At 72.0% G+C, this 111,381-nt stretch carries 109 protein-coding genes, 1 tRNA gene, 2 pseudogenes and 1 riboswitch (1 of these 113 cut by a window edge); of the genes and pseudogenes, 58 read left to right on the top strand and 54 right to left on the bottom strand.

The window, feature by feature from the left end; genetic code table 11:
• The first annotated feature begins 101 nt into the window (after positions 1-101).
• The 7 genes from ccmD to ccmI all read left to right on the top strand — a co-directional run bounded on the left by ccmD (position 102) and on the right by ccmI (position 6,222).
• The gene (gene ccmD / locus RC1_RS14420; protein ID WP_012568164.1) at positions 102-332 is read left to right on the top strand and encodes a heme exporter protein CcmD; all 231 of its coding nucleotides are present in this window, start codon (positions 102-104) and stop codon (positions 330-332) included.
• The gene (gene ccmE, locus RC1_RS14425; RefSeq protein ID WP_012568165.1) at positions 329-835 is read left to right on the top strand and encodes a cytochrome c maturation protein CcmE; all 507 of its coding nucleotides are present in this window, start codon (positions 329-331) and stop codon (positions 833-835) included. Before ccmD ends, ccmE begins: the two co-directional genes overlap by 4 nt.
• A gap of 118 nt (positions 836-953) precedes the next feature.
• Positions 954-1,628, top strand: coding sequence for a hypothetical protein (locus RC1_RS14430; RefSeq protein ID WP_148213466.1), 675 nt, complete (start codon positions 954-956; stop codon positions 1,626-1,628).
• A 16-nt stretch (positions 1,629-1,644) separates the two neighbouring features.
• Complete coding sequence (locus RC1_RS14435; RefSeq protein ID WP_041785404.1) at positions 1,645-3,645, top strand: heme lyase CcmF/NrfE family subunit; 2,001 nt, start codon at positions 1,645-1,647, stop codon at positions 3,643-3,645.
• An 8-nt stretch (positions 3,646-3,653) separates the two neighbouring features.
• Positions 3,654-4,211 (top strand): DsbE family thiol:disulfide interchange protein, encoded by a 558-nt coding sequence (locus RC1_RS14440; protein WP_012568168.1) that lies wholly within the window; start codon positions 3,654-3,656, stop codon positions 4,209-4,211.
• Between the two features lie 95 nt (positions 4,212-4,306).
• Positions 4,307-4,798, top strand: a complete 492-nt coding sequence (locus tag RC1_RS14445; protein WP_012568169.1) for a cytochrome c-type biogenesis protein — start codon at positions 4,307-4,309, stop codon at positions 4,796-4,798.
• Complete coding sequence (ccmI, locus tag RC1_RS14450; protein WP_012568170.1) at positions 4,798-6,222, top strand: c-type cytochrome biogenesis protein CcmI; 1,425 nt, start codon at positions 4,798-4,800, stop codon at positions 6,220-6,222. Before RC1_RS14445 ends, ccmI begins: the two co-directional genes overlap by 1 nt.
• A 179-nt stretch (positions 6,223-6,401) precedes the next feature.
• Here the strand turns inward: ccmI and RC1_RS14455 are convergent, their stop codons facing one another.
• Positions 6,402-8,582, bottom strand: coding sequence for a methyl-accepting chemotaxis protein (locus RC1_RS14455; protein WP_012568171.1), 2,181 nt, complete (start codon positions 8,580-8,582; stop codon positions 6,402-6,404).
• A 488-nt stretch (positions 8,583-9,070) separates the two neighbouring features.
• Here RC1_RS14455 and RC1_RS21840 point away from each other — a divergent pair, with 488 nt between their 5' ends.
• On the top strand, positions 9,071-9,262 hold the full coding sequence (locus RC1_RS21840) for a hypothetical protein (RefSeq protein ID WP_012568173.1): 192 nt from the start codon (positions 9,071-9,073) through the stop codon (positions 9,260-9,262).
• A 344-nt stretch (positions 9,263-9,606) separates the two neighbouring features.
• Complete coding sequence (locus RC1_RS14465; RefSeq protein ID WP_012568174.1) at positions 9,607-10,026, top strand: response regulator; 420 nt, start codon at positions 9,607-9,609, stop codon at positions 10,024-10,026.
• 192 nt (positions 10,027-10,218) lie between these two features.
• On the opposite strand, the gene RC1_RS14470 is transcribed toward RC1_RS14465, so the two are convergent.
• Together RC1_RS14470 and RC1_RS14475 are read right to left on the bottom strand one after the other, a co-directional pair.
• A complete protein-coding gene (locus RC1_RS14470; protein ID WP_012568175.1) occupies positions 10,219-11,064 on the bottom strand; it encodes a cation diffusion facilitator family transporter in 846 nt (281 codons plus the stop codon).
• Positions 11,065-11,490: 426 nt separating this feature from the next.
• Positions 11,491-12,591 carry a DUF808 domain-containing protein gene (locus RC1_RS14475; protein WP_012568176.1) on the bottom strand — a complete coding sequence of 367 codons (1,101 nt, stop codon included), beginning with the start codon at positions 12,589-12,591 and terminating at the stop codon, positions 11,491-11,493.
• A gap of 218 nt (positions 12,592-12,809) precedes the next feature.
• Between RC1_RS14475 and RC1_RS14480 the strand changes: the two genes are divergently transcribed.
• Positions 12,810-14,513: an AMP-binding protein gene (locus tag RC1_RS14480; RefSeq protein ID WP_012568177.1), complete on the top strand. Its 1,704-nt coding sequence runs from the start codon at positions 12,810-12,812 to the stop codon at positions 14,511-14,513.
• Positions 14,514-14,529: 16 nt separating this feature from the next.
• Here the strand turns inward: RC1_RS14480 and RC1_RS14485 are convergent.
• Positions 14,530-14,606: transfer RNA gene (locus tag RC1_RS14485), tRNA-Arg, on the bottom strand.
• 308 nt (positions 14,607-14,914) lie between these two features.
• Between RC1_RS14485 and RC1_RS14490 the strand changes: the two genes are divergently transcribed.
• Together RC1_RS14490 and RC1_RS21845 are read left to right on the top strand one after the other, a co-directional pair.
• Positions 14,915-15,745 (top strand): SDR family oxidoreductase, encoded by an 831-nt coding sequence (locus RC1_RS14490; RefSeq protein WP_012568178.1) that lies wholly within the window; start codon positions 14,915-14,917, stop codon positions 15,743-15,745.
• 292 nt (positions 15,746-16,037) lie between these two features.
• Positions 16,038-16,367: an Hpt domain-containing protein gene (locus RC1_RS21845; protein ID WP_049766731.1), complete on the top strand. Its 330-nt coding sequence runs from the start codon at positions 16,038-16,040 to the stop codon at positions 16,365-16,367.
• A gap of 40 nt (positions 16,368-16,407) precedes the next feature.
• Here RC1_RS21845 and RC1_RS20270 read toward each other — a convergent pair whose 3' ends face one another.
• Positions 16,408-16,818, bottom strand: coding sequence for a hypothetical protein (locus RC1_RS20270; protein WP_012568180.1), 411 nt, complete (start codon positions 16,816-16,818; stop codon positions 16,408-16,410).
• Between the two features lie 231 nt (positions 16,819-17,049).
• Positions 17,050-18,198 (bottom strand): penicillin-binding protein activator, encoded by a 1,149-nt coding sequence (locus RC1_RS14505; RefSeq protein ID WP_049766732.1) that lies wholly within the window; start codon positions 18,196-18,198, stop codon positions 17,050-17,052.
• Between the two features lie 274 nt (positions 18,199-18,472).
• On the opposite strand from RC1_RS14505, the gene rsmI reads away from it, so the two are divergent.
• From rsmI to RC1_RS14520, 3 genes are all read left to right on the top strand, one after another.
• The gene (gene rsmI, locus RC1_RS14510) at positions 18,473-19,345 is read left to right on the top strand and encodes a 16S rRNA (cytidine(1402)-2'-O)-methyltransferase (protein WP_012568182.1); all 873 of its coding nucleotides are present in this window, start codon (positions 18,473-18,475) and stop codon (positions 19,343-19,345) included.
• The gene (locus tag RC1_RS14515) at positions 19,320-19,700 is read left to right on the top strand and encodes a YraN family protein (protein ID WP_012568183.1); all 381 of its coding nucleotides are present in this window, start codon (positions 19,320-19,322) and stop codon (positions 19,698-19,700) included. Before rsmI ends, RC1_RS14515 begins: the two co-directional genes overlap by 26 nt.
• A gap of 89 nt (positions 19,701-19,789) precedes the next feature.
• A complete protein-coding gene (locus tag RC1_RS14520; RefSeq protein ID WP_012568184.1) occupies positions 19,790-20,632 on the top strand; it encodes a SirB1 family protein in 843 nt (280 codons plus the stop codon).
• A gap of 33 nt (positions 20,633-20,665) precedes the next feature.
• On the opposite strand, the gene mtnK is transcribed toward RC1_RS14520, so the two are convergent.
• The gene (gene mtnK / locus RC1_RS14525) at positions 20,666-21,958 is read right to left on the bottom strand and encodes an S-methyl-5-thioribose kinase (protein ID WP_012568185.1); all 1,293 of its coding nucleotides are present in this window, start codon (positions 21,956-21,958) and stop codon (positions 20,666-20,668) included.
• A gap of 127 nt (positions 21,959-22,085) precedes the next feature.
• The gene (locus tag RC1_RS14530) at positions 22,086-22,322 is read right to left on the bottom strand and encodes a hypothetical protein (protein ID WP_012568186.1); all 237 of its coding nucleotides are present in this window, start codon (positions 22,320-22,322) and stop codon (positions 22,086-22,088) included.
• Positions 22,323-22,465: 143 nt separating this feature from the next.
• Here RC1_RS14530 and RC1_RS14535 point away from each other — a divergent pair, with 143 nt between their 5' ends.
• The 7 genes from RC1_RS14535 (at position 22,466) to cysK (ending at position 27,289) form a co-directional block, all read left to right on the top strand.
• On the top strand, positions 22,466-22,906 hold the full coding sequence (locus tag RC1_RS14535) for a flagellar basal body rod protein FlgC (protein WP_012568187.1): 441 nt from the start codon (positions 22,466-22,468) through the stop codon (positions 22,904-22,906).
• A gap of 153 nt (positions 22,907-23,059) precedes the next feature.
• A complete protein-coding gene (gene coaBC, locus RC1_RS14540; RefSeq protein ID WP_012568188.1) occupies positions 23,060-24,364 on the top strand; it encodes a bifunctional phosphopantothenoylcysteine decarboxylase/phosphopantothenate--cysteine ligase CoaBC in 1,305 nt (434 codons plus the stop codon).
• The gene (gene dut, locus RC1_RS14545) at positions 24,361-24,816 is read left to right on the top strand and encodes a dUTP diphosphatase (RefSeq protein ID WP_012568189.1); all 456 of its coding nucleotides are present in this window, start codon (positions 24,361-24,363) and stop codon (positions 24,814-24,816) included. Before coaBC ends, dut begins: the two co-directional genes overlap by 4 nt.
• A 103-nt stretch (positions 24,817-24,919) precedes the next feature.
• A complete protein-coding gene (locus RC1_RS14550) occupies positions 24,920-25,177 on the top strand; it encodes a type II toxin-antitoxin system prevent-host-death family antitoxin (RefSeq protein ID WP_012568190.1) in 258 nt (85 codons plus the stop codon).
• Positions 25,177-25,581, top strand: a complete 405-nt coding sequence (locus RC1_RS14555; RefSeq protein ID WP_012568191.1) for a type II toxin-antitoxin system VapC family toxin — start codon at positions 25,177-25,179, stop codon at positions 25,579-25,581. The genes RC1_RS14550 and RC1_RS14555 overlap by 1 nt, the downstream gene beginning before the upstream one ends.
• A 178-nt stretch (positions 25,582-25,759) precedes the next feature.
• Complete coding sequence (locus tag RC1_RS14560; protein ID WP_012568192.1) at positions 25,760-26,215, top strand: RrF2 family transcriptional regulator; 456 nt, start codon at positions 25,760-25,762, stop codon at positions 26,213-26,215.
• A gap of 72 nt (positions 26,216-26,287) precedes the next feature.
• A complete protein-coding gene (gene cysK / locus RC1_RS14565) occupies positions 26,288-27,289 on the top strand; it encodes a cysteine synthase A (RefSeq protein WP_012568193.1) in 1,002 nt (333 codons plus the stop codon).
• A 62-nt stretch (positions 27,290-27,351) separates the two neighbouring features.
• Here cysK and vapC read toward each other — a convergent pair whose 3' ends face one another.
• The gene (gene vapC, locus RC1_RS20895; protein WP_083759333.1) at positions 27,352-27,759 is read right to left on the bottom strand and encodes a tRNA(fMet)-specific endonuclease VapC; all 408 of its coding nucleotides are present in this window, start codon (positions 27,757-27,759) and stop codon (positions 27,352-27,354) included.
• Entirely contained in the window at positions 27,760-27,984 is a 225-nt protein-coding gene (gene vapB, locus RC1_RS14570; protein WP_012568195.1) for a type II toxin-antitoxin system VapB family antitoxin, read from the bottom strand.
• A 99-nt stretch (positions 27,985-28,083) separates the two neighbouring features.
• Here vapB and RC1_RS14575 point away from each other — a divergent pair, with 99 nt between their 5' ends.
• The 7 genes from RC1_RS14575 (at position 28,084) to dnaA (ending at position 34,045) form a co-directional block, all read left to right on the top strand.
• Entirely contained in the window at positions 28,084-28,914 is an 831-nt protein-coding gene (locus RC1_RS14575) for a HesA/MoeB/ThiF family protein (RefSeq protein ID WP_012568196.1), read from the top strand.
• Positions 28,907-29,332: a hypothetical protein gene (locus RC1_RS14580; protein WP_012568197.1), complete on the top strand. Its 426-nt coding sequence runs from the start codon at positions 28,907-28,909 to the stop codon at positions 29,330-29,332. Before RC1_RS14575 ends, RC1_RS14580 begins: the two co-directional genes overlap by 8 nt.
• A gap of 76 nt (positions 29,333-29,408) precedes the next feature.
• Entirely contained in the window at positions 29,409-30,281 is an 873-nt protein-coding gene (gene mutM / locus RC1_RS14585) for a bifunctional DNA-formamidopyrimidine glycosylase/DNA-(apurinic or apyrimidinic site) lyase (RefSeq protein WP_012568198.1), read from the top strand.
• Between the two features lie 14 nt (positions 30,282-30,295).
• Positions 30,296-30,697 carry a hypothetical protein gene (locus tag RC1_RS14590; RefSeq protein ID WP_012568199.1) on the top strand — a complete coding sequence of 134 codons (402 nt, stop codon included), beginning with the start codon at positions 30,296-30,298 and terminating at the stop codon, positions 30,695-30,697.
• Between the two features lie 27 nt (positions 30,698-30,724).
• Entirely contained in the window at positions 30,725-31,501 is a 777-nt protein-coding gene (locus RC1_RS14595) for an enoyl-CoA hydratase (RefSeq protein WP_012568200.1), read from the top strand.
• Positions 31,502-31,639: 138 nt separating this feature from the next.
• Positions 31,640-31,906, top strand: coding sequence for a 30S ribosomal protein S20 (gene rpsT, locus RC1_RS14600; RefSeq protein WP_012568201.1), 267 nt, complete (start codon positions 31,640-31,642; stop codon positions 31,904-31,906).
• Positions 31,907-32,521: 615 nt separating this feature from the next.
• Complete coding sequence (gene dnaA, locus RC1_RS14605; protein ID WP_012568203.1) at positions 32,522-34,045, top strand: chromosomal replication initiator protein DnaA; 1,524 nt, start codon at positions 32,522-32,524, stop codon at positions 34,043-34,045.
• Between the two features lie 48 nt (positions 34,046-34,093).
• On the opposite strand, the gene RC1_RS14610 is transcribed toward dnaA, so the two are convergent.
• Positions 34,094-35,137, bottom strand: coding sequence for a sensor histidine kinase (locus RC1_RS14610; RefSeq protein WP_012568204.1), 1,044 nt, complete (start codon positions 35,135-35,137; stop codon positions 34,094-34,096).
• Between the two features lie 164 nt (positions 35,138-35,301).
• On the opposite strand from RC1_RS14610, the gene RC1_RS14615 reads away from it, so the two are divergent.
• Both RC1_RS14615 and RC1_RS20275 read left to right on the top strand, forming a co-directional pair.
• Positions 35,302-36,498, top strand: a complete 1,197-nt coding sequence (locus RC1_RS14615) for a winged helix DNA-binding domain-containing protein (protein ID WP_041785408.1) — start codon at positions 35,302-35,304, stop codon at positions 36,496-36,498.
• Positions 36,499-36,626: 128 nt separating this feature from the next.
• Entirely contained in the window at positions 36,627-38,252 is a 1,626-nt protein-coding gene (locus RC1_RS20275; protein WP_012568207.1) for a sensor histidine kinase, read from the top strand.
• A 95-nt stretch (positions 38,253-38,347) separates the two neighbouring features.
• Here RC1_RS20275 and RC1_RS21850 read toward each other — a convergent pair whose 3' ends face one another.
• Positions 38,348-39,073, bottom strand: a complete 726-nt coding sequence (locus RC1_RS21850) for a phasin family protein (RefSeq protein ID WP_041785409.1) — start codon at positions 39,071-39,073, stop codon at positions 38,348-38,350.
• Positions 39,074-39,544: 471 nt separating this feature from the next.
• Here RC1_RS21850 and dnaN point away from each other — a divergent pair, with 471 nt between their 5' ends.
• From dnaN to RC1_RS14665, 8 genes are all read left to right on the top strand, one after another.
• Complete coding sequence (gene dnaN / locus RC1_RS14630; RefSeq protein WP_012568209.1) at positions 39,545-40,669, top strand: DNA polymerase III subunit beta; 1,125 nt, start codon at positions 39,545-39,547, stop codon at positions 40,667-40,669.
• A gap of 250 nt (positions 40,670-40,919) precedes the next feature.
• Positions 40,920-42,053, top strand: a complete 1,134-nt coding sequence (gene recF, locus RC1_RS14635; RefSeq protein ID WP_012568210.1) for a DNA replication/repair protein RecF — start codon at positions 40,920-40,922, stop codon at positions 42,051-42,053.
• Between the two features lie 55 nt (positions 42,054-42,108).
• On the top strand, positions 42,109-44,739 hold the full coding sequence (gyrB, locus tag RC1_RS14640; protein ID WP_012568211.1) for a DNA topoisomerase (ATP-hydrolyzing) subunit B: 2,631 nt from the start codon (positions 42,109-42,111) through the stop codon (positions 44,737-44,739).
• Between the two features lie 378 nt (positions 44,740-45,117).
• On the top strand, positions 45,118-47,190 hold the full coding sequence (locus RC1_RS14645; protein WP_041785412.1) for a KAP family P-loop NTPase fold protein: 2,073 nt from the start codon (positions 45,118-45,120) through the stop codon (positions 47,188-47,190).
• A gap of 516 nt (positions 47,191-47,706) precedes the next feature.
• Entirely contained in the window at positions 47,707-49,395 is a 1,689-nt protein-coding gene (locus tag RC1_RS22555; RefSeq protein WP_272912047.1) for a methyl-accepting chemotaxis protein, read from the top strand.
• Between the two features lie 149 nt (positions 49,396-49,544).
• The gene (locus RC1_RS14655) at positions 49,545-50,060 is read left to right on the top strand and encodes a 2Fe-2S iron-sulfur cluster-binding protein (protein ID WP_049766735.1); all 516 of its coding nucleotides are present in this window, start codon (positions 49,545-49,547) and stop codon (positions 50,058-50,060) included.
• Positions 50,057-51,043: an FAD binding domain-containing protein gene (locus RC1_RS14660; RefSeq protein ID WP_012568215.1), complete on the top strand. Its 987-nt coding sequence runs from the start codon at positions 50,057-50,059 to the stop codon at positions 51,041-51,043. Before RC1_RS14655 ends, RC1_RS14660 begins: the two co-directional genes overlap by 4 nt.
• Positions 51,040-53,334 carry a xanthine dehydrogenase family protein molybdopterin-binding subunit gene (locus RC1_RS14665; RefSeq protein WP_012568216.1) on the top strand — a complete coding sequence of 765 codons (2,295 nt, stop codon included), beginning with the start codon at positions 51,040-51,042 and terminating at the stop codon, positions 53,332-53,334. Before RC1_RS14660 ends, RC1_RS14665 begins: the two co-directional genes overlap by 4 nt.
• A gap of 86 nt (positions 53,335-53,420) precedes the next feature.
• Here the strand turns inward: RC1_RS14665 and RC1_RS14670 are convergent, their stop codons facing one another.
• The 9 genes from RC1_RS14670 to RC1_RS14710 form a co-directional block, all read right to left on the bottom strand.
• Positions 53,421-54,338 (bottom strand): HNH endonuclease, encoded by a 918-nt coding sequence (locus RC1_RS14670; RefSeq protein WP_012568217.1) that lies wholly within the window; start codon positions 54,336-54,338, stop codon positions 53,421-53,423.
• 85 nt (positions 54,339-54,423) lie between these two features.
• Complete coding sequence (locus tag RC1_RS14675; RefSeq protein WP_012568218.1) at positions 54,424-54,816, bottom strand: MarR family winged helix-turn-helix transcriptional regulator; 393 nt, start codon at positions 54,814-54,816, stop codon at positions 54,424-54,426.
• 137 nt (positions 54,817-54,953) lie between these two features.
• Positions 54,954-55,133 (bottom strand): hypothetical protein, encoded by a 180-nt coding sequence (locus RC1_RS21535; protein WP_012568219.1) that lies wholly within the window; start codon positions 55,131-55,133, stop codon positions 54,954-54,956.
• A gap of 194 nt (positions 55,134-55,327) precedes the next feature.
• Positions 55,328-57,316 carry a cobaltochelatase subunit CobT gene (gene cobT / locus RC1_RS14685; RefSeq protein WP_012568220.1) on the bottom strand — a complete coding sequence of 663 codons (1,989 nt, stop codon included), beginning with the start codon at positions 57,314-57,316 and terminating at the stop codon, positions 55,328-55,330.
• A gap of 82 nt (positions 57,317-57,398) precedes the next feature.
• Positions 57,399-57,716 carry a HigA family addiction module antitoxin gene (locus RC1_RS14690; RefSeq protein WP_041785417.1) on the bottom strand — a complete coding sequence of 106 codons (318 nt, stop codon included), beginning with the start codon at positions 57,714-57,716 and terminating at the stop codon, positions 57,399-57,401.
• A complete protein-coding gene (locus tag RC1_RS14695) occupies positions 57,691-57,969 on the bottom strand; it encodes a type II toxin-antitoxin system RelE/ParE family toxin (protein WP_012568222.1) in 279 nt (92 codons plus the stop codon). The genes RC1_RS14690 and RC1_RS14695 overlap by 26 nt, the downstream gene beginning before the upstream one ends.
• A gap of 299 nt (positions 57,970-58,268) precedes the next feature.
• Positions 58,269-59,255: a cobaltochelatase subunit CobS gene (cobS, locus tag RC1_RS14700; protein ID WP_012568223.1), complete on the bottom strand. Its 987-nt coding sequence runs from the start codon at positions 59,253-59,255 to the stop codon at positions 58,269-58,271.
• Positions 59,256-59,337: 82 nt separating this feature from the next.
• Positions 59,338-59,916 (bottom strand): J domain-containing protein, encoded by a 579-nt coding sequence (locus RC1_RS14705; RefSeq protein WP_012568224.1) that lies wholly within the window; start codon positions 59,914-59,916, stop codon positions 59,338-59,340.
• Positions 59,917-59,979: 63 nt separating this feature from the next.
• Entirely contained in the window at positions 59,980-60,882 is a 903-nt protein-coding gene (locus RC1_RS14710) for a DMT family transporter (protein ID WP_234703781.1), read from the bottom strand.
• A gap of 356 nt (positions 60,883-61,238) precedes the next feature.
• On the opposite strand from RC1_RS14710, the gene RC1_RS14715 reads away from it, so the two are divergent.
• Together RC1_RS14715 and RC1_RS14720 are read left to right on the top strand one after the other, a co-directional pair.
• Complete coding sequence (locus tag RC1_RS14715) at positions 61,239-61,553, top strand: BolA family protein (RefSeq protein ID WP_012568226.1); 315 nt, start codon at positions 61,239-61,241, stop codon at positions 61,551-61,553.
• 170 nt (positions 61,554-61,723) lie between these two features.
• A complete protein-coding gene (locus RC1_RS14720) occupies positions 61,724-62,116 on the top strand; it encodes a ribbon-helix-helix domain-containing protein (protein WP_012568227.1) in 393 nt (130 codons plus the stop codon).
• Between the two features lie 22 nt (positions 62,117-62,138).
• Here RC1_RS14720 and RC1_RS14725 read toward each other — a convergent pair whose 3' ends face one another.
• From RC1_RS14725 to RC1_RS14750, 6 genes and pseudogenes are all read right to left on the bottom strand, one after another.
• Positions 62,139-62,753 carry a hypothetical protein gene (locus RC1_RS14725; protein ID WP_012568228.1) on the bottom strand — a complete coding sequence of 205 codons (615 nt, stop codon included), beginning with the start codon at positions 62,751-62,753 and terminating at the stop codon, positions 62,139-62,141.
• 177 nt (positions 62,754-62,930) lie between these two features.
• Positions 62,931-63,998, bottom strand: coding sequence for an Abi family protein (locus RC1_RS14730; RefSeq protein WP_012568229.1), 1,068 nt, complete (start codon positions 63,996-63,998; stop codon positions 62,931-62,933).
• 1 nt (position 63,999) lies between these two features.
• A complete protein-coding gene (locus RC1_RS14735) occupies positions 64,000-65,157 on the bottom strand; it encodes an ISAs1-like element ISRce1 family transposase (RefSeq protein WP_012567939.1) in 1,158 nt (385 codons plus the stop codon).
• 472 nt (positions 65,158-65,629) lie between these two features.
• Complete coding sequence (locus RC1_RS14740) at positions 65,630-67,336, bottom strand: methyl-accepting chemotaxis protein (protein WP_012568230.1); 1,707 nt, start codon at positions 67,334-67,336, stop codon at positions 65,630-65,632.
• Between the two features lie 404 nt (positions 67,337-67,740).
• On the bottom strand, positions 67,741-70,344 hold the full coding sequence (locus RC1_RS14745) for an ABC transporter permease (protein ID WP_012568231.1): 2,604 nt from the start codon (positions 70,342-70,344) through the stop codon (positions 67,741-67,743).
• 109 nt (positions 70,345-70,453) lie between these two features.
• A pseudogene (locus tag RC1_RS14750) lies at positions 70,454-71,159 on the bottom strand (ABC transporter ATP-binding protein); the annotation flags it as partial.
• Between the two features lie 118 nt (positions 71,160-71,277).
• Between RC1_RS14750 and RC1_RS14755 the strand changes: the two are divergent.
• The 4 genes from RC1_RS14755 (at position 71,278) to thpR (ending at position 74,945) form a co-directional block, all read left to right on the top strand.
• The gene (locus RC1_RS14755; RefSeq protein ID WP_336884699.1) at positions 71,278-71,961 is read left to right on the top strand and encodes an arylesterase; all 684 of its coding nucleotides are present in this window, start codon (positions 71,278-71,280) and stop codon (positions 71,959-71,961) included.
• Entirely contained in the window at positions 71,958-73,103 is a 1,146-nt protein-coding gene (locus RC1_RS14760; RefSeq protein ID WP_012568233.1) for an FIST signal transduction protein, read from the top strand. Before RC1_RS14755 ends, RC1_RS14760 begins: the two co-directional genes overlap by 4 nt.
• Positions 73,104-73,227: 124 nt before the next feature.
• Entirely contained in the window at positions 73,228-74,298 is a 1,071-nt protein-coding gene (locus RC1_RS14765) for an aldo/keto reductase (RefSeq protein WP_012568234.1), read from the top strand.
• Positions 74,299-74,330: 32 nt separating this feature from the next.
• Positions 74,331-74,945, top strand: coding sequence for an RNA 2',3'-cyclic phosphodiesterase (thpR, locus tag RC1_RS14770; protein ID WP_012568235.1), 615 nt, complete (start codon positions 74,331-74,333; stop codon positions 74,943-74,945).
• A gap of 24 nt (positions 74,946-74,969) precedes the next feature.
• Here the strand turns inward: thpR and RC1_RS14775 are convergent, their stop codons facing one another.
• Together RC1_RS14775 and RC1_RS14780 are read right to left on the bottom strand one after the other, a co-directional pair.
• Complete coding sequence (locus RC1_RS14775; RefSeq protein ID WP_012568236.1) at positions 74,970-75,443, bottom strand: helix-turn-helix domain-containing protein; 474 nt, start codon at positions 75,441-75,443, stop codon at positions 74,970-74,972.
• The gene (locus RC1_RS14780; RefSeq protein WP_148213472.1) at positions 75,427-75,810 is read right to left on the bottom strand and encodes a hypothetical protein; all 384 of its coding nucleotides are present in this window, start codon (positions 75,808-75,810) and stop codon (positions 75,427-75,429) included. Before RC1_RS14780 ends, RC1_RS14775 begins: the two co-directional genes overlap by 17 nt.
• A gap of 228 nt (positions 75,811-76,038) precedes the next feature.
• Between RC1_RS14780 and pyrF the strand changes: the two genes are divergently transcribed.
• Both pyrF and RC1_RS14790 read left to right on the top strand, forming a co-directional pair.
• A complete protein-coding gene (gene pyrF, locus RC1_RS14785) occupies positions 76,039-76,770 on the top strand; it encodes an orotidine-5'-phosphate decarboxylase (protein WP_012568238.1) in 732 nt (243 codons plus the stop codon).
• The gene (locus tag RC1_RS14790; protein ID WP_012568239.1) at positions 76,770-77,414 is read left to right on the top strand and encodes a phosphoribosylanthranilate isomerase; all 645 of its coding nucleotides are present in this window, start codon (positions 76,770-76,772) and stop codon (positions 77,412-77,414) included. Before pyrF ends, RC1_RS14790 begins: the two co-directional genes overlap by 1 nt.
• A 140-nt stretch (positions 77,415-77,554) precedes the next feature.
• Here RC1_RS14790 and RC1_RS20280 read toward each other — a convergent pair whose 3' ends face one another.
• From RC1_RS20280 to thiO, 8 genes and pseudogenes are all read right to left on the bottom strand, one after another.
• Complete coding sequence (locus tag RC1_RS20280; RefSeq protein WP_012568240.1) at positions 77,555-78,610, bottom strand: hypothetical protein; 1,056 nt, start codon at positions 78,608-78,610, stop codon at positions 77,555-77,557.
• Positions 78,611-78,729: 119 nt separating this feature from the next.
• Entirely contained in the window at positions 78,730-79,716 is a 987-nt protein-coding gene (meaB, locus tag RC1_RS14800; RefSeq protein ID WP_012568241.1) for a methylmalonyl Co-A mutase-associated GTPase MeaB, read from the bottom strand.
• A gap of 204 nt (positions 79,717-79,920) precedes the next feature.
• The gene (locus tag RC1_RS14805; protein ID WP_012568242.1) at positions 79,921-81,117 is read right to left on the bottom strand and encodes an acyl-CoA dehydrogenase family protein; all 1,197 of its coding nucleotides are present in this window, start codon (positions 81,115-81,117) and stop codon (positions 79,921-79,923) included.
• Positions 81,118-81,247: 130 nt separating this feature from the next.
• On the bottom strand, positions 81,248-81,403 hold the full coding sequence (locus RC1_RS22250; protein WP_012568243.1) for a hypothetical protein: 156 nt from the start codon (positions 81,401-81,403) through the stop codon (positions 81,248-81,250).
• Positions 81,404-81,479: 76 nt separating this feature from the next.
• A pseudogene (locus RC1_RS14810) lies at positions 81,480-81,938 on the bottom strand (thiamine phosphate synthase); the annotation flags it as partial.
• 11 nt (positions 81,939-81,949) lie between these two features.
• On the bottom strand, positions 81,950-82,726 hold the full coding sequence (gene thiG / locus RC1_RS14815; RefSeq protein ID WP_012568244.1) for a thiazole synthase: 777 nt from the start codon (positions 82,724-82,726) through the stop codon (positions 81,950-81,952).
• A gap of 58 nt (positions 82,727-82,784) precedes the next feature.
• Positions 82,785-82,997: a sulfur carrier protein ThiS gene (gene thiS / locus RC1_RS14820; RefSeq protein ID WP_012568245.1), complete on the bottom strand. Its 213-nt coding sequence runs from the start codon at positions 82,995-82,997 to the stop codon at positions 82,785-82,787.
• Positions 82,994-84,199, bottom strand: coding sequence for a glycine oxidase ThiO (thiO, locus tag RC1_RS14825; protein ID WP_012568246.1), 1,206 nt, complete (start codon positions 84,197-84,199; stop codon positions 82,994-82,996). The genes thiS and thiO overlap by 4 nt, the downstream gene beginning before the upstream one ends.
• 2 nt (positions 84,200-84,201) lie before the next feature.
• A riboswitch (TPP riboswitch) is annotated at positions 84,202-84,304 on the bottom strand.
• A 949-nt stretch (positions 84,305-85,253) separates the two neighbouring features.
• On the opposite strand from thiO, the gene RC1_RS14830 reads away from it, so the two are divergent.
• Positions 85,254-85,475 carry a BrnA antitoxin family protein gene (locus RC1_RS14830; RefSeq protein ID WP_012568247.1) on the top strand — a complete coding sequence of 74 codons (222 nt, stop codon included), beginning with the start codon at positions 85,254-85,256 and terminating at the stop codon, positions 85,473-85,475.
• Positions 85,476-85,506: 31 nt separating this feature from the next.
• On the opposite strand, the gene RC1_RS14835 is transcribed toward RC1_RS14830, so the two are convergent.
• The 16 genes from RC1_RS14835 to scpA form a co-directional block, all read right to left on the bottom strand.
• Positions 85,507-85,995, bottom strand: coding sequence for a 3TM-type holin (locus RC1_RS14835; protein WP_012568248.1), 489 nt, complete (start codon positions 85,993-85,995; stop codon positions 85,507-85,509).
• A 69-nt stretch (positions 85,996-86,064) separates the two neighbouring features.
• Positions 86,065-86,571 carry a cell wall hydrolase gene (locus tag RC1_RS14840; protein WP_012568249.1) on the bottom strand — a complete coding sequence of 169 codons (507 nt, stop codon included), beginning with the start codon at positions 86,569-86,571 and terminating at the stop codon, positions 86,065-86,067.
• Complete coding sequence (locus tag RC1_RS14845) at positions 86,568-86,906, bottom strand: hypothetical protein (protein ID WP_012568250.1); 339 nt, start codon at positions 86,904-86,906, stop codon at positions 86,568-86,570. The genes RC1_RS14840 and RC1_RS14845 overlap by 4 nt, the downstream gene beginning before the upstream one ends.
• 17 nt (positions 86,907-86,923) lie before the next feature.
• Positions 86,924-88,459, bottom strand: a complete 1,536-nt coding sequence (terL, locus tag RC1_RS14850) for a phage terminase large subunit (RefSeq protein ID WP_012568251.1) — start codon at positions 88,457-88,459, stop codon at positions 86,924-86,926.
• Between the two features lie 14 nt (positions 88,460-88,473).
• Positions 88,474-88,995: a hypothetical protein gene (locus tag RC1_RS21150; protein WP_012568252.1), complete on the bottom strand. Its 522-nt coding sequence runs from the start codon at positions 88,993-88,995 to the stop codon at positions 88,474-88,476.
• A gap of 18 nt (positions 88,996-89,013) precedes the next feature.
• Positions 89,014-91,416, bottom strand: a complete 2,403-nt coding sequence (locus RC1_RS14860) for a glycosyl hydrolase family 28-related protein (RefSeq protein ID WP_012568253.1) — start codon at positions 91,414-91,416, stop codon at positions 89,014-89,016.
• Positions 91,417-91,508: 92 nt separating this feature from the next.
• Complete coding sequence (locus tag RC1_RS14865) at positions 91,509-92,144, bottom strand: HipA N-terminal domain-containing protein (protein ID WP_012568254.1); 636 nt, start codon at positions 92,142-92,144, stop codon at positions 91,509-91,511.
• Positions 92,141-92,446: a helix-turn-helix domain-containing protein gene (locus RC1_RS14870; RefSeq protein WP_012568255.1), complete on the bottom strand. Its 306-nt coding sequence runs from the start codon at positions 92,444-92,446 to the stop codon at positions 92,141-92,143. The genes RC1_RS14865 and RC1_RS14870 overlap by 4 nt, the downstream gene beginning before the upstream one ends.
• Before the next feature lie 200 nt (positions 92,447-92,646).
• Positions 92,647-93,180, bottom strand: a complete 534-nt coding sequence (locus tag RC1_RS21855) for a hypothetical protein (RefSeq protein ID WP_012568256.1) — start codon at positions 93,178-93,180, stop codon at positions 92,647-92,649.
• The gene (locus RC1_RS14880) at positions 93,180-95,096 is read right to left on the bottom strand and encodes a phage tail protein (RefSeq protein WP_012568257.1); all 1,917 of its coding nucleotides are present in this window, start codon (positions 95,094-95,096) and stop codon (positions 93,180-93,182) included. The genes RC1_RS21855 and RC1_RS14880 overlap by 1 nt, the downstream gene beginning before the upstream one ends.
• The gene (locus RC1_RS14885; RefSeq protein ID WP_012568258.1) at positions 95,093-95,689 is read right to left on the bottom strand and encodes a phage connector family protein; all 597 of its coding nucleotides are present in this window, start codon (positions 95,687-95,689) and stop codon (positions 95,093-95,095) included. Before RC1_RS14885 ends, RC1_RS14880 begins: the two co-directional genes overlap by 4 nt.
• Before the next feature lie 89 nt (positions 95,690-95,778).
• The gene (locus tag RC1_RS14890) at positions 95,779-96,012 is read right to left on the bottom strand and encodes a hypothetical protein (protein ID WP_012568259.1); all 234 of its coding nucleotides are present in this window, start codon (positions 96,010-96,012) and stop codon (positions 95,779-95,781) included.
• 125 nt (positions 96,013-96,137) lie between these two features.
• The gene (locus RC1_RS14895; RefSeq protein WP_012568260.1) at positions 96,138-96,956 is read right to left on the bottom strand and encodes a phage capsid protein; all 819 of its coding nucleotides are present in this window, start codon (positions 96,954-96,956) and stop codon (positions 96,138-96,140) included.
• Positions 96,957-97,232: 276 nt separating this feature from the next.
• Complete coding sequence (locus RC1_RS14900; protein WP_012568261.1) at positions 97,233-98,441, bottom strand: hypothetical protein; 1,209 nt, start codon at positions 98,439-98,441, stop codon at positions 97,233-97,235.
• Positions 98,442-98,458: 17 nt separating this feature from the next.
• Positions 98,459-99,742: a DUF4097 family beta strand repeat-containing protein gene (locus RC1_RS14905; protein ID WP_184446445.1), complete on the bottom strand. Its 1,284-nt coding sequence runs from the start codon at positions 99,740-99,742 to the stop codon at positions 98,459-98,461.
• A gap of 189 nt (positions 99,743-99,931) precedes the next feature.
• Positions 99,932-102,094 (bottom strand): methylmalonyl-CoA mutase, encoded by a 2,163-nt coding sequence (scpA, locus tag RC1_RS14910; RefSeq protein ID WP_012568263.1) that lies wholly within the window; start codon positions 102,092-102,094, stop codon positions 99,932-99,934.
• A gap of 291 nt (positions 102,095-102,385) precedes the next feature.
• Between scpA and RC1_RS20285 the strand changes: the two genes are divergently transcribed.
• From RC1_RS20285 to RC1_RS14960, 10 genes are all read left to right on the top strand, one after another.
• A complete protein-coding gene (locus RC1_RS20285) occupies positions 102,386-102,820 on the top strand; it encodes a ribbon-helix-helix domain-containing protein (protein ID WP_083759336.1) in 435 nt (144 codons plus the stop codon).
• A 214-nt stretch (positions 102,821-103,034) separates the two neighbouring features.
• Entirely contained in the window at positions 103,035-103,685 is a 651-nt protein-coding gene (gene upp / locus RC1_RS14920) for a uracil phosphoribosyltransferase (RefSeq protein WP_012568265.1), read from the top strand.
• 90 nt (positions 103,686-103,775) lie between these two features.
• Entirely contained in the window at positions 103,776-104,735 is a 960-nt protein-coding gene (locus RC1_RS14925) for an alpha/beta fold hydrolase (RefSeq protein WP_012568266.1), read from the top strand.
• A gap of 317 nt (positions 104,736-105,052) precedes the next feature.
• Positions 105,053-106,114, top strand: coding sequence for an amino acid ABC transporter substrate-binding protein (locus RC1_RS14930; protein ID WP_012568267.1), 1,062 nt, complete (start codon positions 105,053-105,055; stop codon positions 106,112-106,114).
• A gap of 13 nt (positions 106,115-106,127) precedes the next feature.
• The gene (locus RC1_RS14935) at positions 106,128-107,318 is read left to right on the top strand and encodes an amino acid ABC transporter permease (protein ID WP_012568268.1); all 1,191 of its coding nucleotides are present in this window, start codon (positions 106,128-106,130) and stop codon (positions 107,316-107,318) included.
• Position 107,319: 1 nt separating this feature from the next.
• Positions 107,320-108,417, top strand: coding sequence for an amino acid ABC transporter permease (locus tag RC1_RS14940; protein WP_012568269.1), 1,098 nt, complete (start codon positions 107,320-107,322; stop codon positions 108,415-108,417).
• 73 nt (positions 108,418-108,490) lie between these two features.
• Complete coding sequence (locus RC1_RS14945; RefSeq protein WP_012568270.1) at positions 108,491-109,264, top strand: amino acid ABC transporter ATP-binding protein; 774 nt, start codon at positions 108,491-108,493, stop codon at positions 109,262-109,264.
• Positions 109,265-109,705: 441 nt separating this feature from the next.
• Positions 109,706-109,903 (top strand): hypothetical protein, encoded by a 198-nt coding sequence (locus RC1_RS14950; protein ID WP_012568271.1) that lies wholly within the window; start codon positions 109,706-109,708, stop codon positions 109,901-109,903.
• 96 nt (positions 109,904-109,999) lie between these two features.
• Positions 110,000-110,263 carry a BrnT family toxin gene (locus tag RC1_RS14955; protein ID WP_234703782.1) on the top strand — a complete coding sequence of 88 codons (264 nt, stop codon included), beginning with the start codon at positions 110,000-110,002 and terminating at the stop codon, positions 110,261-110,263.
• Positions 110,244-110,561 (top strand): BrnA antitoxin family protein, encoded by a 318-nt coding sequence (locus RC1_RS14960; protein WP_012568273.1) that lies wholly within the window; start codon positions 110,244-110,246, stop codon positions 110,559-110,561. The genes RC1_RS14955 and RC1_RS14960 overlap by 20 nt, the downstream gene beginning before the upstream one ends.
• 28 nt (positions 110,562-110,589) lie before the next feature.
• On the opposite strand, the gene RC1_RS14965 is transcribed toward RC1_RS14960, so the two are convergent.
• Positions 110,590-111,381, bottom strand: partial view of an oxygenase MpaB family protein gene (locus RC1_RS14965; RefSeq protein WP_012568274.1) — the 3' portion only. The gene runs 183 nt beyond the window's last position; the window shows 792 of its 975 coding nt (coding positions 184-975); its start codon lies off the right edge, out of view; its stop codon occupies positions 110,590-110,592.

Below are 111,381 nucleotides of genomic sequence, written 5' to 3' on the forward strand. Positions count from 1 at the left end.
ACATCGGGGCAGCCGGCGGGCCGCCCCGCCGGACCGGATACCCCGGACCGGCGACCGGGCGGAGCCGGCAGACATGACAGCCGGGCGGATGGGATAGGGAGATGAGCGAGTTCTTCTCGATGGGCGGCTATGCCGCCTATGTCTGGGGCAGCTACGGGCTGGCGCTGATCGTGCTGGTCGGCATCCTGGTCGCCAGCGTGCGCTACCTGCGCTCCACCGAGACGATGCTGAAGGCGCTGGAGCAGGCGCGACCGCAGCGCCGCCGCGCCCGGGGGGCCGGCGCCCTGCCGCTGACCGCCGGCGAAGCCGCCGGGGAAGGGGGCGCGGCATGACCCGCAAGAAGCGTCGCCTCTACATGCTGGGCCTCGCCCTGCTGGGGCTGGGCACCGCCACGGCGCTGACCCTGTCGGCGTTCGAGGAGAACATCGTCTTCTTCTACAGCCCCTCGGATCTGGTGGTGCAGCCGCCGGGCGACCGCTCCGTGCGGCTGGGCGGGCTGGTCGAGGACGGCAGCGTCCAGAAGCAGGCGGACGGCCTGACCATCACCTTCCGCGTGACCGACACGGCCAACACCGTCCCCGTCACCTACAAGGGCATCGTCCCCGACCTGTTCCGTGAGGGTCAGGGCGTGGTGGCGGAGGGCCGGATGGGCGGCGACGGGGTGTTCGTCGCCCGTGAGGTGCTGGCCCGGCATGACGAGAACTACATGCCGCCCGAGGTCCATGACGCGCTGCAACGCGCCGGCGCGGTCAAGACCGAGGTGCCCGGCCGCTCCATCTACACCCCGGCGGATTCGGACGACAAGGTTCACGCGACCACCACGCTGAAACCCTAGCACCGGGATGCCGCGGGGGCGTGCCCTGGCCGCGGCCCGGGCAGGGCCGGCCCCCGCAGGCGTCCCCCCGCAGGCCCCCCCGGGCCCGTCAGCCCCCCCAGGACCCAGGCAGGCATCCTTGGACTCCCCCGAAGTACACGCGCCGCACGCCGGACACACCGGCCACCGCTGGCTGGACATCGCCATGGCCTGCGCCGCCCTGCTGGTGTCCTGCGTCTCGCTCTACGTCGCCGTCCACCATGGCGAGACCATGGAGAAGATGGTCGCGGCCGCCAGCTGGCCGAACCTGGAGGCGAACGTCACCGTCGGCGGACAGGACGGGCCGGATACGGCCCGTCTCGGCATCGCCATCTCCAACACCGGCGTCGGTCCGGCCCGGCTTGAGACGCTGGAGATCTGGCACGGCGACACCCCGCTGTCCGACGCGCGCGCCCTGATCGACGCGCTGGCGGCCGAGGCCAAGCCCGCCATCCCCTCGCTGTCCGCCCGGCTGGAGGCCAGAAGCCTCGTCGGCACCGTGATCGGCGCGCGGGAGGACAGCGCCCTGCTCACGGTCGCGCCTGAGGACTCCGGGGCATGGCAGTTGCCGATCATCCGTTTCGCCGTCAGGGTCCAGTCCCGGCTCTGCTATTGCTCTGTCTTCGATGAATGCTACGTCAGCGACACGCGCGCCCGGCGGGGCCGTCCCGAGCGCGTGGCGCACTGTCCGGAACCCGCCGTCCCTTACCGGGACGACACCACCGACCTGATCGACGCGATGCCGGCCGCCCCCGGCCCCGTTACGAAGCCCTGAGCGGCGAGAGGAAGCCATGATCCCCGAGATCGGCCATTACGCCCTGGTACTGGCCCTGCTGCTGGCGACCGTGCAGGCCACGCTGCCCCTGCTGGGTGCTGCCCGCGGCAACGCCGCCTGGATGGAAGTGGGCCGCCCGGCGGCCTATGCCCAGTTCCTCATGGTGGTGGTCGCCTTCGCCGCCCTGATGTGGGCCTACGTCGTCTCCGACTTCAGCGTGCAGAACGTGGTAGAGAACAGCCACTCGCTGAAGCCGATGCTCTACAAGGTCAGCGGCGTCTGGGGCAACCATGAGGGCTCGATGGTCCTCTGGGTCCTGATGCTGGCGGCCTTCGGTGGCGCCGTGGCGGCCTTCGGCGGCAACCTGCCGCCGACCTTGAAGGCGCGGGTGCTGGGCGTGCAGGGCATGGTCGGCGTCGGCTTCCTGCTGTTCACGCTGCTGACCAGCAACCCCTTCCTGCGGCTGGATCCGGCCCCGGCGGACGGGCGCGATCTGAACCCGCTGTTGCAGGACCCCGGTCTCGCCTTCCATCCGCCCTTCCTCTATCTGGGCTATGTCGGCTTCAGCATCGCCTACTCCTTCGCCATCGCCGCCCTGATCGAGGGCCGGGTCGATCCCGCCTGGGGCCGCTGGGTGCGGCCCTGGACGCTGGTCGCCTGGGCCTCGCTGACCCTGGGCATCGCCCTGGGGAGCTGGTGGGCCTACTACGAGCTGGGCTGGGGCGGCTGGTGGTTCTGGGACCCGGTGGAGAACGCCTCGCTGATGCCCTGGCTGGCCGGTACGGCGCTGCTGCACTCCGCCATCGTGGTGGAGAAGCGCGACGCCCTGAAGACCTGGACCATCCTGCTGGCGGTGCTGACCTTCGCGCTCTCGCTGATGGGCACCTTCCTGGTCCGCTCGGGCGTGCTGACCTCGGTCCACGCCTTCGCGGTGGACCCGGAGCGCGGTGTCGCCATCCTGCTGCTGCTGGCGCTGGCCACCGGCGGCGGGCTGCTGCTCTACACCCTGCGCGCCGCGTCGCTGAAGGCCGGCGGGCTGTTCGCCCCGATCAGCCGCGAAGGCTCGCTGGTGCTGAACAACCTGCTGCTCTCCACGGCCTGCGCCACGGTGTTCCTGGGCACGCTCTATCCGCTGTTCCTGGACACCGTGGGCGGGTCCAAGATCTCGGTCGGCGCGCCCTTCTTCAACACCACCTTCGTGCCGCTGATGGTGCCGCTGGTCGCCGCCATGGCGGTCGGGCCGATGCTGGCCTGGAAGCGGGCGGACCTGCCCGGCGCGCTCGCCCGGCTCTGGGTCGCGGCCGTGCTGGTCGTGGTCTGCGTGCTCTGGGCGCTGTGGGCGCACGGCTTCCGCCCGGTGATGGCGCTGGTCGGCATCGGCATGGCGGCCTGGGCCTTCTTCGGCGCCTTCGCCGAACTGGCCGAGCGCGTCCGGCTGTTCCGCATCCCGCTGGGCGACAGCCTGTCCCGCGCCGCGGGCCTGCCGCGCAGCGCCTGGGGGGCGGCCATCGCCCATGCCGGCCTGGGCATCTCCATCGCCGGCATGGTCGGCACCAGCGCCTGGATGAGCGAGGATGTCCGCATCATGCATCCGGGCGACAGTGCCAGCCTCGCGGGTTACGAGTTCCGCCTTGAGTCGGTCGAGCCGGCGCAGATCGCCAACTACGCCGCCCAGCGCGGCACCGTCACGGTGACGCGCGACGGCCAGGCGGTGGCGACGCTCCATCCCGAGCAGCGCTTCTACCCCGTCGCCAAGATGACGACGACCGAGGCCGCCATCCACACCACCTTCGTCTCCGACATCTATGTCGCCCTGGGCGGCAAGGCGGAGGAGGGGGACGGCTGGACGGTGCGGCTCTACTACCACCCGCTGGTGCCCTGGATCTGGTTCGGCGCCGTGGTCATGGTGATCGGCGGGCTGATCAGCCTGTCCGACCGCCGCTACCGCCTGGGCGTGCCGGTCCGCCGCGCCAGCCCTGCCGTCGGCGGCCGGTCCGCCGCCCAGCCTGCCGAGTGAAGACCAGCATGTCGCGCCTTCTCATCGCCCTGCCGTTGATCCTGTTCGCCGCCCTGGCCGGGGTCTTCGTCTATCTGCTGGTGCTGAAGCCCGAGATCACGGGCCAGCAGCACGACCCGACCCTGCTGCCGTCCATGCTGATCGACCGGCCGATGCCGGCGCTGGATCTGCCCCCCCTCTATGAGGGGCAGCCCGGCGTCACGACGGCCGAGCTGAAGGGCACGCCGCAGCTCGTCAACATCTTCGCCTCCTGGTGCACGCCCTGCCGGATCGAGCATCCGGTGCTGATGCGCCTGTCCAAGGAGGAGGGGATCGTCGTGCGCGGCATCGCCTACAAGGACAAGCCCGAGGACAGCCGCCGCTTCCTGGAGCAGTTCGGCAATCCCTTCACCACCATCGGCGTCGATCAGGACGGCCGCGCCGGCATCGAGCTGGGCGTGACCGGCGTGCCGGAGACCTTCGTGCTGGACGGTCAGGGTCGCATCCGCTACCGCCACCAGGGCCCGCTGGGTCCGGCGGTGGTGGACAAGGAAATCCTGCCGCTCCTGCGCGATCTGTCCAGGTAACGCGGACCGACCGGGCCGGGCAGCCGGCCCCGACAGACGGGGACGGCTGCGCCGGCCGCCCCCGCGACATCCCACCGGCGGCGGAGTAGACCCCCGTGAAGAAGCTCGCCCCCCTTGCCCTGTCCCTGGCGCTGCTGGCCGGCCCGGCGCTGGCCGTGATGCCGGACGAGAAGCTGAAGGACCCCGCCCTGGAAGCCCGCGCGCGGGAGATCAGCAAGGAACTGCGCTGCGTCGTCTGCCAGAACCAGTCGATCGACGACAGCAACGCGCCCCTGGCCCGCGACCTGCGCATCCTGGTGCGCGAACGGCTGGTCGCCGGCGACAATGACGAGCAGGTGCTGGACTACGTCCACGACCGCTATGGCGATTTCGTGCTGCTGCGCCCGCCGGTGCAGCCCTACACCTGGGTGCTCTGGTTCGGCCCGGCGGTCGTGCTGCTGCTGGGCGGCATCGGTGCCGCCCGCTATCTGCGGGGCCGGCGCGGCGACGCCTCCCTCTCCACCGGGCTGACCCCGGCGGAGGAGGCGCGGCTCGCGGCCCTGTTGTCCGAAGAAGATAAGGCCGCCCCCGGCCGGAAGGGTTCCTGATGGGCATGATGGTCTTCTGGCTGGTCGCCGCCGTACTGACGGCAGTGGCCGTGGGCATGCTGCTGCGCCCGCTGACGCGGCCGACGCAGGGGCTGGCCGGCAGCGCCGCCGAGCACACCCGCCGCGTCTATGCCGACCAGGTGGCGGAGATCGAGCGCGACCTCGCCCGCGGCGTGCTGTCGGCCGATCAGGCCCGGGCCGCCCGGGCCGAGGCCGGACGCCGCCTGCTGGGCGCCGCCGCCGAGGCGGACAAGGCCAAGGCGAAGCCCGCCGTGGCCCAGCCCAGCCCGCGGCTGGCCATGGTCGTGACGCTGCTGCTGCCGGTGGCCGCGCTCGCCATCTACATCCCGCTGGGCCGGCCGGACCTGCCGTCGCAGCCCTTCGCCTCGCGCACCGATCTCGCCGCCAACGAGATCCCCGACAATGTGCTCAAGGCCGCCGAGGAGCTGGCCCGGAACCTGGAGCAGAATCCCGATGACCTGCGCGGCTGGGCGCTGCTGGCCTCCACCTACGCCGCCATGGGCCGCAACGCCGAGGCGGCGGACGCGTACCGCCGTGCCGTCGGGCTGAGCCAGGGCGACGCCGAGCTGACGGCCGCCTTCGGCGAACAGCTCACCTATGCCGCCGGCGGTGTCGTCAGCGAGGAGGCCCGCCGCGCCTTCGAGGCGGCGGTCGAGAAGAACCCGAAGGAGCCGCGCGCCCGCTACTTCCTGGCCGTGGCCCGCCTGCAGGCGGGCGACGTGCGCGGCGCCATCGACCGCTGGGGCGAGCTGCTGAAGGACAGCCCGGCGGACGCGCCCTGGGTCGGCGTCGTGATCTCCCAGATCGCCCGCGCCGCCGACCAGATCGGCATCGATCCGGCCACCGTCACGCCGCAGCCGCTGCCCCCCGCCGGACCCCCGGCCGGCAGTGCCGAGGGCGCCGACGGCGCCGCCCCGGCGCTGACGCAGGAACAGATGGACCAGATGCAGGCCCTCTCTCCGGAGGAGCAGGAGAAGATGGTCCGCACCATGGTGGACTCTCTGACCACGCGCCTGGAACAGCAGCCCGACGATGTCGAGGGCTGGCTCCGGCTGGGCCGCGCCCGGCAGGTGCTGGGCGAGCCCGAGGCGGCCCGCGAGGCGCTGCGCCGGGCGACCGGGCTGGCCCCGGAGCGCGCCGATGTCTGGCTGGCCTATGCCGGCACGCTGGCGCCGGAGGACAAGGCGGCCCCGTCGCCGGAGTTCCTGGCGGCGCTGGACCGGGTGCTGGCGATCGAGCCGGACAATCTCCAGGCGCTCTGGCACCGGGGCGAGGCCGCGGCCGGCACCGGCGACACGGCCCGGGCGCGCGCCTCCTGGCAGCGTCTGATCGGGCTGCTGCCGGAGGACGCCCCGGCCCGGGCGGAGATCCAGAAGCGCATCGACGCCCTGCCGGCCCCCTGAGGGTCGGCCGGGGCTCTTCCCCGACGGTTCCCCGCCCCCCGGCGGGGTGGGGAACCGGCCCCCGGCCGCGGGTCAGTCCGCGGCCGGAGAGCGGGGGCAGGGAGCGGGGGCCGGGTGCTGGGGCCGGGCGCAGCCCGTCGCGGACCGGCAGCCGTTTCAGCCCCCTCTCCCGACGGCGGTCAGGCCGCCCGCACCTTCGCCAGGAAGGCGGTCACGACGTCGCGCAACCGGGCCGACTCGTCCGCAAGCTGGCCGGAAACCGTCAGCACCTGGGCCGAGGACTCGCTGGCCTCGCCGGCGGCCTGCCGCACGCCGTCGATGTTGGAGGTGACCTGCTGGGTGCCGTTGGCCGCCTGCTGCACGTTGCGGGCGATCTCCAGCGTCGCGGAATTCTGCTGCTCCACGGCCGCCGCGATCGTGGTCGAGATCTCGTTGATCTGCCCGATGATGCCGCCGACGCCCTTGATGACCGTCGTGGTCTCCGTGGTCACGCGCTGCATGTCGCTGACCTGACCGGCGATCTCCTCCGTGGCCTTGGCCGTCTGGTTGGCGAGGCTCTTCACCTCACCGGCCACGACGGCGAAGCCCTTGCCGGCCTCCCCCGCCCGTGCCGCCTCAATCGTGGCGTTCAGGGCCAGCAGGTTGGTCTGGGCGGCGATCGACTGGATGAGCTGCACGACGGTGCCGATCTTCTGGGCGGCGTCGTTCAGGCCCAGGACCTGTCCGTTGGCCTGCTGCGCGGCCTCCACGGCGTTGCGGGCGATCTCGGCGGAGCGGTTGACCTGCTGGCCGATCTCGCGGATCGACCCCGACAGTTCCTCCGTCGCCGCCGCGACCGTCTGGACGTTCACGTTGGCTTCCTCCGACGCCGCCGCGACGATGGTCGCCTGCTCGCTGGTCCGGGTCGCGGTGTTCGTCATGCTCCGGGCGGTGGTGCCCATGCTCCGCGCGGCACCGTCCACGCCTTCCACCACGCTCATCACGCGGGATTCCAGATCGTCGGCAAGCTGGAGCATGGCCGCCCGGCGTTCCGATTCGGCCCGCTTCTGGTCCTCCGCCCGCTGCGCGTTCCGCCGCACGAGATCGGACTGCATCGTGCGCAGCGAGTCTGCCAGTACCCCGACCTCGTCCACCTGCCGCACCTCCAGCGCCTGATCGAAGCGGCCGGCGGCGATGCCCTCGGCGAAGGCGACGCAGGCGCGGATCGGCCGGGCAACGCCGCCCGCCATCACCCACATGCCGCCCACCGCGGCGACCGCGACCAGCAGGGCGATCCCGGCCTGCCAGAGGACGCTGGAGCCGGCCCGGTCGTCCAGCGCCGCGCCCAGGGTGACGCTGTCCGCCAGCACCACGTCCTGGGGCACCTGGATCAGCACCGCCCAGGGCTTGCCGGTGTGGCCGAGCTGGATGGGGGCGAAGGTCCGCAGCATCCGGGCGTCGCTGTCCATCTCGACCTTCGGCTGGCCGGAGCGCACGATGGCGAGATCCTGTTCCCAGTCGCGGGTGATCGTCGAGATCGACTGGCCGATCAGATCGGGCTTGGCGCTGTGCGCCACGATCAGCCCCATGTTCGACACGATCACCACTTCGTTGCGGCCGTCGAAGATCGCGCTGCTGACCTGGCTTGCCAGCTTCTGCACGAAGTCCAGGTTGAAGTCCGCCCCGGCGACGCCCTGGAACCGGCCCCCCACCATGATCGGCACGGACAGGGTGGCCAGGAAGACCTGCTGGCCCTGCACGATGTAGGGCAGGGGATCGAGCACGCTTTCCTTCCCGGTCTCCTTCGGACCGATGTACCAGCCGCCCTTCATCACGCCGTTGGGGTGCAGGTCGCGGCTGTCGTATTCCACGAGCGGCTGCATGGCGATGTGGCCGCGCTGGTCGCGGTTCCAGTAGGGGATGAAGCGGCCGGTGGCATCGGTGCCGGTGTCCGCCCGGTTGCGGAAGGCCGCGTCGCGGCCGTCCAGCGCATCGGGCTCCCAGGCGGTGTAGGTGCCGTTGAACAGCTCATTGTTCTTCAGCACGTTCAGCAGAAGCCCGTTCAGCGCGTCGCGGCGCTGCTCGACCGGAACGGAGCCGGGATTCTGGGGATCGACCATGGTGGCGAAGGCGTGCGCCATGGTGCGCGCGGCATTCAGCGCCGTCTCGAACTCGGAGCGGATCAGGCCGGCCTGCGTGGAGGCCATGTTCTGGATGCTCTCCTCCGTCTTCTTCTCCAGCATTCCGGACACGGTCTGCCCGACGAAGGCGTTCGTCCCGTTGGTCGAGGCGATGCCGAAGCCCACCAGCACCGCGATGGTGCCGGCGACGCACAGGCCCGCCAGCGAGGCGATCTTGATTTGCAGCGATCTTATCTTCATGTCCGTCCACCCCGATGCAGAGACTGGGATGGCGAAGGACAGGCAAAGACTTCCCCCTCCGGAACGCATCCCGTGCTGGGCGCACCAGACTTGCCGTAGTGAAGGCAAGCGCATGTGCACGCATGAAGACTGGATCGAAGACAGTTAAAATCCAGTTGAATGTAAGGATATATCCTGAGGGGCAGGGGCGCCCGGGTCTGCGCGCCATATCATGGGGAGGCCGGTCGCCCGCAGAGGTCCCCCGGCTCTTGCCGCACCGCACCCTTTTCCGCACCGCGCTGCCGTGGCCCGATGGACCGCTTGCGCTGCAGAACCAGGATGTTCCGCCCTTTTTTCACAGGGCTGACCGGGCGATGCCGCATTGCGGCCATTTTGCGCTGCGATATATGGTAGCAACCGCTGTTGGGGGAGATGACCCGCGCGGTCCTCCTCCTTCCAGCCGGGCGCCCGGGCACGGGCGCCGGCGCGGCCAGTAGAACAGGGCAATCATGACCACCACCGAACAGAACATCGCCTTCGTGACCGCCTGCGACCAGCTCGGCCTGGATCCGGCGAACGCCAACCATTTCATCCTGGAATGCGCGCGCCAGGGCCTCGACCCGCGCTCGACCAGCATGTCCGACCTGGACCGCAACGCCTCCGAACTGTGGGCCGCGGTCCGCCGCCTGAAGCGGGCCTGATCCCGCCTCCGCCCTCTGCGTCTCCTGCCCCTCTGCGCCTCCTGCGCGGTCCGGTCCCCCTGGGCCACCCGGCCGCCGCCGCAGGCGGCATCGTTTCCCCGCCGCCGCAGGCGGCACCCTTTCACCGCCGCCGTTGGCGGGACCCTTTCGGTGTAAGGGGCCGGATCATCGGAGCACTCCCCCGATCCCACCAATGAATAGCGGCAGGCCGTCGGGCCAGCCGCTAGTCTTCCGGCCGGAAGGCAACGGTGCGGCACGGGCCGCGCCGTTCCGCCCGGTGCGGCACCGATCCGGTGCGGCACCGACCCGCGCGGAACGGGCCGGTGCGGAAAGGGAGACGACCGATGAAGATCCTGGCCGTCGATGACGATGCCATCACGGCACTCGATGTCGAGCAGACCCTGCGGGCGACGGGGGCGGAGATCCTGACGGCGTCGGGTGCCGACGAGGCGCTGGCGCTGGCCGAACGCATCCAGTTCGACCTCGCCCTGCTGGACGCCCGGCTGGGCTATGGCGAAAGCGGCTTCATGCTGGCGCAGATGCTGCTGGAGCGGCACGCGGTCCCGTCGCTGCTGGTGACGGGCATGACCGAGGTGCCCGACCATGTCGGGGCCTATGCGCTGGGGGTGCTGCACAAGCCCTTCTCCCCGGCCGATCTGGTCGCCGCCGTGGTGACCGTGCGCTCGGCCCTGACCGGCGGCCCGGCCGGCGGCGGTCCGCCGGGTCTGACGCTGTTCGCCAACCGGGAGACCTCGGCCGCCTGATCTGCGGCTTCCCGACTCGGCCGAGACGGTGCCGGCGCATGGAGACGCCGCCGGCGGGCCTCCCCCGAAGCCGACCGGCGGCGCTCCGCCCGGCCGCTCTCTCCCCCTCGGTGCGGCCGGACCTCGTCCAGTGCAGCAGACTTCGCCCCTCCCGTCCATGGGACGGGACGTCCGGGGGGGCGTATCCGGGGCTCAGGCCACGGGTGCCGCGCCGTCGGCACAGGGGCGGCGTTCCACCTGGATGGTGGCGTGTCCGATCCCGAACTCCTCCCGCAGGGTGCGGGTCAGCGCGCGCAGCACGGTGTCCGGCTCCGCCCCGTCGGCCACGGTGGCGTGCAGGGTCAGCAGCGGCTGTTCCGGCGTCAGCGACCAGGCATGGACATGGTGGATGTCGGCCACGCCGGGCACGGCCTGCAGCGACCGTTGCAGCCGGTCCAGGTCCAGCCCTTCGGGCGCCCCTTCCATCAGGACGTGCCAGGCCGGCGTCACCAGCGCCCAGGCGCTGCGCAGAATCAGCAGGGAGACGACGGCCGACAGGATCGGGTCGATCGGCGTCCAGCCCGTGGTCAGGATCACGGCGGCCGCGGCCAGTGCTGCGACGGACCCCAGCAGGTCGCCCAGCACGTGCAGCGCCGCCCCGCGCACGTTCAGGTTCGCCTTGTCGCCGCCGTTCAGGATGGTGAAGGAGGCGATGTTCACCGCCAGCCCCAGGGCGGCGATGGCCAGCATCGGGCCGCCCAGCACGGGCACCGGCTCGAACAGCCGGCGCGCCGCCTCGACGACGATCCAGAGCGACAGCAGCAGCAGCGCCGCACCGTTGATGAAGGCGGCCAGCACCTGGAAACGGTGCCCGCCATAGGTGCGGGCGGCTCCGGCCGGCCGGCGGGCGGCGCGGAAGGCGTACCAGGCGAGTGCCAGCGCCGCCGTGTCCGCCAGCATGTGCCCGGCATCGGCCAGCAGCGCCAGCGAGCCGGAGATCAGCCCGCCCACCACCTCCGCCGCCATGAAGCCGCCGGTCAGCAGCAGCGCCGCGCGCACCCGCGCCTCGTTGCCGCCGCCCGGTTCCAGCCCGTGGACATGGGAATGCCCGTGCCCCCCGTGCCCGTGCTCCCCGTGCCCGTGTGCATGGCTGTGTCCATGTGCGTGCCCATGGCCATGCGACGCTCCCGGTGCGGCGCTCCGGACCGGGGCCGCGGCGCAGGGCGGCGGTCGGAATCCGTCCCCCGCGGCGGGCGGGGATGCTTCCGCCCCGTGGGCAGGCACCCCGTGGGCATGGCCCCCGTGCGCATGGCCCGGTCCGTGCTGATGCCCGCCATGGTCATGCCCGCCATGGTCAGGACCGTGGGGGGCGGGGCCGGCGGATGGATCGTGGGGCATGGGGCTTTCCTCTCGCTCCGGAATCGTCCGGCCGGGGCCTGCCTGCGACCGGGCGTCTTCCGGCGGGCGCCGTCCGGGATCACCGTGTCAGTGGGCCGCCGGCTCCTGCCCCGTGTCGGAGCGGCCGCGCAGGCGGGCCACCAGGGGCGCGATGCCCTTGTGGACCAGCGGGATCAGCAGCGCCCCCAGGGCCAGCCCGAACAGCCCGGCCCCGGCGGCCCCGACCAGCCATTCCAGGGTCGCGGCCAGGGCGGGCGACGTCGCCGCCAGGGCGTGGCCGGCGGCATGGGCGGCATCGTGGACCGCGTGGCCCAGGGCGGGCAGGCCGTACACCTCCAGCCCGTGCAGGACGATGCCGCCGCCGACCCAGAGCATGGCGGCCGTGCCGACCAGCCCCAGCAGCTTCAGGAAGACGGGCATGAACCGCACCAGCCCGCGGCCCAGCCCCTGCGTCAGCCCGGCCAGCGCCCGGTCGGCTCCCGTCGGGTCAGTCGCCGTCGGGTCGGCCGCCGCGGCGCGGCGCAGGCCCAGCAGGGTGGAGACGGGGCGGGGATTGCGCGCCAGCGCAAGGCCCACATCGTCCGCCTTCACGATCAGGGCGACGGTGCCGTAGACCGCCAGCGTGATGCCGATGCCGACGATGGCCAGCACCGCGGCCTGTCCCCAGAAGGAGGAGGTCTCCTCCGCCACGGTGCTCAGCGTGATGGCCATGATCTCGGCCGACAGGATGAAGTCGGTCTTGATGGCGCCGCTGACCTTCTCTTCCTCCAGGGCGCGGGCGTCCTGGATCGTGGCGGCCACGGCGCCGCCGGGTCCGTGCGTGACGGCATGCGGCCAGACGGCCTCGTACACCTTCTCCGCCCCCTCGTAGCAGAGGAAGGCGCCGCCCAGCATCAGCAGCGGCGTGATCGCCCAGGGCGCCACCAGACTGAGCAGCAGCGCCAGCGGCAGCAGGTACAGGAGCTTGTTCTTCAGCGAGCCGACGGTGATGCGCCCGATGATCGGCAGCTCGCGCTCGGCGCTGAATCCGGTGACATAGCGCGGCGTGACGGCCGCATCGTCCACCACCACGCCCGCGGCCTTCGCCCCGGCGCGGGAGGCCTGCCCCGCCGCATCGTCGATGGAGGCCGCGGCCACCTTGGCCAGCCCGACCACGTCGTCCAGCAGGGCGATCAATCCGGTGCTCATGGACCCTCTGCATGCTGCCTGTCAGACCGGCAGCTTGGCCTTAACAGCCCGCCGCCGTCCAGGCAACACCGTCCTGCGGCCGCAGCTCACGGGAGGAGCGAGACGTCCCGCCGTTCCGGTCCGGGCGACCCGCCGGGCCTTCTCCGCCGGCGCTTTCGACAGGGCGGCCCGCCCTGGGCTATCGTCGTCCCCAACGACAATGGCCGGGAGGACCACCCATGACAGACGGCACCATGAAAGACGGCACCGGGGCCTTCATGGCCGCGCGCGACATCCTGCTGGCGGCCGGGACCGACTACGACCGGGCGCGGCGGGAGTTCCGCTGGCCCGACACCGGCCCCTTCAACTGGGCGCTGGACTATTTCGACGTCATCGCGCGGGACAACCCGCAGCCCGCCCTGCGCGTGGTTTCCGAAGACGGGAGCGAGGAGACGGTCAGTTATGCGGAGATGGCGGCCCGGTCCGCCCGCACCGCGACCTGGCTGCGCGGGCTGGGTGTCGGACGGGGGGACCGCATCCTGCTGATGCTGCCCAACATCCCGCCGCTGTGGGAGGTGATGCTGGCCGCCATGAAGCTGGGGGCGGTGGTGATCCCGGCGACCACCCTGCTGGCCGGCGAGGAGCTGCGCGACCGGGTGGAGCGCGGCGGCGCCCGGTTCGTCATCGTCGCGGCCGGACAGTGCGACCGGTTCGACGATCTGCCCGGGGTCACCCGCATCGCCGTCGGCGGCGCCCCGTCCGGCTGGATCGCCTATGAGGAGTCGCGCGGCGCCCCCGCCGAGTTCTCACCGGACGGGGAGACGCGGCCCGACGACCCGATGCTGCTCTACTTCACCTCCGGCACCACGGCGAAGCCCAAGCTGGTGCTGCACACGCACCGCTCCTATCCGGTCGGGCATCTCTCCACCATGTACTGGATCGGGCTGCGGCCGGAGGACGTCCACTGGAACATCAGCTCGCCCGGATGGGCGAAGCATGCCTGGAGCAACGTCTTCGCGCCCTGGAACGCCCAGGCGACGGTCTTCGTCTACAACTACGCCCGGTTCCAGGCGCGGGCAGTGCTGGACGTGCTGGTCGGGCACGGCGTGACGACGCTGTGCGCCCCGCCGACGGTCTGGCGCATGCTGATCCAGGAGGACCTGAAGTCCTGGCCCGTGCGCCTGCGCGAGGTGGTGGGGGCGGGCGAACCGCTGAACGCCGAGGTGATCGAGCAGGTGCGCAGTGCCTGGGGCCTGACGGTCCGCGACGGCTTCGGCCAGACCGAGACGACGGCCCAGGTGGGCAACAGCCCCGGCCAGCCGGTGAAGCCCGGCAGCATGGGCCGCCCCCTGCCCGGCTACGATGTCGTGCTGCTGGATGCCGACGGCAACGAGGCGGAGGAGGGCGAGATCGCCCTGCGGCTGTCCCCCCGCCCGGCGGGGCTGATGGCCGGATACCAGAGTGCGGCGGGAGAGCCGGTGCAGCCGCCGGCCGGCGGCTGGTACCGGACCGGCGATGTCGCCAGCCGCGACGCCGACGGCTATCTGACCTATGTCGGCCGGGCCGACGACGTGTTCAAGGCGAGCGACTACCGCATCAGCCCCTTCGAGCTGGAATCGGCCCTGATCGAGCATCCGGCCGTGGCCGAGGCCGCCGTCGTGCCGTCGCCCGATCCTGTCCGCCTTGCGGTGCCCAAGGCGTTCCTGGTGCTGGCCGCCGGGTACGAACCGGACGCCGATCTTGCGCGCGACATCTTCCGCCACATCCGGGCGACGCTGCCGCCCTACAAGCGGGTCCGGCGCATAGAGTTCGCGGACCTGCCCAAGACCATCTCCGGCAAGATCCGGAGGGTCGAGCTGCGCCGCGAGGAGCAGGGCCGCGCAGACGGCGACGGGCGCCACCCGCAGGAGTTCTGGGAGGAGGACTTCCCCGATCTGCGCTGACCGGCGGGCGGAGAAGTGGCGTCCCCGGACGGATTCGAACCGCCGACCTAGCGTTTAGGAAACGCTTGCTCTATCCGGCTGAGCTACGGGGACGCTGGGAACCGGCGCCGGGGCATCGCCCGGCGCCGGGCCATATAGCACAGAACGGGCCGTTGCACAGCCCCGACCGCGGCCCGTCCGGGACCGGCCGGGGGTGCCACGGGGCCGCAGGGCAAGGCCGGCAGGGCAAGGCCGGCAGGGAAGGCGGGCAGAAAGACCACAGCCGCCCCGCCGCCCGTCTCCGGTTTCCGTCTCCGGTTCGCGCTGCCGTGACCGCAGGCCGAACGGGCGGGCGGCGGGCGTTGAGGGGCGGCGGGGGATGGGGTAGCGTCCGCCGTTCCGAAACGGGAGGACGCAGAAGAATGGCCGAGAACCGCAGCCTGAGCGGCAAGACCCTGTTCATCACCGGCGCCAGCCGCGGCATCGGCAAGGCCATCGCCCTGCGCGCCGCGCGCGACGGCGCCAATGTCGCCATCGCGGCGAAGACGGCCGACCCGCACCCCAGGCTGGAAGGCACCATCTTCTCCACCGCCGCCGAGATCGAGGCGGCCGGCGGCCGCGCCCTGGCCGTGCAGGTGGACATCCGCGACGAAGGCGCCGTGGCCGACGCCGTCGCCCGCACGGTGGAGACGTTCGGCGGCATCGACATCCTGGTCAACAACGCCAGCGCCATCAGCCTGACCGGCACGCTGGACACGCCGATGAAGCGCTACGACCTGATGCAGGGCGTGAACGCCCGCGGCACCTTCGTCTGTTCCCAGGCCTGCCTGCCGCACCTGCTGGCGGCGCCGAACCCGCACATCCTGACGCTGTCGCCGCCCCTGAACCTGGACCCGAAATGGTTCAAGGGCCATGTCGCCTACACCATGGCCAAGTACGGCATGAGCATGTGCGTCCTGGGCATGGCCGAGGAGTTCCGCAGCCGTGGCGTGGCCGTCAACGCGCTGTGGCCGCGCACCGGCATCGCCACCGCGGCGATGCGGATGCTGGGTGGCGGCGAGGTGCCGCCGGGCTGCCGCGACGTGGCGATCATGGCCGATGCCGCCCACCTGATCCTGACCTCGGACTCGCGGTCCACCACGGGCAACTTCTTCATCGACGAGGATGTGCTGCGCGCGGCGGGGGTCACGGATTTCGGACCCTATGCCATCGACCCGTCGCAGCCGCTTTTCCCCGACCTGTTCCTGGACTGAACCCGGCGGGGGGCCGCCCCGCGGCGGCGGGGCGTCGCAGGGCGGGACCGGGGCAGGCGCCGGGCCGCGCCCGGGCCATGTCCGGGCGGTGCGGGAAAACCGTTCCGGTCCAGGTCCTTGCGGGCCGCTGGCGGGGGCCGGGCGGGGCGGGAGGGGGGCCGCTCCGACCGCCCCGACCCTGACCTTTTGGACGCGCCGGTGCCGTGCCCCGGGTGCTAGCCTGCATCCATCAGCATGCGGGGACCGACGGATGACAACCGAAGTCGTGAGCGGATCGTTGCCTGAACAACCTGTGCTTGATTCGCGCAAGATCATGGACCTGGAAGCCGCCATGGGCGCCGGTCCGCTGAACGACGTGCTGCGTCTGGTGCCGGATTCGGCCCGGGCCGAGCTGGTCCGGGTGGACGGGGCGCTGGCCAGCGGCGATCTGGAGGGGGCCCGGCGGGCCGCCCATGCGCTGAAGGGCTTCGCCGCCAATCTGGGGTTGAACCGGCTGTCGCTGGCGGCAGCCCAGCTCGATCAGGTGCTGCGGGCGCAGGACGCCGTTTCCGCCCGGCCCTGCCGCGATGCGCTGGACCGGGCCATGGCGGATACCGAGGCGGCGCTGGCCAGCCGCGGCTGACGCTGCCGCCGTCCGGCCCGGGGTTCCCGGCGCTGGCCGCTCAGCTCAGGACCAGGCTGACGATCAGCACGTCCTCGACCATCGGCGCACCGATCGCGTCGTTCACCAGGTCGCGCAGCCGCTCCTTCAGGTGCAGCACCTCCGCCGCGCTCACGCTGCGCGACATGAAGCGTTCCGCCGACAGGGCCTCGGTCAGCCGGCCGATGATGCGCGGTCGCAGATTCTGCACCTGCTGCACCTCGACCGCGGCCTCATCGCCCTCCCGCACCACCAGTTCGGCGACAAGCTGGACATAGGAGAAGCGGTCCTTGCCCGGCAGGCTGAAGGGGGTCAGCCGGATGTTGCGGGACACCTCCCCGCCGCCGCCGCCGCTCGCCAGAGCGCTGCCCGCCGGCAGGGCGGCGGACAGCAGCACGGCCAGCGCAAGCGCCAGCAGAAGCGGCCGGGTCATCGACAGGAGAAGACGGCGCGGACGCACCGTCCCGATTGGCGACGAAGGCAGGATTGGCGACGAAGGTATGTTCATCAGACGATCTTACGATTCGAATCTTAACAACCTACCACCAATGCAGGTCGATCACCAATGTAGGTCGATGCCGCGTTCCGCCCAGCAGCGTCCCGCCGGACGCCGGGCGGCGGCCGGGCGGGAGGCTCCCGCGACGGGGACCGGCAGAGACGGGGGTCAGAACACCGGCACCTGGCCGGCCGCCGGGTCGGTCCGCGGCGGGAAGGTCTGCGGCGCAGGATCCACCGTGGCGAAGCCCGCGCGGGTCACCTCCAGCACCGCCAGCCCGCGTTCCGTCAGCCCGTCGGGCAGCAGCCGGAACAGCCCGTCCGCCCCCAGGAAGCCCTGCGGGTCGGTCAGCATCTCCGGTCGCAGGGCTTCCCGGTCACCGCTGCGCACCAGGGCCGCGGCCAGGGCCGTGGCGTCGTAAGCCAGCGTGGCGAGGCGCTGCGGCTTCTGGCCGTAGGTCTCTTCGTAGCGGCGTTCGAAGGCCTGCCGGGCTTCGGGCGGCGGGGCGGCGAACCAGCCGCCGACCAGCGACGCCTCGCGGCCCAGGCCCGGTTCCTCCCACTGGCCGATGCCCAGGAACCGCACCGGGCCGGGATCGACGTCGAAGAAGGGCAGCAGCGTCGCCAGCGTGCGGAGCTGGCCGCCGCCGTCCGCCAGCATGACCGCCTGGAACGGCAGGCCGGTCGCGGCCGCTCCCGGTTCTGCTGTGGCCGGCGCCGGCATGGCCTGATGCTGGGCGAAGCGGCGCACCATCTCCGTCAGGTCCTGCTGGTCGGCGCCGTAGCGTTCGATCCGGGTCACCGTGCCGCCGGCCTGCCGGGCGGCGTCGATCAGGCTCTGCTGCACCACCTCGCCCGACGGCGTGGCCGGGGCCAGCAGGCCGAAGCTGGTGATCCCGCGCGACGCGGCGAAACCGACGACGCGGGCCACCTGCTCCTGCGGCTGGAAGCCCAGCACCCAGACGCCGCCGCCTGCCACCGTGCGGTCGCTGGAGAAGCTCAGCACCGGCACGCCTGCCGGGGCGGCCACGGTGCGCACGGCGGCGGCATCGGCGCTGAACAGCGGCCCCAGGATCAGGCGGGCGCCGGCCGTCACGGCGTCGCGCGCCGCGGCCTCCGCCCCGGACGGCGTGCCGCCGGTGTCGCGCGGCAGCAGCAGGAACTGCCCGTCGGCCACGTCGAAGACGGCGAGCTGGGCCGCGTCCAGCATGGACTGGCCGATCGCCGCCCCGCGCCCGCTGAGCGGGACCAGCAGCGCCACCCGCACCTTGCCGTCGTCCACCGCCACGGGCGGCGGCGGGGCCACGGGCTCGGGCATCACCGGCTGGGGTTGCGGCGGGGGCGGCGGGGGCGCTACGGTTGCGGGGCTGGCACAGGCGGCCAGACTAGCCGCCAGGACCAGGGCGGCGATCAGCCGTCCCGCCCGCGTCCCCGCGGTCCTTCTGCGCTCCGTCCCCTCGCGCTCCGCTCCCTCGTGCCTTGCACTGGCCTTGCTCACGATGATGCCTCTCCCCCAGGACACGGATGATTCCGGCAGCGATGATTCCGGCCCCGAGCCTAGCGGCAGCGATCCGGGCCGTAAACCGGGCGCGGTGCGCCCGCCGCCGGGGCTCTACGTCGTCGCCACCCCGATCGGCAATGCCGGCGACATCACCCTGCGCGCGCTGGAGACGCTGCGCGGCGTGGATGCGGTAGCGTGCGAGGATACCCGCATCACCGGCAAGCTGCTGCACCGTTACGGCATCGCAGCACCGCTTCTCCAGTATCACGAACACAATGCGGCGCGGATGCGGCCGGTCCTGCTCGGCCGCGTCGCGGCGGGGGAGGCGATCGCGCTCGTCTCCGACGCCGGCACGCCGCTCGTCTCCGATCCCGGCTACAAGCTGGTGCGGGAGGCGCGGGAGCAGGGCCTCGCCGTCACCCACCTGCCCGGTGCCAGCGCCGCGCTGACCGGGCTGGTGCTGTCCGGCCTGCCCAGCGACCGCTTCCTGTTCGCAGGATTCCTGCCGCCGAAGACGGCTGCCCGCCGCACGGCGCTGGAGGAGCTGAAGCCCGTCCGGGCCAGTCTGATCCTGTTCGAGAGCGCGCAACGGCTGGCCGACCTGCTGGCCGACGCGGCCGCCGTGCTGGGCGCGCGGGAAGCGGCCGTCAGCCGGGAGCTGACGAAGCTGTTCGAGGAGGTGCGCCGCGGCGACCTCGCCGGGCTGGCGGCGCACTATGCCGAGGCCGGCCCGCCGAAGGGGGAGGTGGTGGTGGTGATCGGCCCGCCCGCGCCGGAGGAAGCCCCGGCCGGGGCCGACCTGGACGCCCTGCTGGCCGAGGCGCTGGCCGGGATGAGCGTGCGCGACGCCGCCGCCAGCGTCGCCGCCGCCACCGGCCTGCCGCGCAAGGCGGTCTATGCCCGCGCGCTCGACCTGGGGCGGCGGACGGGGGCGGGCCATGGCCCCGGTCCGCAGCAGGACTGACTACCGCACGGCCGAACGGCTGGGCCGGCGGGCCGAATGGCTCTGCCGGCTGGCCCTGCTGCTGAAGGGCTACCGCATCCTGGCGACCCGGCTGCGCACCCCGGCGGGGGAGGTGGACATCCTGGCCGAACGGCGCGGCCTGCTGGCGGTGGTGGAGGTGAAGGCCCGGCCGGGCCTGGAGGCGGCCCGCGCCGCCGTGACGGAGGCCGACTGGCGCCGCATCGCCCGCGCCGCCCAGGGCTACGCCGCCGCCCGGCCGCGGCTGGCCGGGCACGCCATCCGCTACGACCTGATGGTCGTGCTGCCCGGCCGCTGGCCCGTCCATCTGGAAGATGTGCGGCGCTCGGGCCGGTAGAACGCCCGCCCCTCTCGACACCCGGCGCGATCCTGCGCTATGTCGGGTCTGCCCGAGCGTCATCCGTCATGGACCCCCGCGAGGAGCCCGTGAATACCCGCCCCAAGGCCCTGGAGATCCTCCGCGCCGTCGGCCGCCTGCCGGACGACCGTATCGACCTCGCTGAAACGGCGCTGGCGCTGGCGGCGCTCGATCGGCCGGAGGCGGGCTTCGAGCCCTACCACCAGCACCTGGCCGAACTGGCGGCCGAGGTGGCGGACATGAGCGGCCGGCCGCTGACGCTGGCCCAGCGGGTCGAGGTGCTGCGCCATGTCCTGGCCGACCGCCACGGCTATCATGGCGATACCGAAACCTACGAGGACATGCAGAACGCCAACCTGATGCGGGTGATCGACCGCCGCAGGGGGCTGCCGGTGGCGCTGGGCATCCTCTACATCCACGCCGCCCGCGCCCAGGGCTGGGAGATCGTCGGGCTGAACTTCCCCGGCCATTTCCTGATGCGGCTGGACCATGACGGGGAACGGGTGATCCTGGACCCCTTCAACCAGGGCGAGCCGAAGGAGCCGCGCGCCCTGCGCGAGCTGCTGAAGCAGACCGCCGGGCTGGATGCCGAGCTGACGCCCGAGCACTACGCCACCGTCTCCAACCGCGAGGTGCTGCTGCGGCTTCAGAACAACCTGAAGCTCCGGCACCTGCGCAACGACCGCGCCGACAAGGCGGCGGAGGTGGTGGAGAACATGCTGCTGTTCGCCCCCGACCATCCCGGCCTGTGGCGGGAGGCGGGGCTGCTGAACGCCCATTCGGGCAACCTGTCCGCCGCCATCCGCGCCTTCGAGACCTTCATGGATCTGGGCAGCCGGCTGGGCGCCTCCTCCCAGCTGCTGCACCAGACGGCGACGCTGGTGCAGCAGCTCCGCACCCGGCTGAACTGACGGCCGCAACCCGGCGCTTCAGAGCCCGGCCCCTCAGAGACCGGCCGTCCGCACCTCCGACCGGATGGACCGGCAGGCGGCGCTGACGTCGGCGATGCCGCGGAAGCGGCCCGGTTCCAGCATCAGCCGGCGGGCCAGCGTCAGGCAGCGCGTCTCGCACAGCGCCCGCAGGTCCGGGTCGGCGATCCATTCCAGGTCGATGTTGTGGGCGATGCCCAGGATGCGGCGGGTGATCTTCGCCCCGGCGAAGGCCAGGGAGTCGATGAACAGCCGGTCCATGTAGGCCTGCCGCTCCGCCTCCAGCGCCCGGATGGCGTCCGGGTCGCCGTCGAAATGCGCGGCCGGGTAGGCGTCGCCCGTGGCGCCGCCCCGCCACAGCGCCAGGAAGCGTTCGCGGAAGCCGGTCCAGACCGCCTCCGCCGTCTCCAGCACCCAGTCCTGGTACTCCGCCCGCGGGCTCTCCGCCGTGGCGTGGCCGTCCTGGGCGAAGAAGTTGATCCAGAGATTGCCCAGCATGGCACCCACGTCGAAGCCCATGGGGCCGAAGAAGGCGAATTCGGGGTCGATCACGCGGGTGTCGTCCGCCGTCACCATGACGGAGCCGGTGTGCAGGTCGCCGTGCAGCAGCGCCTCGGGCGAGGCCAGGAACTTCAGCTTCAGCCGGGCCGCCGCCAGCTTCCACTCGGTATCGGCGCGCACCCTGGCGGCGGTGGCGTCGAGCTGCGGGCTGGTCCAGCGGTTGTGAGGGTGGACCATGTAGGGCTGGGTGAAGATCACCTCTTCCGTCAGGCCGCACAGTTCCCAGTTGCCGCAGAACTCCGCCATCAGCTCCTTCTTGCGCCGGGCCGGCAGGGCCAGGTCGCTGGTGTGGAACAGGCTGTTGGCCATGTAGTCGGCGATCTGCGCCGCAAGCCGGGGATAGCGGGTGCCCGCCACCATGCCGCGGCGCAGGATGATGTGCGGCGACAGCTTCTCCATCACGATGGCGAACAGCGTCGGGTCGTAGTGCAGGATCTGCGGCACGGCGCGGCCGACATGCGGCGCCACCACATGGGTGGCAAGCTGCTCGAAATGCGCCCGTTGCAGGCCCAGCGGCCAGCCCTCGCCGACCAGCCGCAGATAGGGCAGGGCCTGCTTCACGCAGACCGACCCGTGCGGCCCGTCCACCAGATAGACATAGTTCAGGTTGCCGTCGCCGACCTCCCGCACCGACCAGTCGGCCGGGCCGCCGCCCAGCCGCTCCGGCACGCCCGGCACCGCGGCCAGGAAGGCGGCCACCTTCTCCTCGCCCAGCGGCTCGTATCCCGGTGGAACCTCGATCGCCATGTCGCCTCCCCTGTTCCGGCTTCCGTGGGCGGCGAAATTAGCCCAGCGCCGCCGGCCTGGGGAGGGGAGGCGGCAAACGACCACGGCCCGGCCCTGCCGGTTCAGGCCCGGACCGGGCCCTGCCGGTTCAGACGATGACGTCCAGGAACATGCCGCGGCGGTAGCGGGCGGGCAGGCGCAGGATGCCGTCCACCATCAGCGCCGCCAGTTCCCGCGCGCTGGGCCAGCGGTTGCCGGGCCGGCCGCGGACGGCGGCCGGGGCGGGAGCTTCGGCACGGGCGACGGCGCCGGTGCGGCGCTCGCCGTCGGGGATCGGACCGCCGGTGCGCGGCGACCCCGGCAGGGTGGGGCGTGTCTCGACCATGGTCGTTCCCTCGCGGTGAAGCGCCGACCATAGCGGAAAACGCCCCGGCCCGGAAGCCGGGGACCGGCGAAGGTCCCTATCCTCCGGACCAGTTGCGCCGCCGCCCTGACGGACCGATACTCCCTCCGGAAGAGGACGGAACCATGGTCGATCCCATCGCCATTGCCGGCAGCGGCATGACCGCCCAGGCCCGGCGTCTGGCCGCCGGGGCGGACAACATCGCCAACGCCCGCAGCACGGGCGCGCTGCCCGGCAGTGCGGCCGGTGCCCCGGCCGGCGCCACCGGGGCCGACACGCCGCGGCCCTATGCCCCGGTCAGTTCCGGCCAGACGGCCGTCACCGGCCCGGACGGGCAGGGGATGGGCACCCGCGCCGTCTTCCGCGCCACCCAGCCGGCCTTCGTGCCGGAATTCTCCCCCGACAGTCCCTTCGCCGACGCTGACGGCATGGTCGCCGCCCCCAATGTCGATCTGGTCGGGGAGACGGTCGCCATGACCCAGGGCCTGGACGCCTACAAGGCCAACCTCCGCGTCTTCGAGGCGGCGGACGAGCTGACGCGCGAGGCGCTGAACCTCACCGCCTGATCCCCGTCTGATCCGGCCGGACCCGCGCCCGGTTCCCTGGCCGGGGTCCCTGCCCGTATCCGGCCCGCGGCCATGCGGGAAGGTCCGCTTGCGCCGGCGGGGCGGGGGGATTATCTAGATTTCACAGTCCATGACCGTGGTTCAGGGGGCCCCTTGGCCGACCATTCCCATCTGCGGGGCAGGCGGGTCCTGCTGATCGTCAGCGGCGGCATCGCCGCCTACAAGACGCCCGAACTGGTCCGCCGCCTGCGCGAGCGCGGCTGCGCCGTGCGCTGCGTGCTGACCGACGGCGGTGCGCGCTTCGTCACCCCGCTCGCCCTCCAGGCGGTCAGCGAGGACACGGTCTACCGCGACCTCTGGGATCTGACGGACGAAAGCGAGATGGGCCACATCCAGCTTTCCCGGCAGGCCGACGTGCTGCTGGTCGCCCCGGCCAGCGCCAACATCCTGGCGAAAATGGCGCACGGGCTGGCCGACGATCTGGCCAGCACGGTGCTGCTGGCGACCGACAAGCCGGTGCTCGCCGCCCCGGCGATGAATGTCCGCATGTACGACCACCCGGCGACGCAGGCGAACCTCGCCACCCTGGCGGGCCGCGGCGTGGTGCTGGTCGGCCCGAACGACGGCGTCATGGCCTGCGGCGAGTACGGCCCCGGCCGGATGAGCGAACCGCTGGAACTGGTGGACGCGCTGGCGGACTTCTTCGCGGCCCGGGCGGCCCGGGCGCCCCAGGCGACGGCACCGGCGCCCTTGGCCGGCCGGCACGCGCTGGTGACCAGCGGCCCCACCCACGAACCCATCGACCCGGTGCGCTACATCGCCAACCGCTCCAGCGGCAAGCAGGGCCATGCCGTGGCCGCGGCCCTGGCGGAGCTGGGGGCGCGCGTCACCCTGGTCACCGGGCCGGTCGCCCTGCCCGATCCTTCCGGTGTCGAAACGATCAAGGTGGAGACGGCGGCCGAGATGCTGGCCGCGTGCCGCCGGGCGCTGCCGGCCGACATCGTCGTCGCCGCCGCGGCCGTGGCCGACTGGCGGGTGGCGGAGGAGGCGCCCCGGAAGCTGAAGAAGGACGGCGGCCCGCTGCCCCCGCTGCGCCTGGCGGAGAACCCGGACATCCTCGCCACCCTTGCCACCGCCGGCCCGGACCGCCCGGAACTGGTGATTGGTTTCGCAGCCGAAACGACCGATCTGGTGGCCTATGCGCGGGCCAAGCTGGCGCGCAAGGGCTGCGACTGGATCGTCGCCAACGATGTCTCCCCCGCCACCGGCACCTTCGGCGGCGACAGCAACACGGTCCACCTGATCCGCCGCGACGGCGGGGAAGAGGCGTGGCCGCCCCTGCCCAAGGCGGAGGTGGCGCGGCGGCTGGCCCGCGCCGTCGCCGCCCGCTTCGCGCCCGCCGTTCCGGCCGACCCGGCCGCCGGCACCGACACCGTCCAGCCCGGGATTCCCGCATGACCGACCTCAGCATCGCCGTCACCCGGCTGCCGCACGGGGCCGACCTGCCGCTGCCCGCCTATGCCACGGAGCATGCCGCCGGCATGGACCTGCTGGCGGCGGTGGCGGAGCCCGTGATCCTTGCGCCGGGGGAGCGCCGGCTGATCCCCACCGGCCTCGCCATCGCCCTGCCCGACGGCTACGAGGCGCAGGTGCGCCCGCGCTCCGGGCTGGCGCTGAAGCACGGCATCACCCTGCTGAACAGCCCCGGCACGATCGACGCGGACTACCGCGGCGAGGTCGGGGTGATCCTCGCCAACCTGGGCGCCGACCCCTTCACGGTCGAACGCGGCATGCGCATCGCCCAGATGGTGATCGCCCGCTACGCCCGCGCCGCCTGGGACGTGGTGGACAGCCTGCCCGCCAGCGCCCGCGGCAGCGGCGGCTTCGGCTCGACGGGGACGCGGGGATGAACCGGCACCGCCGTCCGCGTTTGTCTGATCGATACTACGTCCGTCTCTTGCGCCATCGCAGCGCATGTCGTATTGATACGACAAGTGCTTCCGGGAGGGTCAGATGGAACCTGTGACCAGTCTCACCGGCAGGGATTTCAACCGCGACATCGGCGGCGCCAAGTCATTGGCCGACCAGGGGCCGGTCATCGTCACGGATCGCGGCGCACCGGCCTACGTCCTGATGACCTATGAGACGTTTCGGCGTCTCGCGGGCGCCGGCCGCAGCGTGGCGGACGTGTTGGACGATCCGGCCGGATACGACATCGACTTCGAGCCTGAGGCGGTCTCCCTGGGCCTCCGGTCGGCGGACCTCGGCTGATGTACCTTCTGGACACCGTGACGGTATCCGCGCTGCGGACGCTTGCACGGCAGCCCGCCGCCGTGCAGGACTGGGCCCGCCGGCTGCCGGTCGCCGATTGCCGCCTGTCGGCCGTGACGGTGCTGGAACTCGACCTTGGACGGCTGCGGGTGGCGCGGCGGGACGCGGCCCAGGGGGATCGCCTGTCGGCGTGGATCGACAGGATCGTGGAGGCCTATCCGGTTCTGGCGGTGGACCTGGCCGTCGCCCGCCGGGCCGCCACTCTCCACATCCCCGACCCCCGGCCGGAGCGGGACGCGCTGATCGCCGCCACGGCGCTCGTGCACGGGCTCACGCTGGTGACGCGGAACGTCAGGGACTTCGAGCCGACGGGTGTGCCGCTGCTGAACCCCTGGGCGGGCTGACACCCCGAAAGGAATGAGCGCGATGGTCCCCGGCAAGCACCGCCCGATCGACGCGATGCCCGCCGCCACTCTCTGCATCACTCCTCCATCCGATTTGGGTATGGTCTGCCGGATCAGGCCTGTCCCGGAGCCCCCTTCCTCTCCCTTCCGTTTCCGCCCAACACCAGGTCCGCCGACCATGCTCCGCCTTTCCAAGAAACTGGTCTTCGCCATCGAGACGGTGCTGGACATCGCCTACAACGCCGGCTCAGCGCCGGTGCAGTCGGCGGAGATCACGGCCCGCCAGGGCATTCCCAAGCGCTATCTGGAGCAGGTGCTCCAGGCCCTGGTGCGGGCCGGGGTGCTGGCCGGGGTGCGGGGGCCGCGCGGCGGCTACCGGCTGGCGAAGGAGCGCCGCCGCATCACGGTGGGCGAGATCGTGCGCGTCGTCCGCTCGCTGGAGCAGGCGACCGATCCCATCGAGGAACCGGCCGGCTCGGAACTGGGCATGCGCGTCGTCCGTCCGCTCTGGGCCGAGTTGCAGGAAGAGGTGATGCAGCGGCTGGACCGCACCAGCATCGAGGATCTCTGCCTGCGCGCCCACCAGGAGGGAATCCGCAGCGAGGCGCAGACGAAGCTCGATTTCTCCATTTGAGCCGGCGGCATCCGGGCTTATATACATCTGTGACCGCGAAATTCGCGCTATTCACAGTTATGGAGGCGTACAATGCCCGCCCTCGATGCCCCGACCGCCCACGCCCCGGATTCTGACGGCACCGCGGAATTCCGCGGCCGCATCTATGACAGCATCCTCGACACGGTCGGCGCCACGCCGCTGGTGCGCCTCTCGCGGCTGGCCGCGAAGCACGGGGTGGTGGCCGACGTGGTCGCCAAGTGCGAGTTCTTCAATCCGCTCTCCAGCGTGAAGGACCGCATCGGCAAGGCGATGATCGAGGCGGCGGAGGCCGACGGGCTGATCGCGCCCGACCGCACCGTGCTGGTCGAGCCGACCTCGGGCAACACGGGCATCGCCCTGGCCTTCGTGGCCGCGGCCAAGGGCTACCGGCTGATCCTGACCATGCCGGAGAGCATGTCGGTCGAGCGCCGCAAGATGCTGAAGCTGCTGGGGGCCGAGCTGGTGCTGACGCCGGCGCCCAACGGCATGAAGGGCGCCATCGCCCGGGCGGAGGAGATCGTCGCCTCCACCCCCGACGCCTACATGCTCCAGCAGTTCAAGAACCCTGCGAACCCGGCCGTCCACCGCCGCACCACGGCGGAGGAGATCTGGCGCGACACCGCCGGCCGGGCGGACGTGCTGGTCGCCGGCGTGGGCACCGGCGGCACGCTGACCGGCGTGGCCGAGGTGCTGAAGGCCCGCAGACCGGATTTCCGCGTCGTCGCGGTGGAGCCGGAGGACAGCCCCGTGCTCTCCGGCGGGCTGCCGGGGCCGCACAAGATCCAGGGCATCGGCGCCGGCTTCGTGCCCGACGTGCTGGCCCGCGACCGCATCGACGAGGTGCTGCGCATCTCCAACAGCCGCGCCTTCGAGCTGGCGCGCGACGCTGCCGCCACCGAGGGGCTGGCCGTGGGCATCAGCTCCGGCGCCGCCCTGGCCGCCGCCTTCGAGGTGGGGGCGCGGCCGGAGATGAAGGACAGGCTGATCGTCGTGATCCTGCCCAGCTTCGCCGAGCGGTACCTCTCCACCGCCCTGTTCGACGGGCTGGACTGACGCGACACTGACCCCGCCCGCGGGCCCGGCCAGGGCCGCGGGCGGCGGGAAGCGACGCTTCTTTACTCGGGTGCCAGCCAGTCTTCCGCGATCAGTCCTTCAACGCGGCGGAATTCGCCGAGATTGCCAGTCACGACCGTAAGCCCTCGGCTGCGCGCATGTCCCGCAATCATGAGGTCATAGGGCCCGATAACCTGGCCAATCCGTTCGAGCGACGCCCGGATATCCGCGAAATGCCCGGCTGCATCCGCATCGAAGGCAAGAACATCAAGACGTTCGGCGAACCGCTCCACGTCCTCTCTGACGGCTGCCGGACGGGCCGACCGGGCGGCACCATGCAGAAGCTCGCCCAGGGTAACGACTGAAATGCAAAGGCTGCCAGCCTCGTCGTTGAAGCGTTGGCGCACGCCCTGCGGCCGGTCCCGAAGGACCCGGATGCAGACATTCGTGTCCAACATGAAACGAAGCACTCAGAAGCTCTCCCGCTTCTGTGCGGCAGGTTGCGCGCGCTCCGGCAGGTCGGTGCCCGGGGCATCGAAGAAATCGTCCCAGGCTCCGGTTGCCGGGACGATCAGCCGGGCGGCACCCTGCTTCAGGATCATCACGTCCCGCACACCGTCGGGAAAGGCGATCTCCTTCGGCAGCCGGACCGCCTGCCGGCTGTTCGACCGGAGCAGTTTCGTGCGAACGGTCATGCCGTCCTCCCTTCTCGTCGGAACGACTATATGCCCCTTGCCGCCGGGCCGGCAACGGGGCCTCGCCACGTCCTCCCGTCCCCGCTATCATCCCGCGCCATGACGCCCGCGAGCCCCCTTTCCGACGACCAGATCGAGCGGTACGCCCGGCACATCATGCTGAAGGAGGTGGGCGGCCGCGGGCAGGAGCGGCTGCTGGCCTCCTCCGTGCTGGTGGTGGGGGCCGGCGGGCTGGGCTCGCCGCTGCTGCTCTATCTCGCCGCCGCCGGCGTCGGCCGCATCGGCGTGATCGACCACGACTCGGTGGATCTCTCCAACCTGCAACGGCAGGTGATCCATGACGGCGCCTCGGTCGGCCGCCCGAAGGTGGAGAGTGCGGCCGCCCGCATCGCCGCCCTCACGCCCGACGTGCGGGTGGAGGCGCATGCCGAGCGGCTGACCCCGGCCAACGTGCTGGGGCTGGTCTCCCGCTACGACGTGGTGGCCGACGGCTCGGACAATTTCGCCACCCGCTTCCTGCTGAACGATGCCTGCTTCTTCGCCGGGAAGACGCTGGTCAGTGCGGCCATGCTGCGCTTCGATGCCCAGCTTTCCGTCTTCAAGGCGCATCTGGGGGAGCCGCACCCCTGCTACCGCTGCATCTTCCGCGAGCCGCCGCCGCCCGGCACCATCCCGTCCTGCTCCGAAGGCGGGGTGCTGGGGGCGCTGCCGGGGGCGATGGGCTCCCTGCAGGCGATCGAGGTGCTGAAGGAACTGCTGGGCATCGGGGAGAGCCTGTCCGGCCGGCTGCTGCTGGTCGCCGCGCTGGAGACCAGCTTCCGCACGGTCAGGGTGCGGCGCGATCCGGGCTGCCCGCTCTGCGGCGGCGATCCCGTCTACCGGGACCTCTCGCACCATCTGCCGCCCCAGGGGCAGGCCGCCCATGGCTGACGCCGCTCCCGGTCTCGCCCTCATCGTGCAGTCCGGCGGCTTCGACCGGGTGCATTACGCCTTCGCCCTGGCCGCGGCGGCGGCGGCCATCGGCCGTCCGGCGATCCTGTTCGTCACCGGCCGCGCCCTGCCCGTGCTGACGCCGGAGCCCGGCTGGCACGCCCTGGACCCGGCCGACGACGGCTCCCCGCCGGCGGCGCGCGAGCGGTATCTCGCGGAGCGCGGCCTCGCCACCCTGGCGGAACTGGTGGATTCCTGCGGCGCCCTGGGCGTGCGCGTCATCGCCTGCGAGCTGGGCTGGCGCAGCCTGGGACACGACGCCGCCCCGCCGACCCGCCCGGAGCTGCGGGTGGAGACGGCGGGGCTCGTCACCCTGCTGACGACGGCGGGACCCGGCTGGCAGATGGTCTTCGTCTGATGCCCGTCCCGCTGCCGCCCGCCTGAAACCACCTGTCTGACGCCACCTGCCCGCGCCGTTCCCCCGAGGACGTTCCATGCCCGAACTGCCCGAAGTCGAGACGGTCCGCCGCGGCCTGGAGATGAAGATTGCGGGCCGGGTGCTGGTGCGGGTGGCGCAGTACCGTCCCGACCTGCGCTTTCCCCTGCCCGAGCGGTTCGCCGCGCGGCTGACCGGGCTGCGCGTGGCCGGCCTGTTCCGCCGGGCCAAGTATCTGCTGATCCGGCTGGAGGGCAGCGCCGAGGGGCCGCTGGTCTGGCTGGTCCATCTGGGCATGTCCGGCACCCTGGTGGTGCGCCGCGGCCCGCCGGGTCCGCCGGGGCCGCACGACCATCTGGTGTTCGAGACCGATCCCCCGCCCGGCGAGGCGCAGGGCTGGGTCGTCACCTACAACGACGTGCGCCGTTTCGGCTTCATGGACCTGTTCCCGGAAGCGCTGCTGGACAGCCACCCGATGCTGGCTTGCCTGGGGCCGGAGCCGCTGGGCAACGGCTTCGATGCCGAGGAACTGTCGCGCCGGCTGGCCGGGAAGATCACGCCGATCAAGGCGGCGCTGCTGGACCAGACGGTGGTGGCGGGCCTTGGCAACATCTATGTCTGCGAATCGCTGTTCCGCGCCGGCATCAGCCCGCGCCGGCTGGCGCACACGGTGGCCGGCCGGCGGGCCGGGCGGCTGGTCCCGGCGATCCGCGACGTGCTGACCGAGGCCATCGCCGCCGGCGGTTCCAGCCTGCGCGACTATGTGCAGTCGGACGGCGAACTGGGCTATTTCCAGCACAGCTTCAAGGTCTATGGCCGGGAGGGCGAGCCCTGCCCCGGCTGCGACTGCGACCCCGTCCGCACCGGGGGCATCGCCCGGATCGTCCAGTCCGGCCGGTCCACCTTCTATTGTCCCCGCCACCAGCGCTGATGTAGGACAGCCCGATGCGCCCGCCCGCCTCCCCCCGCCCGTTGCTGTTGACGGCCGTTCTTCTGGCGGGTCTGGTGGCCCTGCCGACGCCCTGGACCCGGACGGGACAGGCGGCGGACGGCGCCTTCGTGGCGGGGACGGAGGACCTGCCGCTGATGCCCGGCTTCGTTCTGCTGGCGGACGAGACGCTGGTGTTCGACAAGCCGGACGGCCGCATCGTCCAGGCGGTGGCGGCCGGGCCGGCGGCGCTGGCCGAGGTCCGCGCCTTCTACGACGGCACCCTGCCGCAGCTCGGCTGGAAGCCGGCCGGGGCGGGGCGCTGGCTGCGCGAGGGCGAACGGCTGGAACTGCGGCTGGACCGGGCCCAGGGGCGTACCCTGGTCCGCCTCACCCTGGCGCCGCAGGACAGGAACTGACGATCCAACCCGGAGAGGAAAGCGACAATGCCTTACGAGAACATCCAGGTGGAGACGCGGGGCCGCGTCGGCCTTGTCCGGCTGAACCGCCCCAAGGCGCTGAACGCCCTGTCCGACGGGCTGGTCACCGACCTCCAGGCGGCGCTGGACGCCTTCGAGGACGATCCGGAGATCCATGTCATCGTCGTCACCGGGTCGGAGAAGGCCTTCGCGGCCGGCGCCGACATCAAGGAGATGGCGGACAAGTCGCACATGGATGCCTATCTGGGCGACTTCATCACCCGCAAATGGGGCCGGCTGGGCACCTGCCGCAAGCCGACCATCGCCGCCGTCGCCGGCTATGCCCTGGGCGGCGGCTGCGAACTGGCGATGATGGCGGACATCATCATCGCCGCCGACACCGCGAAGTTCGGCCAGCCGGAGATCACCATCGGCACCATCCCGGGCTCCGGCGGCACGCAGCGCCTGACCCGGCTGGTGGGCAAGTCCAAGGCCATGCTGATGTGCCTGACCGGCTGGCAGATGACGGCGGAGGAGGCGGAGCGCGCCGGACTCGTCGCCAAGGTGGTGCCGGCCGCCGACCTGCTGGACGAGACGCTGAAGATCGCCGACCGCATCGCGTCGATGTCGCTGCCCGTGGCGATGATGACCAAGGAATGCGTCAACCGCTCCTATGAATCGACCCTGGCCGAGGGTATCCTGTTCGAGCGGCGGGTCTTCCATTCCACCTTCGGGCTGGAGGACCGGAAAGAGGGGATGAGCGCCTTCGTCGAGAAGCGCCAGCCCAACTTCCGCGACCGCTGATCCCAGTTTCCGCCGCAAGGGGCTGCGGCACATGGGACGGGTGCGCAGCCCCCCGCTCTGACTCGCTTGACGCGCACCCTGTCCCCGAACTATAAGCGCCGCTTCCAACGGCACCGGCGTGTCCGCGAAGGGTCTCCTATGGCAAATCATAAGTCCGCTGAAAAGCGTATCCGTCAGATCAAGAAGCGCACCGAGATCAACCGGGCGCGCATCAGCCGTATCCGCACCTTCGTGAAGAAGGTCGAGCTGGCGATCGCCAGCGGCGACAAGGCGGCGGCCAATGAGGCCTTCCGTGAGGCCCAGCCCGAGCTGATGCGCGGCGCCACCAAGGGCGTCCTGCACCGCAACACGGTCTCGCGCAAGCTCTCCCGCCTGAACCAGCGGATCAAGGCGCTCGGCGCCTGATCCCCTGCTCCGGCGGACCGGGTCCGTCCCGGCGACGGCCGCGCAGTCCTGCGCTGCGCGGCCTTTGTTGTGCCCGCATGGCGGCGGCAAGGTTCCGCCGCCCCGGCCGCGAGTCCCGGCATGTCCGCGACTCCGCCGCCGGGCGCACGATTTTTGCTTTTTATGCCGTTCCCTTTTCGATCCTGTTGCGAGTCCGGAGCCGGGCGACTAGCATCTCCCGACGCGCGAAGGGGCTAAACGCAAGCGAAGAAAATCCTTCGTCTCTTCTGTGCTGAAGGGCTGGGAAGCAGACCTGGAATGATCATTCGGCTTCATCCTGAAGTTCTGGCGATCCCACTCTTCCTCTGAATTACAGATGTATTCACGGATACCCAACGTCCCTTGCAAAAAGGGCGCCGGGAAGGGTTTTGGTTCGTCTGTATGACTCTGGGGCGGATTGCTTTTCATCGTGTGGCCGGTCGGCAACTGACAGGGCTGCGATCCCATGGGGCGGACCCCGGCCGGGACCGTCACAGCGGGGTTTGACGTTTGCGTATCGGGGCACGGGTAGGATGCTCCGGTCCGGCGCGCTCCTGGCGCGGCGGGCGGGGCAGGGGACTGGCGGGAGCGGTGTAGATGTCGGTTCAGCAGGGATCGCTCGATCAGCAATGGGCCAAGGTCCGCGGGCGGCTCAAGGACGAAGTCGGGGAAACCGCCTACCGGAGCTGGCTGAAGCCTCTGACGGTCGGGGATTTCGACGGCGGGCAGGTCCGCATCATGGTGCCCACGCGCTTCATGCGCGACTGGATCAGGACCCACTACGCCGACCGCATCCGCGCCCTCTGGTCCGGTGAGAATCCCGGCGTCCAGTCGGTGGAGATCGTCGTCGCCACCAGCCAGAAGTCCGAGACCCGGGCATCCGAGCCCCCTGCATCCGAGATCCGGGCATCCGAGATCCGGGCACCCGAGACCCGGGCGCCCGCTTCCGGCCCGGCCCCCGCCCGGTCCCGGGCGCGCGCCGTCGCCGAGCCGGCGCTCGACGGCGCCGCAGCGGCCGTGGCCCCGTCCGCCCCGGCCTACGCCGAGGCGGAGCCCGCCCCCGTGGCCGCCGTCGGCGGGGCAGAGGAGCGGGAGGACCTGTCCGCCCCGCTCGATCCCCGCTTCACCTTCGAGAATTTCGTCGTCGGCAAGCCGAACGAGCTGGCCTTCGCCGCCGCCCGCCGGGTGGCCGACGCCTCCGCCGTGACCTTCAACCCGCTGTTCCTCTACGGCGGGGTCGGCCTCGGCAAGACCCACCTGATGCACGCCATCGCCTGGCACATCCGCAGGAAGGACCCCTCGCGGCGGGTGATCTACCTGTCCGCCGAGAAGTTCATGTACCAGTTCATCCGGGCGCTGCGCTTCAAGGACACCATGGCGTTCAAGGAGCAGTTCCGCTCCGTGGACGTGCTGATGATCGACGACGTGCAGTTCATCAGCGGCAAGGACTCCACGCAGGAGGAGTTCTTCCACACCTTCAACGCCCTGGTGGACCAGAACCGGCAGGTCATCATCTCCGCCGACAAGAGTCCGTCGGACCTGGAGGGGATGGAGGAACGGCTGCGCTCCCGCCTGGGCTGGGGGCTGGTGGCGGACATCCACCCCACCACCTACGAGCTGCGCCTGGGCATCCTGCAGCAGAAGGCGGACCAGATGGGGGCCAAGATCCCCCAGAAGGTGCTGGAATTCCTGGCCCACAAGATCACCAGCAACGTGCGCGAACTGGAAGGGGCGCTGAACCGCATCGTCGCCCATGCCGAACTGGTCGGCCGCGCCATCACGCTGGAATCCACGCAGGAGGTGCTGCACGACCTGCTGCGCGCCAGCAACCGCCGCGTGACGATCGAGGAAATCCAGAAGAAGGTGGCGGAGCATTTCAACATCCGCCTCTCCGACATGAGCAGCGCCCGCCGGGCCCGGGCCGTGGCCCGGCCGCGGCAGGTGGCGATGTACCTCGCCAAGCAGCTCACCCAGCGCTCCCTGCCGGAGATCGGCCGCAAGTTCGGCGACCGCGACCACACCACCGTGATGCACGCCGTGCGCAAGGTGGAGGAGCTGTGCGGCACCGATCCGGCCTTCGCCGAGGACGTGGAACTGCTGCGCCGCATGCTGGAGGGCTGACGCGGCCGGCCGGCCCGCCGCTTCTGCCCCGGCCCTGCCCGCCGTGGGCTAGAGCGTCGGCGGGATCGCCGGTGGCGGCGGGCTCAGCAGCGTGCCGGCCGGCCCGTCCGGCAGCACCACGGTCAGCCGTGCCCCGCCGCCCGGCCGGTTGCCGCCCTGCAGTCCGCCGCCGAGCTGGCGCGACAGCCGGCAGACGAGATAGAGCCCCAGCCCCAGCCCGCGCCCCGCGATCAGGGGGTCGCCGCCGCGCAGGAACGGCTCGCCCAGCCGGGCCAGCACCTCCGCCGGCAGGCCGGGGCCGGTATCCTCCACCACCAGCATGACACCGCCCGGGGTCGCCGCGGCCGAAACCGTGACGGCGGTGCCCATCGGCGTGTGCCGGATGGCGTTGTCCATCAGCGCGAACAGGATCTGGCGCAGCGCCGTCCCGTCCGTCCGCAGCACCGTGTCCGGGTCGATGTGGACGGTCACGGGGCGGCGCTCGGCCGTATGCCGGGAGACGGCCAGCCGCAGGGTCCGCTCCACTTCCTCCAGCAGGTTGACCGACTCGATCCGCATGCGCTGGCCGGCATCGGCCTCGGCCACGGCGGTGATGTCCTGCACCAGGGCCAGCAGTCCGCGGCCGCCGACGCCGATCTCCCCGGCATAGTCGCGGATCTGGTCCGGCGTCATCTGCCCGGCCATGGTCTCCATCAGCTCGGCGAAGCCGATCACGGCGTTCAGCGGGGTGCGCAGCTCGTGGCTGATGCTGGCCATGAACTGCGACTTGGCGCGGGCCAGCGCCTCCGCCTCCAGCCGGGCCCGCTCCTGCGCGTGCTCGGCCCGGATCGTCTCGGCCAGCGCGGCGGAGGAGCGGTCGGCGATCTGCCCCACCCAGTGGCGCACGGCCAGGAACAGGAATCCGGCGGAGACGGCGACGAAGAACAGCCCCTTGACCGTCTGCACCAGATCCGGGGCCACGATGTGGGCCAGCAGCGTCCCGGCCGCGTAGTCCGACCCGACGATCCAGAGCGCGCCGACCACCACATAGATGGCGGTGACCCGCAGGGCCACCTCCCTCGGCGCGGTTTGCAGCCACGATGTCCGCAGCACGGCCTCTCCCCGGGTACGGCCCAGGCGATGGAACCGGAACCCGGTGCCTGGAGCGGAATACCGACATGACGGCCGGATTCTGGCCTGCCGGCTTTCGCATTTCAAGGTTGCCGCACCGGCTGCGGCGGCTTGCCAGAACCGGAACGGACAGGCAACATCCTGGCATGTCCGATCCCGACATCTCCGATGACGCCCCTCCGGCCCCGGCCCCGGTTTTACCAACGGGCGTCCCTCTCGCCGTCGGGCTGCCGCAGGCGCTCGCCTTCCGCCTCGCCCGCCAGCATCTGGTGCTGCCCGCCGATGATCCCGTCAGCGTGGCGCGGACGCTGCTGGGGGCGCAGGCGCAGGTGCAGTCGGCGGCCGTGCTCCAGCTCCGCGCCCGCACCGCGGGCTTCCCCGACGCCGTGCTGGACCGGGCGCTCTACACCGACCGCACCCTGGTCAGGCTGTGGGCGCAGCGCTCCACCCTGCACCTGACGGCGCGGGACGATCTCGGGCTGATCCTGGCCCTGCGCCGCCTCTACGCCGGCGGCTACCATCGCTGGTACGCGCGGGAGGGGCTGGAGCCCGACCAGGTGGACCGGCTGGTCACCGCCGTGGCCGAGGCGGTGGCGGCGGGACCGCACAGCCGGATGGACCTGTCCCGTCTGCTCACCCCGCGGCTGGGCGCATGGGCGCAGCCCTGGCTGGAGCACAGCTGGGGCGGCATCATCAAGCTGGCCGCGGCGCTCGGCCATGTCTGCCACGGCCCCGCCCGGACCGAGGGCGAGGCGGGGGTGGAGGCGCTGTTCGTCAGCCTGCCGCGCTGGGTGGATTTGCCGCCCGTGCCGGAGGGGCGGGTCGCCATGGCGGCGCTGCTGCGCCGCTACCTCGCTGTCTACGGTCCGGCCGGGGTCGGCGACTTCCGCAAGTTCACCGGCCTGCCGGGCGCGGCGGTGCCGCAGGCCTTCGCCGATCTGGGGCCGGAGCTGCTGCCCGTCGATCTGGCCGGGCGCCGCGCCTTCGTTCTGGCCGCGGACGAGGCGGCGCTGCGCACGGCCGAGCCGGAGCCCGGCCACCTGACGGCCCTGCCCCTGTTCGACCCCTGGCTGCTGGCCCATGCCGACACCGGACAGTATCTGGACGACCGCCACCGCAAGGCGGTCTACCGCACGGCCGGCTGGATCAGCGCCGTGGTGCTGCGCCAGGGCCGGGTGGTGGCGACCTGGACGCACCGGCGCACCGCCGCGGGCTGGTGCGTCACCGTGCAGCCGCTGGAGACGCTGGCCCGGCGGGAACTGGCACCGCTGCGGCGTCGGCTGGCCCTGCTGGCCGGGCTCCGCCCCGGTCAGATCGAAGTCGTCGTGGATAAGACCAGATGACAGGCCGATCCGATCCGGTTAATCCTCTCTTTCGGGTTGTGTCATTTGTGCTCTCTCTGTCGGTTTGATTGACGCCGGCTTCGCCGTTGGTCTAAACGGACCCTCCGTTCTGACGGAACACATCCCTGATGGAACATCGGCGCTGGCGGACAAGGCATCTCATCTGCGCGACCGCCGCGTTCTTCATGATCGCCGCCGTCACCAGCCGCGCGGCCTTCCTCTGGTACGAATACGGTCAGGCCCTGGAGCACGGGGCCGCCGCCACCCGTGACATGGCGCATGTGCTGGAGGAATACGCCGCCCGGACCTTCGACGTGAACGAACTGGTGGTCGAGGACGTGGTGGAGCATGTCACGGCCCGGGGCGGGGCGAAGATGCTGGCCGGCCGGCCGGAAACGGTCCGCTTCCTGCGCGGTCTGTCCGCCCGCACCGCCAACAACGACTATCTGATGATCGTGGATCCCGCGGGCCGGCCGGTCGCGGGCTCGGCCTGGGAGGTTCCGCCCGGCGCCGATCTGTCCGACCGCTCCTGGTTCCGGGCCCATGCCCGGGAAGGCCGGGACAGCTATATCGGCGCGGCCATCCTCAGCCGCATGACGCACGAGATCCTGTTCACCTACACCCGCGCCGTGCGGAGCGGGGACGGGGCGCTGGACAGCATCGTGCAGGTCGCCGTGCGCCCCGCCTTCATCCAGGATGTCTCGCTGGGCAGCGATGTCGGCCGCGGGCTGGTGCTCTCCCTGGTCGGCGAGGACGGCCGGCTGATCGCCCGCACCGGGCTGACCGCGGACCAGCTCGGCCTGACGGCGGCGGACCTGCTGCCCCCCGCCGTCCTGACGGAGGCGCAGGGCACGGCCGTCTTCACCCCGCCGCGGGCGGGCGGGGAGGTGATGGTCTCCTGGCGGCGGCTGGAGCGCTGGCCCGTGGTGGTGGCAGCCAGCCTGCCCATGGCCGAGGTGCTGGCCCCCGTCCGCGTCAGCCTGGGCTGGAGCGTGGCGCTGCTGGGCCTGATCGCCGCCGTCACGGCCGGGCTCGGCATCGTCGGGCTGCGGCTGGCCGCGCGCGAGGAGCGCGCCCTGGAGGAGGCGGAGGCCGCCGGTCGGCGCCTGTCCGCCGCCCTTGCGGAGCGCGACCTGCTGGTGCGGGACATCCATCACCGGGTGAAGAACAACCTCCAGGTCACGGTCAGCCTGCTGATGATCCAGGCCGGCCGGTTCACCGATCCGGCGGTGCGGACCGCCTTCGCCGACACCCAGGAACGCCTGCAGTCGATCGGCCTGCTGCACGAGGTGCTGTACCAGTCCGACACGGTGGCCCGGGTCGATCTGGCGGGCTACATCCGGCGCCTGGCCGGCGCGCTCGCCGATGCCTACGGCGCCGCGGAGCGGGGCATCGGGCTCGACCTCGACCTGACGCCGCTGCAGATCGACCCGATGAAGGCGGTGCCCTTCGCCCTGATCCTGTCGGAAGTCGTCTCCAACGCCTTCAAGCATGCCTTCGCCGGCCGCGGCGGGCGCATCGGCATCACCCTGCGGCCCGGCGGGAGCGATGCTGCGGACGCTTCCGGCGACGGGAGCGCGGACGGCCTGTTCCTGCGCATCCGCGACGACGGTCCCGGCCTGGCCGCGGAACCGCCCCGCAGCGGCTCTGTCGGCCTGACCCTGATCGAGGCCCTGGTCCGGCAGGCCGGCGGCCGCCACCGCCTCTACAGCGACGGCGGCACCGTCTTCGAGCTGACGGTGGACCGGCTCTGACCCGACCGGACCGGAACGCCGGGCTGCATACCCGGCGTTCCGGGCACCCGGTGTTCCAGGCTCCCGGCGGGGCGGGTCCGGCGGGGAGCCCGGGCTCAGCCCGCCGTGCCGGTGCGGGGCTCCTCCGCCCGTTCCTCCTCGCGGATCACCTGTTCCACCTGCTCGCCGAGCCGGAGCATCTCCTCTCCGATGCGGCGGCCGCTGCGGAACCACAGCTCCAGCCCCGTGCGCAGGTACTCGCCCTGGGCCGCGGCCAGTTCGACCGGGGAGCGGGCCCGGCTGATCCTGTTCAGGGCATCGAGCTGGACCTGGGCGGCCTGCTGCGAGTAGGCGACCAGTTCCTGGACGATCGGCTGCGACCGCTCGGCGACGGCCGTGCCGCAGCGGGCGACGACCCGCATGTTGCGCGAGGTCCGCTCCACCGCGTCCCGTGCCTCGGGCGTGGAGAGATCGACCATCCGGTTCATCTGCTCGGAGACCTGGCGCAGCACGGACGAGCCGGCGTCGGTCGCTGAGCGGACGGCCGTCCGCGTCGTCTCCGTGTTGCGCTGGGCGATGGTGGCGCCGCCATCGGCCAGATCGCGGCCGGTGTCGGCCACGCGGTCGGCCACCTCCCGGGCCGTCCGGCGGGTCTTGTCGAGCGCCTCGGCGCTGTCGTTCCGGGCGGTCTCCGCGGTGCGCCGGTCCTCGGTTTCCTGCCGGGAGGCGGTGTCGCGCCGGGTATCGCCGCCGTCGCGCTGCGGTGACTGTCCGGCGCGCGGGGTATCGGCCTGCGACGTGCCGGCGGACGTGCGGGCATCGGTCTGGTTCTGTGCAGCCATGGCGGGATGATCCTTGCCTTGGGGCCCCTGGGGGCAGGGCCCTGGTTCGTGGGAGCGTGCCTCGGTGGTCATGTCCGGGGGCGCCCGCCAAGACGGGGGCGCAGGCGGCATATGGCGGGGGCCGCCCCATGCTGCATTGCGGCAGGAGGGGGAGGGCTGGCGCGGATGGCTGAGGTCTTCGCCGTTCACCCGGCGGGTCCCCGGCGGGTCCGGTGCCTGCGCGCCGCTTTCCCGCCGCCGCCGCCCTGCCGCGGTCGTCGGCGCGCGGTCGTCGGCGCGCGGTCGTCGGCGTGCGGTTGCCGGCGTGCGGTTAACGAAGCGCTGTCCCCGCGCCCCGTCTATGCTATGGTGGCGGCCCTCCGCGGGGGAGGCGAGAGAAAGTGCAACACCCGCCGCGCCGCACCCGACGGCGCACGCACGCCCCGCACGGGCGGCCGCGAGGCGGAAAAAGAGACGGAACGCGATACCGCGATGAAGATCACGATCGAGCGTGCGGCCCTTCTTCGATCCCTCGGGCATGTGCAGAGCGTCGTCGAACGGCGCAACACCATTCCGATCCTCTCCAACGTCATGCTGCGCGCCGAGAACGGCGAGCTGTCGCTGACCGCGACCGACATGGATCTGGAGATCGTGGAATCCGTGCCGGCCGACATCGCGCGCCCCGGTTCCGCCACGGCCCCCGCCCACACCCTCTATGACATCGCCCGCAAGCTGCCCGACGGCAGCCAGGTGGAGCTGGACTCCACCGGCGACATGCTGACCCTGCGCTCGGGCCGCTCGCAGTTCAAGCTGGGCACCCTGCCGGTGGACGATTACCCCGCCATGTCCGGCGGCGACATGGGCCACCGCTTCTCGCTCTCGGCCGCCGACCTCAAGGCGCTGATCGACCGCACCCGGTTCGCCATCAGCACGGAGGAGACGCGCTACTACCTGAACGGCATCTTCCTGCACGCCTCGACCGCGCGCGGGGCGGGGGGCGAGACGCCGGTGCTGCGCGCCGTCGCCACCGACGGCCACCGGCTGGCGCGGGTGGAGATGCCGCTGCCCGAGGGGGCGGCCGGCATTCCCGGCGTGATCATCCCGCGCAAGGCGGTGCTGGAGGTGCGCAAGCTGCTGGACGAGGCGGCCGACCGGATCGAGGTGCAGCTCAGCGACACCAAGGTGCGCTTCGCCTTCGACGCCATCACCCTGACCTCGAAGCTGATCGACGGCACCTTCCCGGACTATGAGCGGGTCATCCCCACCGGCAACGACAAGGTGCTGGAGGTCGATCCCCGCCTGTTCGCGGGCGCCGTGGACCGCGTCGCCACCATCTCCACGGAGAAGTCGCGGGCGGTGAAGCTCAGCCTCGACCGGGGCGTGCTGACGCTCTCCGCCTCCTCGCCGGAGGCCGGCTCCGCGACGGAGGAGCTGGAGGTGGTGTACGACGCACCGGCGCTGGAGATCGGCTTCAACAGCCGCTACCTGCTGGACATCACCCAGCAGATCGAGGGCGAGGGCGCCCGCTTCACCATGGCCGATGCCGGCAGCCCCACCCTGGTGCGCGACGTGGCCGACGCCAGCGCGCTCTACGTGCTGATGCCGATGCGGGTCTGACCGGGCCGGTCCCTCCAGAGGCCGTGAGAGGCAGGGGCGCGGGCATGGGGGCGCAGGCATGGGGACCACCCGGCCCGGGGCGCTCCCCGCCCCCCGGGCGGCCTTCCCTTCGCGGCCCGCTCCGCCCATATTCCGCCCGTCCGCCGGCCCCTGACCGGGCCGCCCGCTCATCCTGGATTCCGTCTTGACGCCTGCGGTCCTTTCCAGCCCGGACCCGCGGTCTTCCGACCGGACGCCGGCCCGCCTCGCCGTGACCCGGCTGACCGTGACCCGCTTCCGGTCCTACCTGACGGCGCGGCTGGACTGCGATGCGCGGCCGGTCGTGCTGACCGGGCCGAACGGGGCGGGCAAGACCAACCTGCTGGAGGCGGTCAGCTTCCTCGCCCCCGGCCGCGGCCTGCGCCGCGCCCGGCTGGCGGAGATCGAGCGGACCGGCCCGGCGGAGGGCTGGGCCGGTCCCGGCTGGGCCGTCGCCGCCACGCTGGAGACCCCGGCCGGCCCGGTGGAGATCGGCACCGGCCGCGATCCCGCCGCCGGCCCGGAGAGCGAGCGCCGGCTGGTGCAGATCGACGGGCGCGCGGCCAAGGGGCAGATCGCGCTGGCCCGGCATGTCGCCGTCGTCTGGCTGACGCCGCAGATGGACCGGCTGTTCCTGGAGGCGGCGTCCGGCCGCCGGCGCTTCCTGGACCGGCTGGTGTTCGGCTTCGATCCCGCCCACGCCGGCCGCCTGTCGCAGTACGAGGCCGCCCTGCGCGAGCGGGCGCGGCTGCTGCGCGAGGGGCCGGCCGATCCGGCCTGGCTCACCACCCTGGAGGACCGCATGGCGACGCTGGGCGTCGCCGTCGCCGCGGCCCGGGCCGACATGGTGGCGCGGCTGGCCGCCGCCGCGGCCCTGGGGGTGGGGCCGTTCCCCGCTCCCGGCATGGCCATGGCGGGCGGGGTGGACGATCTGGTCGCCGCCGGTCCCGCGCTGGCGGCGGAGGATGCGCTGCGCCGCACCCTGCGCGACAGCCGCCGCCGCGACGCCGAGGCGGGCGGCGCGGCCATCGGCCCGCACCGCAGCGACCTCTGCGTCACCTGTCGGGCCAAGGAGATGCCGGCCGAGCGGGGCAGCACCGGCGAGCAGAAGGCGCTGCTGATCGCCATCGTGCTGGCGAACGCCCGGCTGATGAAGGCCGAGACCGGCACGGCCCCGCTGCTGCTGCTGGACGAGGTGGCGGCGCATCTGGACGCCGACCGCCGCGCCGCCCTGTTCGCGGAGATCCTGGCGACGGGGTCGCAGGCCTGGATGACCGGCACCGACGCCCAGGTCTTCGCCGAGCTGGGGGCCGCGGCCAGCCATGTGCGGGTGGAGGATTCCCGTCTCGCCCCCGCCAAAATCTAGTATGGTCCGCCCTCTTTTCAGACGTCTTTCCCGCCCGATCTGGTAAACTCCCGCGATGGCACAGGACGCTCTTCCCGATACCCCGCCCGCTTCGGCCGCCGAGGAATACGGCGCCAGCTCCATCAAGGTCCTCAAGGGCCTGGACGCGGTGCGCAAGCGCCCCGGCATGTACATCGGCGACACCGATGACGGCTCGGGTCTGCATCACATGGTCTATGAGGTGGTGGACAACGCCATCGACGAGGCCCTGGCCGGCTATGCCGACCGGGTGGAGGTGACGCTGAACGCCGACGGCTCCGTCACCGTGCGGGACAACGGGCGCGGCATCCCGGTGGACATCCACCCGGGAGAGGGCGTCTCCGCGGCGGAGGTCATCATGACCCAGCTCCACGCCGGCGGTAAGTTCGACCAGAACAGCTACAAGGTCTCGGGCGGTCTGCACGGCGTCGGCGTCTCCGTCGTCAACGCGCTCTCCGAAACCCTCTTCCTGCGCGTCTGGCGCAAGGGCCGGGTGTGGGAGATGACCTTCCGCCACGGCGACGCCGTGGCCCCGCTGGCGGATGTGGGGGCGGCGCCCGTGGTGGCGTCCGGCCCGCGCGCCGGCCAGCCGCTGACGGGGACGGAGGTCACCTTCCTGCCCTCGAAGCAGACTTTCACGAAGACGGAATTCGATTTCCAGACGCTGGAACACCGCTTCCGCGAGCTGGCCTTCCTCAATTCCGGCGTGCTGCTGGTCTTCACCGATGCCCGCGGCGTCGAGCCGAAGGTGACGGAACTGTTCTACGAGGGCGGGCTCGAAGCCTTCGTGCAGTATCTCGACCGCTCCAAGGCGGCGCTGCACAAGCCCTCCATCGCCATGCGCGGGGAGCGGGTCTCCGACCTCGGCACCACCGTGACGGTGGAGGTGGCGTTGCAGTGGAACGACAGCTACCACGAGAGCTGTCTGTGCTTCACCAACAACATCCCCCAGCGCGACGGCGGCACCCATCTGGCCGGCTTCCGCGCGGCGCTGACCCGCACCATCAACAAGTACGCCGAAGAGAGCGGCATCCTGAAGAAGGAGAAGGTGGCGCTCTCGGGCGACGACATGCGGGAGGGGCTGACCTGCGTCCTCTCCGTGAAGGTGCCGGACCCGAAATTCTCCAGCCAGACCAAGGACAAGCTGGTCAGCTCCGAGGTCCGGCCGGTGGTCGAGACGGTGGTGGCCGACGCGCTCGCCACCTGGTTCGAGGAGCACCCGGCGGATGCGCGCCGCATCGTCGGCAAGGTGGTGGAGGCGGCCGCCGCGCGTGAGGCCGCGCGCCGGGCGCGCGAGCTGACCCGGCGTAAGGGGGCCCTGGACATGGCCAGCCTGCCCGGCAAGCTGGCCGACTGCCAGGAGCGCGACCCCGCGCTCTCCGAGCTGTTCATCGTCGAGGGCGACAGCGCCGGCGGCTCCGCCAAGCAGGGGCGCTCGCGCCAGTTCCAGGCCATCCTGCCGCTGCGCGGCAAGATCCTGAACGTGGAGCGGGCGCGCTTCGACAAGATGCTCTCCTCGGCGGAGATCGGCACCCTGATCGCGGCCCTGGGCACCGGCATCGGGCGGGAGGAGTTCGACCCCGACAAGGCCCGCTACCACAAGATCATCATCATGACCGACGCGGACGTGGACGGCGCCCACATCCGCACCCTGCTGCTGACCTTCTTCTACCGGCAGATGCCGGCCCTGATCGAGCGCGGCTACCTCTACATCGCGCAGCCGCCGCTGTACCGCGTGAAGCGCGGCACGGCGAAGGAGCGCTACCTGAAGGACGACCGCCAGCTTGAGGACTACCTGATCGCCCAGGGCACGGACGACGTGACCTTCACGCTGGGCGACGGCACCACCCGCAGCGGCGACGATCTGCGCGCCCTGGTGGAACAGGCCCGCGTCGCCCGCCACGCCCTGACCACCCTGGCCCGCAAGGCCGGCAGCCGCGAGGTGGTGGAACAGGCGGCGCTCAGCGGGGCGCTGTCGTCCCGCCTGCTGGACAACCCCGACCTCGCCCGCACCCTGGCGGAGGAGGTGGCCCGCCGCCTCAACGACCTCGCCGTCCGGCAGGCCGCGGCGGCGCTCCAGGCGTCCGGCGGCCCCGCACCGGAGGGCGACGGCAGCCCCGGCAGCGCCAGCGCAGCCGGCGCCACCGGAACCGGCACCGCCAGCACGGGCGGCGTGCCGGCCGGCGGCTGGACGGCGGAACTGATCGAGGACGGCCCGCACGGGGTGGGCGGCTATGTGCTGGCCCGCCGCCGCCGCGGCGTCACCCACCGCCATGTGCTGGACGTCGATCTGCTGAAGAGTGTGGAGGCCCGCCGGCTGGACGGCATGGCCGAGGCGCTGCGCGCCGTCTACGACACGCCGGGCGTGCTGACCCACCGGGTGAAGCGGCTGGCCGCCGTGGCCGGCCCGGCCGGCCTGATGGACGCGGTGATCGAACAGGGCCGCGCCGGCCTCGCCATCCAGCGCTACAAGGGGCTGGGCGAGATGAACCCGGACCAGCTCTGGGAAACCACCCTGGACCCGGCCAACCGCACCCTGCTCCAGGTCAAGGTCTCCCACGCCGACGAGGCCGAGGAGGTCTTCAGCACCCTGATGGGCGACCTCGTCGAACCCCGCCGCGACTTCATCCAGGAGAACGCGCTGAAGGTGGCGAACCTGGACGTGTGAGGGGGCTGTGGTATTGCCTGACATACTGCTTCGGACGATCGATTAAATTCGTAGGATTGGAGCGGGATGCCCAGGAGAACATTCATGCTCTCATCTTGATAAGCTAATACTTTAATGGTGGTTTCTTAAGATGGAGCGGAGTTGGTTCGATGTTGTGGCATGTGTGACTTCAGTCGGAATCATGGTCGCTGATAATCAATCTATTGTTTTTAAGTCCTGGCGACGGACGACAATGGCAACTCTGTTGGAGTTCGAGGACTGCGCGTCCGCATGCGGAAACTCGCCATACGTCTGCTCGAAAGGCTCGTTGCTCGCCTGAAGGCTGAGCCCAAGCGATCCGATTCTGGGAACGCGCGAGCACCCTTTCCGAGGGTCGAGATGCAGGTCGACCGTCCGATCCGAACAGGCGACGAAGATTTGTTCGATCGGCGTAGCTTCGCGGAGCGCATTGCGGACGTGATCGCTTCACGGTCCGACCCGTCATCGCTCGTGATTGGTGTCTACGGCCCCTGGGGCGATGGCAAGACATCGACCCTGAACATGATCCGTGCGCGCCTCTCCTCAAGGTCAGACATCGTCCAAATCAACTACAATCCATGGCAGTTCAGCGCGGATCGGGACCGCATCGCGCACAGCTTCTGGAATATGCTCGTCGCGGCTTTGCAGGAGATTCTAGTCGACATTGACAAGGCCGGGGAGGCGGTCAGCACCTTGGCATCGTTCGTTCCCGTGTACGGTGAAACCCTCTCGAAGGCGGTGGACAAGCACCTCACCCGCGACCTCGAGCAGGTAAGGCGGGGTGTCTCAGACAAGTTGGAGGTCTCGGACAGGCGGATCGTCGTTTTCATCGACGACATCGACAGGCTGGAGCGAGCGGAAGTCCAGGCCCTCTTCCGCCTTGTCAAGCTGTCGGGCGACTTTCCCAAGGTCACCTACGTGCTGGCGTTCGACGACAAGATGGTCGCCGCCTCGATTGGCGAAGCCTACGGGAATGGCGATGTCGCGTCGGGCCGTCGTTTTCTCGAGAAGATCGTGCAGGTTCCGCTCCATCTACCTCCGGCGGACCGCAACGCGCTCAGGGAGATGATGTTCAAGACCTGCGGCCGCGTGCTGGAGGACGCAGGCATCGTTTTGCCCTCAGAGGAGGGGGGCCGCATTGCGACGGCCATTACCATGGCTCTGATGAGCTTCGTGAAGACACCGCGCATGGCGAAGCTGTTCGACAACGCGCTCACCTTCGCGATACCGGTCCTGAAGGGAGAGGTACATGTAGGCGACCAGATACTGATTGAAGCAGTCCGGGTCTTTATACCTAATCTTTATGAGTTCATTCGCGACAATCAGGACATTTTTCTTTCCGAAAGCAACGACCGAAACAAGGAAGGCCGGAAGAACCGTCTTCAAAAAGCTATGGAAGAGTTGAACCTTCCGGAACGCGACATTGAACAGTTGAGCCGCCATCTCCTGGAAGTGCTGTTCCCGCAGCTTTCAGGATGGGGCCATGGCAGCCAATGGCAGGTGAGGAGGGCGCGCGAGCAGCGGGTGTGCTCTCCCGACCACTTCCGTCGCTACTTCACCTACGCCGTACCCCGGGGCGACATCGCTGATGCAATGATCGACGGGATCATAGATGATGCAGCACAAGGGGGGGCCATCCAGGACTCTCTCCTGACCGCGATCCGCAACGGAGCTACTGCAATCTTTATCCGGAAGCTGAGGCATCGTGAGGAAGTCCTTGCCATAGAAGCAGTTCCCTCACTGGTTCGTGCCGTGACGGCAGCCTCCACCGAGATACGGATCATACTGACCACTTTCATGGGAGACTTCGAGTTCAGGCAAGCTGCCATCCTTGTTTCGCAACTGTTGGCTCGTTTGCCTCCGGACGACCAGGATGCACTCCTGATCGAGATCGCCGAGGGACCCTGCCTACTCTTCCCCGTTTATGTGCTAGAACGGTCGCTGCCGGACGGGGGTGAGGGCGGATGGTTGACGCATGACCGCCAAGTCCCGGCACTCGCCATTCTCCACAAGAGAACGATCTCGGCGGCACGGGAGGGACGGCTTGAGGAGGCTACGAAGGACTGGATGGGCGTCGTCTTCGGCCATCTGAGACGCAATCTCGACCCCGATGCTTTGAACACTTTCCGTCTGGAGCTTTCGGAGTGGGTGGCGGCGGACTCGTCGGCTCCGGTTGCGCTGCTGCGGGCCTATGCGCCTTTTAGTGATCGAGGGCCGGGTGACTTCGAAGAGGATAACTACAGAGTTCTGACGTCTATCGTCGACGGAAACCTCTTTCTTAGTGAGTTGAAAAAAGCTCTTGGAGATGAAATCGATGTCACTGAATACGTCAGAAAATGGGACGCTGCCGGAATCGTAGTCGACCGAAGGCTTGCCATGCAGTTTTCCTATTGGCATCATCGAGCTAATATTTTGGCTAGCGGTGATGACTAAGCATGCTTGGTTGGATGGCTAGGCTAATTTAGATCGAACTCGGCGCCTCGCCGCACGTCGCCGCCTGACCGGCCCGTCGGGCCGGCTGCCGATCCGCCTTCCCGCCTGATCCCCCCCTTTCTGCGTTCTGTTCCGCGGGCGGGTGCCCCCTTGGGCATCTCCCGGCGCTCTGTTCCGTCGGCCGTCGTCGGGGCGGAGTCCTCCGGTGCCGCATGAGCCGGTCGCCATGCCTGAAACATCAGGCCCGGTCGGCTGCGCTCCTGTGCGCCTTGGGCAGGGCTTGTTAACAAGTTATCAATAATTAATCGCTAATACATAATATTCACATGGCCAATTATTAGCATACTAATGAATGTTAGAATGCTCATTGCGTGGAAATGCGCGCCCTGAATTGGGGCAGCGCGCTGTTTTATCTCGTCAACGATGGTCGTTTATTGAAGTTCGGCATTTTCTTCGAATTCGCCTGCATTCTAAGCTCGTTCCAGGTGATCGCTTCCTGGTCACCGGAATGGAGGAATGCCCATGCCACGTCTGGTCGATATATCCATACGCGTCCGAATCTTCGCCGCTTTCGGGCTGGTCCTGCTGGTGACCCTGGCTCTCGGCGGGTTCGGGCTGGCTCAGCTCAGCACGATCAGCCGGGCGGCTGACGTGGTGGCGGGCAACTCGCTGCCCTCGGTGGTCGGCAGCAACGGCATCCTCAAGGGGGTGCTCAACTACCGCCGCCATCAGGCGGCGATGCTGCTGAACACCGACCCGGAGGTCATTGCCGAGCGCAAGGAGCTTCTGGCCAGCCAGATCACGGAGATCGCCGCCGGCCGACAGGCCTACGAGGCCCTGATCACCAGCGAACGGGAGGCGTTCGGGAAGTTCGACCGGGCCTGGGCCCGGTTCCTGCCGATGGCGGCGGAGATCGAGACGCTGCTGCGCGACGGCAAGCGCGCCGAACTGCTGGCGATCTACAACGGGCCGTCCCGCATCGCCATCGAAGAAGCCATCACGGCCCTGGAAGAGGCGGTCGGGATCAACGAACGCGACGGCAAGGACGCGGGCGTCATGATCGTCAACGCGACCGGCAGCGCCATGGCCGGCACCATCATCGCCCTGATCATCGCCGCCGGTCTTGCCGTGGCCGCGGGCCTCACGACCGTCGCCACCGTGGCCGGGCCGACGCTGCGCCTGACCGACACGATGAACCGGCTCAGCCGCCGTGAGCTGACGGCGGCCGTGGACGGCACCGACCGCAAGGACGAGATCGGCGCCATGGCCCGCGCCGTGCAGGTCTTCAAGGACGGGCTGATCGAGGCCGAGCGCCTGAGCGCCGCCCAGAAGGCGGAGGAGAAGGCCAAGGCCGCCCGCGCCGCGCGGGTGGATTCCCTCGTCCAGGCCTTCGACGGCACCTCCAGCGAATCGCTGCGCGCCGTCTCCGCCGCCGCCACCGAACTGGACGCCACCGCCCAGAGCATGGCCGCCATCGCCGAGGAGACCAGCCGTCAGGCCACGTCCGCCGCCTCGGCCGCGGAGCAGACCACGGCCAACGTGCAGACCGTCGCCGCGGCGACGGAGGAGATGGCCTCCTCCATCCAGGAGATCAACCGGCAGGTCAACCGTGCCAAGGGCGTGGCCCAGCGGGCCGCGCAGAGCGTGCAGGAAACGAACGTCACGGTCGAGGGCCTGACCGCCGCGACGCAGAAGATCGGCGAGGTCGTGACCCTGATCCAGGCGATCGCGGCGCAGACCAACCTGCTGGCGCTGAACGCCACCATCGAGGCCGCCCGCGCCGGCGAAGCGGGCAAGGGCTTCGCCGTCGTCGCCAGCGAGGTGAAGAACCTCGCCGGCCAGACCGCCAAGGCGACGGAGGAGATCGCCGCCCAGATCTCCGCCGTGCAGAAGGTGTCGGCCGAGACCTCCACCGCGATCCAGGCGATCGGCACCATCATCGAGGAGGTCAACGGCATCTCCGCCACCATCGCCGCGGCGATGGAGCAGCAGGGCGCCTCGACCAACGAGATCAGCCGCAACGTGACCCAGGCCGCGGCCGGCACGCAGGAGGTGTCCGCCAACATCGGTCAGGTGACGCAGGTGACCGGCCAGGCCGGCGCCGCCGCCACCCAGGTGCTGGGCGCCGCCGGCGACCTGGCCCGGCAGTCCGAATCCCTCAAGCAGGAGGTCGAACGCTTCCTCGCCGCCATCAAGGCCGCCTGATCCCGGCTGGCGGCCCCCCGCGGCACCGTTCCGGCGCCGCGGGGGAGTCCGCCGCCCGGGCCGGCGGCACAAAGCGGCACAAACAGGCCCCTCCGCGGTTGAGAGTGGCGCCGGCCCTGCCGGCGGGCCAGACGACCACGGGGTCTTCCATGAGCATGACGGTCAACGGCGTCAGCGTAAGCCTGCCCGACGATCCGCGCGTCTCCCTGCTCGATCTGCTGCGCGACCATCTCGGGCTTTCCGGGACCAAGAAGGGCTGCGACCAGGGGGCCTGCGGCGCCTGCACCGTGCTGGCGGACGGGGAGCGCATCCTCTCCTGCCTTGCGCTGGCGGTTCAGTATGCGGACCGCTCGATCACGACGATCGAGGGGCTGGGAACGCCCGACGCGCTCCACCCGCTCCAGCGGGCCTTCATCGAACAGGACGGATTCCAGTGCGGCTACTGCACGCCGGGCCAGATCTGCTCGGCGGTGGGGATGCTCGACGAGCTGCGCCGCGGGGTGCCCAGCCATGTGACCGCGGACCTCGCGGCCGACAGGATCGCGCCCACTCCCGAGGAACTGCGTGAGCGGATGAGCGGCAACCTGTGCCGCTGCGGCGCGCACAACGGGATCATCGCCGCCATCGCTGCCATCGCCGGAACCGTCGCGGAGGCCGCGGAATGACCCCCTTCGACTATGCCCGTGCCGCCGATGCGGCGGACGCCGTGCGCCGTGGCGCCGCGCCCGGCGCGGCGTATCTCGGCGGCGGCACCAACCTCGTCGATCTGATGCGCGAGACGGTGGAACGCCCGGCGGTGCTGGTCGATGTGACCGGCCTGTCCCGCGGGATCGACGCGCTGCCCGACGGGGGGCTGCGGATCGGGGCGGCGGCGCGCAACACCGCGGTGGCGGAACACCGGCTGGTGCGCACGCACTACCCGGTTCTGGCGCGCGCCATCCTCTCCGGCGCCAGCGCCCAGATCCGCACCATGGCGACGGTGGGCGGCAACCTGCTGCAACGCCCGCGCTGTCCCTGCTTCTACGACACGGCCGGGTCGCGCTGTAACAGGCGCCTGCCGGGCCAGGGCTGCGACGCGATCGACGGCTTCACCCGCGGCCATGCGATCCTGGGGGCCTCGGACGCCTGCGTCGCGGTGCATCCCTCGGACATGGCCGTCGCGCTTGCGGCCCTCGATGCGACCGTTCTCCTGGACGGCGCGGCCGGGTCGCGCAGCCTGCCGCTGACGGCGCTGCACCGGCTTCCCGGCGACCGGCCGGACATCGAGACCGTGCTCCACCCCGGCGAGCTGATCACTGCGGTGGAGCTGCCGCCCCCGCTCCCCGGCGGACGCTCGGCCTACCGCAAGGTCCGCGACCGGGCCAGCTTCGCCTTCGCCCTGGTTTCGGTCGCGGCCGTGCTGACCGTGGAGGCGGGGCAGGTGCGGGAGGTGCGGCTTGCCCTCGGCGGGGTCGCCCCCCGGCCATGGCGCGCCTGGCGGGCGGAACAGGCCCTGCGCGGGCAGCCGGCGACCGCGGCCGCGTTCCGCGCGGCGGCGGATGCCGAACTCGCCGACGCCAAGGCCCTGAAGGACAACGGCTTCAAGATCGAACTGGCGCGGCGGATGATCGTCGCGGCGCTCGCAGAGCTTGCGGGAGAGGCGCCATGAGCATGACCGACGGCACCGGACCGGCGGGCGGGGCGGTCGCCCCCGTGTCCGATACCTCCTCCGACCCGCTCCTGCGCCCGCGCCGGCACGGCCATGTCGGCAGGCCCCTCGCGCGGATCGACGGTCCGCTGAAGGTGGCCGGGCAGGCGCCCTTCGCGGCGGAGATCCCGATGGCGGGCATGCTCCATGCCGCGCTCGTCTGCAGCACCGTCGCCCGCGGCCGCATCGCCGCCCTCGACACCGGCGCGGCCGAAGCGGCCCCCGGCGTCGTCGCGGTGATGACGCACCGGACCTGCCCGCGGTTGAGCCCGCCGCCGGTCTTCCTCTCCGCGCCCAAGGCAGGGGCCGGGGACGACCTGCCGGTGATGCAGGACGACCGCGTGCGCTGGAACGGCCAGCCGGTCGCCGTCGTCCTCGCCGCGACGCACGAGCAGGCGGCCCATGCGGCATCGCTGGTCCGTGTCCGCTACGACATCGAGCCGGCGCTGACATGCTTCGAGGAAGCCCGGGCGCGGGGCACCCGCCCGGGTGAATTCATGGGCGAGCCCCTGCATGTGGCGGTCGGCGATGCCGATGCCGCCCTGGCGGCGGCCCCCGTCAGCGTGGATGTCGTCTACCGGACGCCGCGGCACAACCACAATGCGATCGAACCCCACGCGGTCACCTGCGCCTGGCAGGGCGACACGCTGCGCCTCCATGACGCCTCGCAGATGGTGGCGCACGCGGCCTGGTCCATCGCCCGCATGTTCGGGATCGACGAGGCGCAGGTCGTCGTCACCTCGCCCTTCGTCGGTGGCGGGTTCGGCGGCAAGTGCCTCTGGCAGCACCAGATCCTCGCCGCCGCCGCGGCCCGGCTGGTCGGCCGCCCGGTGCGGCTGGTGCTGACGCGCGAGCAGGTCTACCGCATCGTCGGCGGCCGCTCCCCGACCGAACAGCGGGTGGCGCTGGGGGCCGGCCGCGACGGCCGGCTGACCGCGCTGATCCATGAGGGGACGACGCCGAAGACGGCCTTCAACGTGATGCCGGAACCGTTCATCCTGCCGACCCGCAGCGCCTATGCGACCCCGGCGATGAGGCTCGACGTGCAGACCGTCGAGCTGGACATGCTGAGCAACACCTTCATGCGCGCGCCGGGCGAATCCGTCGGCACCGTCGCGCTGGAAGGGGCGATGGACGAACTGGCCGAGGCGCTCGGCATCGACCCGGTCGAACTGCGCCTCCGCAACGAGCCGGAGACGGACCCGGTATCGGGGCTGCCCTTCTCGTCCCGCCATATCGTCCAGGCCTGGCGGGCGGGGGCGGAGCGGTTCGGGTGGGACCGGCGCAACCCGGTGCCGGGTGTGACCCGCGACGGGGACTGGCTGGTCGGCATGGGCTGCGCCATGGCGACCTATCCCTATTACCGCATGCCGGGCGGGGCGGCGCGGCTCACGCTCACCCGCGACGGCCGCGCGGTGGTCGAGATCGCGGCGCACGAGATGGGCATGGGCACCGCGACCGTCCACACCCAGATCGCCGCCGAACGGCTGGGCCTGCCGCCGGAGGCGGTGACCTTTGCCTATGGCGATTCCACCCTGCCGGGGGTGGTGCTGGCCGGCGGCTCGCAGCAGACGGCCGCCATCGCTGCGTCGGTGATCGCGGTGCACCGTGCCCTGGTGGCCGAGCTTCTCACCCTGGCCGGCAACGATTCCCCCCTTGCGGGGCTGGGTCCGGACGAGGTCGGCAGCCGCGACGGGGGCCTGTGCGCGCTCGCCGGGCCCGGCCGGTACGAGAGCTACGCCTCCATCCTCGGGCGCGCCCTGCGCGACAGCGTGCGCGTCCAGGCGTCCGCCCCGGAGCCGCAGGAGACCCGGGAGCGGTCGATGCACAGCCACGGCGCGATGTTCTGCGAGGTCCGCGTCCATGCGGTGACGGGCGAGCCGCGGGTCAGCCGCTTCCTGGGCTCGTTCGACTGCGGCCGCATCCTCAATCCCAGGACGGCCGCCAGCCAGTTCCGCGGCGGCATCATCATGGGGCTGGGGCTTGCCCTGATGGAAGAGACGCGGTTCGACGGGCGCACGGGCCGGGTGATGAACCCCAGCCTCGCCGAGTACCACATCCCGGTGCATCTGGACGTGCCGGAGATCGACGTGATCTGGACCGACATCCCCGACCCGCACGCCCCTCTGGGCGCCCGGGGGATCGGGGAGATGGGCATCACCGGCACCGGCGCTGCCGTCGCCAACGCCGTCTACAACGCCACCGGCCGCCGCATCCGCGACCTGCCGGTCACGCTCGACAGGCTGATGTGATCCCCTACTCATCGGGACGGCACCGGCTTCCTCTGTGTTCCTGCGTGTGCTGGAACGGACGTTTCCGTCCTGGACTGGCGCGATCCTCACCCCTTGAACACATTCTCCCGGTGCCATTTCAGGAACTGGGGATGCGGTCGTTGGTCGCCGCGCTCGGGCAGCAGCAGCTTGCCGGTGGGCAGGAACAGGCGGCGGGCGCTGTCCGGAACATGACGCTCGGCGACAAGCAGCGAGTGGTCGTCCGCAGCCGAGATCAGGCCTCGGTCGAACATCCAATGGACGGTGGCCGACAGGGCCAGCCCGTTGCGCGGGCTGTCCGGCCCGTCGGCGGCGACAGGGCGGATATGGGCCGCCTGCACCTCCGACCGGCCGCCGCCGTTGATCAGGCGCAGCCCCGTGACGGCGCAGGTCTCATGGTAGGCGGACTTGATGGCGGCGGCAAAGGCGGCGTCGCGCACCGGACGGGTGCTCAACCGCTCCACGATCGGGCGCTCGAAGGTCGCCGGTTCGTCGGCGAACTGGAACGGGGCCACCGATGTCGTCGGATCGGCAGCCAAGCCGGCCGGTTCGGGCAGGTCCAGGAGCCTTGCCATCCCGGCGTTCAGGATCTCCAGGTACTCGGCGTCGGAGAGGCGACGCACCGCCCGGCCGAACGCCCCCTTGTTCGTCTGTCCGTCATCCCGCCGCAAGGCGGTTTCGTAGTAGTGCTCCCCCTCCCGGAACGGCACGGGCCGGGGCAAGGGCAGGTAGTCGCGCACGAAGGCGTAGAAATGGTCGGGCAAGGACGGGTCCGGCACGATCTGCGTGACCTGTGCCGTAGCGAAATAGGATTGACGGCCGCCACGGCTGGACAATTCCCCGCTGGTCCGACGGGGTTCATAATAGATGATCCAGTCGCCGACTGCCGCTTCCGCCACATTCAAGTATGCACGGGGGAAGTGATACCGGAATTCTGGCAGGTCATCGTAGGTCGGATCGACCTTGGTCGTGAAGACGGCTTTCATTCCGGATAGGGGCGCGACAGTCGGATACCGGAACAACGATAGCCGACGACCGCCCCATCATCCATAGGCCGTCATGTCCCTTCCCTCACGCGCTGCGCAGGGTCATCCGCTGGGGGGGCGTGGGGTGCAGCAGGTCGGTCAGGCGGCCGGCCATGTCGCGGCCCTTCTCGGTCAGGGTCACGATCTTGCGCCGGCGTTCGCGCGGGTCTTCCTCGGCGCGGACGAGGTCCAGCCCCTCCTTGCCGAAGCTGTGCCAGCGCGACAGCGCGGCCACGTTGCGCGAGGCGGAGGACTGGGCGATGCCCAGCCGCTCCGAAAGGTCCCGGATCGACAGCCCCTCGTTCTGGGCGATCGTCAGGAAGGACAGCGCGTACTGGATGGGCAGGTCCGGGTCCAGGGTGCGGAATTCCTCCAGCACCCTGACCAGCGGGTCGAGCGCTTCAGGACGCCAGTCTGCGCCCCTGATGGGTACGGCCATAGTCCGTCGGTCCTCTCGCCACCGGCCGCCAGCGGGCCGGGGTGTAGATCAGATGGAGGCGCCAGAGCCAGATGAGCAGCTCCCCGTTCTCCCGGCGGACCTGAAGGCCGCGCGGCAGGGAAGCCCAGCGCGCCAGCTCAACGTAAAGCTTGGGCCCCCGGCCCAGTGACACAAAGAAGCTCATTATCTCCCCCGGATGTCGGAAATCCTTGATGCGCATCGGCCTGTCCGTGGCGTGCGGTGCCGGACGGGCGGTCGACGCCGACGCCGGCAGCGCCGGCTGTCGCGCCGAAGACGGGGTAGGTCTTGAACATCATGGATCTCCTCCTCGGGGTTTCTGACGCCCGATCTATCCCCGAAAGCCGGGAGGGATGCAAGCGGGGATCGGTCCCGGCCCCCGACCAGTTCCGGGATCGGATGCATCCGGAACAGGGACAGCCGGCCCCCGGTTCCGGCCGGACGGCGGGCGCCGGTGCGTTCCTGACGGTGTCGGGAGCCCCCGCCGTTTCCCTCAGCCCACGCTGCGGCGCACGGCCAGGGCGGTCTTGCTGCCGCGGGCGAGGCCTGCCAGCGGGGAGGGGGCGCTGCCCTGGCCGCCCGGGGGGCCGCCCGGATGGCCGCCCGGATGGGCACTCCTGGGGGCGCCGGGCGGGCGGCGGGCGGGGCGGATGTCCTCGTCGAACAGTTCCGCCAGCTTCTCCATCACCGTGCCGCCGAGCTGTTCGGCATCCACGATGGTGACGGCGCGGCGGTAATAGCGGGTGACGTCGTGGCCGATGCCGATGGCGATCAGCTCCACCGGGCTGTGCGCCTCGATCTGGCCGATCACCTGGCGCAGGTGCCGCTCCAGATAATTGCCGGCATTGACGGACAGGGTGCTGTCGTCCACCGGCGCCCCGTCGGAGATCACCATCAGGATGCGCCGCTGCTCCGGCCGCGCGATCAGCCGGTTGTGCGCCCAGAGCAGGGCCTCGCCGTCGATGTTCTCCTTCAGGATGCCCTCGCGCAGCATCAGGCCCAGGTTCCGCCGCGCCCGCCGCCAGGGCGCGTCGGCCGACTTGTAGACGATGTGGCGCAGGTCGTTCAGCCGGCCCGGTGCCGGCGGCTTGCCGGCGGCGATCCAGCGTTCCCGGCTCTGGCCGCCCTTCCAGGCGCGGGTGGTGAAGCCCAGGATCTCCACCTTCACGCCGCAGCGTTCCAGGGTGCGGGCCAGGATGTCGGCCGACATGGCGGCGATGGTGATGGGCCGGCCCCGCATCGAGCCGGAATTGTCGATCAGCAGCCCCACCACCGTGTCGCGGAAGTCCGTCTCGTTCTCCCGCTTGAAGGAGAGCGGCAGCACCGGGTTCACCACCACGCGCGACAGCCGGGCGGCGTCCAGGATGCCTTCCTCCAGGTCGAACTCCCAGGCGCGGGTCTGCTTCGCCAGCAGGCGGCGTTGCAGCCGGTTGGCCAGCTTGGCGATCATGCCGTGCAGGTGCTGGAGCTGCTGGTCCAGCATCAGGCGCAGCCGGGCCAGCTCGTCGGGGTCGCACAAATCGTCGGCCTCCACCACCTCGTCGAACTCGGTGGTGAAGGCGCGGTAGGCGGCGGGGTCGGGCTCGTTGCGCCGGGCATCCGGGCGGCCCGGCCGGCCGGGCGCGCCCGGCTCCTCGCTGCCGGCCCCCTCGGTCGTCTCGGCCTCCTCCTCGCGGCTCTCGCCGCCGGCGGCCATCTCCTCGGCGGGGGCCTGCTGTTCCTCCCCGCTGGCGGAGTCCTGGGCGTCGCCGCCCTGCTGCTCGCCGCCCTCGCTCTGCTCCTGGTCGTCGCCGCTGTCCTCGGGCGTGTCGGTCTGCGGCTGTTCCTCGCCGGGTTCGGGCTCCGGCTCGGCGCCCACCTCCATGTCCAGATCGGCCAGCAGCCGGCGGGCGGTGCGGGCGAAGGCCTCCTGGTCGTGCATGACCCGGCCCAGGTCCTCCAGCCCCTTGCCCAGCTTCTCCGTCACCCAGGGCCGCCAGAGCGCGACCGCGGCCGCGGCCGAGGCCGGCGGCGTCTCCCCGGTCATGGCTTCGCGCGCCAGCAGGCGCAGCGCATCGGCCAGCGGCGCTTGCTCGCGCTCGGTGATGCGGTCGAAGCCCTGGCGGCGGTAGCGCTCCTCCAGCGCCGCCTCCAGGTTGGCGGCCACCCCGGCCATGGCCGAGGCGCCCAGCGCCTCGCAGCGGGCCTGCTCCAGCGCGTCGTAGGACTGCCGCGCCGTCTCCGAGGTCGGCTGGCGCAGGGCGTGCAGGGCGGCGTCGTGGTGCTTCAGGCGCAGGGCCACGGCATCGGCCGCGCCGCGCACCCCGGCCACGTCGCGCGGGTTCAGGTCGCGCGCCGGCAGCGGCACCCGCACCCGCGTGCCGCTGGCCCCCGCCGGCTCGGCGGAGAACCCCACGGTCAGCTCGCGCTTCTCCGCGATCGCCCGCACGCAGGCGCCGGTGGCACGCTTGAAGACCTCCAGGGGGGAATCGGACTGCGTCATGGCCTCAGGTCCCGGTACGGGTCGGTGGGTCGGGGCGGGCGTTCTGCCGGTTGATCTGCCGGTTGATCTGCCGGTTGATCCGTCACGCGGCCAGCGGGCGGACGGCGGCGGCGATCCGCGCGCCGCTTTCCGCCTCGGTCAGCGCAAGGTCGTAGGCGGACTGGAGGTTCAGCCAGAACCGCGCACTGTTGCCGAAATAGCGGGCCAGCCGCAGCGCGGTATCCGCCGTCACCGCGCGCCTGCCGGCCACGATTTCGGCCATCCGGCTCTGCGGCACGTCGATGGCGCGGGACAGGGCCGCGACCGACACGCCGGCCGCCGCCAGCTCCTCGGCCAGGATTTCGCCCGGATGGATCGGCGGAAGCCGCACGGCCTCAATGGTAATCGACGATTTCGACATCGTAGGCATCCCCGTCCTGGAAGGTGAAGCAGATCCGCCATTGCTCGTTGATGCGGATGCTGTACTGGCCCCGGCGCTCCCCGCCCAGCGCCTCGAAGCGGTTGGACGGCAGCCGCATCAGATCCTCGATGCAGGTCGCCTCGTTCAGGATGGCGACACGACGCTGCGCCTGACGCTCGAACGCCTGGAACTCGCGGACCCGCTGTCCCTCCAGAAAGAGCGCCGTGCGCTTGTCGGCGGCCGACTTGATCATGCCGTCAGTCTGCCCCGCCGCGTCCTATCCGTCAAACGGATAACGCACGGCGGATACATCCGGAGCGCGGCGTCAGCCGCTGTCATGCTTCGTTTCTTATCCGTGTTCATCCGTGCCGATCCGCGTTCATCCGTGTTGCCCGGCTCCCCCCGCTGCCCGCCGGACAGTCCCGGTCAGCCGTTCAGCACCCGCGCATAGGTCAGTTTCGGGGTGCCGAAGTTCAGCAGCAGCACGGCGCGCAGGCGGCTGGTGCGCAGATAGGTCAGGAGTTGGGGCCTCCCCGCCGTGCCGCCCGCGTCTCAGGTCAGGGTCGGCTTCACCCCGCTCTCCGGCAGTTCGGTGCCGAAGCAGCGCTGGTAGTATTCGGCCACGGTGGGGCGTTCCATCTCGTCGCACTTGTTCAGGAAGGTGACGCGGAAGGCGAAGGCGATGTCGCCGCCGAAGATCTCGGCGTTCTGCGCCCAGGTGATGACGGTGCGGGGGCTCATCACGGTGCTGATGTCGCCGGCGATGAAGCCGGCGCGGGTCAGGTCGGCCAGCCGCACCATGGCGTTGATCTTCCGCCGTCCCTCCTCGCTGTCATGGCCGGGCATCTTGGCCAGCACGATCTTCACCTCGTCGTCGTGCGGCAGGTAGTTCAGCGTCGCCACGATGTTCCAGCGGTCCATCTGGCCCTGGTTGATCTGCTGGGTGCCGTGGTAGAGCCCGGTCGTGTCGCCCAGCCCCACCGTGTTGGCCGTGGCGAACAGGCGGAAGGCCGGGTGCGGCCGGATCACCTTGTTCTGGTCCAGCAGGGTCAGCTTGCCTTCCACCTCCAGCACGCGCTGGATGACGAACATCACGTCCGGCCGGCCGGCGTCGTACTCGTCGAAGACGATGGCGCAGGGGTGTTGCAGCGCCCAGGGCAGGATGCCCTCGCGGTATTCCGTTACCTGCTTGCCGTCCTTCAGGACGATGGCGTCCTTGCCGATCAGGTCGATGCGGCTGATGTGGCTGTCCAGGTTGATGCGGATGCAGGGCCAGTTCAGCCGCGCCGCCACCTGCTCGATGTGGGTGGACTTGCCGGTGCCGTGATAACCCTGGATCATCACCCGCCGGTTGTAGGCGAAGCCCGCCAGGATCGCCATGGTCGTTTCGCGGTCGAAACGATAGGCGTCGTCCACCTCGGGCACATGCTCGCTGGTCTGGCTGAAGGCCGGCACCTGCATGTCGCTGTCGATGCCGAAGGTCTGGCGCACGGCGACCTTGATGTCGGGAAGCTCGGGGCGGGCGGGGGTCGTGGCCATCGTGGGGGCTTGCTCTTCTGTTGCGGCGGCGGAACGGTCGGATCGGGTGGCGGCCGGGGGTTCTGTTTCGTCGGCGGAAGGATCAGCCGGCGGCGTAGCTGGCGCGCAGCGTGCGGTAGGCCTGGTTGATGCGCTTCAGCCGCTCCTCCGCCTCCTTGTCGCCGCCGTTGGTGTCGGGATGGTGCGCCTTGGCCAGTTCGCGGTAGCGCGCCTTGATGCGGGCGAAGTCCACCGGGGGCTCCAGCTCCAGCACGGCCAGCGCCTCCTCCTCCGGGGTGCGGGGGCGCCTGGGGCGGACCTCGGCCGCGGCCTCGCCGTCCCATTCCGGGCCGAAGGGGGAGGCGCCGTTGTAGAGATCCTCGCGCGGCGAGCGGCCCTGGGTGCGCCAGCGCCCCATGGGCCAGGTCGGGCGCTGCCAGGTGGTGTCCTGGCGCACCTGCGCCTCGATCTCCTGCTCCGACATGCCGGCGTAGAAGTCCCACGCCTTGTTGTAGTCGCGCACATGGTCCAGGCAGAACCACCAGTACTCGTTCAGGCGGTCGCGCGCCTTGGGCGCGCGGAAATCGCCGATCTCGCGGCAGCCCGGATGGTCGCACGGGCGGGCCTGCGGCCGGGGCGCGTCGTTGAAGTCGAAGGACAGGCCGAAGCGGTTCTTCTGCATGGGCGGAGTATGGGTCGGCGGCGGTCGGGTGACAAGGACGGCGGGGGCGGGAGCGCAGCGGGATCAGCCCCGCCCGCTCCCCGGGCGGCGGTTTCCCAGGCCCCGGCTTTCCGAGAGCGCGACCAGCACCAGCCCGCTGCCGATCAGGCCCAGTCCCGTCAGGTTCGTCCAGGTCAAGGGCTCGCCCAGCCACCAGGCGGAGAGCAGCAGCCCCACCACCGGCGTGCCCAGCGTGCCCAGCGACGTGGTGATGGCCGGCAGCGCCCGGGTCACCGTCACCATGGCCCAGAAGCAGAAGGCGGTGCTGACCGGGCCGTTGTAGACCAGCACGGCGGCCAGGGTGCCCGACCAGTCGATGCCGCGCCCGCCCTCCAGCAGCAGGGCCGCCGGCACCAGCACCAGACTGGCGACCAGCGCCTGCCACGGCCCCAGGGACAGGGGCGTGCCCTCCCAGCGGTGGCCGCGCACCTGCACGATGTTCACGGCCCAGGCCAGGGCGGCCAGCAGCAGCAGCCCGTTGCCCAGCAGCACGCCCCGGTCGCCCCAGTCGAACCCGGCCGGGTTGAACAGCACGGCGACGCCCGCCAGCCCGGCCACCAGCCCCGCCCCCTTCATCCAGGTCAGCCGCTCGCCCAGCACCAGCATCGCCATGGGCAGCACCCAGAGCGGCGTCGTGTAGGACAGGATGGCCGAGCGGCCGGCCGGCACGATCTGGAGCGCCAGCGCGATCAGCAGCACGAAGGCCGCCATCTGCAGCAGCCCCACCCAGACGACGATGCGGCGGTCGTGGCGCGACGGCAGCCGCGCCTGCCCGGCCGCCGCGGCGACCAGGAACAGGGTGGCGCAGCCCAGCACCATGCGGGCCGCGGCGAAGGTGACGGGCGGCATCAGCTCCACCCCCACCTTCATCACCGGCCAGTTCGCCCCCCAGAGCAGGATCACCAGCCCCAGCAGCAGGGCAGCCACGGCCGGCCGCACCGGGACGCTGCCCGACGGCCTGCTGCCCGACGGCCCGCTGCCCGATGGCCCGCTGCCCGGGGGGGCGCTTCCCGAAGGTCCGGAAGCACCGGGCGCGGCGGTGGCGGGCGCGGACGGCAGGGGATGGGAAGGCGGGGGGCTCGTGTCGTGCATCGCGGGTCCGGGGAAAGCGGGACGGGAAAGCGCAACTGGAAAGCGGAACGGACAGGACGGAAACGGGCGGCCGGAGAGGTCGGCGGGATGCTGCCGGGCGGTTGCCAGGAACGGCCGGGCGCGGCACTGTCGCCCGACGCGGCTGCGCCCGCCAAGGATAGCGGGGACGCCATGCCCCGAGGGAGGCCATCTTGGACTACAGGACCCGCATCGAAGACAAGCTTACCCGGCACCTGGAGCCGGTCCGGCTCCGCATCAAGGATGTTTCGCACCGGCATGCCGGCCATGCGGACCGGCGTGTCTCCGACGCGCCCGAGGGGGGCGAGACGCATTTCTCGGTCGAGGTGGTCTCCGCCCGGTTCGACGGCATGGCCCGGCTCGCCCGGCACCGGCTGGTCAACGAACTGCTGGCGGACGAGCTGAAGGAGCGGGTCCACGCGCTCCAGCTCCGCACCCTGACCCCGGCAGAGGACGCGGCGGCGGCCGACAGCCCGCGCCGGCGCTGACCCCGTTGAAGGGATGCGCAACCCTTGGGGTGTGTAATTTCGGGGTCATTGCCCGATCGGCGGGAAATGGGTTGAACAGGTCATAGGACTGTCCATAATATAGCATTCAGGCGGGGCCGTCGGGTCCCGCCGTCCGTCCCTGACCGTCCCTCCCAGCCGGAGCGTCCGCCGTGCCGCCGCGTTCGAAACGTCTGTCGGGCAATGCCACACCGGGGGAAAGCCCCCAGATCATCCGCAATGTCACCGTGCTGGGCCAGCGCACCAGCGTCCGGCTGGAGCCGGAGATGTGGGACGCGCTGCTGGACGTCTGCCGCCGCGAGGGCCGCAGCGTCCATGAGGTGTGCAGCCGGATCGCCCAGGCGAAGCCGCCCGCCGCCTCGCTGACGGCGGCGATCCGGGTCTTCCTGCTCTCCTACTTCCGCCGCGCCGCCACCGAACAGGGGCACGCCCGCGCCGGCCATGGCGACGGCCGCGCCGGGGTCATGGAGCGCACCTTCCCGGGCACGCCCGCGACGCCCCTCTCACCCCCGGCGTCCGCCGTCCCGCTTCCTCCCTCGTCCTGACCCGGCGACGGCCGCCCCGCTCTCAGCCGCCCGTCGGGCTGGCAGGCTGGCGCGAGGGCGGTGGCGGTCCGGCCGGGCGCTCCGTTCCGCCGGGACCCGGCGGGCTGCCGGCTTCCGGCCCCGTCACCGGCTCGCCCTCCGCCGTCGCGTCCGGGTCCGCCGCCTCCGGTCCGGGCGCTCCGGGGACGACCCCGCGGTCCGGCGCCGCGTCCGGCAGGGTCGGGTCCAGCGGCGGGGCGACGCTGCCCGGATGCGGTCCGGGGGTGGTGACGCCGGCGGGGCTCTCCAGCCCCACTTCCGGGTCCACCAGATCGACGCGGTCGTCCACCTGCGTGTCCAGCCGGTCCGCCTCCGGCACCGGAGCCGCCGGCCCGGCCGGGTCGCCCGCCGTCCGGCCCGGCGGCGCCGGCCGCACGATGTCGGCCGGGGGCGGCGGCGGTTCCGTCAGCGGCGAGGCGGGCCGCCCGGCCGGGGTGGACGGCCCCGCCTGCCCCGCCGCGGGCAGGGGGAGCAGCAGGGCCGGCAGCAACAGGAACGGCATCAGGCGCCGGCGGACCGGCGCGGGGGCGGGCGCGCGGGCCGGGCGCTGGTCGATCGACTGTTCCGTCGGCAGTCCTGTCGGCATGTCTGTCAGCATGGGGGATCGCTCCTCGAAAGCGTGTCCCCGCCCAACAGCCACTCCCCAGGCCGGTTCCGCCCCGCGGGTGCCCTCCGCCCCGCCCGGCTCAGGCGGCGGCCGCCTTTTGGCCCGGATCGCCGGACCTGGCCGCCGCCTTTCCCAGTACGCGGTATGTAATGATCGGGAGGCCGGGGATCAGTACCGGCGATGGGCGCGGATCAGTACCCCGGCGGCTTTTCCGCGCGGATCCACACCTACGATCATGTCTGTCCCCGGCTGTTTCAGGACATCGATGGCGTCCGCCAACGGCACTCCCGCATCCATTGCGACCCAGCTTCCCGTGATGTCCATGGCGGTGAGGAGGTCATCAACGGTTCGTTCTGAAAGTAAGGTGAAGCCGCCATTCTGCTGAAGGTCGAAGGAAACGTATCTGACCAGATCGAGAGGGCCGAAGGCTGCCGTCGGCGCGCCGGTGCTGCCCACGCGCACAGCAGCCTGGTGGGCACGATCGAAGCGGCTGGCGACGATGTCCAGTCGGGTCGTTCCCAGGACCTCGACGAAGTCCGGCGCCAGCCGGTCGCCGAGCGATACGAAGCCGGCGACCGGACCGTGCGGCCGGGTCCGGATGGCCGTACTGACGGTGGAATGATGCTTCAGCCAAGCTGCCGTTTCTCTGCATCGCAACGACACGATATCGACGATCTTGGCGTGGATGTCCGTGACGTTGCGGTCCAGGATCGGTTCATGATGGGCGACCCGATTGCGGAACTCGTTGATCTCCCGGACAATCTTCTGGATCTCATGGCGTGTCCGTCCGCGCTGGATGTTCGGGAAGACGATATTGAGATTTGTCCGCCAGAACTGGCCATAATCAGGCCGCAGCAGGTTCGACCAGAAGTCAAAGGTCAGTTCGGCGACGACGCGGCCGCGATCCGCATTGATCCCCACCCGATTGATCGCTTTTTCAAGGGCTTCCAGACTCTCCCTGGTCAGAACAGAGTGGTGGAGATGTGGGGTTCGATGCCAGTTCTCGCCGTAGACATCGGCAAATCGCGCATCGATCGCGTTGCGTAGCGTGACCTCCACGACGCCCAGCGGGAACATGAAGGCCTGGGCAACCCGGACATTGTAGAGATAGAGAGCCAGCGCATACCGTTCGTCGTTACCGCCTTTATTGAGGTAGGTCTTGAACCTGGGCTCCGAGAGCAACGCACGCAGGGCGGCAATCTGATGGGGATGATCTGGACAGGGCTTCGAATCCAAGTTAAGGGATGGCGGGGTTGAGGAGAGAGGCGAGGTAGTCGTCCGACCATCCGGCCATTTTTCGGCGCGTCTTGAGCGACTTTTGGTCGTTGGCTGCGCGGATGAGGTTGAGGGCGAAGTGGCGGACGACGGCCATGTTCTTGGCACCGTGGCCGGTTCGCAAGCGCGAGAGATCGTCCTTGAAGAGGACGTCGAGCACCCAGTGCAGCCTGTTCTCGATGCCCCAGTGCCCGCGGACGGCGTCGGCGGCGTGTTCGGCGGTGAGCGGGGCGGAGGAGATGAAGTAGCGGGTGTCGGTCCGCGTCCGGTCGGCGATGTGGGCTGTGGTGTGGACGCGGACGATGGCGGCGACGTCGGGCAGGCGCATCTCCCCAGGAAACCGGCGCGTGCCGGAGAGCCAGTCGACCTCACGGATCACGCTCACGTGGCGTTCTTCGACCCGGCCGTGCCCCTTGTCGAGGTCGTGGTGGTGGTCAGCGCCGTCGCCGACGGCGAACGCCGCCTCGAGCTCCGCGCGCAGCGTGGGCTGGTTGGCCTTGACGGCGAGGAGGTAGTCGGCGCCCTGGCCCCGGATCGCGGCGGCGATGGTCGGGTTGGTGGCGATGGCGTCGATGGAGACGAGGGCGCCGGCCAGCCCGCCGTTCTCGCCGAGCCGATCGAGCAGCACCGGAATCGCCGCAAGCTCGTTGGCCTTGTCGGGGACCGCCTCCTGGGCGAGCACCAGGCGGGAGGTCGTCGCGAAGGCGGATACGAGGTGGATCGGCGCGGTCCCGGCGCGGCGGTCGTGGCTGCGCCGCGAGGTCTTGCCGTCGATGGCGACGAAGTCGGCCCGCCCCGGAAAGGTCGCACGTACCCACGCGGTGAAGGCGGCCGAGAACAGCGCCGGATCGATCCGGTTCATCAGGATCGTCAGCCACCGCTCGCCGGGAACGCCGTGCGCGTAGGGCAGATGCCGACGCAGGAACGGCAGGTGCGCCGCACCCCAGGCCGCGATGTTCTCGTAGTCGTCGCAGTCCGCCATCGTGCCGCACACCACCAAAAGCAGGATCTCCGGCAGCGGATGCAGGATCCGCCGCTCATCCCGCGGGTCCTCTATCCGGCTGAAATGCTCCAAAAGCACCCGAAGCCGCGACTTCGAACCCCAATCGTCCTCGTCCATGACGCCGATCCCGTGCCGTCCGATAACACCGGCCCACAGAATCAGCAGTTCCGCAATCTGTCACCCGCTGTCACATGAGTTCAGTGCCCTGCAGATCTGGATACGGGGCTTGACTCTCTGCCATTCGCTCGCCTATGGTCCCAGAGAGCAGTTGACCGGCCCCACTGGCTTTCAGCTACGCGCCGCCAACATCGTTCATTGAGCACCAGGTCAGGCCAGTCCTCACCTGGTGTTTCTATTTTTAGCCTGTTTTCCGCTCGGCAAGAAGCGCCCCCGAATGGATCGGCGCCTCTCGTGGCTCATCCAGCCAGGACCGATGCCCGCTGCGCCGGTCACGGTGACAGCGCCGCCGCCGGTTATCGTGCAGCTTCCCGCCCCACAGCCGCCTCCGGCCCGGCCGAGCCCTGATCCACCCTGATCCGGTGCAGGGCGGGCCCCGCCCGCCCCGCGGGTGCCCTCCGCCCCGCCCGGCTCAGGCGGCGGTCCGGGTGCCGTCTTCCGCCGCGGCCATGGAGGTGCGGACGACGCTCACCAGCACGGTGCGCAGGTCGCTGACCGCGTGCGCCACGTCGGCGGCGGTGGCGCGCACCGTGTCGGCGTGCTCGCCGGTCGCCGTCGCCTCGGCGGAGACGGCGGCGATGCGGGTGGAGACCTCGCGCGCCGCGTCGGCCGCCTGGATGATGTTGCGGCTGATCTCCTGCGTCGCCGCGCCCTGTTCCTCCACGGCGGCGGCGATGGTGCCGGCGATCTGGTCCATCTCCTCGATGGTGTGGCCGATCTCCTGCACCGCGGCCACGGCGGTGCGGGTGACGGCCTGGATCTCCGCGATCTGGCGGCCGATCTCGTCGGTCGAGCGGGAGGTCTGGGCGGCGAGGTTCTTCACCTCCCCCGCCACCACGGCGAAGCCCTTGCCGGCGTCGCCGGCCCGGGCTGCCTCGATCGTGGCGTTCAGCGCCAGCAGGTTGGTCTGGGCCGCGATCTCCGCGATCAGGGTCGCCACCTCGCCGATGCGGGCGACCGTCTCGGACAGGGTGTCGATGGTGCGGCGGGTGTGGTCGCCCTTCTCCACGGCGCGGCGGCTGACGCTGCTGGCATAGCTCACCTGGGTGCCGATCTCGCGGATGGAGGCGGCCAGTTCCTCCGCCGCGGACGCCACGGTCTGCGCGTTGTGCAGCGACTGCTCGGCGGCGGCGGCCACGTTCTGGCTGTTGGCCGTGACCAGCCCGGCCGAGGTCGCCATGGCGCCGGCATGGGCGTCCATGTCGTGGGTGCGGGCGGCGACCTGATCCACGGCGCTGCGCGTCTCCGTCTCCACCTTCTCGGCCATGCTCTCCAGGGCGGCGTGGCGGCGCCGTTCGGCCTGGGCGCGCTCCTCGGCCTGGGCGGTGCGCAGCCGCCGCGCCTCCAGCCCGTGGCGCTTCAGCACCTCCACGGCGCGGGCCATGCGGCCCATCTCGTCGGTCTTGTCCGTGTGCGGCACGGCGACCGAGTAGTCGTCCCGCGCCAGCACGTCCAGCGTCGCCGTCAGCCGGGCGATCGGGCGGATCACCCGCAGCAGCACGGCCAGCGCCCCGCCGACGGCGGCGACGATGCCGATGGCCAGCAGCAGTTCCGCCAGCCGGATGGCGACGGACTGGCTGTGGCGGGAGGTCTCGAAGATCAGCCCGGCATCGCCGACCTGGAGGTCGATGATGCGGCCGATCGTCTCCGTCACCGGGTCGATGGTCTGGTACAGCCGGTCCTTGACGAAGCCGTCCAGGGCCGCGCGGTCCTGCTCCTGAAGGATGCGGGTCAGGTCCGCGATGGCCGCGTCCGCGCTGCGGAAGCGCGGCAGCGCCTCCTCCAGCAGGGCCTGTTCGGCGGCGCTGAAGCGGCGGCCGGTGGTGAAGGTCGCCCACTCGTCCCGGATGTCGCGCACCGCCTTGGCGACCGAGGCCCGCCCCTCCGCCCAGGTGAAGTTGCCGTTGCGCACCTTGTGCGAGGCATCCACGACGAACACGGCATAGGCGTCGGAGATCACCTTCAGGTTCCGCTGCGGCACCACCTTGTCCTGGTACAGGGTCTCCAGGTTGCCGCTGGCGTCGGACAGGGTCTTCAGCCCCACCGCCGCCGTTCCCACGAGCAGGAGCCCCAGCGTCGCCAGGACCGCCAGGAGCATGGTCTTGATATCGAGCCGCATCACGAAGCCTCAGGAGGGCGCGGGGCGTCGGGCCGGACGGGCCGGTCCGGGAGGGGGACCCGCCACCGCGAAGGAAGACCGCTGTGTAGCGGATGGGATCGGCCCGCGCAAACAAACTCAAGACCAGCGAAAATTTTCGGCGCATTAATCTGGTGGCGTCCCGGGAGTGGCGAAGTGTCCGGCGGCGTTATATTGGAATATGCGCCAATTCCAGGTTGTCGGCTCTTGGCGAGTGTTTCGATTTCCTGGATGTAGTTTGCATTTTAACTAATTATTAAGCATTTAAATGGCATGTCCGGGCGTGAGCCGGGTAACAAAAAGCCGGCGGGATCGCTCCCGCCGGCCTCTGTCCGCATTGCGGACGGTTCTCATTTCAAGTGCCCGCCCTGCGGACAGCTTCCATCCTATTCGTTGCGCAGCAGCGGGGCGGCCGGCTGGCCCAGCGCCCGCCAGGTGCCGATGAAGCCCAGCCCCAGGGTGATGCCGGTGCAGAGCAGCGCCGTCGTCGCCACGGCCGAGGGCAGCAGCACGAACTCCAGCTCCATCACCCGGGTCAGCACGGCCCAGGCGACGAGGCTGCCCAGCAGCGACGCCACCGCCGCCGTGATCAGGCCCAGCAGCCCGTATTCCAGCAGGAAGGCGCGCAGCACCGTGCCGCGGGTGGCGCCCAGCACCTTCAGCACGACGGCGTCGTAGACCCGGCGGCGGTGCCCCGCGGCGATGGCCCCGGCCAGCACCAGCGTGCCGGCCAGCAGCGTCACCGCCGCCGTCACCCGCACGGCCATCCCGATGTTGGTCAGGATGCTTCCCACCGTCTCCAGCGCGTCGCGCACGCGCACGGCGGTGATGTTGCTGTACCGCTCCGTCACCGCCCGCTGCACGGCCAGTTCGGAGTCCGGCTCCGCCCGCACGGTGGCCAGCCAGGTGTGCGGTGCCGCCTCCAGCACGCCGGGGGAGAAGACCAGCGTGAAGTTGATCCCCATGCTGCGGAAATCCAGGTCGCGCACGACCGCCACCTCGGCCTCGATGTCGCGGCCCAGGATGTTGATCGCCATGCGGTCGCCCGGCCCGATCCCGAAGGCGTCGGCGATGTCCTTGTAGACCGCCAGCTTCGCCGGACCGCGGTAGTCCGCCGGCCACCAGCCGCCGGCCAGCACCTTGTCGTCCGCCGGCGCCTCGGCCCGGTAGGTGACGCCGCGGTCGCCGTTCAGCACCCAGGCGTGCTCGCGGTTCACCACCGCCTCCTCCGCCGGGCGGCCGTTGACCGTGCTGATGCGGCCGCGGAGCTGCGGCACCCGGTTCAGGTCCGCCGTGCCCGGCACCGCCAGCACGGTGCGGGAGAAGTCGTCGAGCTGGTCGGGCTGGATGTCCACGAAGAAGAAGGCGGGCGCGCCCTCCGGCATCGTCTCCAGCACGGCGCGGCGGAAGTTGCCCTCGATCAGGGCGATGGCGACCAGCACCGTCAGCCCCAGCCCCAGCGACAGCACCACGGCCCCGGTCGGGTTGCCGGGCCGGTGGATGTTCGCCAGCGCCAGCCGCAGCACCGGCCGCCGCGGCCGGCCCAGCCGGGCCGCGACGCGCGTCACCAGCCAGCCCGCCGCCCAGAAGGCGCCCAGCGTGGCGGCGCTGCCGGCGACGAAGGCGGCGGCGAACAGCTTCGCGTCGGCCGTGCCCACGGCCAGCCCGGCCAGCCCCGCGACCGCGGCCAGCAGCAGCGCCAGAACCAGGGGCCGCGGCCGGCCGCCGCCCGGCGCCACCGCGTCGCGGAACAGCGCCGCCGCCGGCACCTCCCGCGCCCGGCCGAGCGGCCAGAGCGAGAAGGCCAGCGCCGTCAGCAGACCGAAGCCGGCGGCCACGGCCAGCGCCTCCGGATAGACCCCGATGCGGGCGGTGATCGGCAGCAGCCCGGCCAGCGCGCGGCCGGCCAGGACCGGCGCCACCGCCCCCAGCAGCAGGCCCAGCGCCGTGCCCAGCAGCGCCAGCGCCAGGATCTGCGCCAGATACGCCTCGAAGATCAGCCCGCCGCGCGCGCCCAGGCATTTCAGCGTGGCGATGGTGGCGGTCTTGCTCTCCAGATAGCTGCGCACGGCGTTGCCGACGCCGACCCCGCCGACCAGCAGCGCGGTCAGCCCGACCAGGGTCAGGAACAGGGTCAGCCGGTCGATGAAGCGGGCAAGCTGCGGGGCGGCGTCCGTGAAGTCGCGGATGCGCCAGCCGGCAGCGGGGAAGGTCTCCTCGACCGAAGTGCGGAACGCCGCCGGATCGCTGCCCGGCGGCAGGCGCAGCAGATAGCTCCAGGTGATCAGGCTGCCGGGCTGCACCAGATCCGTCGCCGCGAGCGCGCCGTCGGCCACCAGCAGCCGCGGCCCCAGGGAGAAGCTGCCCGACCCGGCGCGGTCCGGTTCGCGCGCGATCAGGCCGCGCACCTCCAGCACGGCCTCGCCCACCGCCACCCGGTCGCCGGGGGCGAGGTCCAGCCGGGCGGCCAGCGTGTCCTCGATCAGCGCGCCCCAGGTGCCGCCGCGCTCGGCCAGCGCCGCCTGCACGTCCGTGCGGTCCTGCACCAGGGCGCCGTCCGCGATCTCGAACGTGCCGTAGAGCGGATAGGCCGGCCCGACCGACTTCAGCTCCACCAGGGCGGAACGGCCGGCATCCTGCGGGTCGCGGGCCATGGCCCGCATCTCCGCGCTGGTCAGCAGCGTGCCGCGTTCCGCCAGCCAGGCACGCTGGTCCGGTGTCGCCTCGCGGTAGAGCAGGCGCAGCGCCACGTCGCCGCCCAGGATGGCGCGGCCGTCGCTGCGCAGCGCGTCCAGGATGCCGCCGGAGACCGACTGCACCGTGGCGATGGCGCCCACCCCCAGCGTCAGGCAGGCCAGGAAGATGCGGAACCCGGTCAGCCCGCCGCGCAGTTCGCGCCGGGCGATGGTCAGCGCCAGCCGCGCCTGGGTCCAGAACCCGGGGGCGGCGGCGTCGGGGCGCGCCACGGCGCCGTCGGTCAGCGCGGTCATGGCCGGGTCACTCCGCCGGGACGGCGCGCGCCGGCCGTTCCTGCCCGCCGCGGTCCCGGCTGTCGCCGGGGGCATCGGTGCGGCTGTCGCCGCGGGCATCAGTGCGGCTGTCGCCGCGGCCGTCGCTGACGATCAGCCCGTCCACCAGCCGCACCACCCGGTCGCACTGCCGGGCCAGACCGGGATCGTGGGTGATCAGCAGGATCGTCGTGCCCTTGCGCGCCGCCAGCCCGAACATCAGATCGATGACATGCCGGCCGGTCTCTCCGTCCAGGTTGCCGGTCGGCTCGTCCGCCAGCAGCAGGGCCGGCTCCGGCGCGAAGGCGCGGGCCAGCGCCACGCGCTGCTGCTCGCCGCCGGGAAAGCTGGCCGGGATAATGGCCCAGCCGGTGCCCCAGCCCGACCGACTCCAGGGTCGTCCGGGCGCGCTCGAAGGCGTCGGGCAGGCCGGCGAATTCCAGGGGAATCGCCACGTTCTCCAGCGCCGTCATGGTCGGGATGAGGTGGAACGCCTGGAAGACGATCCCCACATGGTCGCGGCGAAAGCGCGCGAGGGCATCTTCGTCCAGGCGCGTCAGTTCGTGCCCGTTGACCCGCACGCTGCCGCCCGTGGGCGGCTGCAACCCGCCCAGGATCATCATCATGGACGATTTGCCCGAGCCCGAAGGCCCCACCACGCCGACCCGTTCGCCGGCCGCGACGTCCAGATCTATGCCCTTGAGTATGTTGACGGTTCCCGCGGCGCTGTCCAGCTTAAGGCGGACCTCCCGGAGAAGGACGACGGGTTCTTCGGCGGACGGCAGGGTATCGCCCATGTCTCTCTCTCGCAGCGCGGAAACAGACAGCCGATATGGCTTCCGACGCCGGCTTTTCAACGCAAAGCTCGTCAGGGCAGCGCTCGTCAGGGCAGCGCTCGTCCGGGGCGGCCTCGCCGTGCTGGCCGTCTGGCTGCTGCTGGCCGGCCCGCCCGCCGCGGCGGCTCCGGCTCCCGCTACCCTCGTCGTGCTGGGCGACAGCCTGTCCGCCGGCTATGGCCTGCCGCGGGAGGCTGCCTTCACCAGCCGGTTGGAGGCCGCGCTGACGGCGCGGGGCTACGACGTCCGGGTGCCGGATACCGGCGTCTCCGGCGAGACGACGGCCGGCGGGCTGTCCCGGCTGGACTGGATCCTGGCCGACCGGCCGACCCTGGTGCTGGTGGCGCTGGGCGGCAATGACGGGCTGCGCGGCATCGACCCCGCCGCCACCCGCGCCAACCTGGACGCCATCCTGACGAAACTGGCCGAGCGCGGCGTGCCCGCCGTGCTGGCCGGGATGCTGGCCCCGCGCAACCTGGGCCGCCCCTATGCCGAGGCGTTCGACGCCCTGTTCCCCGAGCTTGCCCGCAGGCACGCCGTGCCCTTCTATCCGTTCTTCCTGGAGGGCGTGGCGATGCGGCCGGAGCTGAACCTGGAGGACGGCATGCACCCCAATGCCGAGGGCGTGGCGGTGATGGTGGCGGGCATCCTGCCGACCGTGACCGCGGCCCTGGAGCGCGCCGGGGTGGTGCCGGAGGGCGGCGGCGGTCCCGAGGGCGGTCCCGCTCCCGCCGGGGCTGCGGAGGGGAGGACGGCGCCATGAGCATCACCGACCTGGCCGGCAGGACCGACACCGGATTCGCCTCCGCCCTTGCCGTCGGGGCGGACTGGGCCGACGCGGCGAAGAACTGCCTTGCCGCCCTGCCGTCGGCGCCGGGGGCCAATCTGGGCTTCGTCTACGTCACCGACCCGCTGGCCGACCAGCTTTCCAGCATCGTCACCCTGTTCCGCGGCGTCACCGGCGTGGACCAGTGGGTGGGGTCGGTGGGCATGGGCATCGTCGGGCGCGGGACGGAGGTGTTCGACCACCCCGCCATCGCGGTGCTGCTGACCACCCTGCCGGCGGACGCCTTCCGGCTGTTCCCGGCCGTGAGCGACGGCATGGCGCCGCTGGAGGAGGCGGCGGGAACCTGGCTCGCCACCCGGCAGCCGCTCCTGGGGCTGGTCCATGCCGATCCGCGCACGCCGCGGCTGCCCGACCTGATCGCCGCCGTGGCGCGGCGGGCCGGTGGGTTCCTGGTCGGCGGGCTCTGCGCCTCGCGCGGGGAGCAGGCGGTGCTGGCCGGGCGGGTGGCGCAGGGCGGGCTGTCGGGGGTTCTGTTCTCCGACCGGGTGGCGCTGGCCACCGGCCTGACCCAGGGCTGCAGCCCGATCGGCCCGACCCGCACCGTCACCGATGCCGAGGCCAGCATCATCAAGGAGATCGACGGCCGCCCGGCGCTGGAGGCGCTGCGCCACGACGTGGGCGAGCTGTTGGCGAACGACCTGGAGCGGGTGGCCGGCTATGTCTTCGCCGGGCTGCCCATCGCCGGATCGGACACGGGCGACTATCTGGTGCGCAACCTGCTGGGCATCGACCCGCAGCGCGGCTGGATCGCCGTGGGCGAGCCGGTGGCACGGGGCCGGCCCCTGCTGTTCTGCCGCCGCGACCGCGCCGCCGCGGAGGCCGACCTGAAGCGCATGCTGGGCCAGATGAAGCGCCGGCTGGGCGGTGGCACGCCGAAGGGTGGCGTCTACATCTCCTGCATCGCCCGCGGCCCCGGCCTGTTCGGCGACCCCGACCACGAACTGCGCGCCATCGCCGAGCATCTGGGCGACTTCCCGCTGGCCGGCTTCTTCGCCGGCGGCGAGATCAGCCACGACCGCCTCTACAGCTACACCGGGGTGCTGACGCTGTTCCTGTGAGGGTGGGGGGCGGCACGGCACGCTTGGAAAGCCGGACGCGATCCGCCATTAACTCAAGGTGCCGCCGCCGGCGCGCCCTGCCCATCGCCGTCCCGCCGCCGATCCCACCGGACAGAAGACCCCCATGGACTATCGCCGACTTGGCCGCACCGATCTGACCGTGTCCGCCGTCTGCCTGGGCACCATGACCTGGGGCGTGCAGAACACCCGCGAGGAGGCCTTCGCCCAGATGGATCTGGCGCTGGACCGCGGCGTCACCTTCTGGGACACGGCGGAGATGTATCCCGTCCCGCCCGGTGCGGCGACCTATGGTGCCACCGAGAGCATCATCGGCGACTGGTTCGCCAGCCGCGGCGGGCGCGACCGCATCGTGCTGGCGACCAAGGCCATCGGCCGGGCGCCGGGCGGCTTCGGCTGGGTCCGCGGCGGCACCGCCCGGCTGGACCGGGCCAATCTGGTGCAGGCGGTGGAGGACAGCCTGCGCCGGCTGCGCACCGACCATATCGACCTCTACCAGCTCCACTGGCCGGACCGGCCGGCCGACCGCTTCGGCCGCCGCGCCGCCGCCCATGCCGCGGGGGACCCCGAGGCCCCGGCCGAGACGCCCATCGAAGAGACGCTGGAGGCCCTGGCCGGGCTGGTGACCGCCGGCAAGGTCCGGCATGTCGGCGTCTCCAACGAGACGCCGTGGGGCGTCATGACCTTCCTGGCCGCGGCGGAATGGACGGGGTTCCCCCGCATCGTCAGCATCCAGAACCCCTACAACCTGCTGAACCGCACCTTCGAGGACGGGCTGTCGGAGATCGCCGGGCGGGAGCAGGTGGGGCTGCTGGCCTATTCCCCGATGGCGGCCGGCACGCTCTCGGGCAAGTATCTGGGCGACAACGGCTGCGGCGGGGCGCCGCCACCGGGCTCGCGCCGCGCCATCGACCCGCGCCGCTCCCGCTACGACAATCCGCGCGGCATCGCCGCGACGGCCGCCTATGTCAACATCGCCCGCCGCCACGGGCTGGACCCGGCGCAGATGGCGCTGGCCTTCGTCCATCGCCAGCCCTTCGTCACCGCCACCATCGTCGGGGCCACCTCCATCGACCAGTTGACGACGGACCTGGACGCCTTCGGGATGGATCTCCCCGCCGAGGTGTCGGAGGAGATCGGACGGGTCCACGCCGCCAACCCGAACCCCTGTCCCTGACGCCCGTCCCCACCCCTGACCGGGAGGCGCCGATGATCCGCCTGTTCGTCGGGCTGCCGCTGCCGGAGGCCAGCCGCGACCGCCTCGCCCGCCTGGGTCCGGGCTTTCCCGGGGTGCGCCGGGTGCCGCCGGAGAACTTCCACCTCACCCTGCGCTTCATCGGCGAGGTGGACGAGGGCACGGCGCAGGACATCGACGCCGCGCTGGACCTTGTCACCGCCCCGCCCTTCCCGCTTATGCTGGAGGGGCTGGGCCAGTTCGGTCGCGGCGGCCGGCCGCGCGCCCTGTGGGCCGGGGTGGCGCGCAGCGAGGCGCTGGCGCACCTGCGCGACAAGGTGGAATCCGCCGTCGTCCGCGCCGGCCAGCCGGCGGAGGAGCGCCGGTTCATGCCGCATGTCACCCTGGCGCGCCTGACGGCCGAGGCGCCCGCCCACAGGATCGGCCGCTTCATCGCCGAGAACGGCCTGTTCCGCGAGGGGCCGCTCCCGGTGGACCGCTTCGTCCTGTTCGAGAGCGTGCTGGGCAAGGGCGGCAGCATCTACCACGAGCTGCGCAGCTACCCCCTGGGCGGCTGGCGGCCCGACGATGACGATGATGATGACGGCGACGTTGAACAGGGTGAGGACGGGGCGGACACCGGCGGGTGAGGGGACGGGCGCTGCGGCCGGGCGTCAGGGGTGCTCCGCCGCCACGCGCCAGGGGCCGCCGTCCCCGCCGGTGGCCGTGAGGGTCACCACCTCGCCCCGGATCGCGGCGGTCCGCCGGGCCGTCTCGGTGAAGGACTGGGCGCTGCCGGCATGCTCCAGGAAGAGCTGGCGCAGGGCGCGGTCCTCCGTCGGCGGAATCCGGGTGCGGGCGCGTTCCCAGCGGGCGACCGACTGGGCATCCTTGCCCAGCAGCGCGGCCAGCCCCTCCTGCGTCAGGTCCATCAGGCCGCGCAGGAAGCGGACCTCCTGACCCGTCAGGTGGCGGCGGTGGCGGACGACCGCTTCGGCGATGGCCCGGTCCAGGGCCGAGGCGTGCTCGACCATCACCGCCGGGCCGTAGGCGGTCTCCTCCCGGACGAAGCCGCCCTCCAGCCAGACATAGTCCAGCCCGCATTCGACGTAGTGGTGACGGGTCCCGGTCTCAGCCGCCGTCGTCATTGTCCTGTCCTTCCCCGCGCTTGCCGCCCGCGCCGCGCCGCGGTCGGCGCCCGATCCTGTCCCAGCCATAGCCGGTGATGACCAGCACGTTCCGTCCGGGGATCAGCACACCGGCGACCTCATGCCGCTCGCCCTCGCGCAGGCGCCGCATCGTGAACTTCCAGCCCTCCGGCTCGCGGATGTCCGGTGAGGGGCCTTCCCGGACCACGCCATGCAGCAGGCACTGCCGGATCTGTTCCCGCGTCAGCGGGAACTTCCCGGCCCCGGGCTCCCGGTTCCGCGCATGGCGGAGCAGGAGAAGCCGATCGGCCTCCGCCAGGAAGCGTATCTGGGCGCGTGCCCGCTCCGGCGTCATGGAACCCGTCATGATGATAGGTCGGGGGGCTGGGGGAATCAAGCGGCCAACCCGTCATGATGACGGGGTGCCTGCGGGCGTGATGGCAATAGTACGCGAAAAAATAACAGGACTGAACGCCCTATGGGTGCATCGCCCCCCTTTCCGCCGGCGGGGCGCATTGACGGCTGGGCGGCGGCGGGCGGGCGCGCTACCTATAGGGGCCCTCCCTGTAGGGACCCGTTGCCTGGAGCCGCCGCCATGACCCCCGAGACCCGATCCCCCCGTGCCGACCGCATCTTCGTCGCCCTGGACACGCCCGGGGTGGCGGCGGCGCGGCAGTTGGCCGGGCGGCTGGCCGGCTCGGTCGGCGGGCTGAAGCTGGGGCTGGAGTTCTTCGTCGCCTGCGGGCCGGACGGCATCCGGGCCGTGACCGAGGATGCCGGCCTGCCGCTGTTCCTGGACCTGAAGTTCCACGACATCCCGAACACGGTGGCGGGGGCCGTGCGCTCGGCCGTGCCGCTGCGGCCCGCCTTCCTGACCGTGCATGCCTCCGGCGGCCGCGCCATGCTGCGCGCCGCGGCGGACGCCGCCGCCGAGGAGGCGGAGCGGCTGGGCGTGCCGCGGCCGAAGCTGCTGGCCGTCACCGTGCTGACCAGCCTGGGCGCCGACGATCTGGCCGCCGTCGGGCAGGCCGGCCCGGTGGAGGACCAGGTGGCCCGGCTGGCCGAGCTGACCGCCGAGGCCGGCATCGACGGTGCCGTCTGCTCCCCCGCCGAGGTGGCGCCGCTGCGCCGGCGGCTTCCCCCCGGCTTCACCCTGATGGTGCCCGGCATCCGTCCGGCCTGGGCCGCGGCGGGCGACCAGAAGCGGGTGATGACCCCGGCCGAGGCGGTCGCCGCGGGCGCCGACCATCTGGTGATCGGCCGGCCCATCACCGCCGCCGCAGACCCCGTCGAGGCGGCGCGGCGCATCGGGGCGGAGCTGGGCTGATGCCGGTCCAGGTCAAGATCTGCGGCATCAACCGGCCCGACGCCCTGGCCGCGGCCGTGGCCGGCGGTGCGCGCTATGTCGGGCTGGTCTTCTACGAGCGCTCGCCCCGGCATGTGGCGCCGGAACTGGCGGCCGAGCTGGCCCGGCAGGTGCCGACCGGGGTGCGGGTGGTGGGCCTGTTCGTGGACCCCGACGCGTTGATGCTGGAACGGGTGCTGGGCAGCGTGCCGCTGGACCTGATCCAGCTTCACGGCGAGGAGACGCCGGAGCGGGTGGCGGCGGTGCGCGCCGCCCATGGAATCGAGGTGATGAAGGCGGTGAAGGTGGCCGGGGCCGCCGACCTGGACCGCGCCGCCGCCTATGAGGGCGCCTGCGACCGCCTGCTGTTCGACGCCAAGGCGCCGAAGGGCGTGGCGGCGCTGCCGGGCGGCAACGGGCTGAGCTTCGACTGGACGCTGCTGGCCGGCCGCACCTGGGCCCGGCCCTGGATGCTGTCCGGTGGCCTGAACGCCGGCAATCTGGCCGAGGCCGTGCGCGCCACCGGCGCCACGGCGGTGGACGTCTCCTCCGGCGTGGAGGACCGGCCCGGCCACAAGGACCCCGCCCTGGTGGCCGGCTTCCTGGCCTGCGCCGCCGCGCTGTGAGGGCCGTAAGGGACGTGCCGTGACGGCGGGGCTGAGCCGTGACGGGGCCGCGCTGGACGGGCGCCGGAACGGAAACGGCCGCGGGGGTGCCCCCGCGGCCGCAGTCGCTCTCCGATGCTCCGGGTCCGGAGCGACGGCCCTCAGGTCGGGCTGGACTGGTTCGGGTTCTCCGCCGGCGGAGCCACCGGCTGCTGGTTCTGCGGCGGGGTCTGGTTCTGCTGCTGCGACGTCTGCTGCTGTGCGACCTGCTGCGGGTTCTGCCCGGTCAGCACCGCGTTGAGCTGGGCGGCGTTGCCCGGATTGGCCTGGGCCAGCGCCGCGGAGCTGGCGGCCTGATTGACCGTCTGGGTCACGCTCTGGGCGGCCTGCGGCGCCACCGCGGCGACCGCCTGCGAGGAGACGGCGGCGACGGCGTTCGCCAGAGTCTGCACGGCCGCGGCCGGTGACGACTGGTAGACCACGGGATTGGTCACGATCTGGGCCACGCTGGTGGCGACGGTGGCGACCGTCTGCGGGGCGGCCTGCTGCACCGACGGCTGGGCGGCGACGCGGGCGGCGGCCGTGGCGACCTGGAGTGCCTGCGCCGGCGCGGCCTGCTGCACGGCGGGGCTGTTGATCGCCTGCACGGCGGCGGCGGTCACCTGCGCGGCGGCGGCCGGGTTCGTGGCGACGATCCGTTCCGCCGCCGTCACGGCCTGCGCCGCGATGCTGGCCGTCAGCGTCGCATTCCGGGTGGTGGCGGCGACCTGCATGGTCGCGGCCGCGACCTGGGCCACGGCGGCGGGGGCCACCTGCTGCACCGCCGGCGAGACGAAGATGCGGGCGGCCGCGGTGACGACCGATTCCGTCTGCTGCGGCGACGACTGCTGCACCGACTGGTTGCGCACCGTCTCCACCGCCGCGGCGGCGACCTGGATGGCCGCCTGCGGGTTGGTGGCGATCATCTGCTCCGCCGCGCTGATGGTGGAGGCCGCCAGCGTCGCGGCCCGCTGCGGGTTGCCGCCGGACAGCGTGTTGATGACCTGCTGCACCTGCTGCGCGTTGCCGCTCAGCACGGCGGCGCGCAGGGCCGGCGGCAGCGCATTGACCGCCGCCGCGTTCTGCTGGGCCTTGGCCTGCGGCGCCAGGGCCACCATCGGCAGGGTCGGCAGCAGGGCGCCCGCGAAGAGAAGAGCAAGGATACGGTGCCTGGTCATGCTGGAGCCCCTAATCGAAGGAAGGCGACAGCGCCCGTAGCCGGCTGCGCGTCCGCTTTCTATTGAGGTATCTCTGCAACCATAGACCAGTTTCCCATCCGCGGGGAAGGGCAAAGGGATCAGCGACTCCGGAATCTCTCCAGAAGGCTGCGTGCCGCCGTCCCCGGCGTGGCCCGGCCGGCCGCGACCCCCGCCTCCAGCTCCGGCAGGGCGGCGGTGACGGCGGGCTCCGCCAGGAAGGCAGCCAGCAGGCTCTCGCGGATCTCGCTCCACATCCAGGCGCGGGCCTGCTCCGCCCGGCGTCTCCGGATCGCCCCCGAGGGGTCGAGCGCCGCGCGGTAGGCCCCCACCGTGTCCCAGACCTCCGGGATGCCGCTGCGGGTGGCGGCGGAACAGCTCAGCACCGGCACCCGCCAGTGCGGGCTGGCCGGACGCAGCATGGCGAGCGCGTGCCGGTACTCGGCCACGGCGCGGCGGGCCGCGGCCAGCAGATCGCCGTCGGCCTTGTTGACGACGATCAGGTCGGCCAGCTCGACGATGCCCTTCTTGATGCCCTGCAGCTCGTCGCCGCCGGCCGGCGGCAGCAGCAGCAGGAACAGGTCCACCATGTCGGCCACCGCCGTCTCCGACTGCCCCACCCCCACCGTCTCCACGATCACCACGTCGAAGCCCGCCGCCTCCACCAGCAGCATGGCCTCGCGCGTGCGGCGGGCGACGCCGCCCAGGGTGGTGCCGGCGGGCGAGGGCCGGATGAAGGCGTCCGGGTGGCGCGACAGCTCCTCCATCCGGGTCTTGTCGCCCAGGATGGAGCCGCCGGTGCGCTGGCTGGTCGGGTCGATCGCCAGCACGGCGACCTTGTGCCCCTGGCCGATGACGTGCAGGCCGAACGCCTCGATGAAGGTGCTCTTGCCGACGCCGGGCACGCCGGTGATGCCGATGCGGGTGGAGCGGCCGGTATCGGGCAGCAGGTCCGCCAGCAGCGCCTCCGCCGCGGCCCGGTGGTCGGGGCGGGTGCTCTCCACCAGGGTGATGGCGCGGGCGAGGGCACGGCGCTCGCCGGCCCGGATGCGGGCGGCGAGATCGGCGGCGACGGCGGGCTGGGACATGGTCGGGGGCGGTGGGAGGCGGGACGGGAGAACCCGGGGCGGGACGCCGCCGGGCGGGACCCGCGACCTTACCGCCCCGCCGCCCGCCCCGCCACCCCCGGAGGAGGGGCGGGGAGCGGTGCGACGGCGCTGGCGGCCCCTACGTGTGCCGGCGCTACAGGCCCCTGCGCCTGAGGGCGCTACAGGCCCCTGCGCCTGAGGGCGCTACAGGCCCAGGATCTGCTTGGCGATGATCTCCCGCTGCACCTCGGCGGAGCCGCCGAAGATGGTGGTGGCGCGGGCGTTCAGGTAGGCGGCCGCGGCCGGGGCGGCCCAGTCGGGGCCGACCGGCGCCTCGTTGGTGTCGCCGCGCGGCGTGCCCCAGGGCAGGGCGTAGAGGCCCGCGGCCTCCACCGTCAGTTCGGTGACGAGCTGGCGGACCTCGCCGCGCTTGACCATGACCGGGCTGGCGCCGGTGCCGATGCGGCCGGTCCGCTCGGCCTCCGCCATCAGCCGGGCCTCCATGGCCTCCAGCGTCAGCGCCTCCAGTTCCGCCTGCACCAGCCTGGCGTGGAAGGCGGGGTCGTCGGTCAGCCGGCCGCCGCCCGCTTCCTCCGCCGCCGCCAGCCGGCGCAGCCGCTGCACCGCCCGGCGGAAGCGCACGCCGGCCAGCCCGCCGCCGCGCTCATGCTCCAGCAGGTACTTGGCGACGGTCCAGCCCTGGTTCTCCTCGCCCACGCGGTTGGCGACGGGCACCCGCACCTCGTCCAGGAAGACCTGGTTGACCTCGTGGTCGCCGCCGATCAGCAGGATCGGCCGGACGGAGACGCCGGGCGAGCGCATGTCGATCAGCAGGAAGCTGATGCCCTCCTGCGGCTTGCCCTGGTCGCTGGTGCGCACCAGCGCGAACATCCAGTCCGCGACATGGGCGCTGCTGGTCCAGATCTTGGTGCCGGTGACGACATAGTCGTCGCCGTCGCGCACGGCGCGGGTCTTCAGGCTGGCGAGGTCGGAGCCGGCGCCCGGTTCCGAATAGCCCTGGCACCACTGGTCCTCCGCCGCCAGGATGCGGGGCAGGAAACGCTGCTGCTGGTCGGGACGGCCGAACCTGATGAGCACCGGCCCGATCATGCGCGGCCCGAAGGGCGAGACGGGCGGGGTGTCGGCGTCGGCGCACTCCGTCTCGAAGATGTAGTGCTGCGCCGGGGTCCAGTCGGTGCCGCCGAACGCCGCCGGCCAGTGCGGCGCGCCCCAGCCGCGGCGGTTCAGGATGCGCTGCCACTCCCGCCCGATCTCCGGGTCCGGCACGACGGCCGAGCTGCGGCGGTAGGCGGCGACCAGCGCCGGCGGCAGCTCGGTGCGCAGGAACTCCCGCACCTCCTGCCGGAATGCCTCCGGATCGACCGCGTGATCGAGCGGCATGGGGTCCTCCTCCCGGTTGGTTCGCTGTCGTTCTGCGCGACGCAGCCGGCAGGATGCGGCCGCCCCGCCGCCCCGTCCAGGGCGGGGGCGGGCGGGGTCCGCGCAGCGGGCAGGCACGGGAGAGGGGAAGTCAGGACGCGGCGGCGGCCCAGGCGGCGACCAGGGCGCGGGCCTCGGCGGCCGGGTCGGCGGCGCGCATCGGCCCGCCCATGACGGCCAGCCCGGCCGCCCCGGCGGCGCGGCAGTCCCCGGCGCAGCCGGCATCCACCCCGCCCAGCGCCAGCACCGGAACGCCCAGGGGCCGCGGCCTCGCGCACGGGCCCGAAGCCCAGGGCGGGGCCGTAGCCGGGCTTGCTGGCGGTCAGCCGGACGGGACCCAGGGTCACGTAGTCCGCCCCCGCCGCCGCAGCGCGGGCCACACCCGCCCGGTCGTGGCAGGAGACGCCGACCAGGGCCGCCGGCCCCAGCGCCGCGCGGGCCGCGGCCACGTCCGCATGGGGGCCGTCCGGCAGGTGCAGCCCGTCGCAGAGGCGGGCGGCGTCCAGGTCGGCATGGACGGTCAGCACCGCCCCGTGGCGGCGGGCGACGGGCAGCAGGGCGGCCAGCAGATCGCGCCGGGCGGCCGGGTCCAGGTCCTTCTCCCGCAGGCTGGCCCAGCGCAGCCCGCCGGCGAAGGCGGCGTCCAGCAGGGCGGGCAGCGGCAGCCGCGCCTGGGCGCGGTCGGTGATCAGCAGCAGCGGCGGGGAAGGCAGGGAGCGGCCCGGGAGGGGGCGGTCAGGCGGCGGGCGCCCAGCACGGGGCCGCATGGTCCGGGACCCCATGGCCGGCCGGCTCAGGAGCTGACGAGGCCCAGCTCGGGGCTGGACGGCTCGGCCCGTGTCCGCTTGGCGATGCGCCCGGCCCGCCGGGCCAGCCGCCCGGCCTCCACCCCCGCCCGCATGGCGGCGGCCATCATCACCGGGTCCGTGCTGCGCGAGACGGCGGTGTTCAGCAGCACGGCGTCGCAGCCCAGCTCCATCGCCAGGGCGGCGTCGCTGGCCGTGCCGATGCCGGCGTCCAGCACCACCGGGACGGGGCTGCGGGCGCAGATCGTCTCGATGTTCAGCGGGTTCAGGATGCCCAGCCCGGTGCCGATCGGCGCCCCCAGCGGCATCACCGCGGCACAGCCGACATCGGCCAGCCGGCGGCAGACCACCGGGTCGTCGGTGCAGTAGGGCAGCACGACGAAGCCGTCGCGCACCAGCTCGTCGGCCGCGCGCAGGAGCTGTTCCACGTCGGGGTACAGCGTCTCGCGGTCGCCGATCAGCTCCAGCTTGATCCAGGGCGTGTCCAGCGCCTCGCGCGCGAGCTGCGCGGTCAGCACCGCGTCCTTCACGGTGGCGCAGCCGGCCGTGTTCGGCAGCAGCCAGACCTTGCCGGCCACGAGGTCGAGCAGGCCCTCGCCATAGCCCGAGAGGTCGGCCCGGCGGACGGAGACGGTCAGCACCTCCGCCCCGGAGGCGGCGAGGCTGTCCAGGAACACCTGCTGGTTCGGATAGCCGGCCGTGCCGAGGAACAGGCGGGAGGCGAAGGACCGGCCGGCGATGGTGAGGAGGTCGTTCTGGCTCATCCGGGTCTCGCTCGGGATACGGGAAGCGGGGAACGGGCGGGCGGGGAGAGCGGCGGGCTCAGCCGCCCTGCATGATGCGGACGATCTCGACCGCGTCTCCCTCGGCCACCGCCGCCTCGGCCCAGCGGCCGCGGGGCAGCACGGCCCCGTTCACCGCCACGGCGATGCCGCGGGCGGCGGGGTCGAAGCCTTCCCGCGCCAGCAGGTCCAGCAGCGGGCCGGCGGCGTCCGGCCGCGGCCTGCCGTTGACGGTGGTCACGCCGGCGCTCATGCCGGCACTCCCGCCGGCATCGGGCTGGCAGCGGCGGCCGCAGGGGTGGCGGCGAAGCGGTCCAGGCCGAAGGGCTGCATCAGCGGGTCCACCCGTCCGGTGAGGATGAAGCCGGCCACGAGGTCGGCGGTCACCGGCGTCAACAGGATGCCGTTGCGATGGTGCCCGGTCGCCAGCACCAGCCCGTCCACGCCCGCGACCGGGCCCAGAAGGGGCGCGTCGTCGCGGCTGCCGGGGCGGAAGCCGGTCCACATCTCGGAGATCCGCAGCTCCTCGATGCCGGGCAGGGTGCGCCACGCCCCCTCCAGCATGGCCAGCACGCCGCCGGCCGTGAGGCTGTCGTCCCAGCCCTTCTCCTCGGTCGTGCCGCCGATGATCAGGGTGCCGTCGGCGCGCGGGACCATGTAGCACTTGGGTGCCCAGAGGACGTGCCGCAGCAGCGGTGCCGCCGGGTCCATGGCGACGGAGAGGAGCTGGCCCTTCACCGGACGCACCGGCGGCACCGCCGCCGCCGGCAGCCCGGCGATCTGGCGCGACCAGGCGCCGGCCGCCAGCACCACGATGTCGGCCGTGTGCGCCCGGCCGCCGACGACCACGCCGCGCACGCGGCCGGCCTCGGCGTCCACCGCCTCGACCGGGCTGTCCTCGTGCAGGCGGCCGCCGGCGCGCTCGAAGGCGACGCGCAGGGCGGCGGTGGCCCTGCGGTTGTCCACCTGGTTGTCCAGCGGGCTCAGCACGCCGGCGACGGCGCGCGGCGTCAGGAAGGGCTCAAGCTCCTTCACCTGCGCCCCGGTCAGCCAGTGGCTCTCGATGCCCAGGCCGCGCTGGAACTGGTGGTTGACGCGCATCACCTCGACATCGTCGCGGGTCAGCGCGACGATCAGCGTGCCCTCGTCGCGCAGCCCGACCGGCTGGCCGCTGGCCGCCTCCAGCTCGGCGGCGAAACCGCGCCAGCGGCTGCGGCTCTCCAGGCAGAGCGGCAGCAGGCGCTGCTCGCCCGGCTCGGCCTCGGCGCCGGCGGCCAGCATGCCGGCGGCGGCATGGCTCGCCCCCTGGCCGGCCCGGCCCTTCTCGAAGATGTCCACGCGGCAGCCGGCGGCGGCGAGGCGCCAGCCGATGGCAAGGCCGATGATGCCGCCGCCGATGACGGCGACGGACGGACGCGCGCCGGCTGCGGGCGCGGCGGACAGGATGGTGCTCATGACGGTGCTGATGGTGACCTCCCTTCGCCGGCATGACCCGGATCAGGTTCGACGGGTGTGATCTCAGCCGGGGGCGGATCTCCCCGGCACCCCCGGGTTTGACGACCCCCTCTCTGGCGCGGCCGGCGCCGGATGCAAGGGGGTGCGCGAGAGGGTGGGGGAGGGGGCGGGCGACGCCGCGGGGGCAATATCCGATGGAGACAAGCCGAGGTGTCGGCAGATTTCACGGCCAGGTGGCGGACAAAATTGAGTCCAAATTGCCTGGATTCCGATTTATCCTAGCAGCCGTTTCGCAACGGGTCGCCTTCCGTGGACGTTCGTGAAGTTATAAGGCTGCTGACGACAAACGACAACCGACCGGCCAGGGTTTGCCGGGTTTCGGAGGCCGTGCGCTCTGTGATGAAGGCGGGAACAGCGGCCGTCTGGATTTCGGAATACACTTTAAGAAAGCAGGCGCTGCGTCATCCCGATTTGCTTCTAGAGCACTATGAACACTTGGCTTGCGTCATTGAAAATGGAGAGTTTTTTGCGGACAATCGAGGTATAACAATAGTGTATGATGCCACCTTGACAACGGGGTATTGGTATAAGGCGTGTCTTAAGGTGACGAGATGTACCAACGAGATATACGTAACTAGCTTTCATAAGGCGCGCACATCCGACATCAAGGCCATAAAGCGGAAATGCACAAAGATTGCTGCCTGAGCTGAAATGAAAAAGGCGCCTTGGGCAAGGCGCCTTTTTCTTAGCTTCCAGGGAGGGGCCTGCTCGCACCCCCAATCTGCTCCCGTTCGTGCCCAAAATTCTAATGAACGGTGCTACGGTTAGCAGTTGGCCTAAGCCGCACTCTTCACGAGGTTTTACCGCGTCCCCTGGATCTATCCGTACAGATATGCACTGATCTTGTCTTCGTCAAGGAAAAACGTAACCATTTGAAATCAATGGTATATTTTTCGTCACAGACATCGTCTCGCTTGGTTTTCCCCATTTTCCACATACCGGACCATTCAACCCAGCCGCGCTAAATCGCACCAACTTCCGCAAATCAAAACTCATGCAGAACAAATTCGACCCGGACGACGCGCCGGACCTGTCCGCCCCGGAGTGGCAGCGGAAGTTCGCCCAGGCCCGGCGGGGCCGCCCGCCCGCCCAGGCCCGGCCCAAGGTCGCCACCAGCCTCCGCCTCGACGCGGACGTGGTGGAGCGGCTGCGGCAGGACGGGCCGGGCTGGCAGACGCGCGCCAACGCGCTGCTGCGGAACGCCCTGGGGCTCTGAAGCAGCGGCCGCAGGGCGCCCGCGGGGCGCGCTAGCGCGGCTTCTTCTCCTCCGAGCGCTTGTAGACATAGATGCCGAGCACGCCGAGGCCGACCGACCAGATGGTGGTGAGGCTGGCCAGCGCGGCGACGGCGCCCGCGGCGGCGGGGGGATCGGCGATGGTGATCCAGGCGACGGACCCCATCTGCGCCCCCCAGGTCACGGCCATGATGTAGCCGAAGGTCGGGCGCATGCGGCGGACATAGGCGTCCTGCGAGGCGGCCTCGGCGCGCAGGCTGGCGTTGACCTCGCGCAGGGTGGTGCGGGCCTCGTCCGATTCCAGCTCGGCCATCCGCTCGACATGGCGGTTGGCCTCGGCCACCTGCTCGGGCGTGATGGCCCCGGCGCCGATCGAGGTGCCGACCTCGGTCAGCGCCTCGGCGGCGGCCCGGGCCGCGGGGTGGTCGATGCGGGCAAGGCCCTGGCCCGCCGCCTGGACGAGCAGGGGCAGGCCGAGTTTCGCAAGAAGGGCGGGGATCATGGGCGGACTCCGTCGGGGGCAGGGGGGGTGTGCAGGGGAGTGGGATCGGGGGCGCGGGTCAGGCCCGCGTCAGCCGATGTCGCGGTAGAAGAGGTGGCGGCCGATCTCCGCACACGGCGCCCGGCCGGCCGCCCAGGACGGCGTGATGCCGCCGTGGTGGTAGTGGGTGGCGCCGCCGGTGGGGTCGCCCAGCGTGCCGGCCACGGCGCGGCGGGCGATGCGCAGGGCGGCGGCGAAGGCCGGGTCCGCGGCCGTGACGGCCAGCAGCCGGGGCCGGTTCGGGTCGCCCTCGTTCCAGCAGGAGAACTGCCAGGGGGCGCGGCAGACCTCCGCCACCGTGCGGCCCCACCAGCGCACGCGGCCGGCGCGGGCGGCGGCGACGCGGTTCATCACCACGGCGGCCACCGCCTCCATCCCGCGCACGGACTCGCCGCGCGCCTCCCCCCAGAGGGTGCGGGCCAGCACGTCCACCGCGTCGCCGCCGGGCGGCGGATCGGGCGGTTCGGGCATGAGACGGGGCCGGGCAGGGGCGCCGGCGGGGGTGCCGGCACCCGTGATCTCCGAGGGGCCGGTCATGCCGCACCCCCGGTCCCGCGGGCGGCGGTCCCGCGGGTGGCGGCCGCACGGGCGCCGTCCAGCTTCGCCTCGATGCGCAGCAGGTGGTCGGTCAGGCGCTGCTCCACCTCCCGCAGCGTGCCCAGGGAGGCGTAGGTTTTCGCCACCTCCAGCTTGTAGGCGGCGAGCGCCTCGCGCATCTGCACCGAGGTGGCGTCGATGCCGGCGCGGGCGCGCTCCAGGGCGGCGTCGGCATCCTTGCGGACCTTCAGGATCAGCCAGAACAGCCCGCCCAGCGCGGGCAGGTCGATGGCGGTGATCCACCAGGCCAGGTCCAGGCCCGTGGTGTCGGTCATGGTCGTGCGTCTCCGGATCAGGGGTCGAAATCGGTGTCGGCCAGGAAGGGTTCGGTGCCGCCGCCCCAGCCGGGGGCGCGCGGCGGCGGCGGCAGGCGGGGCAGCCGGGCCGGGCTGGCGAGAAGCGCGCCGGCCGCGGCGTCCAGCCCGTCGTCGTGGCCGCCGCGCCCGTCCGGGCGCCAGTCGCGCATCTCCCGCACGAAGGGCGTCTCCCAGACGGAGCGGTGGGCCGCGAGCATGCCGGCGGCGAGGCGGGCGTCGAACGCCTCCAGGATGCGCAGGGCCTTGGGCCGGCGGCTGGTCTCCTCCAGCACGGCGCAGGCGAGCCGGCGCCGGGCCAGGGTCTGGCGCAGCAGCCCCGGCAGGAAGCCGCCGATGCCGTTCGTCTCCAGATGCAGGGTGGCGAGCTGGAGCGCCTCCACCAGGTCTGCCACCTGCCGGCACTGGTCCTGCGCCGGTTCCGTCCCCTCCGCGGCGCGGACATAGAGGACCCGGTGCAGGTAGGCGCGGCCGTCGGCATCGCCGAAGACGACGGCGACGACGCTGCCGTCGCCGCGCCCGCCACCGCCCTCTCCGCCCCCGCCGGCCCCGCTCTCCCCGCCGGCGGCGGGGCGGCCCAGGGCGGGGTCCCACCAGGCCCGCGCGGTCAGCAGCCGCCGGCCCTCCAGGGTCAGCACCGGGCGGCCCTGCACGCTGCGGATGTCGGGCTCGGCCGCGTAGGGTCGCAGCCGGTCGGGGTCGAGCCGGCCGGCGGTGGCGGGCCGCGGCGTCAGCAGCATCTGCGAGAGGAACTTGGCCGGGCCGGCGCGGCGGCGGATGCGCTCCACCACCTCCGGCCCGAACCGCTCGGGCCAGAGATGCAGGCGGGCGCCGTCCGGCCCCTCGCGGTAGACCGGCAGCTCCAGCCGGGCGTAACCGGCCAGGAACGGCTCCCGCTCGCCCAGCTCGGGCCGCGGCTCGCGGGCGTAGATCGAGTACCAGGTGTGCGGCGTGCCGATGTAGAGCGAGGTCCCGCCCGGCGCCAGGACGGAGGCGATCTCCCGCAGCCGGGTGCGCAGCTCCTCCCGCTTCGGGGCGGTGTCGCAGGTGTTCGGCACCTCCACGTCGTCGCAGACGACAAGGTCGGCGTGGCTGCCGGTGAAGTTGCCGCCCACCCCCTGCGCCGCCATGGAGGGGTCGCGGCCGACCAGGGGGCGTTGCAGGGTGAACGCCTCCGCCCCCCACAGCTCCCGCTTCTCCGGCTTCAGCCCGGCGCAGAGCGGATGGCGCTCCACCACCCGCTTCACGGTGCGGACCATCTTCTTCGCCAGGGTCAGGTCCGCGGCCAGCACCAGGATGCGGCAGTCGGGATCGCGGGCCAGCCGCCAGGCGCAGTAGAGCCCGACGATGCTGGACTTGCCGCTGTCGCGGAAGGCCAGCAGCAGCAGCTCGCGCCGGCCGCGGGCCAGAGCGTCCTCCAGCCAGTCGGCCATCTCCAGATGCAGGTCGGGGGTGCCGCGGCCCTGGAGATGGTTCCAGAGCGCGAGGAACTCGGTGAAGCGGACGGGCGGCATGGCTCTCCTGCGGGTCAGCTCGTGTCGGGCGGGTCCGGCCCGGCCGGATCCGGGGCGGGAGCGGTGGGCGCGGGCTCAGCGGGCTCTGCGGGGTCGGCGGGCAGGGGGCCGGCGCGGCGGGCGCGCCAGGCGGCGACCTCGGCGCGGGAGTCGGCCATCAGCCCGGCCAGCCCGCCGGGCTGCTCCGGGCCGCCCGCCGCCGGCGCCGGGGGGGCAGCGGGGGTGTCCGGCGGCGGGTCTTCCGGCGGGCCATCCGGTGATGGGCCGTCCGGTGATGGGGAATCCGGAAGGGGGACGGTCTCCGGGGCGACGCGCTGCGACAGCCGCACCAGCGCGTCCAGCAGCGCCACCCCGGCCTTGCCGGCGGCGCACCAGTCCTTGAAGGCGCGGGCGTCGGGCATCCCGTCGTCCGCGTCCGCGGCCGGTCCGGCCTCGATGAAGGCGGCAACATGCCGGCAGCCCACCGGCAGCAGCCGGGCCAGGGCCGCCGGCAGCAGGCCGGGCGGCGGGAGATCGGGCGTCGGACGGTCGCGCATGGCGGGGCTCCGGTCGGATCAGGCGGAATGGCGGGACAGCAGGTGCCAGGCGGCGCCGTTGCAGACGGCCGTCAGCGCCGCGTGCTGCGCGGCCAGCGTCTGTGCCGCCCCGTCGGGTCCGCTCCCGCCGGAACCGTCCCCGGCGGAACCGTCCCCGGCGGCGGTGACGCTGACGGGGTTGGGGCCGGGATCGGTCTTCTTGACGGAGACGACGGCGCCGGCATGGGCGGCGGCCGGGGCGGGCAGGCGCACCTCCACCGGGCCGGCGAAGGCGCTGACCAGGTAGATGTCCGCACCGAGGTCGGCCTCCAGCAGCCCCGCCGCCTCGTGGAAGCGCACGGCGGCGCGCGGCCGGGCGGTGCCGGTGACCAGCCATTCCGCCCCGTTGCTGAAGACGGTGACATGGTCGTAGCGCCGGCCCAGCAGCCAGGACCGCCCCTCCGGCCCGCCGCCGCCATCCGTCGTGACGGTGACGGGGGCGGTGCCGTCGTCGGACTTCTTCACCGTCAGCCAGCGGCCGGCGGCCTGGGGATCGCCGGGGGCGGGCAGGCGCACCTCCACCGCCCCGCCGGCCGTGCCGACCAGATGCAGCCGGCGTGTCGTGTCGGGCCGGTAGAGACCGGGTCCGTCATGGAACCAGGCGTTCTCCGGCAGCAGGTTGGAGCCGGTCAGCCACCAGGTGGCGCCGTTGGAGACCAGGGTGGCGACGTCGTAGCGGTTGGCCAGCACGACCTCCCGGTTGTCGGGGCCGGGGCCGCCATCCTCGGTGATGCGGACGGGGTTGGGGCTGGCGTCGGTCTTCTTCACGGTGACGACGCGGCCGTTCGCCGGGTCGGCCGCGGGCAGGCGGAACTCCACCGGCCCGCCGAAGGCGGAGACGAGGTAGGTGGTGGACCGCAGGTCCGGCTCCACCAGCCCGCCCGCCGCGGGTTCGACATAGTCGGTGTCGAGCTGCAACCCCTCCAGCCGCAGGTCGGTGATCCAGGTCTTCTTCAGGAAGTTGCGCGTGGGATGGCCGGCATTCACGGCGGTGAAGGCGCGGGTCTCCGCCGGGTCCCAGATCGGCTGCCCGGCGGTGGCGCTGAACAGGTTGACGATGCTGGTGTCGCGGCTGCCGTTGTCGATCCGGACGCCGGGCAGCGCCCCCAGGCTCTCGGCGTAGAAGTTCACGATCAGGGTCTGGTCCGTGGCGGCCCCCAGGCGGAAGCACGCCTCCCCCGACGGGTGCAGGTTCGCCTCGCAGTCCACGAAGCTGTTGTTGAAGCGCGCCGCCGACAGGAAGAAGCCGCAGCCCTGGATCGGCGCGCCCAGGGAATAGACCCGCACGTCGTGGAACTTGTTGGCGTTGGGCGTGTCGCCCGTGCTCTCCACCGTCAGCAGCACGCCGTGGAGCTGCTGCCGGGCGCAGAGCACGCGGGCGACGTGGTTCCAGTAGCAGGGCCGGTCGGCATCGGCATGGCCGTCCAGCACGAGGCCGATCAGCGTGTCCCAGACGGAGACGTTCTCCACCACGTTCTTCACGCACGGCCCGTCGCGGCCGTAGAGCTTGATCCCCGTGGCGCCGCCGACGATGCGCAGGTCGCGCAGGGCCGCGTAGCCCTCCACGATCTCCACGGTGTTGAAGGGGCTGTCGTAGCCGGGCACGGCGGCGGCGTCGAACGGTTCGGCCCGCGCCTGGATCACCGATCCCTCGCCGACGCCGGACAGGGTCTGGCCGTAGCGCAGCGTCAGGGTGCCGGAGATGCGGTAGGCCCCGGCCGGCAGGTGGACGGCCCGGTGCGCCGCCAGCGCGGCCCGGATGGCCGCGGTGTCGTCCGCGATGCCGTCGCCCACGGCGCCGTAGTCCTTGGCCGAGACGCTGTCGCGCAGCTTGTCGGGCAGGCTGCGGGCGACGGCGCCGGCCCCGGCCTGCACGGTGGCGGGCAGCGGCGCCGGCAGCCCGGCCGGGTCCAGCGCCACCGGGTTGCCCTCGGCGTCGAAGCCCAGGACGCGGCCGGCGCGGACCCGGCGGTCGGGCAGCAGGGCGCCCGCCGGCAGGTCGGTGCCGGCATAGCGCAGCATGCGCTCCTGGTCGGCGGCAAGCTGCTGGATCTGCGCCGTCAGCCGGTCGAACTGTTCGTTCAGGCTGCGCGCGGCCAGCGGCCCGCTCTCCTGGAAGTCGGTCAGCCGCTCCACCGCCAGCCGGCGCTCCAGCGTCACCAGCACGCCGTCGGCGGGCGGCACCGCGAAGGTCACCGCCCCGCCGCCCGCGGCCCCGATCCCGGCCACGGCATAGCCCTGGTCCTGCGGGGCCGCGTCCAGGAAGACCTTCAGGTCGCCGGCGGCGAAGATCGGGAAGGCGAAGACGAAGCGGGTGGTCTGCCCGTCCGCCCGGTACTGGACGCGCGGGCTCACCGCGGGCACGGGGATGTGCTCGGTCATGATGGCTCCAGGATGTGCAGTGAGGTCTCGCGCTCCGCCCCTCTGTCAGGCCGGAGGGTGCCGGGTCCCGGACAGGGCGGACGGGTCCGGGATCACGTCCCCCGCATCGCGCGGCGGCGTGCCTCGATCCAGTCGGGCAGGGTGGTTCGCAGGCGGTCCAGAACGGAATGGGTGAGGCGCTGGTCGGCCATCTTGTCGGCCGTCTCCTCCAGCGCCGGCGGGACGCGGTCCAGCAGCGCGGCGATCCGGTCCTGCACACGGTTGCCGCCCATCGCCAGCGCCGGGCCGAGCCGGCGCCCCTGGGCGGGATCGGCCCGCAGTGCCCGCAGCCGGGCGGCGATGTCCGCCTCGTCCAGCCAGTCCACCTCCAGGGGCCGGGGCTCGCGGATCGCTGCCAGACGGTCGGGGCGGACGATCTGGACGGCACCGGCGCAGTCCTCCCCGACATGGCCGAGGAGGGCCAGGACGTTGCGCGGGGAGACGCCGAACCGCTGGCCCCAGCGCTGGAGCACCGCCTCGTTGTCCGGCAGCAGCCCCCAGAGGAAGTTGGCGACGGCCTCGCCCGCATGCTCCTCCCGGTCCCGGGGCAGCGACAGGGACAGGGCCGCGACGGGTTGCCCCCGGTCGTCCCCGTGCGGCTCCCGGTAGCGCAGGACGCAACGTCCCTTCCGGGACGACAGCTCGCCGATCTCCGTCCCGGCGAGTAGCACGCTCAGCGGCCCGTTCACGGCGTCCTCCGGCGGGCGCGCTCAAGGACCGCGTCCAGGTCGATGTCCGCGGCTGCGGGCGGTGCGCCGTCGGGGGCGGAGTCCCCCTCCCCGGCCCCGGCGTCGAGCCGGAGGGCGAGGTCGAGCGCCGCCAGGGTCCGCAGTACCAGACCCAGTTCCGCCCGTGGCCGGCCCTGCTCCAGGCCGATCAGCCAGTCGCGGCTGACGCCGGCCTTCTCCGCCAGGGCCCGCTGGCTCAGGCCCAGGGCGCGGCGGCGGCGGCCGATCGCCGTGCCGAGGTCCTTCGGGGTCAGGACGCGCATGGTCGTCGCCTCCGGTCGGGGACGGTCGAGCGGTGTCGACGGTCGTCCGCATGGGAAAATGTCGACGAGCGTCGACCTGGTGTCAATGTCGACGCTCGTCGACCACGTACCAATGTCGGCGTTCGCCGACGGCGTTCCAATGTCGGCATTCGCCGACGACGTACCAATGTCGGCATGCGCCGACGGGAGATCTGTCCGCGTCAGGAATAGCCGCGGGCGAGGCGTTGCAGGCGTTGGCGTTCGGTCAGTTCGGACAGGTCCAGCAGGTTGCGCCGGTAGGCGGCCCGGGCCTCGTCGTCCAGGGCCTTCAGGCGCAGCGCGTCCAGGCTGCGGGCGGTGGCGTCCTCCTCCGCCGCCTCGCGCACGAGGCCCAGCAGGATCGCCTCGCCCGAGCCGTCGGCGGCGGAGATGCCCTGGCCGCCCAGCTTCGCCCGCTGCCGGCCCACGGCCCGGCGCAGCGAGCGCTGGCGCCGGGTTTCCGCGGCCTGCGCCTCCACGGCGATCTGCCGGGCGCGGCGTTCGGCGTCGGTGCGGCGGGTCTCCGCCTCCAGGTCCTGCGCGGCGCGGAGCTGCGACAGTTCCACCGCCTGACGGTAGTCCAGCAGGTCGTCCTCGCGCCGGCGGCGCTCGTCGCCGTCGTCGTCGCCGCCGTCCAGACCCAGGGTGCGGGCCGCGGACTTCACGGTCCGCACCGTGCCCAGGGTCGCCAGCACGGGCGTGGTCAGTCCGGCCATCAGTCGTTCACCTTCAGCTCAAGGGTTGCGGACAGCAGCGTGAAGGGCAGCGGGCGGTCCTCCTCGATCCGCCAGAGCGGCCGGGTGCGGTCGTGCACCCAGCCCAGCGCCGCCAGCCGGCGGTCGCCGGTGAAGGGCGCCGCCGGGCGGCTGGAGAGCGGCGCCTGATCCATCCGGCGCAGCGGCACCTCCACCATGCCGCGGCCGAGATCGGCCCGCAGCGCGGGGGTGGCGGCCACGCGGAAGGTCACGGCCAGCGGGCGCAGGGCGCGGCCCTGCCCCTCCGGCGCCAGGGCGTTGGGCGGCAGCGGCCTCCACCCGGTGGGTTGTAGGGCAGGCCCGGCGGTGACGATTCCCGGGCCGGCCGGTCCAGCCGCAGCCGCCTCGGCTTCCACCACCGCCGGCCCCGGCAGGCAGCCGTCCGCCACGATGGCGACGCGCCGGCCCTCCAGATGCGACAGGCCCGACCAGCGCGGCGTCGGCGGGTCGGCCAGGCCGGACAGCGCGCTGTCCAGGGCGAGGCCGTCCTCCCACTGCTCCAGCATCCAGCGGCCCTGCCGCTCCACCAGCCAGTGGACCTCGCCGCGCACGACGGCGAGGGAGCGGACGGCGCCGTCCGTCTCCAGCCGGGTCCAGCCGGTGACCTGCTCGGCCCGGTCCAGCGTCAGGGCGGCGACGCCGCCGTCCGCCTGCACCGCCAGCAGCAGCCGGCGGCCGGGGTCCACGTCCAGTTCCACCGGGGCGCGGCAGAGATGGCCGGCGGCCAGCGTCAGGTCGGTGGTGCTGTAGCTGCTCTCCAGGTCGGTCCAGAGGAACTCCCGCACCGCCCCGTCGCGGCCGGCGAACAGGGTGGCCCCGTCCACCTCCCGCGCCGGGATCTGCCGGCCGGGACCGCTGCCGACCCGGCTCTGCCGGTCCAGCCGCACCTCCTTCGGGGTCAGCGGCTCGCCGGTGACGGCCCATTCCGCCCCGGTGGTGAAGACCTGCAGGTGCCGGCCGGAGAAGACCTGCCGGATGGCGTTCACCTGGTCGGACAGGATGGCGAACTCGATCGCCTCGTCGTCCTCCCCCTCGCCCGGATCGAAGTCGAACAGGTCGCCCGAGCGCGACAGCCAGAGCCGGTTGGGCAGGTCGCGGCTGCCGCCGATCACCAGCCGGTCCTGGTGGAAGCAGGCGCTGACCGGCCAGCCGCGCAGGGGGGAGAAGGCGGGCTCGTCCCAGTCGATGGAGGGCTCCGCGTCCGGCACATCCTCCAGCAGGTCGATCTCCGCCAGGGTGGGGGAGCGCACGGCCACCACCAGCCCCTGGCGCCGGCGCAGCCGGAACGGCCGGCCGGCATGTGCGCCGTCGAACACCGGGGCGGAGGCGCGCACCCGGACCCGGCCGCGGGTGCCGGAGGGGGTGAGCGTCACCGCGGCGTCGGCGAAGCGGTGGAACGGAAGCCGCTGCAGCGCGCGACCGTCCGCCGTCTTTACCGTCGAGAAGCGCCACGCCTCGCAGCGCCAGCGCCGGTCGCCGCTGCGGACGATGCGGCGCGGCGGCACGTCGGGGTGGCAGACCAGCAGCACGTCGGCCGACTGGGTCCAGGCGAGCTGGGCGAGCTGCCCGGCGGTCCAGGGCGTCTCCAGCACCGCCTCGGTCGCGCCGTCGCGGAACACCTCCAGCCGCCGGTCGGTGAAGGCCAGCAGGTAGGCCTGCTCGGTGTCGAAGGCGAAGGCGGCCAGCCGGCCGGGGCCGGGCAGGGTGGCGAGATAGGCCGTGCCCGGCCGCCGCGTCACCCCGCCGGTCGGCAGGATCAGCACGTTGCGCAGGGCGAGCGCCCCCGTCTCGTAGCTGCGCAGGTCGCCGCGGCCCAGCAGGTCGGGCGACAGTTCGCCGCCGGTGAAGGCGGCCTTGACGCTGCGGAGACGGGTCATGCCCCGCCCCCGCCCTGCCGGGCCTCGATCAGGGTGAAGTCCTCGAAGCGGTCCTGGCTGTCCTGCTGCGTGTCGATCAGGCGGGCGCGGCGGAATTCCGCGTCGGCCAGTCGCCACAGCATCTCCGCCCGGCTGGAATTCTCCGTCAGCGGCAGGCAGAACTCCGCCGCCAGCCGGGCGATCAGGGCCTGGTCGAAGAAGGGCGGGAAGCTCTCCTCGGCCGGGCGGTGCAGGTAGGTCAGGATCACGGCGTCCGCATCGGCCAGCAGCGTGCCGCCCTGGATGCGGTACTCCAGCCCCCGCATCCGCCCGCCGCGCCCGGCCGACAGCGCCCGCAGGAAGCCGTCGGGCAGGGCGAAGGCGTGCGCCGGCCCGGCCACGGCGGTGCCCTGGGGCGGGTCGGCCAGCCGGGCCAGCCCGGCATGCAGGGTGGCGAAGCTCCAGCCGTGGGCGGAGAGCAGCGCATCGCGCGTGGGGGCGTAGAGCGCCGCCGCCACCTCCGCCTCCGCCGTGCCGTCGGCGAAGCTGGCGATGCCGGCGGCACCGATCTTCAGGAGCGCGCGGGCGCACAGGCCGATCGCGGTGAGGGCCATGGGGTAACTCCCGGAACGGAGGGCGAGGGGGAGGGGGAGGGGGAGGGGGAGGGAAGGCGGCGGCGCGGGTCCGGTCGGTCCGGGGCCGGTCAGTCCGTATCGCTGGCGCCGACCGGGGTCAGGTCGGACAGGTCCACGATGCCGGCGGTGTTGCTGGCGACGACCAGGAGGCCGGCGGCCGGGGTGCCGTCGGTGTCGGTGTTCGCCAGCAGCATGTCGCCGACCCGCAGCATGTGGCCGGCGGCGTTGAAGTAGCCGCTGACGCGCACCTGGGTGTGCAGGTCGGCGGTGGTGTAGTGCCAGAGCGTGAAGCCGTTGAGCATAGGCCAGCACGCTCAGGTCCTTCGGCAGGAAGGCCATCGCGAGATCTCCGGGGATCGGGGGAAGAGGCGGGGTGGCAGAGGAAGCGATGAAGCGGGGAAGCGGGGGAGAGGGGCCGGGCGGCCCCTCACGCCTCCTTGCAGCGCAGGGTGACGACGCCCTTGGGGTCGATCAGGCAGGCGCCCTGGCTCATCATGTGGTTGACGAAGAAGGCGGCGCGGTCGCCGTGCCAGGTCACGTCGGTGGCCACGTCGGCGCCGGCGGCATGGCCCACGGCGGTGCGGTGGTACCAGTGGCAGAGCCGGACCCCGCCGGTCAGGGTCAGCCCGGAATGCGGCATCCAGAGCGTGCCCAGCCAACGCTTGGCCTGGGTGCCGCGCCAGGGCAGCTCGTCCGCGCCGACATAATCGGCGTCCGCGAATTCCGGCAGGGCCAGGAGCTGGCTCCACTGCTTCCAGCCGACGACGGCGGTGCGCTGGCCGTCGTCCGGCACGTCGGCCGTGCCCAGCATCTCGAAGGCGGCCAGCACCTTGTCGCGGGTCAGCCCGTCGGTGGCGGCCCCGGCCAGGTTGGCGGAGCGGTCCAGCTCGGCGATGATCAGCTCGTCGGTCTTGCGGCCCAGCGCATAGGCGCCGGCATTGGCGACGACGGCGCGCTCGTCGATGTTGACCTTCAGCTCGTCCAGCCGGTCCACCCAGTCGCCGGCGTAATAGTCGGCCAGCGCGCATTCGACATGGGAATGCTCCAGGTTCATCACCGGCACCTTGCCGTGCCGGGCCTTGGTGCTGGCGGCACCGCGGCCGACCACCTGGAACACGGTGGAGGCGCCCTGGACATCGGTCTTGTGGCGCACGGTGGCGCGCAGCTTCGAGCCCATGCGCTGGTAGGATTCGTGGACCTCGCGCTCGAACTGCTTGATGAAGGCCTGGTCGATCGTCGTGGACATCCGGGAATTCCTTCCTAGGGTGCGGGCGCGCGGAAACGGCCCGGTTCCCGGGCCCCCCGGCCAAGGGGACCCGGCCGCGGCGGCGGCGCGACGATGGGTGGAAAAGGGGAAAGATCAGGGGGCTGGGGCCGGACCGGCCCGCCACGGGGCAGGCGCGGTTCCCCGGCCGGACGCCCGCCGGTGCCGTCCGGGCACACGTCGGGCGGTGCTGACCCGGTTATGGGTTATTAATCCTATACTGTCAAGCGGGAACTTGCGGCTTCCGGGGCAGTCCCCTCAGCGGCCGAAGTCCAGGCGGCCGGGGCCGTCGTGGCTGACGGCGGGGGTGCCGTCATAGGCGGCGATGGCGACGTCGCCGATACCGCTCAGCAGGATGACCGGGTCCACGGCGGTGCCGTCGAAGCGGAAGCTGCCCGCCCCGGTGCTGGCCAGCTCGAACGGCCCGGCCCGGCCGGTGGCGACGGCGACGCTGCCGGCCCCCGACTGCACCGCCCGCAGCGCGCCGTTCACGCTGCCGATCCGCACGTCGGCCTTGCCCGGCAGGTTCAGCACCGCCTCCCGCCCCACCGTGGCGACCTGAAGGGTCGCGGCACCGGCGAGGTCGGCGGCCAGCCGCTCCACCTGTCCGGCGTTCACCTGGGCGATGCCGCGCACCTCCACCGCCAGCAGGTCGGAGACGCGGCCCAGGGTGACGGTGCCCGTCTCGGTGACGCGGACGCGGGCGGAGCGCAGGCTGCCCCCGACCTCCAGCGTGCCGCGGCGCAGGGTCAGCCGGGCCGGCGCGTCCAGGTCGCCCACCACCTTCAGGTCACCGACCAGATCGTTGACCAGCAGCGGCACGCCGCGGGGCACGGTGATGTCCAGCTCCGTCGGCGTGTCGGAGGGGCCGGGGCCGGTGATCCAGAGCACGCCGTCGCGCACGTCCAGGTCGTAGCGCCGGCGGCTGTCCAGCATGGTGATCTCGGTCCGCTCGATGCCGGAGCGGACGCGGATGGTGACACGGCCGTAGACGTCCGCCAGCCGCAGCCCGGCCGGCGCCACCGCCGCGGCGGTGACCCGGTTCATCCCGGTCTGCCGGTCCTGCTGGCGGTCCAGCACGGCCACGTCGGCATGCGGGCCGTCCCACGCCTCGGCCTTGGCGACGGCCAGCGCGGCCGCCTCCTCCCCCGCCCGCCTGGCGGCGGCGGTGATGGCCCTGGCGTCCACCCGGGGCGTCGCCATCGGCTGCTGCTCCGCCCGCCCGGCCCTGTCCGCCTGCCCGGCCCTGTCCGCGCGCGGGGCGGCGGGCGGCTCCGGGGCGGTGATCCGGATCTCCAGGCCGGCGCTGCGGCCGTCGCCGCTTCCGTCCGTGCCGCCGTCGCCGGCCAGCACCGACCAGACGACGACGCCCAGGGTGACCGCCACGGCGGCGATGCCGCCGGCGGGCACACCCGGGCGCAGACGGGGACGGACGGGGGCGGATTCCGCCGGACGGTCGCTCCACATGCGGGCCGGTTCCGTGCTCAGTCGCTGCCGATGACGACGCTGCCGCGCCCGACGCGCTGCATGCGCGGTTCGCCGGTATGGTGCTCGATGTGGATGGAGCCGGTGCCGGCGTTGAAGATCACGGGGTCGTGGGCGGTGCCGCCGAAGCTGAAGTCCCCGGCGCCGGTGACGGCGACCTGGAAGGGGCTGGCGTCGCCGCCGCCGATCTGGACCCGGCCGGCGCCGGCGAAGGCCGTCTTAAGCGGCCCGTCCATGCGCCCCACGTCGATCTCGGCATAGCCGGGCAGGGCCAGCGTCAGCCCGTTCTCCACCCGGCTGAGGGAGACGCTGGCATGGCCCTTGACCTCCAGGGCGGCGCTGCCGGCGCGCTCCACCGACAGTTCGGCCGACCCCAGGGAGGCGAAGGTCAGGGCCCCCTCCACCCGGTTGACGGAGACGCTGCCGGACGCCAGAACGCGGATGTCGGCCGAGCGCACCCGCTCCAGCGAGACATCGCCCTGCTGCAGATCCACCGTCACGGCCCCGGCCTGCCGGCCGGTGAGCGACAGGTCGCCGGCGAAGCTGGCCAGCGTCAGGTCCGCCCCTTCGGGCAGGGTCAGGCGCACCCCCACCGGCGGGGCAGTGCCGCCGTTGCCGATCAGGGTCAGGGCGCCGTCGGTCACGTCGGTGCGCAGGCCCGAGGCGCCGTCATCCACCTCCACCCGCACCTTGTCGGTGCGGGTGGAGACCTCGACGGTGATGTCCCCGCGGACATCCACCAGCCGCACCCCGGCCGGGGCGGTGAAGCTGGCGGCCAGCCGGTCCTCCCCGTCGGAGGCGGACTTGCCCTGGGCGCCGGCGTCGTGCGTTCTCCACTCCCAGTTGCTGCTGCTGGTCCCGGCCTGCTGGCGGATCTGTTCGGCCTGCTGGCGGGCGGCCTCGGCCGCGCGGCGGATACTGTCGATGTCCACGCTGCGCAGCGCGTCCTGGACCGAGCGGGCGATCTGCTCGGGGTCGATGACGATGACGCCGGGGGCCGCCATGCTGGCCGCCGGCGGGGCCGGCCGGGCCGGGGGCGTGGGCGGTGTGGGCGGTGTGGGGGGTACGGGCGGTGTCGGGGCGATGTGCAGGGTGGCGCTGAGGCGGTGGTCGTCCGTCTCCGCCGGCGTGCCGACCAGCAGGCCCCAGCCGACGATGCCGGCCGTCACGGCCAGGGCCACGATGCCGCCGGCCGGGATGCCGGGGGTCAGGCGGGGGCGGGTCGGGGCGGATGGCGTCGCGGGCGACGACAGGGTGGCGTCCATGGGGCTGGTCCTGCGCATGGCCTGGAAATTCCCCTCATGATAGGCGACGCACGGCGCCTGTCTGCCGCCGTGACACGGGCGTTACAAAATTCGCGGCCGCGTTACACGGCCGGCTGCCGCGGTCCCGACCGGGGCAGAGGATGGCCCGGTACGCCCGCGGTCGCAAGAGCGACCGCGGGGTTTCTTCCCGGGAAGCGCCGGCGCCGCTTACGCCGCCACCTTGCGGCGGTCGCGCAGGATGCCCAGGATCTCCGCCGCGGCGCGCGGGATGTGCGTGCCCGGACCGAAGATCGCGGCGGCGCCGGACTCCAGCAGCATGTCGTAGTCCTGCGGCGGGATCACGCCGCCGCAGATCACCAGCACGTCGTCGGCGCCCTGCGCCCGCAAGGCAGCGACGAGCTGCGGCACCAGGGTCTTGTGCCCGGCCGCGAGGCTGGAGACGCCGACGATGTGGACATCGTTCTCCACCGCCTGCCGCGCCGCTTCCTCCGGGGTCTGGAACAGCGGCCCGACATCGACGTCGAAGCCGATGTCGGCGAAGGCGGTGGCGATCACCTTGGCGCCGCGGTCGTGCCCGTCCTGGCCCAGCTTGGCCACCAGCATGCGCGGCCGGCGGCCCTCCTCCGCGGCGAACTCCTCGACCTCGCGGCAGATCCGGGCAAAGCCCTCGTCACCGTCATAGGCGGCGCCGTAGACGCCGGAGACGCTGCGGATGATGGCGCGGTGGCGGGTGAAGACCTCCTCCAGCGCGTCGCTGATCTCGCCCACCGTGGCGCGGGCGCGCGCGGCCTCCACGGCCAGCGCCAGCAGGTTGCCGGACTTCTCCCGCGCCGCCGCGGTCAGGGCGGCCAGGGCGGCGCGCACGGCGGCCTCGTCGCGGGTCGCGCGGATGCGCTTCAGGCGGGCGATCTGGGCCTCGCGCACGACGGTGTTGTCGATGTCCAGCACCTCCACCCGGTCGGGGTTGGCGGGGCGGTACTTGTTGACGCCGACGATCACCTCCTCGCCGCGGTCGATGCGGGCCTGCCGGCGGGCGGCGGCCTCCTCGATCTTCAGCTTGGGCATGCCGGATTCCACGGCGCGGGTCATGCCGCCCAGCGCCTCGACCTCGTCGATCAGCTTGCGCGCCTCGGCGGCCAGGCTGTGGGTCAGGTGCTCGACATAGTAGCTGCCGCCCAGCGGATCGACGACGCGGGGGATGCCCGTCTCCTCGGCGATGATGAGCTGGGTGTTGCGGGCGATGCGGGCCGAGAACGGCGTCGGCAGGCCCAGCGCCTCGTCGAAGCTGTTGGTGTGCAGCGACTGCGTGCCGCCCAGGATGGCGGCCATCGCCTCGACCGTCGTGCGGACGATGTTGTTGTAAGGGTCCTGCTCGGTCAGCGAGACGCCGGAGGTCTGGCAGTGCGTGCGCAGCGCCAGCGAGCGCGGGTCCTTCGGCTGGAAGTGCGTCTGCATCAGCTCGGCCCAGAGCAGGCGCGCGGCGCGCAGCTTGGCGACCTCCATGAAGAAGTCCATGCCGATGCAGAAGAAGAAGGACAGGCGCGGCGCGAACCTGTCCACGTCCAGCCCCTTGGCCAGCGCGGCGCGCACATATTCCAGCCCGTCGGCCAGGGTGAAGGCCAGCTCCTGCACCGCCGTCGCCCCCGCCTCCTGCATGTGGTAGCCGGAGATCGAGATGCTGTTGAACTTCGGCATGTGGGTCGCGGTGTACTCGATGATGTCCGCGATGATCCGCATGCTGGGTTCGGGCGGATAGATGTAGGTGTTGCGGACCATGAACTCCTTGAGGATGTCGTTCTGGATGGTCCCCGAGAGCTTGGCCTGCGGCACGCCCTGTTCTTCCGCGGCCACGATGTACATGGCCATGATGGGCAGCACGGCGCCGTTCATGGTCATGGACACCGACATCCGGTCCAGCGGGATGTCGTCGAAGAGGATCTTCATGTCCTCGACCGAATCGATGGCGACGCCGGCCTTGCCCACGTCACCGACGACGCGCGGATGGTCGCTGTCGTAGCCGCGGTGCGTGGCCAGATCGAAGGCGACCGAAAGCCCCATTTGCCCGGCTTTCAGATTCGCCTTGTAGAATGCGTTCGATTCTTCCGCCGTGGAGAATCCAGCATACTGGCGTATGGTCCAGGGCTTGACGGTGTACATCGTCGCGCGCGGACCGCGCGTGTAGGGGGGGAAGCCGGGCAGCCCGGCATCCTCCAGGGCTTCGAGATCGGCTGCCGTGTAGAGGGGTTTGATGGCTATGCCTTCCGGCGTCGCGCTGACCAGACTGTCCAACGGGCGCCCCTCTTCGCGGGACAGGTCCTTGGCGGCCAGGGTTTCCCAATCGGCGATAGTCTTCGGCGGGAAGACGGACATCACGGCAGCTCCTCGACACCCGCGCGTCACCACGCGGCTATGCACCAAGGAACAGGGCGGCCGGGACGCGCGGGGGCGCCACTATAGTCCCGGCCGCATCGGCTTGTCACGGCACCCCGCCCCCCGGCCCGCGCTCCGCATGGCCGTCATGTGCGCTCCGGGACGCTGCCGGAAGGTCGGTTTTCCAAGAAAACCGCCATGGTTTACGAGAAATGTTGCCTCATACTAGTGAAGGCCATATGATAGGCTTAAATCTACAGTTAATAGAACAGAGTTTGCGGATTTCTCGTCATGGCAGCAAAGCGGCGCCCTTCGGCCCATCCTGACGCCCTCGCCCCCGACGCCATGCGGTCGATCTGCAAGAACGTCACGGTCGCCGGCCGCCGCACGAGCGTGCGGATGGAGCCGATCATGTGGCAGTGCCTTGAGGAAATCTGCCGGCGGGAGGGGCGGACGGTCCATGAGATCGTCACCCTGATCGACCGTCTGCGCGGTGACGGCGGCCTCACGGCGGCGTTGCGCATCTTCCTGGTCGGCTACCTGCAACAGGCGGCCAGCCGCTCGGCCGGGCTGCTGTCCGCGGCCGGGGCTGCTGCCGGGCCGCGGCCGGCGCCGCACCCGATCCTGGGGATGTCCGAAGAAGCGGCCGGATACAATCCCGGTGCCCGCCGCTACAGCCCCGCCTTCGAGGATGCGATCCGCATCTTCGACACGCTGGACGACTGACGGATCGGTATTTTTTCTTTAACCCCTGGTTGTATTCTTCCGGCGGCCGCCCGTTCTTCCGACGGGGGTCCCCAGGCCAGTCCCGGTCCCGGTCCCGGTCCCGGTCCTGCGCGCGACCTGCGCGCGACCTGCGCGTCCTCTCGCCGCGCGTCCCCTCCCCGTGTGCGCCCGGATGCGCTAGGGTGCGCCGATCCCGACGTGAACGGCCCGGTCCATGCGAACCCATCCCGATTTTCCGAACCTCTTCATCCTCGACCACCCGCTGATCCAGCACAAGCTCTCCCACATGCGGGACCGGCAGCGCTCGACCATGGGCTTCCGCCAGCTCCTGAAGGAGATCGCGCTGCTCATGGGCTACGAGATCACGCGCGACCTGCCGCTCACCACCGAAGCGATCGAGACGCCGCTCTGCACGATGGATGCGCCGGTCATCGAGGGCAAGAAGCTGGCGATCGTGCCGATCCTGCGGGCCGGCCTGATCATGGCGGAAGGCCTGCTGGAGCTGGTGCCGGCAGCGCGCGAGGGGCATATCGGCCTCTACCGCGACCACGACACCAAGATGCCGGTGGAATATCTGGTGAAGCTGCCCGATCCGGCGGGCCGCCGCTTCATCCTGGTCGATCCCATGCTCGCCACCGGCAATTCGGCCGTGCATGCGGTGGACGTGCTGAACCGGAACGGCGTGCTGGACGCGCAGATCCGGTTCATGGCGCTCGTCGCCGCGCCCGAGGGGGTGCGCACCTTCCATGCCGCGCATCCCACGGTGCCGGTCTTCACCGCGGGGCTGGACAGCCACCTGAACCCCAACGCCTACATCGTCCCCGGCCTGGGCGATGCCGGCGACCGGCTGTTCGGCACGAAGTAGGCCGCCGGCCCGGGCCGACGCTTCTCCTTGCGTCCCGCGGGGGACCTGCGGCACACCTGCAGCCGGCATGCCCCCACGGGAAGAGGCTCCATGAAGCGCGTCCTGCTCGGATTTCTGGCCTTCGTCCTGCTGATCGTCGCGGCCACGGCGGTCTGGCTCTACACCCCCGACCTGCCGCGGGAGGAGGTGGAGGCGCTCTATCTCCGCGACCCGGGCGACTACCGCGAGATCGCCGGCCAGCGGCTGCATGTCCGGGTGGAGGGCGAGGGTCCGGCCGTCGTGCTGATCCACGGCTTCGGCTCCAGCCTGCTGACATGGGACGCCTGGGCCCGGGATCTGGCGACGGACCACCGGGTGGTCCGCTTCGACCTGCCCGGCCACGGCCTCTCCGGCCCCGCCCCGGACGACGATTACGGCATCGACCGCAGCGTCGCGCTGATCGGCGCCCTGCTGGACGCGCTGGGGCTGGAGCGCGCCACCCTGGTGGGCAACTCCCTGGGCGGGCTGGCCGCCTGGCGTTTCGCCGCTGCCCGTCCGGACCGGGTGGAGAAGCTGGTGCTGATCGCCGCCGGCGGTTTCGTGCCGCCCGGGGCCGCCTACGGCCAGCGGATCGAGGTGCCGCCCGCGTTCCGGGCGATGCGCTCTGTCCTGCCGGAATCCATGGTGCGCGCCAGCCTCGCCAGCATGTACGGCGATCCCGCCCGGCTGGACCCGGAGACGGTGCGCCGCTACTGGACCATGATGCGGGCGCCGGGCGTGCGCGACGCCCTGGTCCGGCGGCTGGAGGATTTCACGACCGAGGACCCGGTGCCGCTGCTGGCCCGCATCCCGGCGCCGACCCTGGTGATGTGGGGCGCCCGCGATGTCATGGTCCCGGCGACCGACGCCGCCCGCTTCGCCGGCGCGCTGCCGGACGCGCGGGTGGTGATCTGGCCGGATCTGGGCCATGTCCCGATGGAAGAGGCGCCGGAGCGGACCCTGGCGGACCTGCGCGCGTTCCTGGCAGGGGTGCCGGTGGGAACCGCCCCCGCCGCGGTGCCCGCACCCTGAGCCCACGGGGGCGGGTCATCGCTGGTCTTGACCGTCCCGCCGGAGGCGGGTCCGGGTCATTGCGGGCCCCGACCGGCCCGCCGGAGACGGGTCCGGTCATTGCGGGCCCCGACCGGTCCGCCGGAGGCGGGGCCGGGTCATTGCGGGCCCCGGCCGGTCCGCCGGAGGCGGGTCCGGTCATTGCGGGACTGTACCGCACCCGCAAACCCTGTTTAGACTGCGCGCCGACCGGCCGGGCCGTGGTTTTCCATCCCGTCCGCACTGTAAAGAACAACAAACCGTCCCGCAGGGGGCCATTCAGCTTGGGGAACGTGATCATGACCCTTCGCCGTCTCCTTCCGCCGCGTCCGGGGGCCACGCTGCGCCTCGCCGCCGTCGCGCTGGCGCTGGCCGCCGGACTGACCGCCGCCGGCGGGGCCTCGGCGCAGCAGTCCACCCTGGACCAGATCAAGCAGCGCGGCGTGCTGCGCTGCGGCGTGAACACCGGCCTCGCCGGTTTCAGCACTCCGGACAGCCAGGGCCGCTGGACCGGCCTGGACGTCGATGTCTGCAAGGCGATCGCCGCCGCCGCGCTGGGCGATGCCGGCAAGGTCCATTACGCCCCGCTGTCGGCGCAGCAACGGCTGACGGCGTTGCAGTCGGGCGAGGTGGACATCCTCTCGCGCAACACGACCTGGAGCCTGTCGCGCGACACCCAGGGCATGAATTTCGGCCCCGTCGTCTATTATGACGGCCAGGGCTTCATGGTGCCGAAGGCGCTGGGCGTGACCAGCGCCAAGCAGCTCGACGGCGCCACCGTCTGCGTGCAGACCGGCACCACGACCGAGCTGAACCTCGCCGACTACTTCGCCGCCAACCGGATGAGCTTCAAGCCGGTGGTGATCGAGTCCTTCGACGAGGTGGTGGCCGCCTTCTTCTCCGGCCGCTGCGATGTCTTCACCACGGACGGCAGCCAGCTCGCCAGCGTGCGCGCGGTCAGCGCCGCCGCCCCGGACGACTACGTGATCCTGCCGGAGATCATCTCCAAGGAACCGCTGGCCCCGGTGGTGCGCCACGGCGACGACCAGTGGTTCGACATCGTGAAGTGGACCGTCTACGCCCTGCTGGAGGCGGAGGAGAAGGGCATCACCGCCGCCAACGTGGACGAGAAGAAGAAGAGCGCCGATCCCACCGTGCAGCGCCTGCTGGGCGTGCAGCCCGGCATGGGGCAGTCCCTGGGCCTGGACGACGCCTGGGCCTACCGGGCGATCAAGGCCGTGGGCAACTACGGCGAGGTCTTCGAGCGCAATGTCGGCAAGGCCACGCCGCTGCGCCTGGAGCGCGGCCTGAACGCGCTGTGGACGAACGGCGGCCTGATGTACGCCCCCCCGGTCCGCTGAACGGGGCGGGACCGTGACCTCATCGGCTCCGCGTGATGCCGCCGCGCCGCCGGTGCGGCGGCGGCTGTCGTTGAACGACCCCTTCGTCCGTGCCGTGCTGTGGCAGGCCGGGGTGGCCCTGCTGCTGGGGCTCGTGGCCTGGTATCTGGTCTCCAACACGATGGAGAACCTCGCCCGGCAGGCCGTCGCCACCGGCTACGGATTCCTGGACATGCCCGCCGGCTTCCATGTCGGGGAGGCGCCGATCCCCTATTCCCCGACCGACACCTACGGCCGGGCCTTCCTGGTCGGCATCCTGAACACGCTGAAGGTGGCGGCCATCGGCATCGTGCTGGCCACCGTGCTGGGCGTGCTGCTGGGCATCGCCCGGCTGTCGGGCAACTGGCTGGTGGCGAAGCTGTCGGCCGGCTATGTCGAGGTGGTGCGCAACGTGCCGCTGCTGCTGCAGCTCTTCCTCTGGTACGGGCTGCTGACGGAGGCGCTGCCGGGGCCGCGGCAGGCGCTGGAGCCGGTGCCGGGTGTCTTCCTCTCCAACCGGGGCCTGAAGCTGCCGGCCCCGGGCGAGGGCGGCGGCTGGGAGCTGGCGCTCTACGCGCTGCTGGCCGGCATCGCGCTGACGGTCGCTCTGTCGTTCTGGAACCGGCGGCGGCAGGCGGCCACGGGCCGGCGCCTGCCCATGGGGACCATCGGCACCGGGCTGGTGGCGGGGCTGCCGGCGCTGGTGCTGCTGGCGCTGGGCGCCCCGCTGGACGTGCCCGAGCTGCGCGGCTTCAACTTCGCCGGCGGCGCCACGCTGACGCCGGAGCTGTCGGCGCTGCTGTTCGGGCTGGTCGCCTACACCGCCGCCTTCATCGGGGAGATCGTGCGCAGCGGCATCCTGGCGGTGCCGCAGGGCCAGACCGAGGCGGCCCGCGCCCTGGGCCTGTCGGGCGGGCAGACGATGCGGCTGGTGGTGCTGCCGCAGGCGCTGCGGGTGATCGTGCCGCCGACCACCAGCCAGTACCTGAACCTGACCAAGAACAGTTCGCTGGCGGTGGCGATCGGCTATCCCGACTTCGTCTCCATCGTGAACACGACGATCAACCAGACCGGCCAGGCGCTCGAAGGCGTGGCCGCCGTCATGGCCGTGTACCTGACGATCAGCATCGCGCTGTCGCTGCTGATGAACTGGTACAACGCCCGGATCGCGCTGAAGGAGCGGTGAGATGACCCAGGAGCATGCCGCCGCCCCGGTCGCGCCGCCCCGGCCGCCGCGGTCCGGTCCCCTGGCCTGGATGCGGGCCAACCTGTTCTCCACCTGGTACAACGCGCTGCTGACCCTGCTCGTGCTCTGGGTGGCGGCGCAGGCGCTCCCGGGCGTCATCGCCTGGGCCCTGCGCGACGCCGTCTGGATCGCGGACGACGCCGCGGCCTGCCGGCAGGCGGGCGGGGCCTGCTGGGCCTTCATCGCGGAGAAGGCCCGCTTCATCCTGTTCGGCACCTATCCCTACCAGCAGCACTGGCGGCCCGCGGTCGCCATGCTGGCGGTGATCGCCATGCTGCTGGCCTCGGCCGACCGCCGGCTCTGGGGCCGGCCGCTGCTGCTGGTCTGGGGCCTGGGGCTGGGCGTCGCGGGCGCGCTCATGTTCGGCGGCTTCGCCGGGCTGGACTACGTGCCGACGGCGCGCTGGGGCGGTCTGCCGCTGACGCTGGCGCTGGCCGTCGTCGGGCTGGCCGTGGCCTTCCCCTTCAGCATCCTGCTGGCGCTGGGCCGCACCGGCGACCTGCCCGTGGTGAAGGCGATCTGCGTCGTCTACATCGAGGCGGTGCGCGGGGTGCCGCTGATCAGCATCCTGTTCATGGCCAGCGTGATGTTCCCGCTGTTCCTGCCGCAGGGCGTGACGGTGGACAAGCTGCTGCGGGCGCAGGTCGGGCTGATCCTGTTCGCCGCCGCCTATCTGGCCGAGGTGGTGCGCGGCGGCCTGCAGGCCATCCCCAAGGGCCAGTACGAGGCTGCCGCAGCACTCGGGCTCAGCTACTGGCAGCGGACCCGGCTGATCATCCTGCCCCAGGCGCTGGGTCTGGTGATCCCGCCGCTGGTCAACACCTTCATCGGTTTCTTCAAGGACACCAGCCTTGTCATCATCATCGGGCTGATGGACCTGCTGTCCACGGCCAAGACGGCGCTGACCGACCCGGCCTGGCGCGGCTTCTACAAGGAGGCCTACCTGTTCGTGGCCGCGATCTACTTCACCTTCTGCTTCGCCCTGTCGCGCTACAGCATGCATCTGGAGCGCACCTTCTCGCAGGGGCGCAGGCGGTGACGGGTTCCCCTGCCGCCGCCCCTGCCGCCTCTTCCGTTTCCCGCCGAGCCGACACCGTACCGGAGCCGCCCCGATGACCGCCCTTCCGACCCCCGTCACCCTGGCCCCCGGCGAGCCGATCATCGAGCTGCGCGGCGTCAACAAGTGGTACGGGGACTTCCATGTCCTGCGCGACATCGACCTGACCGTGACCAAGGGCGAGCGCATCGTCATCTGCGGCCCCTCGGGATCGGGCAAGTCCACCCTGATCCGCTGCATCAACCGGCTGGAGGAGCATCAGGCCGGCCGCATCGTCGTGGACGGGATCGAGCTGTCCAACGACGTGCGCAACATCGAGGCGATCCGCCGCGACGTCGGCATGGTGTTCCAGCAGTTCAACCTGTTCCCGCACCTGACGGTGCTGGAGAACTGCACCCTCGCCCCGGTCTGGGTGAAGAAGACCCCGCGCGCCGAGGCCGAGGCTGCGGCCCTGCGCTATCTGGAGCGGGTGCGCATCCCCGAGCAGGCGGCCAAGTTCCCCGGCCAGCTTTCCGGCGGGCAGCAGCAGCGCGTCGCCATCGCCCGCGCGCTCTGCATGAACCCCAACATCCTGCTGTTCGACGAGCCGACCAGCGCGCTCGACCCCGAGATGGTGAAGGAGGTGCTGGACGTGATGACCGACCTCGCCCAGGGCGGCATCACCATGCTGGTGGTGACGCACGAGATGGGCTTCGCCCGGCAGGTCGCCGACCGCGTGATCTTCATGGACCGCGGCGAGATCGTGGAACAGGCCCCGCCGGAGGAGTTCTTCGCCAACCCGAAGAACGAGCGCACCCGCCTGTTCCTGGGCCAGATCCTCAGCCACTGACATCTCGCCACTGACGCGGGGCAGGGGGCGTCCGCCCGTCTGCCGCCCGTCTGCCGCCCGTCTGCCGCCACCACCCGGCGGGACCGGGACGGGCGCACCCGTCCCGGCTGTGCGAGTTCCGGGAAGTGACCGTGGCTCCCCCTCCGCCCTTCCGGATGGTTACCGGAGAGTAAAACCCTCATCCTCCTGCGGTTTTGTCTTCCGCGGGCCGGCATAGTATTGAAGGGAGGGCGGCCCTGTCCGGGCATGGAAATGCTGCACTGCGGCCGTCCGCTGGCGCTGCCCCGGATTTCATCCGCAGAACTTCACATCGGGGACATGCGCCTGTCATGCGGCACGGGCATGGTGCCGGCGACGGCACGGGGGGACGTCCGGGGGGCGGGGGCCGCCGGTCCCGGGGGCATGAGTCCAGGGGGGCACACGAGCCCAGGGAGCACGAGCATGGAACGCGAACCGACCCTCTCCGAGATGCTGGACGACCCGCTGGTGCGGCTCGTGATGGCGCGCGACGGCGTCCACCCGGACGAGGTCCGGACCCTGATCGCCGCCACCACCGCCCGTCTCGCCGCCGCCCGCCTCGCCGCCGCCCGTGCCGCGGCGGAGCCGGCCACGCCCGCCGCCTCCGGACTCGCCGCCTGACGGCCCTGCGGTTGACTCCGCGGGGTTACGTAAATACATTTCCGTCAATACGACGGGGTGGCGGACCGCGGCGGGATGCGCTGGACATGGGATTCTGTGAAGGCGCGCCGGAACCTGCGGGTTCACAGGGTTTCATTCGAACTGGCGGCGGTCGCCCTGGGGGATCCCCATCTGGCGACACAGCCCGACCCGCATCCCGACGGCGACCGCTGGACCACGCTGGCCGGTATCGCCGGGGTGGTTCTCTTCATCGTCCATACCTGGCCCGATGAGGATGATCCCGATCCCGTCGGCCGCATCATCTCCGCCCGGCGGGCGACATCGCATGAGAGACGGGCCTATGAAGAAGGACAGGGCTGACGCTGCCCCCGCGGCGCCCGCTGCCGATCTCCCGGACCCGCTCCGGGACCAGATCCGGGCGCTCGCGGCCCTGCGGGACGAGGAGATCGACCTGACGGAGATGCCGGAGGTCCACGACTGGTCCCGGGCGCGGCGCGGCCCGCCGTCGCTGTACCGCCCCGTCAAGGAGGTGGTGACGATCCGGCTGGATGCCGACGTGCTGCACTGGTTCCGCGACCACGCCGCCGGCGGGCGGGGCTATCAGACGCGCATCAACGCCGCCCTGCGCGCCTACATGGACCAGCACCGCACCGACTGACCGGCGGGCGTTCCGGGCGGCTCGCCCCCTACAGCCGGTCCCGCCCGATCCAGAGGCGGTTGAGGGTGCGGGTGCCGAGGTCGGGGGCGGGGCGGCCGTCCAGGCGGGCGCGCGCCTCCTGGTAGGGGGCGACGAAGCGCAGCCGCCCGGGCAGCCGCGGATAGCTGCGCCGCACCCGGTCCAGCGCCCGCTCCGCCCGCTCGCGCGTCCGCGCGTCGGGCACCAGCCCGAAGCCGTGCGCCAGCCGCTCCGGCAGCAGCACGGCGGTCACGTCCAGCAACCATCGCGGCGTCCGCAGCCAGGGCCGGCGGCCGCGGAACAGGCTCTCCGCGACATGCCGCGCTTCCGGCGTCACCGTCAGCAGCGGCCCGTCCCAGGCGGCGCGGCAGCCGGCCTGGAACGCCTCCCAGTCGGGCGGCAGGTCCTCCGCCCGGATGCCGAACAGCCGCGCCAGCCGGCGCTGCTCCCGCCAGTACAGGTCCCGGCGCTCCGCCGGCAGCGGCGGCAGCACCCGGTCGTGGACCAGCAGCGCCGTGTCCGCCAGGGTGGCATGCACCCAGGCCAGCGCCGCCGGATCGTTCGCCCGGTAGGGCGAGCCGGCGGCGAACGGCCCCGCCGCCCCGGGCAGCCGGCCGGTCACGGCCGCGTGCCGCCGGTGCAGCCGCCGGGCCGCGGCCTCCGCCTGGGCCACGCTGCCGAACACCAGGGCGAAGACGATGCCGAAGGTGCGGTGGAAGCGGCCCAGCGGGTCGTCCAGCGCCACCGAATGCGCCGCCACCCCCGCCGCCACCCACGGGTGCGCCAGTTGCAGCAGCAGCGC

This window comes from Rhodospirillum centenum SW (assembly GCF_000016185.1).
In the GTDB taxonomy this organism is placed as follows: domain Bacteria; phylum Pseudomonadota; class Alphaproteobacteria; order Azospirillales; family Azospirillaceae; genus Rhodocista; species Rhodocista centena.

What these genes read in the sequence shown, in the direction of transcription:
- RC1_RS14845 (WP_012568250.1), bottom strand. Translation starts at nt 86,906, where the DNA reads ATGACCGACACCACGGGCCTGGACCTGGCCTGGTGGATCACCGCCATC.
- ccmI (WP_012568170.1), top strand. Translation starts at nt 4,798, where the DNA reads ATGGGCATGATGGTCTTCTGGCTGGTCGCCGCCGTACTGACGGCAGTG.
- RC1_RS20270 (WP_012568180.1), bottom strand. Translation starts at nt 16,818, where the DNA reads ATGACCCGGCCGCTTCTGCTGGCGCTTGCGCTGGCCGTGCTGCTGTCC.
- RC1_RS20280 (WP_012568240.1), bottom strand. Translation starts at nt 78,610, where the DNA reads ATGACCAGGCACCGTATCCTTGCTCTTCTCTTCGCGGGCGCCCTGCTG.
- RC1_RS14830 (WP_012568247.1), top strand. Translation starts at nt 85,254, where the DNA reads ATGCAGAACAAATTCGACCCGGACGACGCGCCGGACCTGTCCGCCCCG.
- upp (WP_012568265.1), top strand. Translation starts at nt 103,035, where the DNA reads ATGCGAACCCATCCCGATTTTCCGAACCTCTTCATCCTCGACCACCCG.
- RC1_RS14575 (WP_012568196.1), top strand. Translation starts at nt 28,084, where the DNA reads ATGACGCCCGCGAGCCCCCTTTCCGACGACCAGATCGAGCGGTACGCC.
- RC1_RS14615 (WP_041785408.1), top strand. Translation starts at nt 35,302, where the DNA reads ATGTCCGATCCCGACATCTCCGATGACGCCCCTCCGGCCCCGGCCCCG.
- RC1_RS14555 (WP_012568191.1), top strand. Translation starts at nt 25,177, where the DNA reads ATGTACCTTCTGGACACCGTGACGGTATCCGCGCTGCGGACGCTTGCA.
- cysK (WP_012568193.1), top strand. Translation starts at nt 26,288, where the DNA reads ATGCCCGCCCTCGATGCCCCGACCGCCCACGCCCCGGATTCTGACGGC.
- RC1_RS14840 (WP_012568249.1), bottom strand. Translation starts at nt 86,571, where the DNA reads ATGACCGGCCCCTCGGAGATCACGGGTGCCGGCACCCCCGCCGGCGCC.
- pyrF (WP_012568238.1), top strand. Translation starts at nt 76,039, where the DNA reads ATGACCCCCGAGACCCGATCCCCCCGTGCCGACCGCATCTTCGTCGCC.
- RC1_RS14780 (WP_148213472.1), bottom strand. Translation starts at nt 75,810, where the DNA reads ATGACGGGTTCCATGACGCCGGAGCGGGCACGCGCCCAGATACGCTTC.
- RC1_RS14695 (WP_012568222.1), bottom strand. Translation starts at nt 57,969, where the DNA reads ATGATCAAGTCGGCCGCCGACAAGCGCACGGCGCTCTTTCTGGAGGGA.
- RC1_RS21850 (WP_041785409.1), bottom strand. Translation starts at nt 39,073, where the DNA reads ATGGCTGCACAGAACCAGACCGATGCCCGCACGTCCGCCGGCACGTCG.
- RC1_RS21150 (WP_012568252.1), bottom strand. Translation starts at nt 88,995, where the DNA reads ATGCGCGACCGTCCGACGCCCGATCTCCCGCCGCCCGGCCTGCTGCCG.
- RC1_RS20285 (WP_083759336.1), top strand. Translation starts at nt 102,386, where the DNA reads ATGGCAGCAAAGCGGCGCCCTTCGGCCCATCCTGACGCCCTCGCCCCC.
- RC1_RS14505 (WP_049766732.1), bottom strand. Translation starts at nt 18,198, where the DNA reads ATGCCCGAGCCCGTGGCCCCGCCGCCGCCCGTGGCGGTGGACGACGGC.
- RC1_RS14885 (WP_012568258.1), bottom strand. Translation starts at nt 95,689, where the DNA reads ATGGCCCTCACCGCGATCGGCCTGTGCGCCCGCGCGCTCCTGAAGATC.
- RC1_RS14900 (WP_012568261.1), bottom strand. Translation starts at nt 98,441, where the DNA reads ATGTGGAGCGACCGTCCGGCGGAATCCGCCCCCGTCCGTCCCCGTCTG.
- RC1_RS22555 (WP_272912047.1), top strand. Translation starts at nt 47,707, where the DNA reads ATGCCCATGCCACGTCTGGTCGATATATCCATACGCGTCCGAATCTTC.
- RC1_RS14880 (WP_012568257.1), bottom strand. Translation starts at nt 95,096, where the DNA reads ATGACCCGTCTCCGCAGCGTCAAGGCCGCCTTCACCGGCGGCGAACTG.
- RC1_RS14590 (WP_012568199.1), top strand. Translation starts at nt 30,296, where the DNA reads ATGCGCCCGCCCGCCTCCCCCCGCCCGTTGCTGTTGACGGCCGTTCTT.
- RC1_RS14870 (WP_012568255.1), bottom strand. Translation starts at nt 92,446, where the DNA reads ATGCGCGTCCTGACCCCGAAGGACCTCGGCACGGCGATCGGCCGCCGC.
- RC1_RS14515 (WP_012568183.1), top strand. Translation starts at nt 19,320, where the DNA reads ATGGCCCCGGTCCGCAGCAGGACTGACTACCGCACGGCCGAACGGCTG.
- RC1_RS14945 (WP_012568270.1), top strand. Translation starts at nt 108,491, where the DNA reads ATGACCGCCCTTCCGACCCCCGTCACCCTGGCCCCCGGCGAGCCGATC.
- gyrB (WP_012568211.1), top strand. Translation starts at nt 42,109, where the DNA reads ATGGCACAGGACGCTCTTCCCGATACCCCGCCCGCTTCGGCCGCCGAG.
- RC1_RS14670 (WP_012568217.1), bottom strand. Translation starts at nt 54,338, where the DNA reads ATGAAAGCCGTCTTCACGACCAAGGTCGATCCGACCTACGATGACCTG.
- RC1_RS14930 (WP_012568267.1), top strand. Translation starts at nt 105,053, where the DNA reads ATGACCCTTCGCCGTCTCCTTCCGCCGCGTCCGGGGGCCACGCTGCGC.
- RC1_RS14895 (WP_012568260.1), bottom strand. Translation starts at nt 96,956, where the DNA reads ATGTCCACGACGATCGACCAGGCCTTCATCAAGCAGTTCGAGCGCGAG.
- RC1_RS21840 (WP_012568173.1), top strand. Translation starts at nt 9,071, where the DNA reads ATGACCACCACCGAACAGAACATCGCCTTCGTGACCGCCTGCGACCAG.
- RC1_RS14675 (WP_012568218.1), bottom strand. Translation starts at nt 54,816, where the DNA reads ATGGCCGTACCCATCAGGGGCGCAGACTGGCGTCCTGAAGCGCTCGAC.
- RC1_RS14645 (WP_041785412.1), top strand. Translation starts at nt 45,118, where the DNA reads ATGCAGGTCGACCGTCCGATCCGAACAGGCGACGAAGATTTGTTCGAT.
- RC1_RS14760 (WP_012568233.1), top strand. Translation starts at nt 71,958, where the DNA reads ATGAGCATCACCGACCTGGCCGGCAGGACCGACACCGGATTCGCCTCC.
- vapB (WP_012568195.1), bottom strand. Translation starts at nt 27,984, where the DNA reads ATGACCGTTCGCACGAAACTGCTCCGGTCGAACAGCCGGCAGGCGGTC.
- mtnK (WP_012568185.1), bottom strand. Translation starts at nt 21,958, where the DNA reads ATGGCGATCGAGGTTCCACCGGGATACGAGCCGCTGGGCGAGGAGAAG.
- RC1_RS14735 (WP_012567939.1), bottom strand. Translation starts at nt 65,157, where the DNA reads ATGGACGAGGACGATTGGGGTTCGAAGTCGCGGCTTCGGGTGCTTTTG.
- ccmD (WP_012568164.1), top strand. Translation starts at nt 102, where the DNA reads ATGAGCGAGTTCTTCTCGATGGGCGGCTATGCCGCCTATGTCTGGGGC.
- RC1_RS14465 (WP_012568174.1), top strand. Translation starts at nt 9,607, where the DNA reads ATGAAGATCCTGGCCGTCGATGACGATGCCATCACGGCACTCGATGTC.
- ccmE (WP_012568165.1), top strand. Translation starts at nt 329, where the DNA reads ATGACCCGCAAGAAGCGTCGCCTCTACATGCTGGGCCTCGCCCTGCTG.
- RC1_RS14475 (WP_012568176.1), bottom strand. Translation starts at nt 12,591, where the DNA reads ATGAGCACCGGATTGATCGCCCTGCTGGACGACGTGGTCGGGCTGGCC.
- scpA (WP_012568263.1), bottom strand. Translation starts at nt 102,094, where the DNA reads ATGTCCGTCTTCCCGCCGAAGACTATCGCCGATTGGGAAACCCTGGCC.
- RC1_RS14890 (WP_012568259.1), bottom strand. Translation starts at nt 96,012, where the DNA reads ATGCTCAACGGCTTCACGCTCTGGCACTACACCACCGCCGACCTGCAC.
- RC1_RS14455 (WP_012568171.1), bottom strand. Translation starts at nt 8,582, where the DNA reads ATGAAGATAAGATCGCTGCAAATCAAGATCGCCTCGCTGGCGGGCCTG.
- RC1_RS14740 (WP_012568230.1), bottom strand. Translation starts at nt 67,336, where the DNA reads ATGCGGCTCGATATCAAGACCATGCTCCTGGCGGTCCTGGCGACGCTG.
- RC1_RS14660 (WP_012568215.1), top strand. Translation starts at nt 50,057, where the DNA reads ATGACCCCCTTCGACTATGCCCGTGCCGCCGATGCGGCGGACGCCGTG.
- RC1_RS14530 (WP_012568186.1), bottom strand. Translation starts at nt 22,322, where the DNA reads ATGGTCGAGACACGCCCCACCCTGCCGGGGTCGCCGCGCACCGGCGGT.
- RC1_RS14775 (WP_012568236.1), bottom strand. Translation starts at nt 75,443, where the DNA reads ATGACGACGGCGGCTGAGACCGGGACCCGTCACCACTACGTCGAATGC.
- RC1_RS14860 (WP_012568253.1), bottom strand. Translation starts at nt 91,416, where the DNA reads ATGACCGAGCACATCCCCGTGCCCGCGGTGAGCCCGCGCGTCCAGTAC.
- RC1_RS14595 (WP_012568200.1), top strand. Translation starts at nt 30,725, where the DNA reads ATGCCTTACGAGAACATCCAGGTGGAGACGCGGGGCCGCGTCGGCCTT.
- thpR (WP_012568235.1), top strand. Translation starts at nt 74,331, where the DNA reads ATGATCCGCCTGTTCGTCGGGCTGCCGCTGCCGGAGGCCAGCCGCGAC.
- cobT (WP_012568220.1), bottom strand. Translation starts at nt 57,316, where the DNA reads ATGACGCAGTCCGATTCCCCCCTGGAGGTCTTCAAGCGTGCCACCGGC.
- thiG (WP_012568244.1), bottom strand. Translation starts at nt 82,726, where the DNA reads ATGAGCCAGAACGACCTCCTCACCATCGCCGGCCGGTCCTTCGCCTCC.
- RC1_RS14440 (WP_012568168.1), top strand. Translation starts at nt 3,654, where the DNA reads ATGTCGCGCCTTCTCATCGCCCTGCCGTTGATCCTGTTCGCCGCCCTG.
- cobS (WP_012568223.1), bottom strand. Translation starts at nt 59,255, where the DNA reads ATGGCCACGACCCCCGCCCGCCCCGAGCTTCCCGACATCAAGGTCGCC.
- RC1_RS14940 (WP_012568269.1), top strand. Translation starts at nt 107,320, where the DNA reads ATGACCCAGGAGCATGCCGCCGCCCCGGTCGCGCCGCCCCGGCCGCCG.
- RC1_RS14435 (WP_041785404.1), top strand. Translation starts at nt 1,645, where the DNA reads ATGATCCCCGAGATCGGCCATTACGCCCTGGTACTGGCCCTGCTGCTG.
- RC1_RS14665 (WP_012568216.1), top strand. Translation starts at nt 51,040, where the DNA reads ATGAGCATGACCGACGGCACCGGACCGGCGGGCGGGGCGGTCGCCCCC.
- RC1_RS14790 (WP_012568239.1), top strand. Translation starts at nt 76,770, where the DNA reads ATGCCGGTCCAGGTCAAGATCTGCGGCATCAACCGGCCCGACGCCCTG.
- RC1_RS14960 (WP_012568273.1), top strand. Translation starts at nt 110,244, where the DNA reads ATGAAGAAGGACAGGGCTGACGCTGCCCCCGCGGCGCCCGCTGCCGAT.
- RC1_RS14745 (WP_012568231.1), bottom strand. Translation starts at nt 70,344, where the DNA reads ATGACCGCGCTGACCGACGGCGCCGTGGCGCGCCCCGACGCCGCCGCC.
- thiO (WP_012568246.1), bottom strand. Translation starts at nt 84,199, where the DNA reads ATGAGCACCATCCTGTCCGCCGCGCCCGCAGCCGGCGCGCGTCCGTCC.
- RC1_RS21535 (WP_012568219.1), bottom strand. Translation starts at nt 55,133, where the DNA reads ATGATGTTCAAGACCTACCCCGTCTTCGGCGCGACAGCCGGCGCTGCC.
- dut (WP_012568189.1), top strand. Translation starts at nt 24,361, where the DNA reads ATGACCGACCTCAGCATCGCCGTCACCCGGCTGCCGCACGGGGCCGAC.
- RC1_RS14480 (WP_012568177.1), top strand. Translation starts at nt 12,810, where the DNA reads ATGACAGACGGCACCATGAAAGACGGCACCGGGGCCTTCATGGCCGCG.
- RC1_RS14490 (WP_012568178.1), top strand. Translation starts at nt 14,915, where the DNA reads ATGGCCGAGAACCGCAGCCTGAGCGGCAAGACCCTGTTCATCACCGGC.
- RC1_RS14950 (WP_012568271.1), top strand. Translation starts at nt 109,706, where the DNA reads ATGGAACGCGAACCGACCCTCTCCGAGATGCTGGACGACCCGCTGGTG.
- RC1_RS14535 (WP_012568187.1), top strand. Translation starts at nt 22,466, where the DNA reads ATGGTCGATCCCATCGCCATTGCCGGCAGCGGCATGACCGCCCAGGCC.
- RC1_RS21855 (WP_012568256.1), bottom strand. Translation starts at nt 93,180, where the DNA reads ATGGCCGGACTGACCACGCCCGTGCTGGCGACCCTGGGCACGGTGCGG.
- RC1_RS14905 (WP_184446445.1), bottom strand. Translation starts at nt 99,742, where the DNA reads ATGCGCAGGACCAGCCCCATGGACGCCACCCTGTCGTCGCCCGCGACG.
- RC1_RS14835 (WP_012568248.1), bottom strand. Translation starts at nt 85,995, where the DNA reads ATGATCCCCGCCCTTCTTGCGAAACTCGGCCTGCCCCTGCTCGTCCAG.
- RC1_RS14765 (WP_012568234.1), top strand. Translation starts at nt 73,228, where the DNA reads ATGGACTATCGCCGACTTGGCCGCACCGATCTGACCGTGTCCGCCGTC.
- RC1_RS14925 (WP_012568266.1), top strand. Translation starts at nt 103,776, where the DNA reads ATGAAGCGCGTCCTGCTCGGATTTCTGGCCTTCGTCCTGCTGATCGTC.
- RC1_RS14550 (WP_012568190.1), top strand. Translation starts at nt 24,920, where the DNA reads ATGGAACCTGTGACCAGTCTCACCGGCAGGGATTTCAACCGCGACATC.
- thiS (WP_012568245.1), bottom strand. Translation starts at nt 82,997, where the DNA reads ATGAGCGCCGGCGTGACCACCGTCAACGGCAGGCCGCGGCCGGACGCC.
- dnaN (WP_012568209.1), top strand. Translation starts at nt 39,545, where the DNA reads ATGAAGATCACGATCGAGCGTGCGGCCCTTCTTCGATCCCTCGGGCAT.
- RC1_RS14655 (WP_049766735.1), top strand. Translation starts at nt 49,545, where the DNA reads ATGAGCATGACGGTCAACGGCGTCAGCGTAAGCCTGCCCGACGATCCG.
- RC1_RS20275 (WP_012568207.1), top strand. Translation starts at nt 36,627, where the DNA reads ATGGAACATCGGCGCTGGCGGACAAGGCATCTCATCTGCGCGACCGCC.
- RC1_RS14805 (WP_012568242.1), bottom strand. Translation starts at nt 81,117, where the DNA reads ATGCCGCTCGATCACGCGGTCGATCCGGAGGCATTCCGGCAGGAGGTG.
- RC1_RS14560 (WP_012568192.1), top strand. Translation starts at nt 25,760, where the DNA reads ATGCTCCGCCTTTCCAAGAAACTGGTCTTCGCCATCGAGACGGTGCTG.
- terL (WP_012568251.1), bottom strand. Translation starts at nt 88,459, where the DNA reads ATGCCGCCCGTCCGCTTCACCGAGTTCCTCGCGCTCTGGAACCATCTC.
- mutM (WP_012568198.1), top strand. Translation starts at nt 29,409, where the DNA reads ATGCCCGAACTGCCCGAAGTCGAGACGGTCCGCCGCGGCCTGGAGATG.
- RC1_RS14690 (WP_041785417.1), bottom strand. Translation starts at nt 57,716, where the DNA reads ATGTCGAAATCGTCGATTACCATTGAGGCCGTGCGGCTTCCGCCGATC.
- meaB (WP_012568241.1), bottom strand. Translation starts at nt 79,716, where the DNA reads ATGTCCCAGCCCGCCGTCGCCGCCGATCTCGCCGCCCGCATCCGGGCC.
- dnaA (WP_012568203.1), top strand. Translation starts at nt 32,522, where the DNA reads ATGTCGGTTCAGCAGGGATCGCTCGATCAGCAATGGGCCAAGGTCCGC.
- RC1_RS14705 (WP_012568224.1), bottom strand. Translation starts at nt 59,916, where the DNA reads ATGCAGAAGAACCGCTTCGGCCTGTCCTTCGACTTCAACGACGCGCCC.
- RC1_RS14725 (WP_012568228.1), bottom strand. Translation starts at nt 62,753, where the DNA reads ATGCTGACAGACATGCCGACAGGACTGCCGACGGAACAGTCGATCGAC.
- RC1_RS14580 (WP_012568197.1), top strand. Translation starts at nt 28,907, where the DNA reads ATGGCTGACGCCGCTCCCGGTCTCGCCCTCATCGTGCAGTCCGGCGGC.
- rpsT (WP_012568201.1), top strand. Translation starts at nt 31,640, where the DNA reads ATGGCAAATCATAAGTCCGCTGAAAAGCGTATCCGTCAGATCAAGAAG.